The following is a 115,343-nucleotide window of genomic DNA, read 5'->3' as shown; positions in this document are numbered from 1 at the left end:
CTATCACGTGCTCGCGCTCGAATTGCCGCCGCACCCCGAGGAATTCGATCCCTCCGTGGACGCGAAGGTGGTGGCGCGGCGCAAACTGCGCCGAGTGCAGGCCGAACTGGCCGACCGGTGCGCGGGCAAGGTGCTCTCGCTGCTCAGCGTCGACGGCGGCACCCTGCTGCTGCCCGCGCACGAATTCGCCGACGCCGACCTCGACGAGTTGATCGACGGGCTGTCCACGGCGGCGCAGGTGCCGGTGCGGGCGGTGGCGACCTCGGCGACACCCGCCGAGATTCCCGGTGCGACAGAGCAAGTCCACGAACTCGTCGACATCGTGCACCGCCTCGGCGGGCCGAGCAAGGTGTATCGCCCGCACGAACTGGCCTTCGAATACCAGCTCACCCGCCCCGGCCCCGCCCGCGACGCGCTGAGCGCCATCGTCGACACCCTCGAGCAACATCCCGAACTCCTGCGCACCCTCGAGGTGTACCTGGCCACCGACATGCAGCGCTCGCGCACCGCGCGCACCCTGTTCATCCACACCAACACCGTCGACTACCGGCTCAAACGCATCACCCAGCTCACCGGATTCGACCTCGGCGGAGTCTCGGGCCTGTGTCACCTGCGCGCCGCCCTGGTGATCCGGGCCCATCGCGGGACCGGATCGACCGACCTGTGTCAGAGCCCGCGCGAAACCGGTTCTCGCGCAGGCTGACTCACATCGGATAGACCGAGTGCTTGCGGGGGTTGAACTCCGGGGTGATCGGGGCCTTGTCGCGCAACAGCCGCAGCGCGTGCCGGATCTCGAGGCGCGTGCGGGACGGCTCGATCACCGCGTCGATGTAGCCGCGCTCGGCGGCGATCCACGGGGTGGCGATGGTCTCGTTGTAGTGGTTGATCATGAAATCGCGTGCCGCGGCGCGGTGTTCCTCCGCGACGGCGGCCAGTTGGCGTTTGCCGATCAGGTCGACCGCGCTCTCGGCGCCGATCACCGCGATCCGGGCCGTCGGCCACGCGAAGCTCACATCGGCGCCGACCTGGCGCGCGCCCATCATCCCGTAGGCCCCGCCGTAGGACTTGCGCACCACCAGGTTGATGATCGGCACCGTGGCCTCGATGATCGCGCGCGGCACCCGCCCGCCCCGGATGATCACGCCCGCGTCCTCCTGATCGAGACCGGGCAGCACGCCGGGGGTGTCGACCACGAAGATCAGCGGGATGTTGAACGCGTCGCACAGGCGGATGAAGTAGGTGGACTTGTCCGAGCAGGCCGCGTCGATCGAACCGCCCAGCACCAGGGGCTGATTGGCGATCACGCCCACCGGGTAGCCGTCGACCCGGGCGAAACCGGTGATCAGGTTGGGCGCGAACGCCGCTCGGATCTCGTGGAACTCCCCGTCGTCGAACAGGCGCAACAGGATGTCGTGCATGTCGTAGCCGGCCCGGTCCGAATCCGGGATGATCGTGTCGAGTTCGAGGTCGTAGGCGGTGAGGTCGGGCTCGAGACCGGGGTTGACGATCGGGGGCTGTTCCAGGCAGCTCGACGGCATGTAGCTGAGGTAGTTGCGCGCCCAGTCGTAGGCCTGCTGCTCGGTCTCGGTGACGTGGTGCAGGGTGCCGCGCTTGGCCTGCACCTCCGCGCCGCCGAGCGCCTCGGCGCTGATGTCCTCACCGTTGACGGCCTTGATGACCTCCGGGCCGGTGACGAACATGTAGGAATCCTTGGTGCCGATCAGCACGTCGGTATTGATCGGCCCGTAGACCGACCCGGCCGCGCATTTGCCGAGAATGATCGACACCTGCGGCACATAGCCCGACAGTTTCTCCAACACCCGCGAGATATCACCGAACGAGGCGATCGAACCGACCGCGTCCTGAATGCGCGCGCCACCGGAATCATTGATGGTCACCACCGGGCACGCGTTGTCGAACGCCATTTTCAGCGCCCGCATGAACTTGCGCGCCGAGGTGATCCCGACCGAGCCGCCGTACACGGTCTGATCGTGGGCGATCACCACCACCGGACGGCCGTTGATCGTCCCGCGCCCGGTCACCAGGCCGTCGCCGTAGAGGGCGTCGGGCTGATCGGGCTGGCGGGCCAGCGCGCCGGTCTCGAGGAAGCTGCCCGGATCGAGCAGCATGTTCATCCGCTCGCGAACACTGGGAATGTCCTTCTTCGCCCGTTTCGCGACCGCCGCCGCGCCCGCGGGTTCCGCGGCAACCGCCAGAATGTCGACCAGTTCATCGAGCTTCGCCCTGGTACCAACCACGCTTACTGCCACCTTCCGAACAACCTCGTGTGCGTGGCGACGGTAGCGCCGATCGCGGCTCGACGCGGCGAGTACGGGGTCGGGGCGGGAGAGGTCACAGTTCGACCGGAATCGCCCTGTGACCTCGCGGCGAAATCCGTCACGTGGACCCGCGGCGCGCTAACCGGTCACCGGCCAGATCGGCAGGCGCAGCGCGGTCGGCGCGGTGACGGGCACGACCGGGTTGTTCGGCGCCACCGCCGCCACGCGTGCGTAGGGCGCGCCCAGCGGCGGGCGCGGGTCGGCTTCGCCCCGGTTGGGCCACAGGGCCGCGGCGCGTTCGGCCTGGGCGGCGATGGTCAGCGACGGGTTCACGCCGAGATTGGCCGAGATGGCCGAGCCGTCGACGATGCTCAGGCCGGGGTAGCCGTGCACGCGGTGGTAGGGGTCGATCACGCCGGTGCTCGGGTCGGGGCCGATCACGCAGCCGCCGATGAAGTGCGCGGTCATCGGCACGTTGAACACATCGGGCCACGTACTGCCCGCTGTCGCACCGAGTTTCGCCGCCACCTGCCGGGTCGCCTCGTGGCCCGGCGGGATCCACGACGGGTTGGGTTCGCCGAAGCCCTGTTTGCTGGTGAAGCGGCGACCGAACAGGCCGCGGCGGGTGTAGGTGGTGATGGAGTTGTCCAGGCTCTGCATGACCAGCAGGACCAGGGTGCGCTCGCTCCAGCGGTGGGTGCGCAGCAGGCGCACGGTGCGCACGGGGTGGCGTCCGGCGATGCCGAGCACGCGCGCCCAGCGCGGCAGCCGTCGGTCGCCGTCGACGAGGTAGGTGTTGAGCAGGCCCATGGCGTTGGAGCCCTTGCCGTAGCGCACGGGTTCGACGTGGGTGTCGGGGGTGGGGTGGAACGAGGACGTGATCGCCACACCCCGGGTGATGTCGAAGTCCGGGTTCACCGTGGTGCGCCCGGCGCCGAGGATGGCCTCGGAATTGGTGCGGGTGAGCACGCCGAGTTGGGGGGAGAGGTCGGGCATGGTCGCGGTGTCGCGCATCCGGAACAGCAGGTGCTGGGTGCCCCAGGTGCCGGCGGCCAGCACGACGTGGCGGGCCGAGCGGGTGGTGCGGCGCTTGCGCACCCAGCTGCCGGTGCGTTCGGTGTCGACGAGCCAGCTGCCGTCGGCTCGCGGTCGGATCGCGGTCACCGTGGTCATCGGGGAGACGACCGCGCCCGCCTGTTCGGCCAGGCCCAGATAGTTCTTGACCAGGGTGTTCTTGGCGCCGTGGCGACAGCCCGTCATGCACTCGCCGCATTCGAGACAGCCGGTGCGCGCGGGTCCGACACCGCCGAAGTACGGGTCGGCGACGGTGCGGCCGGGCTCGCCGAAATACACCCCGACCGGGGTCGGCACGAAGGTGTCCCCGACGCCCATCTGCCGCGCCACCGATTCGATGATGTCGTCGGCCGGGGTCATGTGCGGATTGCGGACGACGCCGAGCATGCGCCGCGCCTGGTCGTAGTGGGGGCTGAGCTCGTCGTCCCAGTCGGTGATATCGGCCCACTGGCGGTCGCCGAAGAACGCCGCGCCGGGTTTGTACAGCGTGTTGGCGTAGTTCAGGGAACCGCCGCCCACCCCGGCCCCGGCCAGGATGAAACAGTCGCGCAGCCGGTGGATGCGCTGGATGCCGTAGCACCCCAGTCGCGGCGCCCACAGATACCGGCGCAGATCCCAGTTGGTCGCGGCGAAATCGGCGTCGGCGAAACGGCGACCGGCTTCGAGCACCCCGACCCGGTAGCCCTTCTCGACCAGTCGCAACGCCGTGACACTGCCCCCGAACCCGGACCCGACGATCAGCACGTCGTAGTCGAAGGCGGCGGTGGCTTCAGTGGGGGAGTCATCGAACACGGACCGACGGTAGAACCCTGCGCGGACAACTGATCATTTCGCCGCGCGCACTGGCACTACTCACGAACGAACGCCAGAAGTTCTGGCCCGAATGACAGAAGGGGCCCGCGGCGGGCCGGTCGACCCGCCGCGAAACTGCGGAGAGAGACAGTGATCACGTCGAATGTGTTGTCGGTCAACATGATTGATAGGATCTGCCGGTGAGTGGATGGCCCGGGACCGCAGACCTCGGCCATCCACTCACTCGGGGGATATGAGCCGTTCGACGACTCCCCGCCGCGCGCGGGTTGTAGGGTGCTCGGCGGCCGACCGTGATCCTGGCTACGTGCCGGTAACCCCGGCGCGGTGTTTCCTTATAGGACACGGGGGTGCAGACTGCGCACGGACCGGGAGTTGCAAACCTCACCCGCAGGACGATGTCCTGGGTAATAGGAAGGAGTTCGGCGAGTGTTCAGCCGTATCGCCATCGTGAATCGGGGCGAGGCCGCCATGCGCCTCATCCACGCCGTCCGTGATCTGGCGGCGGCGACCGGGCTAGGAATCGAAACCGTCGCGCTCTACACCGACGTCGACCGCAACGCCACCTTCGTGCGCGAAGCCGACATCGCCTACGACCTCGGTCCCGCCTCGGCCCGCCCCTACCTCGACCTCAAGGCCCTCGAGCAGGCGCTCGTCGCCACCGGGGCCGACGCCGCGTGGGTCGGCTGGGGCTTCGTCGCCGAGGATCCCGCCTTCGCCGAACTCTGCGACCACATCGGGGTCACCTTCGTCGGCCCCAGCGCCGACGCCATGCGCAAGCTCGGTGACAAGATCGGCGCCAAGCTGATCGCCGAGGAAGTCGGCGTGCCGGTCGCCCCGTGGAGCCGCGGCGCGGTCGACACCGTCGAGGACGCCATCGAGGCGGCCACCGGGATCGGCTACCCGCTGATGCTCAAGGCCACCGCAGGCGGCGGCGGTCGCGGTATCCGCGTGATCACCGACGAATCCGAACTGGTCGACGCCTACGAGCGCACCAAGCAGGAAGCCGCCCGCGCCTTCGGCAGCGGTGTGGTGTTCCTCGAACGCCTGGTCACCGGCGCGCGCCACGTCGAGGTGCAGGTCATCGCCGACGGGCAGGGCACCGCGTGGGCCCTGGGCGTGCGCGACTGCTCGGTGCAGCGCCGCAACCAGAAGGTGATCGAGGAATCCTCCTCGCCCGTGCTCAGCCCCGCGCAGACCGCCGAGCTCAAGGCTTCGGCCGAGCGCCTGGCCGTCGCGGTCGGCTACTGCGGCGCGGCCACCGTCGAATTCCTCTACCACCCCGGTGACCAGCTGTTCGCCTTCCTCGAGGTCAACACCCGCCTGCAGGTCGAGCACCCCATCACCGAGCTCACCACCGGTTTCGACCTCGTGCACGCGCAGCTGCGGGTGGCCTCGGGCATCAAGCTCGAGGGCGAGCCGCCGGCCGAGCGCGGCCACGCCATCGAGGCCCGCCTCAACGCCGAGGACCCCGACCGCGACTTCGCGCCCGCCCCGGGCCGCATCGTGCGCCTGGACCTGCCCGCGGGCCCCGGCATCCGCGTCGACACCGGCGTGAGCCAGGGCGACACCATCCCGGCCGACTTCGACTCCATGATCGCCAAGATCATCGCCTACGGCCGCGACCGCGACGAGGCACTCGGCCGACTGCGTCGCGCGATGGCCCAGACCCGCGTGGTCATCGAGGGCGGCGCCACCAACAAGAGCTTCGTGCTCGACCTGCTCGACCAGCCCGAGGTCATCGACGCCAGCGCCGACACCGGCTGGATCGACCGCGTGCGCGGCGAGGGCCGCCTGGTCACCCACCGGCACTCGAGCGTCGCGCTGGCCGTCGCCGCGATCGACGCCTACGAGGAGGACGAGCGCGTCGAACGGCACCGGCTGCTCTCGACCGCCTCCGGTGGTCGCCCGCAGGTGCAGCACGAATCGGGACGCCCGCTGGATCTGAAACTGCGCGGCGGCAGCTATCGCGTGCGGGTCGCCCGGATCGGCGCGCACCGCTTCCGGGTCGGCATCGAAGCAGGCGCCGACCTGCGCACCGCCGACGTGGATCTCGAGCGCTTCGACGACCACACCGGCCAGATCATCGTCAACGGCACCCGCTACCGGCTGATCACCGGTACCCACGGCCCCACCCACGTCGTCGATGTCGACGGGGTCACCCACCGGATCAGCCGCGACGAGGGCGGCGTCGTCCGTTCGCCCGCGCCCGCGCTGGTCGTCGGCACCCCGCTCGAGGTCGGCGCCGAGGTCGAGGCCGGTGCGCCGGTGCTCGTGCTCGAGAGCATGAAGATGGAGACGGTGCTGCGCGCGCCGTTCCGGGCCCGGTTGAAGGAATGCGCGGTCTCCGTCGGCACCCAGGTCGAAGCCGGCGCCCCGCTGCTGCGCCTCGAGCCGCTGGCCGAGGACGACGACGCGGTCGAGGCCGCCGCCACCGGCACGGTCGAACTGGACCTGCCCGCCGAGGCGACCACCGTGCACGCCCACGAACGCGTGGCGCGCGGCCTGCAGGATCTGCGCAGCCTGCTGCTCGGCTTCGATGTCGACCCGCACGACGACCGCCGCGTGCTCGGTGACTACCTCACCGCCCGCCGCGCCGCCGTCGCCGACAACCGCCGCCCGCTCGGCGAGGAACTCGAGCTGGTGCAGGTCTTCGCCGACCTCGCCGAACTGAGCCACAACCGCTCCGCCGAGGACGACCACGGCCAGAGCCACGTGCACAGTGCCCGCGAGTACTTCCACACCTACCTGCAGAGCCTGGACGTGGAACGGGCCGGTGTGCCGGAGTCCTACCAGGCCAAGCTGAGCGCGGCCCTGGCCCACTACGGCGTGACCGAGCTGGACCGTTCGCCCGATCTCGAGGCGGCGGTCTTCCGGATCTTCCTCGCCCAGCAGCGCCCCACCGACACCGTCGCCGTCATCACCGCGCTGCTGCGCGAGTGGCTGACCGAGCCGATGCCCGATCAGGTGCTGCTCGAGCCCGTCGGCCTGGCCCTCGAGCGACTCGTCGCGGCCACCCAGGTGCGTTTCCCGGTGATCGCCGATCTCGCGCGCGGCCTGGTCTACGGCTGGTACGGCCAGCCGCTGCTGCGCCGCAACCGCGCCCGCGTGTACACCACCGTGCGCAAGCACCTGAGCTACCTCGACGCCAACCCGCAGACCGAGGATCGCGGCACCAGGATCGCGGAGATGGTGCGCAGCACCGAACCGCTGGTGCGGCTGCTCGGCCAGCGGCTCGAGCGCGACAAGTCCGACCACACCCCGCTGCTCGAGGTGCTCACCCGCCGCTACTACGGCAACAAGGGCCTGGCCGAGGTCCGCACCGAACAGATCGGCGACACCACCTTCGTCGTCGCCCAGCGCTATGGTTCGCTGGTCGTCTCGACCGCGGTGAGCTTCGACAACCTCGGCACCGCGCTCGCGGGTCTGGCCGAATTGGCCACCGACGCAACCTCTATCGACGCCGACCTCTATCTCAGCTGGGAATCGCAGCCCGAGGACTTCGACGCGATGGGCGTCGCGCTGGAACAGGTGCTGCGCGCCCATCCCGTGCCCGCCCAGGTGCACCGGATCACCGCCACCGTCGCGGGCAGCGGCGGCTCGATCATGCACCACCACTTCACCTTCCGGCCCTCGGCTACCGGTATGGCCGAGGAACGTCTGATCCGCGGCCTGCACCCCTACATCGCGCAGCGGATGCAGCTGGAACGGTTGCGCAAGTTCGACCTGACCCGCCTGCCGTCCTCGGACGAGGAGGTCTACCTCTTCCGCGCCGTGGCCAAGGAGAACCCCACCGACGATCGCCTGATCGCCTTCGCCCAGGTCCGTGACCTCGCGGCCCTGCGCGACCACGACGGCCGCCTGGTGGCCCTGCCCACCGCCGAGAGCGCCATCGCCACCTGCGTCGACTCCATCCGGCGCGCCCAACTGCGGCTGCCCTCGGCCAAGCGGCTCAACACCAACCGCATCGTGATGTTCATCTGGCCGCCGATGGACGTCACCCGCGCCGAGCTCGAGACCATCGGCGGGCACGTGCTGCCCACGGCCGCGGGCGCCGGGCTCGAGGAGATCCTGCTCATTGCCCGTCAGCGCGACGCGGCGACCGGCGAGCTGACCAAGGTCGGCGTGCGGATCTCGTTCCGGCCCGACGGCGGCTCCGACGTCACCGTCGGCGAACGCACCGACGACCCCGTCGAACCGCTCGACGAGTACCGGCAGAAGGTGCTGCGCGCCGCGGCCCGCAACACGGTCTACCCGTACGAATTGACCGCGCAGCTGGGCGAATTCGCCGAGTACGACCTCGACGCCGAGCACACGCTGGTCCCGGTCGAGCGGCCCAAGGGTCACAACAGCGCGGCCATCGTCGCCGGTGTCGTGACCACCCCGACCGTGCGTCACCCGCAGGGTGTCACCCGTGTGCTGCTGCTCGGCGATCCGACCAAGTCGCTCGGCGCGCTCTCGGAGCCGGAGTGCCGTCGGGTGATCGCGGCGCTGGATCTGGCGCAGAGCCTGCGGGTGCCGCTCGAGTGGTACGCGCTGTCCTCGGGCGCGCGGATCTCGATGGCCTCGGGCACCGAGAACATGGACTGGGTCGCGGCCGCGCTCAAGCGCATCGTCGAATTCACCCAGGACGGCGGCGAGATCAACATCGTCGTCGCCGGCATCAACGTCGGCGCCCAGCCGTACTGGAACGCCGAGGCCACCATGCTCATGCACACCAAGGGCGTGCTGGTGATGACTCCGGATTCGGCCATGGTGCTCACCGGCAAGCAGTCGCTGGACTTCTCCGGCGGCGTCTCGGCCGAGGACAACTTCGGCATCGGCGGCTACGACCGCGTGATGGGCCCCAACGGTCAAGCCCAGTACTGGGCCCCGAACCTGCTCGCCGCGCGCGACGTGCTGATGACCCACTACGACCACACCTACGTGGCCCCCGGCGAACTCGCGCCCCGGCGCGCGGAGACCGTCGACCCGACCGACCGCGACATCTCCTCGTTCCCGCACACGTTGGCCGACAGCACCTTCGCCACCGTCGGCGAGATCTTCTCCGCGGCCGCGAACCCGGATCGCAAGAAGCCCTTCGACATTCGCACCGTGATGCGCGCGCTCGCCGACCAGGACCACCCGGTGCTGGAACGCTGGGCGGGCATGGCCGACGCGGAGACCGCGGTGGTGCACGACGCGCACCTGGGCGGAATCCCGGTGTGCCTGTTGGGAATCGAGTCGCGCAATGTGGCGCGGCGCGGTTTCCCGTCCACCGACGGCCCCGACACCTACACCGCGGGCACCCTGTTCCCGCGCTCGTCGAAGAAGGCCGCCCGCGCCATCAACGCCGCCAGCGGGAACCGTCCGCTGGTGGTGCTGGCGAACCTGTCGGGCTTCGACGGTTCCCCGGAATCGATGCGCAAGCTGCAACTCGAGTACGGCGCCGAGATCGGTCGCGCCATCGTGAACTTCGAGGGCCCGATCGTGTTCTGCGTGATCTCGCGCTACCACGGCGGTGCGTTCGTGGTGTTCTCCAAGGCGCTCAACCCGAACATGACCGTGCTCGCGCTCGAGGGCTCGTTCGCCTCGGTGCTCGGTGGCGCTCCCGCCGCCGCGGTCGTGTTCGCCGGTGAGGTCAACGCCCGCACCGCCCGCGACCCGCGCGTGCGCGATCTCGAGACCCGCGCCGCCGACGCCGTCGGCACGGATCGGGCGAGCCTGACCGCCGAACTCGACGAGACCCGCTCCTCGGTCCGCGCCGAGAAGCTGGGCGAGGTGGCCGCGGAGTTCGACCGCGTCCACAACATCCAGCGCGCGGTCGAGGTCGGCTCGGTCGACGCCATCGTCAGCGTCGCCGACCTGCGCCCGCGCATCATCGCGGCCATCGAGGCGCGCCTGCCCGCCTAGGACCCGCACGACGCGCCCGGCCGGACTCGGAATCACCTCCGAGTCCGGCCGGTGTGTTTTTCGCCCCAGTTCACGGCGGTGGTCCCGACCAGATGGGGGACCGAATACCATGGGTGCCTCGTAGCGAAGTAGGAGCGTTCTCATGGCCTTGGCCCGACACTGTGACCGGGACGGTTGCGACAGCTGGCAGCGGGTGGACCACGACGTCACCAACCGGTGGATCACCGTCGATCTCGGCGACGGCGAGGTGCGCCACTTCGACACCCGCGACTGCCTGATGCACTGGGCCGCGGCCACCAGCGTGCCCACCGAGGTGTACCCCGCCGCGTAGGCCGCGCTGATTGGTTCGCCGATTCGTGGGCATCTCCAGCACAGGGCGACCTCGCCCTTCGGAGAGGAGCGTGCGTGATGAACCAGACGGAGAAGCAGTTCCCCGACGACGCGAGAACCACCCGCAGCCACGCGGGGGAGTCGATCAGGGACGGCCGCAATGTGCCGGGACTGGCCCTGGTCGCGGTGGGCCTGGTGCTGTTCGCCCTCACCTTGACCGCCGCCGGATACGGCTACGCGGGCTGGGCGGTGATCGCGGGGGTGGCGTGTGTGGTGAGCCTGGTCGGCGGCGCGGCCCTGGTGGTGCTCGAACACCGTCGAGTCAAGGCCGGCGAGAATCTGGGCCTGACCGAACCGCGAGGCCACTGAGTGGTCGTCCTGCGGGCTCCCCGCGTGTACCGACCGCAGGCCGATACCTGGCTGCTGGCCCGTACGTTGCGTGATGTCCCCGGCCTGCGTGGTGGGCGGGTGCTGGATGTGTGCGCGGGGACCGGGGCGTTGACCCTGGCCGCCGCGGCGGCGGGCGCGGGCAGTCTGACCGCGGTCGACCTGTCCCGATCGGCGTTGATGTCGACGTGGATGAACTGCCGATTGCGCGGGATCGCCGTCGAACTGTTGCACGGCGACTTCGCCTCGGCCCGTCGGCTGCCGCGCTTCGACGTGGTCCTGGCCAATCCGCCCTATGTCCCCGCCGCCGAACCCGGCGCGCGCGGCGCCGCACTGGCCTGGGACGCGGGCCCCGACGGGCGCAGCGTGCTCGACCGGCTGTGCGCGACCCTGCCCGATCTGCTCACCGACCACGGCGTCGGCCTGATCGTGCACTCGGCCGTCAGCGGCACCCAGCGCAGCCTGGACCAGCTCCGGGAGTTCGGCGTGCACGCCCGCGTGGTCGCCGAGGGGACCGTGCCGTTCGGCCCGGTCATGCGCTCGCGCGCGGGCTGGTTGGCCGCGAAGGGCTTCATCCGGCCGGGCCAGACCGAAGAGGAATTGGTGGTGATCCGTGTCGACCGAACACAGTCTCCCGTCGTCGCCGACCCCGCCTGAATCCGCTGTCGACCGCCCCGCGCCGTCCCGAGACGACGCGACCGGCCCCACTGTCGCGACCGGACCCGAACCGCGTCGGGTCGTCCTCACCGAGGACGGCCCCGCGCTCATCGACGGCCCGATCGATCTAGTGACCGCCGACGGCACGGTCCTGCACTGCGACCGTTTCGTGGTGGCGCTGTGCCTGTGTCGCCGATCGAGCACCTACCCGCTGTGCGATACCAGCCATCGCCGCCGACCCCGTCGCAGGAGCACCTGATGCGAACACTGCCGATCCCGCGCGGCGAACTCAGCGCCGACCTGGTCGAAACCCTCACGCGCCCACCGGGTTCGGCGGTTCCCACCGCGCCGACTCTCGATCCCTACGGCGAAGACCTCGTGCTGAGCCTGCACACCTGCTACGAATTGCACTATCAGGGTTTCGCCGGCGTCGACGAGAACTGGGAGTGGGATCCCGAGCTGCTGCGCCTGCGCCGCGATCTCGAACACCAGTTCCTCGACGCTCTGCGCGGCGACGTCCCCGGCGGCGACGATGTCCAGGCCGAACTCGACCGCCTGCTCGAACCGACCACCGGCACCGACGGCATCGCCGGTTTCCTGGCCGAGCACGGCACCCCTGACCGGCTGCGCGAGTACTTCACGCACCGCTCGATCTATCACCACATCGAGGCCGACCCCTACGCCTGGGTGATCCCGCGCCTGCGCGGCCAACCCAAGGCGTCGCTGGTGGCCGTCGAGTTCGACGAGTACGGCGGCGGTCGCGGCGAGCGCGTCCACGCCCAGCTCTACGCCGACCTCCTGGCCGGCGCCGACCTCGACCCCTCCTACCTGCACTACCTCGATGTGGTGCCCGCCCCCATGCTCGCCCTGGTGGACATGATGTCGCTGTTCGGCCTGCACCGAAACCTGCGCGGCGCCCTGGTCGGCCACTTCGCCGACGTCGAGATCACCTCGTCCCCGGCCTCACGCCGCCTGGTCGACCTCACCACCACCCTGCTCCCGCACCCCGCGTGCGCCCACTTCTACGCCGAACACGTGGAAGCCGACGCCGTCCACGAACAGGTACTGCGCCGCGACGTGGTCGCCGGTCTACTGTCCACCGAACCGGACCAGGCCGCCGCGATAGTCTTCGGCATCCAGGCCACGAACCTACTGGAAGACCGCTTCGCCGAGCACGTCCTGACCCGCTGGCACAACGGCCGCAGCTCCCTGCGCGAACTCAGCGCACCCGTCGGATCTGGGTGAAGCTGACCGCTACCGGGTAGCCGCCGAGGGTTCGGTCGAAGGGGGCGTGGGTGGTGTCGAGGTGGTCGGTGATCGAGTGCAGCACGTGCCAGCCGAATCCGGCGGTGTCCATCGGGGCGGGGTCGGCGCACACGCCGTGGACCGCGACCGTGATCCGGAAGTCGTCGGCGAGGACCTCGCAGCGCACCGAGGATCCCGGCACGGCGCCGAGCACCAGGCAGGTCGCCGATTCGTCCAGCGCCACCCGCATATCGGCGACCTCGTCGACATCGAAACCCGCGATCAGCGCGACCGTCTCGGTCAGTGCCCGCAGCATGACGATCTGGGTGAGATCGGCGTCGACCCTGACCTGGACCGCCGTCGTCGGGGTCGAGTCCGTGATGATCCGGTCGTTCGGATCCACGATGTCCTCCTCCCGAGCTGGTGGCGCCGGAGTGGTTCCCTCCAGCGCTTACCCGGACTCGGGGGTACGAAACCGTCAGGTCGTCATGGCCTCGTCGAGGGACAGGTAGTACCGGAACAGCGGCCGCGCACCCACCAGATCCAGGGCGCGCTCCACCTCACGGGTGCCGGTCAGCAGCCGGATCTCGACCCCGTCGGCCCACGCGGTGGTCTTCGCCGCGCCGAGCAGGGCCGCGACCCGGATGCTCAAGAACTCGGTATCGCGCAGATCCAGCACGATCACCGGCCTGCCCGAACGCACCGCACGGTCGAGCAGGGTGCGGAATCGGGGCATGCGGGCGGCGTCGAGTTCGCTGTCGGCGCGCAGGACCCAGCAGCCGGGGCGCCCTGGGTCACGGGGCGTCGACTCGGTCGCGGCGGACGCGCAGTGGCCGCGATGCCACCGCAGCCGACTCGTGTGCCGACGATCCACGACCACAGACATGAAACCTCCTGTGCGACAGGACTTTCCGCTTCGGACCAGTTTTTGCGGGGTTTTCTCGCGCGACGGGAGCGAAGCGGGATCGGCTGGAGGTTTCAACCTGGGACAATTCTGGCACGCCCCACCGCCGCTGTCACGGGGTGGGGCTCGGTTCGGCCAGCGCCTGCTCGCGCAGGAAGGCCAGGGTCCGCGACAGAATCCGCGAGACCTGCATCTGGGAGACGCCGAGGTGCTCGGCGATCTGGCTCTGGGTCCGCGCCTCGTAGAAGCGCATGATCAGCACCTGCCGGTCCTCGGCGGGCAGCGCGGCGATCAGTGGTCGCACCGCCATCGCGTCCTCGGTGAGCTGGTAGCACGGTTCGTCCGCGCCCAGGGTGTCGGTGATCGGCTGGGTGGAGTTGTCGCGGCCGTCGGTGGTGACGCCGTCGAGGGAGTTGGTCTGGTAGCCGTTGCCCGCGACCAGCGTGCGGGTGACCTCGATCAGGTCCACGTCGAGTTCGTCGGCGAGTTCGCGCGCGTTGGGCAGCCTGCCGAGGCGCTGGGACAGCTCCTCGGTGGCGGGCCCGATCCTGAGCTGGAGTTCCTTGAGCCGGCGCGGCACGCGCACCGCCCAGGTGCGATCACGGAAGTGCCTGCGCACTTCGCCCATGATGGTCGGGATGGCGAAGGACAGGAACGACGAGCCGCGGGTGACGTCGTAGCGGTCGACCGCGAGCACCAGGCCCACCCGCGCGGTCTGCTCGAGGTCGTCGAACTGTTCACCGCGACCGTTGAACTTGCGCGCGATGTGGTCGGCCAGCGGCAGACACAGTTCGATGACCTGCCCGCGCAGTGCGTCGTGATGTTCGTCGCCGGGCGGCAGCGCCCGCAGCTTCTCGAACCACGGCTCGATGTTGTCGTAGCTGTCACCGCGGGAATGCGACCGTCGTGGGGTCTGTCGGCCGTCTGCTGTCGTTGCTTCCCATGTCATCGCTGGATGCCTCGCTTCCGAGGGCGGTTGCGGATGTGACAATGGGGTACCCACCGGCACCCGGTGCTAAGCCCTGTCTCCGAGGCTAGCCCCCCAAGGTCACGAACCGGTCGGTCCGGGCAAACGGCGGATCCAGCCGAATTCGACGGCGGTCGGATAGCCGTCGTGGGCCGGATCGAATTCGGCGTATTCGGCGCGCAGCGCGTCGGTCAGGGTGGCGACCACATGCCAGCCGAAGGAGTTCTGGTCGAGCGCGGCCGGTTCGCTCGCCAGCACCCGCAGCCGGGCGCCCAGCGCGCCGTCGGCACCGGTGAACGCGCAGTCCAGTTGCGAGTTCGGCGTCGCGATCAGCATCAGCGCCGTGGCCACCTCGTCGAGCGCGAGCAACAGGTCGGTCACCTCGTCGAGGGCGAAACCACGCACGAGCAGGGCCGTTTCGGCGAGGGCGTGCACCATGGACAGTTGGTCGAGTTCGGCGGGTACCTGGAACCCGACGGTGGTCGATCGGGGGGCGGCGTCACGGTCCTCTGCTCGCACGTCACCTCCTCGTTCCACCGCTGTCGCAGTGCAGATTACCCGGTCAGCGCGTCCTCGCACCCGGGTCTCATTTCGGGTCGTTGCCCGTGGATTCCGGTTCGCCGGGTCGCTTTCCGCGCGATTTGCGCATCACCACCACGGAGACCACGAGCACGATCAATGCCACGATCAGCAGGATTTCCATAGTGGCCGCGTACCCAGTCACCGGAAACCGAATCGCTGTTTGCCAGGCCGATAAGGCGGCAGTCCACACCGTCATCACCATGACGCGGATCCAGATTCCCTCGGACGGGGACCGTGGCGGTTCGATGTGACACCTCATTCTCGTCTTTGGACCGCCGTTGGCGTGTTCGCTATGGTGGCCTACGGAATGGTGTCCGAGGGGAGGGTGTCAGCGGACATGTCTGAGGTTGATGTCGATTCCGCACGGTTGAAGTCGGAGATCGCGGCGTTCTATGCCGGGTTCGGGGTGCCGAGCGAGCTGACGTCCGCGTTCGAGTCGTCGGCGCTGTTGGTGCCGTTGATCGGCCCCGAGGACCGGGTGTTCACAGTCGAGTCCGGGGGACTGGCGTGGTTGTGTGCGTTCACCGGCGTGCGGGAGTACGCGCGGTTCATGACCGCGCGCGGTGTCGTGGCCGATCAGACCTACCGGTTCCATACGTTTCTGGGGCGGCGGTTGCGGGAGTTGGCGGCAGATCTGCCGGAGCCGACCGGCGTGGCCGTGGACATGCTCGGTGAGGCGCCGATGACGTTCCCGCCGAAGATGCCAGCGGAGCCCTCGACCGGTGGCGGCAACGGCTGATGTCGGATCTCAATGTCGACCCTGCTCTGCTGACTCAGGCCGCGACCGGTATCAACAGCATCATCAGTGAGCTTTCCGCCCTCGGTGTCGGGGAGACCGGTGCGGTGGGTCGCGGGTTCGCGCAGTTGACGATGTCGGCGATGGAGGCCGGCACGGCCAACGTTCAAACCTGTTTCGAGACGTTCGCTGAGCGTTGGTCGTGGGGCGTGCGGGCGTTGGTGCAGTCGGGCAACGAGATCGCCGAGATCTTGGATTTGTCGGCGGGCCGCTACTTCGAGATGGATGAGCAGTTCTCGAACACGTTCAAGCAGATGTTCACCCATCTGGCGGGCAACCCGCACCTGGGCAAGGCCGAGATCGAGAACATGGACTGGGGTCAGGTCTGGGACAACAGCAACTTCAACACCGCCAGCCAGCCCGAGTACAGCGCGGAATCGTTCGGTGACGCGTTCTCACATATGGGCGACAACGTGTCGATGTTGGGCCAGGTCGGACAGTACTTGGCCTCCGATAACGTGCCCGAACAATCTGGCCTCGGTGACATGTTCCTGGCCGATACGGGCGCCGCGGCGAAGGCTGCCGAGATTCAACAAGCACAGCAAGCTGCTCGTGGGGGGAAATAGTTCGTGGGTATCGGGGACTTCATCAACAGTGTCGGCGACAAGATCGAAGACGGGCTCGAAACCGCGACCGAGAAGGTCGGTCAGGCTTACAACACCGTCCTCGACGCGGAGGCCAAGGTAGCGAAAGCTGTTGGGGCTGATGGGTTGTCGAGCTGGCTCGATGATCTCGGCGACAAGATCGTCGACGCGACCGGTGGCGCGCTGCCCGAGAAACAGCTCGGTGAGACCACCGATCCGAAGGAACTGATCCGGGGTGAGCCTGCCAAGATCACCGAGGTCGCCGGACATCTGGGCACGATCGGGACCGCGATCGATCAAACCGGTGACGCGCTACGCAAGATCGATGTTTCGGACTGGTCCGGTGACGCGTCCTCAGCGTTTCACGAAGAATTCGCCGAGCAGCCGAAGCTGTGGTGGGACGGCGCTGACGCGATGGGCAAAGCCAAGACCGCGTTGGACGCCTGGTACCACGAGGTCACCGCGGCCCAAACCAAGGCCGCCGACGCGATCGCGAAATGGGAAGCCGCTGACCGCGAAGAGCGCGACCGCAAGAACGCCTGGAATGCCCAAACCGATGAACAGCGTAAGGGCAAGAACCTCACCGATACTTGGACCGACATCCGCAACGAAGCCCGTGCGATCCTCAACGGTGCTCGTACCCAACGAGATAACGCGGCCAACTCCGCGGTCGCGGCGATCACCGCCGCGACTGAGACCGCACCGACCGAACCACCCTTCCTGTCGCGGTGGGGCAGCAATTTCGAAGACCTGAGCGCGGCGATCGAGCACGCGAAGGTCAACTTCATGTCCGGGTTGTTGACCTCGTTGACCGGGATAGTGCAGTTCGTGCGGGCGATCAACCCGCTCGATATCTACAACATGACCCACCCCGCCGAGTACTTGACGAAGATGTCGGACATGGGCACCGGGATGGTGCTCGCGGCAGCGGACCCGAAAGCGACCGCGTCGGCGATGCTCGCGGGGTTCAAGGCCAATCCGTCCGAGGCGTTGGGGGCACTGACTGGTGACGCGCTGACCACGCTGGCCACCGGTGGAGCTGGTGGCGCGGCGAAAGCTGCCGCTACCGTGGCGAATCGGGCCGATGATGTCATCGGCGCAGGTAATGCCGGGCGCAACGTTCTCGAGAACGCCGGGGGTGCCGCGGGCAGAAACGCGCCTGAGTCGCCCAGCGCCCCGACCTCGCCTACCCAGCCGGCGAGCGTGCCGGATAGTCCCTCGTCGCCGGGCACGAATCCCGCAGGAACCGCTGGTGATTCACCCGCACCGAACCCGGCGGCCGCCACACCCGACGCGCCGGCGGCCAGCACGAATGGGCAAGGGGGAGACTCTGCGCCGACCAACCCGGCCGGCACTGGGTCGGATTCTCCTAACCCGAATCCTGAATCGGCTCCTGAGACCCCACGAAATCCTGACGACGATTCCGGGGCCCCGGCCAACAGTTCACCGGAGTCGCCGGAGAACTCGCCGTCGCCGACCGGTGCCGATGACTCAGCGGGCAAGCCTGCCCCCGAGACCGATGGTGGCAGCCCGAGCTCGGACTCACCGTCACCGAATAACTCCACCCCTGACCGCCACGACGGCACACCAACCCACCACGACGGTGACAACGGACCATCCGACCCGGAATCCGGAAAACCTGCACCCGACTCGGACAACAGCGCCAACCCTGACGGTGGCAACGGACCGGCCGACCCGGAATCCGGGAAGCCGACACCCGACCCTGACAACAGTGGCAACCCTGACGGAGACAAGACCAGCTCGGGTGCCCACGATGGCGACCCCACCACCCCCGACCAGAACAACGCACCCGAACCCCGTGCCCAAACCGACAGCGGCGCCAACGGTCAGGACAGCGTCGGCGACACCGCCCAAAAGAACCCACCTGAAACCGATTCCACCCGGGATCAAACTGAGGAGGGCGGCGATCCGGTCAATCTCGCGACCGGGGAATTCCTGCTACCACTCACCGATCTCGACCTGCCAGGCATCCTCCGTCTGGCTCTGAAGCGGGCCCACCACTCGAACTATCGATTCGGTCGCTGGTTCGGGCCCTCGTGGTCGGCCACCCTCGACATGCGTGTTGTTGTCGAAGCTGACTGTGTGACCGTCGTGTTCGAAGACGGAATGTTGTTGGCCTACCCGCATGCCGAAGTCGGTGTGGGAGTCGAGCCGATTTCTGGCGGTCAGCGGTGGAAGCTGACGCGTACTGAAGTCGGTGGCTACCGGCTCTGGGACCCTGACCGGGAGCTGGTGTGGCACTTCGCCCCCGAACCAGTCCTCGACGGCCTGGACACGCTGCTGGGCAATTTCGCGATCTCGGCGATCACCGACCGCCATCACAACCGGATCAGGTTCCACTACAACACCAACGGTGACCCGACCGAGGTGACCCACTCCGGTGGGTACCGGGTTGTGCTCGATTCGGCCAATTGCCGCGTGACCGCGATATCGGTCGCCGGCGTTGCGAACGGCTTCGAAACCCTCACCCGCGTCCGTGAATTCGGCTACGAGCACGGCGAGCTGACCACCGTGGTCAACGGCGTCGGCGGCACTACCCGCTTCGCTTACGACGAGCACCAACGCATGCTGTCGTGGACCGATTCCAACGGTAGCTGGGTCGCCAACACCTACGACGAATCCGGGCGCGTCATCGCCCAACGTGGTCTCGACGGTGTGATGAACGCCGACTTCGAATACCTCGAACTCGGTAACGGCACCGGCCGCCTCACCCGTCTCACCAATTCCCGCGGCGGCGTCACCGGGTACGGCTTCGACAACGACCTCCGCCTGCGCGACTTCCGCAACGCCGACGGCGGTCACCGCCACATCGACTACAACAGCGCACGCAAACCCCTCACCGTCACCGAACCCGACGGTGCGGTCACCCGCTACCAGTACACCGAAGACGGTGATGTCGCGACGATCACGCGCCCCGACGGCAGCGACATCCGCATCGAATACGCCTACAGCAACCGGCCCACCACGATCACCAATCCCGATGGCACGACCGCGATTCGGGTATGGGACAAGGCAGGCAACCTCGTCGCGGTCACCGACCCAGCAGGCGCGCGAACCGAATACACCCACGGCGCCTGCGGCGCCGTCACCGAAGTCCGTGATCCTGACGGTGCCGTCACCCACGTCGAAGTCGATCCCGCCGGCCTGCCCGTCACAGTGACCGACCCTTACGGTGCGACTACGACCATCCGCCGAGACCAGTTCGGCCGTCCAGCTGAAGTGACCGACCCGCTCGGGCATACCACCCGATTCGAGTGGACCCCCGAAGGACGACCCGCCCGTCGAGTCGACGCCGACGGCTTCGCTGAATCCTGGACCTACGACGGCGAAAACAACCTCCTCACCCAGACCAACCGCAATGGTGGCGTCACCACCTACACCTACGGCAGTTTCGACAAGGTCGCCGCCCGAACCGAGCCAGACGGCTCGACTACCCGATACCTGTATGACACCGAACGGCGCCTGACCGCGGTAATCAACCCGCTCGGTCAACGCTGGTCATACGACTACGACCTCGTTGGCCGTTTGATCTCGGAAACTGATTACACCGGCGCCACCACCACTTACACCCACACTGTCACCGGCCGCATTTTCACCGTCACCCCCGCGACCGGGATTACCCGCCATCACCGCTACGACATCCTCGGCAACCTCACCGCGGTTACCGCAGACTCCGGCGAATACCTGGCCTACACCCACGACCCTGCCGGTCGCGTCCTCACTGCAATCAACGGCATCGATGAAACCCTCACTCACACCCTGGAATTCACCTACACCCCAACGGGACGTGTCGCGACCCAAAAGCTTGACGACCAACCGCCGATGGTCAACGACTACGATCACCGCAGTCGACGAATCCAGCGGACGACCCCGGCTGGGTCGGTCACCACTTGGCGTCACAACGTGCTCGGCCACGTTACGGCGATGGACGTCGGCGAAACCGACATCTCGTTCAACCATGACCGCGCTGGACGGCTAACCAGTTGGCGCATCGGCGAAGTCCAGTTTGATCGCGCTTTCACCTCGGGCGGGAGTATCGCGACTCAGGAAGTCACGGGCTTTCCTGCCGCCACCTTCTCCCTCGACTTCGGCGATACCCCAACCGCCCGCCCCTCGCCGTTCATGGTCCGACGCGACGACTACACCTACCGCCCCGACGGTTATCTCACCGACCACACGACCACTCGACCTGAAGCCGGGCCCTCCCGCGCCACCTACAACCTCGACCCCATCGGTCGCGTCAACACCATCACCCGCAACGACCAGATCGCCGAAGCCTACGAATACGACTCCCTTTCCAACGTCACCGCCAGCCTTCCCGCCCGCGCTGAGGTGCGTCGGCCGACACCGTCCCCTCCCGAATCATTGGAGGGTCGCGAATACCACAACAATCTCCTCGTTCGAGACGGTCGTAACCACTACTACTACGACCCAGCGGGCCGTCTTATCCGCAAGGTCACCACGCGAATCTCCCGCAAACCGGATGTCTGGCACTACCGCTACAATGCCTTCGATCAACTCACCGACGTGTACACGGCTGACGGTCGATGGTGGAAATACAGCTTCGATTCAATGGGGCGTCGCACCAGCAAGCAGCTAATTGACAACAAAAATGGTACTGAAATTGGGCGCACGGATTTTATTTACGATGCTTCAAATTTAATTGGGCAGACGGATGATGTCGAATCATTGCACTGGAATTACCTCCCGGGGACTTACGTTCCGATAACTCAGGCTGCGCAACGCAATGCGGGATCGACCGTTCTGGCTATTGTTGTCGACTTGTCCGGAATTCCGATCGAAATGGTAGATCCGGCCACGGCGGCCCCGGTTGCAGGCGCAACCCACCAAATATGGGGCCGCACCACTTGGGTGGGCGTCCAAGGCACGCAACTACGCTATCCAGGTCAGTACGAAGATGTTGAGACAGGGTTACATCACAACTACTACCGCGCGTATGACCCAGACGCGGGTCGCTACCTGACATCCGACCCGCTGGGCCTGACTCCCTCTCCGAACCCACGTGCATACCCGCGCAATCCAACAGCCTGGTCGGACCCGCTCGGCCTAGAGCCCGATTATGTCGCTCAAGGCGACCATGCTAATCCATTTCCCGACCGAGACTCAGCCGAACGCGCAGCATACGAACTCGCGGGCGTGCCATATGGCACGACGCCCGATTTTCAGTGGTCGGTGACGGGGGATAGGTCTCTCAATGGGGTGCCCGGTTACCAGTACTCAAATGATCCGACGCATTGGGGGACTTTCCGGCAGTTCGAGATTGATGGAATGGGTTCAAGGGTTGTTGTTGAACATACGGGCGACCCGAAGGGGCCACATTTCCACGCGGGACAGCCAAAAGGTGACCCAGGTCGGAACTACGTCAACTTCGGTTGGGATCTTACTCGCAACGCAGACCCATTGGAGCGGTATGGCAAGATGGATAAGCCCCGCGGAGACCACCACTTCTTCTATGAGTAGCGAGGACCGACAGTGGAGCAGTCAGACGCGCGGCTGGATCGCATCCGGAGCGCTGGATTTTCCATCCGATCGAGCGACCCAGTTGTCGCGGCACCGACAGTCGATGAGACTTGGCGCCTTATTGCGGGTTCGGCTGTGACACCTGATGTTACAGTTCCGTTCGCGGATAGCGCTGTTTCTCTGACTGGAGCATGGTTGCAAGTTGTACGCGGCCATCAGATCGTTTCCGCCACCGATGACCTCCTAATAGCCTCTCCATTTCAAGGGAACGGAGCCGACATTCGGGACTGGATCCCAGTTAGGTTGACCGACCGAATCGACCTCAGCTCGATGGTGGACGCGAGGGGGAGCGTGGAGTTCGTCGGCAGATCAATGGACGGAACAAGATACTGCGGCGTGACGGCTGAAGACGATGATTATTGGGTCATCGCGGGAAAATATCCAATGCCGCGACCGGTGACATGGATCGAGGCGACTAACTGGCCACCTAAAGAATCAACCACACTAACTGAGCTATTAGCGATGATCCGAGGCGGCAGCGATATTCCTCAAATGAAGATTGCTGTGGCCAAGGCGTTGCATGAAGTATACGGGCTATCTGTGTCCAAGGCTCGGCAAATTACGTCGGTCCTCGACGAAGTCCTTTTTCCAACCGTTCCGGAGGATGAGTTGGAGTGCCTTTGGCGATCTGTGGTATCACCTGACGTCATTGACTGACAGCAGTCGAATGGAGTTCCCGATGAGCCGATATTCGGCGGATTCAGGTGGTGAGTGCGCCACCGGTCACCACCGTGCATCATTGGTGAAAGACGCGCTCGTACACGGTCATCTCGGTTGCTCGAAGTTGCTGCTCGACAGCTTCGGTGAGAGTGGGATTGTCGATAATCAGGCCGAACTCGATGTTGTGGTGTTCGGCGCTGTGGGAGAAGTTGGCGCTGGTGACCAGGAGAAACCGGTGGTCGATGGCGACGAACTTGGCGTGGTTGGTCACGTACTTGCCGTCGTATTCCTTGGTGCGGAACACAATTCCGGGCGCGAGGTGCCTTGCGACGTCGCTGCTGCTCGGCGACCGGGACTTTGCTCCGGCGTCGGCGGCTCGGGCGTCCATGTACACCTTGACGTGCATCGACGGACGACGAGCAGCACGTCGCAACGCGCCCCAGAGTCCCGAGGACCGTTGGAAGTTGAACGTCGAGCAGATCACCGAGCTGCGTGCGCTGTCGACATGCTCGACGATCGATGGCGTGAGCCGCCCAGCGTCGGCCAAGGGGCCGGGGAGGGTCCACAGCTGGCCGAGCTTCGTCACGGTCGATCGCGAGCCTTGGATTCCGCGCAGCACCGCGACGGACAGCGAGGGGTCCAGTTGCCGCAGTAGGGCTGTGGCTTCTGGGCGGCGGTCGATCGATAGTGCCGTGAGGGCCGCGCGGATGGTCGCGCCGGCGGCGAGACGGTCGGCGATGTCTTTGGCTTCGGTGCCGGTCAGGTACTGACCGAGCAGTCGGGCTGTCTCACTGGGGGAGTTGGAAGAATCCAAGGCTGCTCCCCGGTAGATCGATGAGGAACCGGCGGTCGAGGAACCGGTTGGCGCGTTCGCACGACGTTTCCGACGCCATCACGCAGCAATGGCAGGCGGCGCCATGTAGGAAGTCTTCCGGTGCACGCGGGGTCCGCATCGAGCAGATCGGGTCCGAGGGGCATCGCGTCGCACGGCGGAGTGCGTTGGTGACGACGCGGTCGAGTAGGGCTGGTCGGCTCTGTTCGACGAGGCCGCCGAGGGTGCCGTCGCTGTCGGAGGCAGTGGTGCAGATAAGGAGTCCGGCAGCGGCGGGCCGGTCGGCGCTGGCGTGCCAGGCGTAGAGGCGTTCGCTGAGGCTGGCCGCGTTGTAGCCGCAGGTCATCGCGAGCTCGCGGATCAGGATGTGGGCCAGGCCGTGGACGAGCCAATAGCGGGGTGGCTTGAGCCGGGTCTCGTGGTTGACGTCGGCGGCCGTCTCGGAGTGGCGGCGTTCGAAGTTGAGTTTGTGGGCGGCGCGGTGGGCAATCCAGACTTTGCTGTTGTATGTCCGTCGTTCCCAGGCGCTGACGGCGTCCTCGTCGAGTTGCAGGAAGATGCCTTCGCCGAGATCCTCTGTGGCAACAGTCCATTTCGGTTTCGCCGCACGGGCCAACGGTACGAACCGCTTGTCGACGTCATCGACCCGGTCCATTTCGTCGATGCGGGTGAATCCGATCAGGGCGTTGACTTTGCGCAGCGACTCCACGGCCAACACTCGGGTGATCTGCGGCGGCAGTGCGGGGCCGCGCTCGCGTCGGGCGAGAGTGAGGCCGCTGACCTCGTCACGTTGACCGTTGGCTACGGCATCGTGCAGTAGGTACTTCCATTCCGGGACGAGCAGTTCGATCGGATCCCATTCGCGCTTCTCGTCTTCGGGTTCTTCCGGTGTCTTCCTGGCCAGGTCGATGACGGCGGCGAACTCGTGGTCCGGCAGCACGAAGGCGGCAGGCACGGGCTGTTCGACCAGCGCTTTCAGAACCTCGATATTGCCCCCGAACTTGGCCAGATTAGGCCCTAGGGCGATGCGAACGACGGTCGCGAGATCGCGAAGGTGCTCCTCCGGTGAGGTTACGGGCATGACGACGACCGACTGAGTCACCGGGAACCACAGGTTCGATGCGCCGATCAGCATCAGTCTGGTGTCCGCGCCGCATTGCTCGAATGCATCCAAATGCGGGTGCCTGCCACGACATTTCGGCAGCTTGTCACGACCGGCCGCACCCTGGGCTTCGCTCATACTTCGAGACTTTCCACACGCGGTGCAGTCGATGCTCGCGGCGGCGCCCTTGCCCGCGGTGCGTGTGGGCATCTTCAGACGCGGGGCCTCGGCGGCCGTGCACGGCCTTCCGCGATGTACCCATTCGTTGTACGGGAACTCGTCGAGGTGGCCATCCGCGCAGGCCAGTAGGTAGCGGGCCGCGACGGCGTCGCGGCCTTTGGCCTTGCGCGTGCCCTTGCGGCCGGTGCAGCCGGTGTGTTCGAACGTGGCCTGGTCGGACCGGTAAGGGTGGGTGTTGCTGTACTTGAACAAGGTGAGCGGGCCGAGCAGGTCGCATCCGGTGCACCGCAGCCACTGCGGGAAGACCCGGGCGGGCACACCGAGGTCATTGCCTTCGGTGGACATGGCGAGCTTTTGCGGCTGCCAGGGGTGTGGTCGCAGTGCGACGTCGCGGGACTTCATCAGCTTGGCCACGGCCTCGCGCAGCCGAGGCGCATGGATGGTCCGGATTCCCTCGCGGCGGTCGTAGATCCTGTCCCAGTCGTCGAGCCCGGTCGGCATGATGGTGAAGTTCGGTAGGTCCATCACCGCGCCGGGACCGTAGGTGTACAGCAGCGACGACGGTCGTGCCGAACCGACCTTGGCACGATTGTGCTTGGTGCCCTTCGCTTTCAGCTTGTCCGCGTCGTCGAGCGGCGTGACCGCCTGGCTCGGGTCGTAGATGTAGTCGGCTTCGACGGTCACTTGGCGTCCTTCTCGTTGACCTCGGGCATGGCCCACTTCGGCGCGGACAGCGGCGCTTGGTAGTACAGGTTCTCTTCGATCGGGCTGACGAGCAGGTTGATCTCCGGCTGCACCTCGCGCATTGAGTTCGCGATCACGAAGGGCGGCATGTCCCGGTTGTCGGCCAGCGCCTTGCCGTGTTCGGGGCTGATGATCAGCGGGGCCGATGTGGACTTCCCGACTCGTTCGTAGACCAATGGCTGCATCTGGTCGGTCACCTGCTTGCGCCGCTTGAGCCAAAGGTCGCGGCGCATGGTGAGTCGTTGGTGGGCGGCTTGGGTGGCGTCTTCGCTGCGCGCTGCCCGGCCCATCCGCGCCACCAGGGCCTCGATGAGGTCGTCGACGAACTTCTGCTCCGCCTCGATGCGGCCCGCACCGGTCTCCTCGGACAGGCTGCCAGTTTTCGCTGCCTGCAGGACACGCGCGGCGCTGACCAGGACACCGTCCATGCCGCGCAAGATCGAGGTCGTCGAATAGGGCGTTACCGACAGTGCTTCGACCTTCGCGTAGAAGGTCTCGTGATAGTGCCGGAATTGTTCGAAATGCGCGAGATCCCTTGGCCTGGCCCAGTTTCCGAGAGTCACGACCAATCCAGGGCGGCCGCCGTCGCGTCCGACGCGAGAGGACGCCTGGATGTACTCCGCAGTGTTCTTCGGCTGGCCTACGACCATCATCAACCCGAGCCGGGTCACGTCGACACCGACCTGCAGCATCGACGTGGCCAACACTGCGTCGAACGGTTGCCGGGGCCGCTTCTTGGTGTGAGAAGCCCCGGATGCATCGATCTCCGGATCGAATGGAATCCCCATCTCGTCCAGGGTTTTGGTGATATCCGCGCCGGCGACTCGGGCGGTGAGCTCGGTGATATTGAGTTGGCCGATCGTCCCGTACCGCTTGGGCAGGCTGCGCGACCACGGCCGCCCTTTTGCTAGCAAGTCCTGTACGTCGTCGTCGAGATAGCGCTTCATGCCCGCCAATTCGCGGGTGGCGCTGAAATAGCCGACCAGGGTCATGTACGGGTCGGCGGCAACGCCGGAACGGTTGAGTAGCAGCTGCCCCGCCGACATCAAAATCTCGGCGACTCGGATCTCGGCGGTCGTCAGCCGGACACCCGTGGTGGAGATGCCCACATATCGGCGGCCGGGGTTCTCGTCGTCGAGCGGCACTTCCTTGGAGAAGAACGTCCGGCCCGCGTCGAGCACCTGCGGCGGGAAGATCGTCACGTCGCGGCCATAGAGCGCTTTTACCTGGTCAGCGGCGTTGCGGGCGGTCGCGGTGGACGCGACTACCAACGGTTGCACCGGTCGACCGTCCGCGGTCCGCCACGACGAGACCACGTCGATGGCGGCCTCGAACAATCCTACGGTGGTGCCCAGCGCGCCGGTGATCAGATGCAACTCGTCTTGGATGATGAGGTCCGGTGGACGGAGCCGAGTCGTCGGCCGGGTGGTAGCGCCGGTACCCGGGTGCTTGCTGCCGTCCTTGATGACACAGCCGTCGTAGTCGGTGTGCACGTAGCCGTGTAGGTCGCAGCGTTGTGCGACATACCCGAACAACGATGCGGCTTCACCTTCACGGGCCAGCCTGGCGAACTTGTCGACGGTCGCGATCACAAAGGACGGCGCGAGACGGTAGATTTCCTCGTCCACGGTCAAGATCGGCAAACCGTGCTGGGCCGCACCGCCTTTCGAGAACGGACAGTCGCTGAGCTCATCGCCGCAGTAGACGAACACCCGCCGCTGATCCGGGTCAGGGTGGACATCGCGTGCGGTGATCTTGTCGCCACACCACGGACAACGCTGGATCTGCAGCACCGTCAACCGGTGGCCACGTCCCTCGTTGACCTTCCGCAATTGTTCGTCGGCCTCTTTGAACCGCTTCGGGCTGACATCGGTACCCACCCACAGCCCGATCCGGAACGGCTCCGGCCCCCACGTCGCGACGTCGGCGCGGCGCGTCATCTCCGCTGCGCAGACCAGGGCGGTGGCCCGCTGGAACTGCTGCGCGGTGAGCAGTCGCAGCGTGTAGCGCATCAAGACCGCGACTCCGCCACCGCCGTCGAGCGGGCCGTCGGGGGTGTCGAGCACCCCTTGACGGCGACGCATCGCGAAGGTGTACGCCGCCAAACCGAGGTACGCCTCGGTCTTGCCGCCACCGGTTGGGAAGAACAGCAGCTGCGCCTTCGCCAACTCGCCGGAGCGGCCGTCGGCGGCCGGGTCGGTCAACATCGGCAACTGCATCAGGATGAACGCCAGCTGGAACGTGCGCCACGAATGTGCCAGTGGGCCTTTTGCTTTCACGGCCTCGCGAGCCTGGGCGATGGACTCGTTCGAATGCTGTGCGCGGCGTTCGGCGACCTGGGACTGGATGCGCTGCTCGGCCATCACCGTATTCATGAAGCGGAAGCACCGCAGCGCTTCCGGGTCATCGATCAGGTGCTGAAGGCCGGTCTTCAACTGGCCGTGCACATTTCGCGCCTCGGCGACCGCTTCGAGCGCATCTGTCCGTAGGTGTGCGGGCAGCTGCTCGGCGGTCGCCTGTTCGCCGTCCAACCATGTCGCGTAGCCGGTGACGATCGGCTCCAACCCGGCCCGCAACTCCTCGACGTCGACGGTTGCCAGGCGCTCCATGTCCAGCAGAGCGTCCTTGATCTCCTCGGCCTTGGTCTGCGGGGTTTGGCAGGTGGGAAGCCACGTCGTCCACACCGATCGGGCGCGACGGGAGTTCTCGGCGACATCCCAATCCACCGAACATGTGCGGCCGACTGCGAACTCCAGCCGGTCCCGGTACTGCAGGTTCAGCAACCGCAGTTCGTCATCGAACTCTTTGTCGTCATCGAGCATCAAGTCGCGGACCGGCAGGAACACCTCGGCACCGTCGGCGCTCACTGCGAGCTTCGTTTGAAACAGCCATGCGTTGGTGGGGATCTTCGCGGGTGTCTCCGCGTCGTTGCACAAGGCGATTTCGATCAACCGACGTCCGCGCGCTTGGTCGTCGTACCGATCGACGCGCAGAACTACGGTGTCGCGTAGGTGGTATGCCTTCGTTTCTTTCGGGACCAGGTCCTTGATGTGGATGACTTTGGGGATGGAAATTGGGGTCCGTTGGAATCGGGGGGCTGACCGTTTACCTTCGTCGTCGACCTCGGTCGGCAGGGGCTCGTAGGTGCCCCATGATGCCGTCACGGTGAACGATGTCAGGTCTGTCGGGATCTGCAGTCGCAGTCCCATCGACGCGGGGATGATCAGGCCACGGCGTTGCGGGCTGTCTTCGGCGGTGTCCTCGTCGGCGGTGGCTGCTGCATCATCTACGGCGGTCACTGGGACGCCGCTGCTTGCGAGTGCGTCCAGTTCGTCGCCGACGTCAGTTGCGGGGTCGTCGTCCCAACCTTTGTCCGTTAGGCGGACCGGGGCGATCCGGCCGATCAAGTACGCAGAGTCGGGTGGGCCAGCGAGGAGCTCGTTCGGGCCGCCCGCGGGGCCGAGGAGTTCGCGTTCGAGAATGTCGGCGATATTTTCCCGAGCCGTGACTGACCGGCCGTCGGGCTCGTGGGCGAGAAGGTAAGGAGTGGTCATTCGTCGCCTTCCAGGGCCTGGTCGCTGTCGTCGATCAGCGAGGGGTCATAGTTGGGGGCGTCACGTTGGGCGGCGGCGCGGCGGTGGTTTTCCTCAAGAAGGCGGTCCAAGATCTCGATACGCGCTGTTGGGGAGACGGTCCAGCGCCGCATCTGTCGGTAGGTGTGGAAACCGTGGTCAAGGGGGACATCGTCCCATCCGTAGGCGGCCATCACTGCGTTGTCCAATTCGATGTGGATCGTTCGGAGTCGAGCGATATCTGGGTCTGCAGTGATGGCGGGGTCGCTGGCGCGGTTGTAGAGCGCGGTGAGACCGAGTTCCCGGCGGAGCATAATTTCTCGGCGCTCCGTGTCGAGGGTGCGGCCGACGACGTGAAGTAGATTCGTGGAGTCGGGGCGGGGGAATGTCTCGAAGACGGCCGAGGGGGTGTAGGTCGGGTCAATTCGCATGGTAGTGCCATGTGCAATCGCCCACGCCTGGTGGAGGCTGGACGAGAGGACGGCTTGGTCAGCGAGCGAGTCGGTGGCGAACACGGTAACTGAGTCGGTGAAGACCTGTCCAGTATCGCAACGCAGCGGCATAACGGTTTTGCTGACTCGTGTGATGACAAGCACCTCGTCCAGCCGGGCGATAGCTTTTCGCATTGCTGGGCGTGCACGGAAAAACAGCCACCAGGGTGCCTCGCGGACAGCCTTTGGTTTGCGCAGTCGCTCTGGCCTTACTTCGTTCAGCAATCGCGCGTACGGCATGCCATATTTCGCCGCGATACTCTCCGGTTGGTCGTTGAAGTCGATCACCCATCTTGATGCGGATACATCTGGACGCGAGTTGAGGTCTTCGCCGTTGAGATAAGGAAAGAGGACGTCTTTGTTCGCCGGTTCTGTGGCAATCCAGTTCGCGGCTTCATTGGGGGCTAAGACGAATCCCATGCCGAGTGCATAGCAGCCGATAAACGCCATTCCGCTGTTCTCGGCCAGTCGCACTGGGTTTCCTTCGGCCCGCCCGGCGGGCTCCAGCATGGGCGAAATCCTCCGGACGGCGAAATTATCGGCAATCCGTGGAATATCGTCACCAATTGTTTCCTTGGTGCCCCATACCGCCGCGAACTCCAGATTTGCGCTGGCCGAAGGCCATGAGCGGCTTTGGATAGCGCGAGTGAGTGTTACACCGTTTGCTACGAGGCTGTCGAGACCGACTTCGCGGGTGTCGCCTTGCGCAATGGTGTTGGTTGCGATCAGGCCGATATTGCCGCGCGGATTGAGCAGCGACGCGGCACGCAGCAGGAAGTAGGCAACGAGGTCGGTGTTACCAGTATGTCCTTGGGCTAGAACATGGACCAGCCATTCACGGAAGTTAGATCCTGTCGCTCCGGAGATCTTCTTTCCCCCCAAGAACGGCGGGTTGCCCACGATTGCGTCAAATCCGCCATGTTCGAAGACGTCTGGCACTGCCAGAATCCAGTGGAACGGCTTCCACCGTGCATAGTCTGTCGCCACGGTTGGTGTCAGACCTTCGCGTTGGATCTGTTCCAGCGCTACCCGGTCCGGCGCGCTGCCATCTGTGGGGAAGGCCTTGTCAACAGCCATGCTGAGCTCTTGATAGGCCGCAGTCAGCGGTTTGCCTGGTTTGCCGCCAAGCCGCAGTCCCGCTGCGACAACACCGTCGGCGATATCAGCGAGCTCCGTTGTCAGTTCCTGCGTTCGCGCGAACTGCCGACGTTTTGTCGTCGCGGAGCGCTGCGGTTCGAGGTCATTGATCTCCGTGGCGAGACTGCGCCGGAGTTGTGCCACTTCGTCAAGCCGGGCCCTGATGTCAATGCCGGAGAAGCTGATCTGCTGATCGGTGGGGTAGATGTGCCGGTCCTCGAGTTGCTCAACACTGGTCAACCCCAACAACGTGTTCCCGTGGAAGATCTTGTCGTCCACGAACGAGAACGGCAGTTTCGGGTCCAACGACACCAACCACAGCGACAGCTTGCACATCTCGACCGCCATCGAGTTGATGTCCGCGCCATACAGGCATGAGGCCACCACATGCCGGATGGCCTTCGTCCGCAGGTCTGGTCCGGTGGCAATGCCTTCCTGTTCCCAGGCCTCGAGCAGACGGTCGGCGAGGTAGCGGGCGGCGGCGACAAGGAACGCGCCGGACCCACAGGCGATGTCGGCAACCTTCAACCGCAGGATCTGGTCCGACGACAGCAGCTTCCACTTGCCCGTGGTCTGATGCGGGCCAGGGGAGTAGACCAGGGGTTCGAGGGCGTACCTTACGACCTCTTCAGCGAGATTTTTCGGAGTGTAGTGCGCCCCGGCCGAGGCGCGGGAGGCAGTTTCAACGACGAGAACCCCGCCGGGATGGACAACGTAAGGGCGATCGCGCAAGTCACGGCGGATAACACTGATGAAGGGGCGCAAGCGGTCCCGTAGCTCAGCGTCGGTGGTGACGGCCCGCAAGGCGCGGTCGGCGTCCTCGACGGTGTCGGCAGCCTTGATCGCCTTGGCCAATGCGGATGCGGTGGGACTGGTGGCGGCGGGCTGGTCAGCTTTGGCCCAGGAGATCAGGGCGGCGGCGAGCTTCGTCGGGTCCGGGTTGGCGGCAGCGAGGGACTCGAGAATGCGCAGCGGGATCTCCGGCTCCGAACCCGCCTTGCCGATCAGACCGACAGTGACCTCGTCGACATCGGCACAGGAATAGCCGAGCAGGCCTTCGTAGATATACCCGATTTGTTCAACATCGATGTCGCGGAAGGAGATTCGGCTCGCGGCGCCCTTGACGACGGCGACCTGGACGGAGGTCAACACGGCAAGCATGACCCGGTCGCTCACCGCGATGAGCAAGCCCCGGTCGTCCCTGGCGGTCAGGAATCCGAAACGCTCCGGGTCGAACAGTGAGCCGCCGTAGGACGGGATCCGCATGTCCTCGAAGCTGGCTCCCTGATACAGCGCCCGCGATGTCGCGAGCAGCCGATGCCATGTCATGTGGGTGGCGTCGAGCGCTTCAGTGCCTTCGTCGCGGGCGCGGGCGTCGAGAATGTCGAGTTCGTCGCTGAGACCGTAACCGCGCGTGAATAACTCGCTCTCGGGCAACAACTGACGCTGTTCGGCGAACAACAGGAAGACCACCCGCATCATCATCGTGACGGCGGCTTCGTACACCGCCCTGCGGTCGGCGGGTAGCGGGTCGGGTTCGCCGCGCTCGACGACGGTCAGCGCGGATTCGGACAGAGCCTGGACGAGCAGCTCGACGGCTTGGCGGACCTGGGTGCCGAGGGCCTCGGTGATCTCCTCGGCCGACTTCACCGACTCCGCGAACAGCTTCGGCAACCGGTCCTCGGGAACCCCACCGACGAGTTGTCGACGGGCGAGGAGGGCGAAGAAGGCGTTGCGGGTCTGCGGTTCCTCGATCCAGGTGTGTGCGTCGACAATCCCGGAGGCGACTGATTCCTTCGGGCGGGCGCAGACGATGCCCCACCAGCGGCCGTCGGTGACGACGCCGATCTCGACGCCGGTTTCGCGCAGTAGTTGGGTCATCCGGTCGATCGGGCTGTCGGACCAGCCGTCGAGGCCGGGGTCGCGCAGTGAATCGACCGGGTCGACAACAAGTACCAGTGCGCCCACCAGGTCGCCGTGGGCGAGCGCCCCGGCAGTAGTTACGGCGACTTTGTGATCGGGGGAGCGGACGGTCTGGGTGTGTTCGGTGGTGTAGCTGCCGACCCAGCCGATGACCTCGCGCAAGACGATGTCGACCCAGGTGTCGCGTTCGGTGCGATAGAGGTCGAGGGCACTCTCGCTATCGCGGTAGGTATCCCAGTTCTCCCAGGCTTTTTCGAAGGCGGGCTTGGCTTCGGAGAGTGCGGCTTTGCGATCGTCGGCCAGCGGGGGCATGCCTTGCGGCCACACTCGTTTGACCGTCGGCACGGACAGGAACGGGCCTTCGGTGTCGACGAGCTCGAGCCAGGCGCGGTGCAGTTCGGCCGCGGTCGGAGGCTTGCGCTTGGGCTTGATACTCATCGCAGGGCTCCCGGCTGGGCGTCGGCGGGGGTGAGGGCGAACACGACGGCGGCCGCCGACACGTGGGGCTCGATATCGCGGTAGCGATCCCGGATGGCCTCGACTTCGCGCCGTTCCTCGTCGGGGAGGCCGGCGCGGCGGTCCTGCATGACGCGTAGGTCGTGGCGGCGTTGGCGTTGCTGGTCGCGGACGATCTCGGGCATGTCCAGGGTCATCAGCTCTTCCTCGGCTTGGATCTCGCCGGTGAGGCGGTCGACGGACTCGCTCAAGGTGGCGCGGAAGTTCTCGAAGATCTGGCGGGCTCGGGCGATGTCGTCGTCCTCGCGGGTACGCAACGCCTCGGCGACCCGTTTCTGCCGGGCCTGGGCTCGGGTGCCGATCGCATCCAAGAGTTGCCCGCGCATTCGTGAGCCCTCCTTGTTCCACAGTTCGGCCAGCGTGGTCCGGATGTCTTCGCTTGCCAGAGTAAGATTTTCGGCGTCGAGTGCCTCATCGAGCACGTCCTCGACCTTGGCTTCGGCCATGGCGCGGCCGCGCAGTCGAACGCCGGTGAGGAATACCTCCTCGTGCAGCCGCAAGCCGCCTCGGCCCACCAGGACCAGGCGCGAAACCGCCGCGACACAGGACTGAGGCAGGTCGTCGACAACGACGGCGGTGACCCGGTTGACGGGTGAGTCGACGCCGAACAAGGCGCCACGCAGAATTCGCGCCGACCGCTGCAGGAGCGCGTGCCCGAGATGGATGTGCACGAGATCTTTGCGGTCGCGGGCGGCTTCATCGTCGAAGGTGATCGGTCGGACGAGGTCCGGCTCGAGCGTGGTGGTCAGCCCGCGCAACGCCGGCTGCCAGGCCGGGCCCAACGCGGGGATATCGAACACTGCCGCGTCGGTGCGGTCGTCGCCGGCCTCGATCAGCAACGGCTGTTTTGTGTAGTCGAGCGCGGTGTCCACCACGCGGCGGGCGTTGTTCGGGGTGAGGTGCATTCCCGCTTTGATCTCCGGGTACCGCTGTGCCAGTTCGGTGAGCCGGGCACCGAGGCGCCGTTCCCCGGCAAGGGCGCGGGAGATGGCTTCCTCGCCGCTGTTCGGTGCGACTTTGGCGCGGCGTTTAGCGCTGGGACTGAACCGCTCCTGCACATCGGCGGCCATCACCTGGTTCATCTTCCCGAGGTCCTTGCGCGCGTTGCCGACCTTCTCAGCGATCCGGCTCATGAAATCGAGGTCGGCGGCGTAAGTGGTCGACGTGGAGTCCGGGGCGAAATGGTAGATCCTGGGTTGCTCGTGCTGGCCGTACCGGTCGATACGGCCGATGCGCTGCTCGAGGCGGGACGGGTTGAACGGGATGTCGTAGTTCACCAGGCGGTGACAGTGGTCTTGCAGGTCGATGCCTTCGCCGGCGGAGTCGGTGGCCAGCAACACCCGCACCGGAAACTTGTTCGGTTCGTCCGTGAACTGTTGGCGCACGGTCTCGCGGTCTTCGGCAGGTGTCGAACCCTGGATGACGGCGACCCGGCCGCGATAACCCTTCTGATCCAGCACTCCCGCGATCCATTCGAGTGTCGCGGCGTATTCGGTGAACACGACGACGCGCTCGTTGGTCCAGTTCTTGCCGTCAGGACGGCAGATGGCATCAAGGAAGTCGATCAGCGCGGTCAGTTTCGAGTCGGGGCGGTGCTCGTAGCCGCTGCCCCACGCGACCAGGCCGGCGATCTCGGCTGGGGTGGCCGCGATGAGCGGGTCGGAGCCTTTGCTCTTGCGCAGGGTGACGAACTCCGGCTGGTCCTGCTCGCCTTCCTCTTCATCGGACTGACCAAGCGACAGGACTTCCTGGAAGTACTCGTCATCGTCCTCGGCGATCTCCGGCAATCGGCCGGTGGCTGCGGACTTGTCGTAGAGCTCCAAGGTCTTCGCGAAAGACCATGGGCTGGAAAGGAACCGCTTCTTCAGCAGCATCGAGACAATGTCGCCGGACTGTCCCTTGCGGCCGTTCTTGCGAGCGCTGTCTTTCAGGATGCGTTCCAGCAGAGCGAACTTTTCCTGCTCGGGATCGCTCGGAGTGAACTCGAGGTTCCTGAGTACCCGGGTTTTGAAGTCGAGGCTGGTGATGTCGGTCTTGAGGCGACGCACGATGATCTCGCGCAAGGCCCGCTCGTCGAGGGTGGCGCCGCGGGTGAACCGGCGGCCGTCGATCATCTCGAGGAGCGCGGTGAACGATTCGGAGTAGCCGTTGTGCGGGGTCGCGGACAGGAACAGGCGATGTTCGCAGCGCTGTGCCAGAGCGCGGGTCGCGAGGGTGCGTTTGCTGTCGATGGCGTAGCCTCGCCGGCCACCGACGGGGGTCGGGCTGGCAGGGGCTACATGGTGGGCTTCGTCAACGACAAGAGCGTCGAAGGCGTAACGGCGGGCGGTGCCGGAATCGCTGACATCGGCATAAATTTCGCGCAGCAATCGTTGGGCGCGCAGCGAGGGTAGCCACGCCATGCTGACGATCACACGGGGGAACAGGCGGAACGGGTTCGCGTTGAGGCCGTGGCTGCGGCGCACCTCCGCGATCAGCTCGCTGTTGACGATCACGAAGTCCAAGCCGAACTTGTCGCGCATCTCGTCGCGCCACTTCACCGACAGACTCGGCGGGCAGACCACCATCACCGACCGGGCACGGTGGCGCAGCAGCAACTCCTGGATCACCAGGCCCGCTTCGATGGTCTTGCCCAGACCGACGTCGTCGGCCAACAGCAGGTTCGTTCGCGACGACTGCAGCGCGCGGCTCAACGGCTCCAGCTGGTAGGCCTCGATATTCGCGCCACTGCGGAACGGGGCTTGGTAGGAGTTCGCATCCGCGGAGGTCACCGCGCCCCAGCGCACCGCGTCGACAAAGGCGGCGAGGGTGTTCGGGTCGTCGAAGCCGGCCGGGGTGATTGTCTCGGGCAGGTTCTGTGGCGGTGCTACGGAGTGGCCGACCTCGAGCTCCCACACCACCGCGAGTTCCTCGCCGAGGCGGTCTTCCTCGAGCGACTGCATCTGCACGACGTGTGTCAGCTGGGCTGCGCCTTCGTCGGCCGGGCTGCGAGGCAGACCTTGACGCCTGACCTCGGTAACCGCCCATGTCGAACCACGTACGGTGACGACCTGGCCCGGATCAGGCACCTTCGGCAATGTTCCCCACACCCTTCGTTCCAGTGGACTACGCTCACCGTATCCACCGATTGCGATTTTCGCAATCGGTGCTAGGTTTGAGTTGTGTCTGAGATTCCCGAGCGTGTGCGCGAGCTTATTCGCACGTCCGGTCTATACCAGCGTGATTTTGCTGAACGGATAGGCCTGGACGACTCCAAATTGTCCAAGTCGCTCAGCGGGGCACGACGATTCTCCTCCCTGGACCTGGCGCACATCGCCGAGGCCTGTGGTGTGACGGTGGACTGGCTGTTGACCGGTATAGACCCGCCGCTGGCAGTGGCTGCCCGCACCACCGGGGGCAGTGCCGGAGACGCGCTGCGCCTCGCCAAGCGGTACAGCCGGATGCGCGACGGTCTCGCCAGATTCGGGTACCCACAGCCATGGCGACCAGTAGAGATCTCCGAACCCAGCGGATACGTAGACCAGGGGAAGCGTTTAGCGGCGGCGGGGCTCGCGCGCGTTACCGAATCCTCCAGGTCCGTGACCGAGCCGGACTTGCCTGCCTTGATCGAGGACGTATTCGGTGCGGACGTCGCGGTCGCCGCATTGGGGGAAGGTTTCGACGGTTTGGCCGTCGCCTCGACCGAGATCCGGCTTGTCCTGCTGGCGACCTCCCACACTCCCTCTCGGCAGCGATTCACGCTCGCGCACGAACTCGGCCACCTGTTGGCGGGCGACGATCAGGGCCTGCACTTGGACAACGACGTTTTCGACAAGACTCAACGCAAGCAACCAAGTGAGCAGTGCGCCAACACCTTTGCCGCTGAGTTCCTGATGCCAGAGGGTCTGTTACGCGCACGCATCGAGGGCGGTCTAACAACGGAGTCCTTCGCCGCGCTGGCCTGTGAGCTCATGGTTACGCCGTCGGCGCTGGCGTTACGCTTGAAGTCGTTGCGGTTCATCGACGCCGGCGTCGCCGAACAATGGAAGTCGATCACCGCGGTCAAAGCCGCTGCCCTCGCCGGGCGTGACGACGACTTCGCCCGCCGGGTAGTTGCCGCAGGTCAAGCCCGGCCACCGGGGCTACTGCTTCGCGACGCCTTCGCGGCTTACCAGAGCGGCAAGACGACTTTGCGGCCATACGCTAACCTCCTGGAGATCGATGTCGACGAGCTCCGGCTGTCGTTGGAGTCCGATGGGGGAGTAACGAAAGCCGTTGAGTGAGTACGTTTTTCCTGACAACACCGTGTTGTGCAACTTCGCCGCCGTCGACCGGGTGAACTTGCTGCGGGCCGTGCTCAAGGGTGAAGGACGATGGGTCGAAGCGGTCCATGGCGAAGCGGAAAAATCTGCCAAGCATCTACCAAAGTTGGCGGCCGTGCTGGCGGATGGCTGGTTGGGCAAGCCGATCAAGCTCGACAGCAAGAAGGCGCGATCTCGGATCGAGGACATTCGGCTCGACGTGTTCGGTGGTTTCGAGGACGAGCCCACCAAGCATCTCGGTGAAGCGCAAACCTGCTACCTCATCGCCGAATCTGGCCGGTTCAATGGTTCATCGTGGATTTCCGACGACCGGGAGTCGGTGCAATACGCAAAGGGACGGGGGATCGCTACCGGCGAGACGATCGATCTGATGGCCGCGGCTGTCGGCGCAGGTCTCATCAGCGATCAGATGGCTTTCGATGAGATGCGGTTGATGAAAGCGCTGGGGCGTCATCCCCGCCAACCAAGGAATCTGGCTGAACTGCGCCGTTGATGCCCGTCCTCTCGTGCGCTACACACTGACTCCCACCGCACCGGAAAGCATGCCGTCAGTGAGGTGGTCGCGCGCGTCTCGCGCTGCGTCTAGTGCGCGGTTCAGCGTCCTGATCTGTTCGTCGATTACCTGAATTGCGGACACGATCGCGCGTTGATCGGTGATCGGCGGAACGACCACGGTCAGCTTCTGAAGCTGGTCGGCGCCGAGCGAGTGCACGACTGTGCCCGCGGAATGGCTGCGCATCCACGCCAGAACCTCTGAGCTGCCGAGCACGATGCGGAGAAAGCTGGGGTCGAGTTGATCGGGATCGTAGGGGCGTAGGCGGACCAGGTTCGATCCGAGGAGGTAGTTCCGATGATCGGCGCCGACGATGGCCGGCCTGCCGAGTGAGCCCGTGCGTACCACGAGTACGTCATTGGTTGCTACGCGGTACCGCCCCATGCGCCCGGCGATGTCCTCGCGAACGCCGTCTGTTTCGGTGTGCACGATGATGCCATCGTTGAGGTGTTTGTTGCTGATCACGGGAACACCCGACGGATCGCGGTTGGCTGCTTTGAGTTTCGCTGGCGGGGGCCCAGACTGCAGGTCGCACAGGTGGCTGAGCGGCTTGGTTTTCCAGTTCGCGGGCAGCGACGGTTGGAAATCCAAAGCTGCCAATCGTGCGCCAGTTGTGCGTGCGGCATCTATCGCGGTCAGGACCTGCTGCTGAACCCTGCGCGTTTGAGCGAGCAATTCCTTCGGAGCGGGCATCGTTTTCGGCTGCAGGTACAGGGCGGGCTCGAGGGCGCCATCGAACTGTTCGATTTGCTCCTTCGCTACCGCGATGCCTTGCCAGGAAGCATCCGGCGTGCCGACGCGCTCGTTCGAGTCAGCGGTGACGTATCCGACGATGTCATCGACGACGTTCCTGGGCAGACAACGACGCCCGGTTGCGGTCAGTTCTCCGGCATTTCGGGCGTCGACGAATCGAATCGGCGCGGGTGAGGTGCTGGGGCTGCGTAGAACCCAGATCGTGGCGGGCAGGTCGGTGGGGCGGAACAACTTGTCCGGCAATGAGATCACCGCGTGTACGACGCCTGCTCGCGCCATAGCAGTGCGGATTTTGCGCTCGTCTGCATTGCTGGACTGGCCAGCTTTGGCCGGCATCAGAACCGATGCGAAGCCGCCGGGTTCGAGCACCGACGCCGCCAGCTGCAGCCACGCGTAGTTGCCGTTGTGCAGCGGGGGAGTGCCGTAGGGCCACGGCAAGTCCTGGGTTGACGGGTCGAGTCTGTCGTTGAAGGGCGGGTTGGTCACGACAGAGCTTGCGAATCGACGATTGAGCTGTGACCACGGTGAGGTTGCCGCCGAAATCGTTGTTCGCGAGCCCGTCGTAGCAAGACTCAGCCCGGCCAGTTGGGCCAGGTCCTGATCTGCGGCGCGCGCGTCGATGGTGACGTCGACGTGTGGACCGAGCCGTTCCAGGACGGCGTGCAGGATCTCGCCGCCACGGATGTTCGGGTCGTAGAGGGTGACACGACGATCTGTTGCTGCGCCGACTGCGCAACCAGCCATCAGGTGGCTGACGGATGCCGGTGCGACGTAGCGAGTCGGGCCGAGTTCGGCTTGCATGTCGAATTGCTCGACCAGTCGCTGGGCCGCGTGTGGACCGAGCCCCGCTGCGATGCCTGCGACGGTCAGGAGGTTTTGAATCGACGGTGGCCGCATCGTCCGAAGTTCGGACGACAGATGCGCGGAGATGCCCTGTCGCTGTCCGGCCTTGTCGAGCCGGTCGGTCACCATTGACCACAGCCGAGGCAGCGGCACGCCCTGACGCGCGTGCGGGATGGACTGGAACGCGGTGGGATCGGCTGTGTTCAGGAAGGCGATTGCGAGCCCAGCGATGGCGACGCCGCCGCGGTTCGAGCTTGATCGTGGCCACAACCGCAGTTGAGCCAGCAGCGCGTCTGCGTCGGCTCTTTCCTCGGCCGGGGTCGCCGACACGGTGGCGGCGGTTGTCGAGGTGTGGGTGCGGTGCGCGACCATCCGGCGGCGGAGCCGGTCGCCGTAGGTGGTGCCGACAGACTCGTCATCGATAAGCTTGCTGGCCAAGACCTTTCGATGATCGAGCCATCGCTGCATCGGCTCGAACTCGTAGAAGTGTGCACCCCGTTCGTCGGTGCCCACCGGTGCGGGGAAGTCGCCATGACGGTTGCCCCACACTTTGAACGTCGACTTATCGACGCGGAGAAGGTCGGCGAGTTCGGCACGGTTCACGAACTGTGACGTGGGTCGGTGATCGTTGGTCACTGTCGACCACCGCGGCGGCGCAGGAGCGCGCCACTGGCGCGGATGCCGCTGCGCAGTTCCGGTAGCAGGGACTGCGCGAAGGTTCGGCGAGGGGCGTCGGGGTGCAGTGCTGCAACGAGCGCGACGACGCAGTAGGTCAGCAGGGGCATCGCGTAGCAGACGATGGCGAGTGCGGCGATGGTTGTGCCGATGGTCGACACGTGGGACATGGAGGCTCCCTCTCTCGGGTGCCTCTAAACCTACTGGGCTTCATAGGTTTTCACTAGTCCATGCCTTGACAGCTGGTTCTCGGCGGATCTTGGCTGATGGTGGCGTTCGTGTATCGTTTGCAGGGTGTTTAGCAGGTCATTTAGGAGCTTCGGCATGGTCAGGAGTGCCGAACTCTGGAGACCGTCAAGGCTTAGGAGACTAGAACGCATTGGCAATGCGCGACCAGTGCAGTGCTCCTGGCGGGCTGTTCGAGAGGTCCTGGTCAGAGGATTTCTATTTGGGCAGGCTGGGGCCGCGTGCGAGGGCGATCGTTGGTGTACCAGGCGTATTCGATGCTGCTGAGCCATCCCTTCTCTACCCACAGGATGATCTCGCCGACTGGCGAGCCGTTGTGGTCGGTGACCGCGCTGTTTGCGAAGACTCCATCGGTGGACCCGGTCGCTTGTGCAGTCCCTGGCCGCACGGCCAGATCGACGCTGGTCGACCTGGCACCCCAGGTCGACACGACCTGCTGACTCGGATCCGAACTTGTCCCAGGTGTCCGTAGCGGTCAGGAGGTCGTGCGGTTCGCCGTCGGGCATCGAAACGCCGAAATCCTGGAGTGCAGCTACCGCGAATCCGACGTTGCCGAGCAGGCCACTGCCCGGTCCGCCTGCCCTGCGGCGGCGTTGAACAGCACTGCTTCACGTCGGGCGGTTCAGAACAGTGGGTGAATCCCTGTGGGGAGCCGCCGGTAAGTTGCACGACGATGCCCACGAGTGAGGGGAGTTGAGCCAGGTGGAGCTGCTGATCGCGGTCAACCCGGACAAGGACTCGAAGCTGCCGTTTCTGTTGTTGGTTCCGCTATCGGGCGGGTTGGTGTTCCGGACATCGGGAACCTGGCCCCGGACCAAAGCCCTGTACTGCCATCCTGTCTCGGTCGAGGATTGGCCCGATGATCCCGAGATCGTCGAACAGGTCGCGCTTCGGTCTTGCGTTCGACGTGGGGCGGCGATCGATCTCGTGCTGGACCGGGGGCGTGAGAACCGGTCTCAGCTGGTCTTTACCGTCGCGCGGGGGCGTGACATGGTGTTCTGGCAGTCTCCGCGTACCCGCAAGCAAGCCCGCCCGAACGTCCGCACGCCCACCGCTCGCGCTGCTGGTGTCAGTGATCTGCAGATCATTGTGGATTCGCGTGAGCAGTATCCGTATCGGTTCACTGGTCAGCAGGTCACCACCGTCACGCGTGCGCTGCCATGTGGGGACTACGGGCTGGAACTGGACGGGCGTTTGGTCGCCAGCGTTGAACGGAAGTCGTTGTCCGACCTGGTCTCCAGTTTGGCCGGTGCCACTCTGCGGTACGCGGTCGGCGACCTCGCTGCTCTGCCTCGTGCTGCTGTGGTTGTGGAAGATCGCTACTCGGCGCTGTTCAAGCTCGACCGCGTCCGACCAGCCGTGATCGCTGACGGGCTCGCCGAACTACAAGTCCGGTGGCCGAACGTTCCGCTGGTGTTCTGCGAGACGAGGCAACTGTCCGAGGAGTGGACCTACCGGTTTCTTGGTGCCGCCTACACCTGGGCACAGGCCGAGCGCGCTACTATCGCCCGCATCGCACCCCATATCGGTACCACCGACCTTGACCAGGCGCCCACTGCTCCTGAGCCGTCTACGGCCGAAGTCCGGGCCTGGGCACGCGCCAACAGTCTGGCGGTGCCCGACCGAGGCAAGCTCCGCCCGGAGATCTGGGACGCCTGGCGCGCCGCACATCGATGACCGCCCGCCGGTCTAGACATCATCTCCAGCGCCGTTCGGCGTAGATCCACGCCTGCGCTACAGCCCGAAGTCTGCTTGGTGGCCGGGGTCGGCGTCGAGCGCAACGGGGAATTCTGCATCCGGTTCAGCATCGGTTGACTCGGTGAGCGCTTCGCGGGCGCGGGCTTCGAGCGTTCGTTGTTGTGGCGTGAGGTGGCTGCGGCGCTGTTGCTCGTGGTCGTGGTCGGTGATCTCGGCGGTGATTTCGACGCGGAGGGCGGTGACGGTGGCGTGGTGTGCGCGGTCGGCTTGTGCAGTCACTTCGTCTGCGTGAGCATCGCGGCGCTGGGCGTCTTCGGTCGCGGATTGTTGTGCTTCAGCGGTGAGTTCGGTGGCTGTCGTGGCGGCGCATCTCGCGGTGCGGCGGGCTTCGTCACGGGATTGGGTGAGCTTGCGGTGGTCGATGACGAGTTCGTTGATGCGGGCTTGCAGGGCGCGGCGTTGTCGGTTGTGCAGTGGCGACAACGCGGCGAAGTTCTCGCGGGCAGTGAGCCTTTCCGAGTAGCGGCGTGTCGCGGTCAGGTCGTTCTGCGGTGTCGGTGGTGCAGCAACACCAGGGCAGCCGCGACGATCGCGCTGATCCGCCACGGGCACAAAGTGGCTCGACGCAGCGCCTTGAATCCTTTGAGTAGGGCGTTGCCGCGTTCACCGACGGCACGACGACTGTTGTGGGACTTGTTGGTGTCGCGGTCGGCCTCGGTCAGGTCACGGTCGGCGGGCTTCTTGATCGCCACCGTGACCAGTGTGGATTCGCCTTCGTAGCCCAGATCGCCTAGTACCGGGGTGCCGTCGCCGGTCCAGTCGATGACCGCGTCGAGCAGACCGGAGTGAGCGCGCAATGCGGTCACGTCGTGCGTGCGGCCGGGTAACACCGGCGAGGTCCAGATCGGCCATCCATCCGGGGTGGTGACGACCTGGATGTTGCCGCCGTGGGCGTGATGTTTCCCAGACCACCACAGATCAACCCGCTTGCCGCTGGTCGAGCCCTTCTGCGGAGTCCCGGTTCGGTGACGCGGTCGGTGCGGATCAGTGTTCCGTCGAGTGAAATATGCTCGTGTCCAGCAGCTTTCGCTGCCAGAAGAGCGTTGTGCAGCGATGGCGCTCGCGCGGCGAGGGTGTCGATCACCTCGTGGAGCGCGTCGTATGCGGTAGTCAGGCCGATTCCGTTGTCCAGAGCGAGTTGCTCGACTCGGGTGGCGTCGCAGAACCAGCGCAACGCGAGCACTGCCTGCTCCACGCAGGTCAGCGCACGCCAGCGGGTGCCCAGATCACGGCGACGGCTAGCGAGGAGGTCGGCGACGTGGAACACCGTGGACTCGGGGATCGGCAGGACAGCGATGTATGCGACACTCATCAAGCGCGGAACCTCTGTGAAGTTGATCTTTAGTCGGACCTACTTCCTACCAGAGGTTCCGCGTTTCTCGTTGCACGGCAACATGATCCGGCCGGACTCCACCCGACCAGCATCCGGTGGGCTACGCCAGGCGCTGACCCGCTACTCGGAAACGCTCAGTGAGTCGTTTTGCTACGGCGCCAGTAGGCCAACATGGTGATGCTGGTAACTCTTCGTGCCGATATGGCGCCCGGCGCATCCGGCACGGTTGGAGCTGGCGGGCGCGAATGGCCTGCGACCTGGCGTGGAAGTGATCTGGGTGCGGCGGCGTTCAGTGAGCCCTTTTCATCCTGCCGCTGAACGGCGTTGCCCCGCAGCATGATTGGCGCCTCCCCGGCGTGCGAACTGGCGAAGCCCCTGGTAAGAGAGCTGATTACCACATCGACTCGTCCACCAGAGGCTTCCCATGCTGTTTTACCCTGCCGCACTGCCGTTGTCATCCTCGACCCTGCACTTCGTCGCCGCAGTGATCCGCCGGCACCGACGCGAGATCGGATCACGGTGGCGCGCACTCGATCCCGGCCAACAAGCCAGGCTTTTCCTGGTCTACCTGCGCAAAGATGAACCATTCACCGATCTCGCGGCCGGGTTCGAGATCTCCACGAGTACCGCCTGGCGCTACGTCGAGGAAACAACCACGCTGCTATCAGCACAAGCACCGAGCCTGAGATCGTCGTTGAGGAAGGCCAAAGCCGCTGGTCACAGCTATCTGATTCTGGATGGCACCGTGATCGCGATCGACCGAGTCGCCGCGGATCGACCGTTCTACTCCGGCAAACACCGGTTACACGGGATGAACGTGGGAGGTCCTGGCCTCGCCAGAGGGCGAGATCGTGTGGCTCTCACCCGCTTTACCCGGCAGTGTCCATGACAGCAAAGCTGCCTGGATCTGGCAGATCGTGACCGAGTTGGTCACCGGCGGCTGGATCGTGTTGGCAGACAAGGGCTACCAAGGCGTCGCGGGAGTCCTCACTCCGTACAAGGGTTGGAACAAGCCTGCCTCGCAGAAGCAGGCCAACCGCGCTCATGCCCGGCTACGCGGCCGCGGCGAACGAGTGTTCGCCCAGCTCAAAGTATGGAAGGTCCTGCGCAAGCTCCGTTGCTGCCCGGACAAGACCACCCGTCTGGTGAAGGCGATCAGCGTTCTCCAGGATCGCGAGCGTCAAGCCGCGTCGGCAGGATGAAAAAGGCTCACTATTCGCAGGCGCGCATGTTCTACCGCAGCCTGACCACGGGCGAGCAGCAGCACGTGGCCGACGCGTTCTCGTTCGAACTCGGCAAATGCCTGTCCGCGACGATCCAGCAGCGCGGGCTGCAGATGTTGGCCAATGTCGAGGACGGTCTCGCCGAGTACGTGGCGGGCCAACTCGGGCTCGACAAGCCCGCCGCGAACGCCGGCCACGTCGACCTGGCCACCAGTCCGGCGCTGTCCCAGCGCCAGGGCGCGTTCCCGGTCGACGGGCGCGTGGTGGCGGTGCTCGTCGACGACGACACCCCGGCCGACGCCCTCGACACGGTCACCACCGCCCTGACCGATGCCAAGGTCACGCCGATGGTCGTCGCGTCGCATGGTGGTCAGGTGGCCGGCGCCCCGGTCGCCCGGACCTACGCCACCATGCGCTCGGTCGAATTCGACGCCGCCGTGCTGTTGGCGGCCTCGAGCGATCCGCGTGTCGACCTGCTGGTCCAGGAGCTGTGGCGGCACGGCAAGGCGATCGCGGCGGTCGATTCCGCCGCCGGGGTGCTCGAACGCGACGGCATCGACCCCGCCGCGCCCGGCATCACCGTCGCCGACCCGGCCGCGGCCACCAGCGGCCTGCTCACCGGCCTGACCGAGCACCGCGCGTGGGCCCGCCTCGAGAGCGATTCCTGATCCCGGTGCACCGTTTCGACGCTGGTGGGCCGGGCATTCCACCGGTGTGACGATCCACCGGCACGCCGTGACCGATCGACACCGAGACACCTCGGGTGGGTCGAGTGCGACCCGCGATGTCAACGACGCCATCGCGGTGCGAGCACTCGGCCCATTCCCGGCCGCAGCGGCGCTCAACGACGCGCGCCGACCGTCGAGCCGACAACAGGAGGCGATGATGTCCCCGATCGAACTCACCGAACCGAGCCCGATCCCCGCCGAGCCCGCCCCGCCGGGCCCGGCCCCCGACCCGGTCCCGCCGACTCCCGGCGACCCGGTCCCCGCACCGCCCGAACCCGTTCCGTCGCCGAGACCGGGTGGTCCGCCCGATCCCGGTCACCCGTATCCCGGCCCCGGCGGTCCCGTGCCGCCACCGGGCCCCGGCGATCCGCCCGCCCCCGATCCCGGTCACCCGTATCCCGGCGGTCCGCCACCCACCCCGGGCGACCCGGTGCCCACGCCGCCCCGGCCGGGAGATCCCTTCCCCGCGCCCCCGCCTCCGCCGGATCCAGGCGGCCCGATACCCCGCTTCCGCCGGGGGTAACCCCAGCGTCGGCTACCCGACGGAGTCGGCCGGAGCCCCTTCGTGCGCGGTGAGCAGCACGTGATCGAGTCGCGTGCGCAACCGCACCTCGTCGCCCGCCACCGTCGGTAGCGCCGCCACCACCCGTTCGGCGATCACGCGCAGCTTCACGTTGGTCTCCTGTGAGCGCCAGCGCAGCACCCGGAAGGCCTGATCGGCGTTGACGCTGTAGGCCAGCATCAGCGCGCCCTTGGCCTGTTCGATCACCACCCGCGCCTCCAACAGCCCGGGTAGGGCCTGGTCCAGGGCCTCGCGCCGGTATTCGGCGGCCGTCTCGGACAGGTCGATGTAGTACCCCTCGGTCCCGATCGCGGTCCCGGCGGCGTCGGTGAGGGGTTCGGACACGACCAGCACATCGCGCACCCGCCCGCGCGTGTCGATGATGCGGTGGTGGCTGGAGAACGCGCCGCTGTCCTCGACCGAGGTGATCATCGCCGCCACCCGGTCGCGGTCGTCGGGGTGTTTGTGCGACAGCAGCATCTCCGTCGTCGGCACCGTGCCTGCGGGGTAGCCGTGCATCCGCGCGACCTCGTCGGACCATTCCCACTGCCTGGTGGCGAACCTGAAGCGGAACCGGCCGACCGTGAGTGCGTCGCCCACGCTGAGCACGCGCTCGACCAGCGCGCGCTCAGCCATGGATACATCGTTCCGTTCGGTCATGGGTCTGATTATTCACCGCGCGAGCTGTCCCTGTTTGCACCCGGCGGACACGGGTAGGCCGTCGGTGGGTCCCCAGGACGGCCCACGACCACCAGCTGGTCGAGAACCTGTCTGAAAGGAAGACCATGAGCATCGCAGACAAGGCGAAGAACAAGGCCGAGGAACTGGCGGGCAAGGCCAAGGAAGCGGCGGGCAAGGCCACCGACGACCGTGATCTCGAGAACGAGGGTCGCGGCGAGCAGGCCAAGTCGAACCTGAAGGACGCCGGCGAGAAGGTCAAGGACGCCTTCCGCGGCTGATCCACCCCGTACGCGCGGGCCATCGGTCTCTCAGGGGACCGGTGGCCCGCGGCTTGCGCGGCGACGTGGTCGAGCAGTGCGGCGAGTTGATTCACGGTCGGGCGAGTACCGGAAGTATCGCCTTCGCACTGACCATATGGTTCTGCCCGGGAAGTACGTGGTGGGTCGCACCCGGAATCGCCTCGGCCAGTGCCGTCGCCACCCGATGCAGTTCCGGTGGACTCTTCTCTCCGACGACCACCCGCACCGGCACCGCGATACTCGCGAACCGTGCCACCGGCAGCGGGTCCGCGGTGATCGCGATGTCGTACATCAGGGTCGGCGCGAGCGCCTTCATCGACTTCCACCCCGGAACCATCGGAAGTAGCGCGACGAACGCCCCGGGCATCCCGATTCCCCGCAGAAACACTGTCAACGCCCGAGAATTCTGCCCCGCCGAGAGCCGAGCACGCACTGTCGCGGCCAATTCCGCATAGGAAACCCGCTCGGCGTCGTCAGCCACATACGACGCGTCATAGATCACCACCCGCTCGACCTTCTCCGGCATCCGCGCCGCCGCCTCCAACGCCAAGGCCGCCCCCGACGAATGTCCGTACAGAATCGCGCGCCCTCCCGCCGCGTCGATCACCGCTTCGACATCCTCGACCTCCCGCGTCACCGAATACGGCGCCGTATCGCCACTGTCGCCCCGACCCCGCCGGTCATAGCTGTACACCGCGAACTCCCCGGCGAACACCTTCACATCGGCCACGATCGGCCGAAACCGTCGAAAACACGTCGCCCCCGTGATGTACACCAGCGCGGGCCCGGTCCCGGCCACGTCGTAGGTCAGTTCCGTGCCGTCCCGCGATACCGCGATCCCCATGCCGTCGTCCCTTCGATAGTCACTCTTCCTATACGACGCCGCCGACCGACCGATTTCACCGGTCCGCGACAACATCGGTGCGAGATAGTCAGCGACAGCGGGGGAGCGGTTCGCCGAAATCGTTGCGAGACAACCTGAATCCGGTAATCGAGCCCGATATCCGTGTCATGATCGCGGCATGGGCAGGTATTCGAACACGATTCTCCTGATGGGTGCGGCGGCCGGAACCGGTGTCGGCTTGCTGTGGGCGAGCTGGAGCCCGGCGCGCGCGGCCGTGTACGGGGCCATCTGGCTGGTCGTGGCCGTCGTGCTCGTGGTGCGCGACTACCGGCGACCGATCGCGGACCCGCACTCGGACTGACGGTCACCGGAGGGCCTCGGATTCGGGGGTAGCGTGGCGGACGGTGGTCGGCTCGGCAGGGGCGGCCGCGCTAGTCGGTGTGGAGGTATCCCGCGACGAGAGGCCGTTCGATGCGAGTGCGGATCAGTGTGACCGTCGATGGAGTGGTTCGGGAGGTCGAGGTCGACACCCGCACCACCCTGCTCGACCTGCTGCGTGAACAACTCGAGATCACCAGTCCGAAGAAGGGGTGCGATCGCGGCCAGTGCGGATCGTGCACGGTGCTGCTCGACGGGCGGCGCGCGACCCTGTGCCTGGCCCTGGCGGTCGCCCACGACGGCGCGACCATCGTGACCGCCGACGGTCTGGCCGACGGCGAGGCCCTGCACCCGGTCCAGCGGGCCTTCCTCGACCACGACGGCTTCCAGTGCGGCTACTGCACGCCGGGTCAGATCTGCTCGGCGGTCGGCATGCTCGACGAGGTGAAGGCGGGCGCCCCGAGTCACGTGACGGCGGACCTGTCGGCCGAGGTGGAGCTGAGTCCCGACGAGATCCGGGAGCGGATGAGCGGCAATCTGTGTCGGTGCGGGGCGTACCCGAACATCGTCGCCGCGATCGAGGAGGCGGCGCGATGAGGGAGTTCGCCTACGAGCGCGCCACCGACGCGGGCCACGCGGTCGCGGCTGTGCTGGCCGAACCCGATGCCGTATTCCTCGGCGCGGGAACCAATCTCGTCGACCATCTCAAACTCGGGCTCATCGCCCCCGGCAAACTCGTCGATGTCAGCGGCCTGCCGTTCGACGAGGTGACGCCCGGCCCCGACGGCGGCGTGCGCGTCGGCTCGGCCGTGCGCAACGCCGACCTGGCCGCCCACCCCCTCATCCGCGCCCGCTACCCGATGCTGTCGGCGGCCCTGCTCGCCGGTGCGTCCGCCCAACTGCGCAACCTCGCGACCACCGGCGGCAACCTGCTGCAACGCACCCGCTGTCCGTATTTCCAGGACGCGACCGTGCCGTGCAACAAGCGCGCCCCCGGCAGCGGCTGCTCGGCGATCGGCGGTTTCGACCGCGACCAGGCCATCCTCGGCGCGTCGCAGCAGTGCATCGCCACCCATCCCTCCGATATGGCGGTGGCGCTGGCCGCGTTGGGCGCGGTCGTGCGGGTGCTCGGCGCCGACGGCGAACGCGAGATCCCGGTGGCGGACCTGTACCGCCTGCCCGGCGACACCCCCGAGCGCGACACCGTTCTGGCCCACGGCGACCTGATCACCGCCGTCGACCTGCCCCCGCTCGACTGGGCCACCACCTCCACCTACCGCAAGGTCCGCGATCGCGCGTCCTTCGCGTTCGCGCTGGTCTCGGTGGCGGCCGCGATCGACCTGGCCGACGGCGTGGTCCGGGACGTGCGAATCGCGTTCGGCGGCGTGGCACCCAAGCCGTGGCGGGCGCGCCTGGCCGAAGACCACCTGCGCGGACAGCCCGCCACGGTCGCGAACTTCACCGCCGCCGCCGAGACCGAACTCGCCGCCGCGCGACCCCAGCGCCAGAACGGTTTCAAGATCCCCCTGGCCCGCAATGTTCTCGTCGCGACCCTGCGCGATCTGAGCGAGGCCCGATGAGCGCGGCGATCGGCAGCTCACCCACCCGCGTCGACGGCCCCGCGAAACTGCGCGGTGTCGCGCCGTACGCGATGGAGCATCCGCAGCGAAACCCGTTGTACGCCTGTGTGATCCAGTCCACGATCAGCCGCGGGCGCATCACGAGGATCGACACCGCCGCCGCCGAGAAGGTCGACGGCGTCGTTCTCGTCATCACCCACCACAACGCGCCCCGCCTGGCCGCCGACGACGACAAGGAACTGTTCGTCCTCCAGCGCCCCGAGATCTCCTTCCGTGGCGAAGCGATCGGCGTGGTGGTCGCGACCAGTCTCGAAATAGCGAATGACGCGGCCGCGAGAGTCGTGGTCACCTACGACGAACACCCCGCCGAGACCACCTTCAGCGCCACCCGCGACGACCTCTACACCCCCGAGGAAGTCGACGGCGGATTCAGCGCCGACACCTCCATCGGTGACCTGGAAGCCGCCCTCGAGATCGCCCCGGTCACGATCGACCAGACCTACACGACCGCCACCGTCCACAACAATCCGATGGAACCGCACGCCACCGTCGCCCACTGGACCGGCGACACCCTGGTCCTGTTCGACTCCACCCAGGGCCCCCACGTCGTGCGCGCCACCATCGCCGGTCTGTTCGGCATCGCCCCCGAGTGCGTGCACGTGATCGCCCCGTTCGTCGGCGGCGGTTTCGGCTCCAAGGGCGAACCCCACGCCAATATCGTGCTCGCCGCCATGGCCGCCACCCTCACCGGCGGCCGCACCATGAAACTGCCCCTGACCAGGCAGCAGCTGTTCACGCTCGCCGGTTACCGCACGCCCACGATCCAGCGGATCCGGCTCGGCGCCCACCGCGACGGCACCCTGACCGCGATCGCCCACGACGTGATCGAACAGGTCTCGGTGGTCAAGCAGTTCGCCGAGCAGACCGCGGTCGTGTCCCGCATGATGTACGCCGCCGCCACCCGCGAGACCTCCCACCGGCTGGCCGCGCTCAATGTGCCGGTCAGTTCGTGGATGCGCGCGCCCGGCCACTGCCCCGGCATGTACGCCGCCGAGACCGCGATGGACGAACTCGCCGTGGCCCTCGGCATGGACCCGATCGCACTGCGCGTCCACAACGAGCCCGAGGTCGACCCCGAAACCGGGCGCCCGTTCTCCAGTCGCGGCCTGGTCGAGTGTCTGCGTACCGGCGCGGAACGGTTCGGGTGGGCCGACCGCGACCCCACCCCGCGCTCGCGCCGGGAAGGTCGCTGGCTGATCGGCTCGGGCGTCGCCGCCGCCACCTACCCTGCCGACGTCTCCCCGGGCAATTGCGCGCGCGTGCGCCGCGTCGGCGACCGCTACGAGGTCGCCATCGACGCCATGGACATCGGCACCGGCACCTGGACCTCCCTCGGTCAGATCGCCGCCGACGCCCTCGGCGTGGACCAGGCCCACATCGACCTGCGCATCGGCGACTCCGCCCTGCCCAAGGGCACGGTCGCGGGCGGCTCCACCGGCATGGCGTCCTGGGGCTCGGCCGTGGTGGCCGCCGCCAGGGCCTTTCGCGACCGCTACGGCCAGGAACCCGCCGACGGCGCCGAACTCACCCTCGAAGCACCCGAGGATCCCGACCGCGCGAACTACTCCACCCACGCCTTCGGCGCCCACTTCGTCGAGGTCCGTGTGCACGCCGACACCGCCGAGATCCGGGTCCCGCGCGTGGTCAGCGTCTTCGGCGCGGGCCGCATCATCAACCCCCGCCTGGCCCGCTCCCAGTTCATCGGCGCCGTCACCATGGGCCTGTCGATGGCGCTGTTCGAGGAGAGCGAGTTCGACCCGCGCCTGGGCGAGGTGATCAACCACGACCTCGCCGGCTACCACATCCCCGTCAACGCCGACATCGGCGAGATCGATGTCAGCTGGATCGACGAACACGACCCGCACGTGAACCCCATGGGCAGCAAGGGAATCGGCGAGATCGGCATCGTCGGCTCGGCGGCCGCGGTCGGCAACGCGATCCACCACGCCACCGGCGTCCGCGTCCGCCACGTCCCCATCCACCTCGAGGACCTGCTCGACGCGCTGTGATCAGCAGCGCGTCGGCGCGGGTTCGCCGCGGAACCTGGCTTCGAGGAAATTCCAGGCTTCGGGCAGTCCGACCACGGCCGTGGTCATGTGTTCGGCGATCTGGTAGCGGGAGAACGTGATCGGCACGCCCGCCGCGCAGTAGCGGTCCGCGACATCGGCGACCGCGTCGAACGGTGTGAGGCTGTCGAAGACGCCCTGCCAGAACAGCGTCGGCGTCTCGGGAAGGTTCGGGTAGTACCGCAAACTGTTCTCCCGCAGCACTTCTCGTGCCTGCGGGTCGTCCATCAGGGACTTGGTCGCCGCGAGTTGTTCGGCGCTGCGGGTGATGCCGTGGAACAGCAGGAACCGGCGGCACTCGTCGGCGGTGAAGTCACGGAACCACAGTCCCTCGCCGTTGAGCTGGTCGGAAATGGGCAGGCGCTGCGGGTATTCGCGTTCCAGACCCATCGCCGCCGCCCAGGCCAACCCGAACCCGGGGTGGTTCCCGAAACCGAGACCGAGGGCCATCTGCTCGAGATCGGCCGGGATACCGCCCGCGGCGACCCCGGCCAGCGTCAGTTCGGGGGCGTAGGTCGGCTGCATGGCGGCGGCCCACGCGGTCGCCAGCCCGCCACCGGAGTAGCCGGCCAACGCGATCTGCGACCGGCCCAGCCCGAGTTCGGGCGCGCGCTGGAGCGCCCGCACACTGTCGAGGGTGACCATGCCGCTGAGCCTGGCCGCGCCGTAGGCGACATTCGGGCCGAGGTAGTCCGGCAGGGCCACCGCCCACCCGCGACTCAGCGGCAGCACCGCGCCGTACGCGTCGGGTGTCTCGTCGCTGATCAGCGAGTGCGAGGGATTGCACTTGGTGCCGAGGGAGTTGATCAACGCCTGGTAGGACACCAGCGGCGGGTCGACGACCCCGGCGGGGATGAGCACCGTCGTGATGCCCATGATCGGGTCACCGCCGGAGTTCGTGGAGCGGAACGCGACCTGCCAGATGTCGGTGCCCTGGTAGGGGCCGAGGTGGAACTCGCGTTGGCGCACCACGTCACCGGGGGCGTGGTCGGCGAGATCGGCCGGGGCGTGGAAGAACGGGTCGGCCTCGGGGGTGGGGTAGCGCGGCGCGGGTGCCGCGGCGGGGGCGAAGACGGTGACGGTGAGGCTGTAGAGCAGCACCGCCAACGCGGCCGTGATTGTCCGGCGCATGGGTGGATCCTCGATTCTCGGGGAGATCAGCAGGTGCTCGGCGCGGGCTCGCCGCGGAAGCGGGCATCGAGCCAGGCGACGGCGGAGGGGAAGCCGAGCACGGCGGTGGCGAGGTGGTCGGGGCTCGGGTAGAGCTCGGAGACCACCGGCGTTCCGGCCAGGCAGTAGCGCTGGTTTGTGCGATCGACCGCGTCGACGGGAATGAGCGGGTCGATGGGGGTGTGCCACTCGAAGATCGGCATCCTCGGCACGGGCTCGAACAGTTCGAGGCTGTTCGCGTCACCCACCTCCCACGCGCGCGGGTCGTCGATCAGCGACACGGTCGAGGCGAGGTCGGCGGCACTGTGCATGGCGCCCGCGGCGATCAGTTCGACCGTGCACCCGTTGGCCATGGCGTCGCGCACGGCCAGGCCGGTGTCGTTGAGCTGCTCGGTGATCGGCAGCCGGTCGGGGTACTCGCGTTCGAGTCCGAGCGCCGCGGCCATGGCGAGCCCGAACATCGGATGCGGGGCGAGGCCGAGCGCGCGCGCCATGGTGGTGATGTTCATCGGCACCCCGCCCTGCGCGGCGCCGACCAGGCGGAGTTCGGGCGCGTACTGCGGGGCCAGCGCGGCGGCCCAGGCGGTCGCCATGCCACCGCCGGAGTAGCCGAGCATGGCGGCCGGGCTGTCCGCGAGGCCGAGTTCGGGAATCCGGGTGGCGGCGCGGATGCCGTCGAGGGTGATCTGCCCGCCGAGTTTGGCCGCGCCGTAGGCGGCGTTCGGGCCCAGATGGTCGGGCAGGGCGATGCTCCACCCGCGTAGCAGCATCGTATTCAGCAGTGGCACAGCGCGATAGAGCAGATTCGGGTCGTAGGCGTAGAGGGCGCGCGAGACCGCGCACTGGGTGCCGAGTCCGTTGATGATGTGCTGGTAGGACAGCAGCGGCCCGCCGGTACGGTGGTCTTTCGGGGTGAGGACGGTGGTGGTGGCCGCGATCGGGCGACCCTGCGAGTCGGTGGACCGGAACTTCACGAGAGTGACTGTGGCGGTGGGGAAGTAGGGGAGCGGCTCCTGGGCGCGGACCGCCAGCACCGCGCCCGGTTCGGCGCCCGCGAGGTCGACGGGCGCGGCGTAGAACGGGTCGGGGTCCGGCACGGGATACAGCGGTGGTGTGCCGGCGGCGGAGGGCGGGCCCGAGGCGGCGAGCAAGCCGACCAGCACCGCACAGGCCAGGGTGCGCAGGCTAACTCTCACGCGACACCGCCGCGGCGGGAAAGCGGACGCCGGTGGCCTGTTCCGAGGCCGCCCACAACCGTTGCCACAGGCTGCGGTCCCGCGACAGCGCGCTCGACGGGCAGGCGCCGAGCGGGCCCCTGGTGTTGAACAGCCGCGTCGGCCCCCAGTAGACATCGGGGTCGGCGTCGGGTGCGGTGGCGGCGAACAGCGTGGATCGCGCAGCGGCGGTGCGTGATTGGCCGATCAGCCGAATGAACGGCTCGGACACGTAGTCCAGTGGGGTCTGGGTCTTGGCGACGAGCCCGGTCGGGGCGACGCCGGGATGCACGGTGTAGGACCGCAGCGAGGACCCGGATTCGCGCAGCCTGCGCTGGAGTTCGCGTCCGAATATCAGGGTGGCGAGTTTCGATTCCGGATAGGCGCTATGGCGACTGTAGCGTCGGTGCTCGAAACGTAGATCGCCGAGCGGCAGTGTCGAAGTCCAGCCGTGCGAAATGCTCGACAGCGAGAGGATCCGGTCGCGAATCCGGTCCAACAGCAGGCCGGTCAGGGCGAAATGGCCGAGATGGTTCACGCCGAATTGCGTTTCGAATCCGTCGACCGTGCGCGCGAACGGCACATTCATCAACGCGGCATTGTTGATGAGGACGTCGAATTCACCGCATTCGCGCGCGAAGCGCCGCACATCGGACAGATCGGCGAGATCGAGCGGGGCCACCGTGACGTCGCCGGCCAGCTGATCAGCGATGACGCGGCCGCGTTCGGGGTCGCGGCACGCCATGATCACCGTCGCGCCACTGGCCGCGAGCGTGCGGGTCACCACCTCGCCCAGGCCGCCGTTGGCCCCGGTGATGACGAATCGTCGGCCGTGCTGATCCGGTATCGGATCGGGAGTCCTTGCCATGGCGCATGACCTTACGAACCGGGCGCGGGTGCGGGCAATGCGTTTGGAAATTGTCAGGCACGCCGCCGCGACCATTGGTCGTTTCCCAAAGAGATTCGCCGCGACCGTAATTCGGTTGTTCGTTGTCGTAGCGTGGCGCCGGTCGATAACGCTGACGCAGGAGATGTTTGCCCCATGGCACGCGAAGACGAACTACGCACGTACATGAAGAAGGCGATCCGGGAACTGCAGACCACCCGGGCCCGCCTCGACGAGGTGGAGGCGCGCGCGACCGAGCCGATCGCCATTGTCGGCATGGCGTGCCGGTATCCGGGCGGGGTCACCTCGCCGGAGGAGCTGTGGCAGGCCGCGGTGCGCGGGACCAGTCTGGTGTCGGAGTGGCCGAGCGATCGTGGCTGGGACACCGAGGGCCTGTTCGATCCTGAACCGGGCGTGCCGGGCAAGTCCTATGTGCGCACCGGTGGTTTCCTCGACGGCGCCACCAGCTTCGACGCGAACTTCTTCGGCATCAGCCCCCGCGAGGCGCACGCGATGGATGCGCAGCAGCGACTTGTGCTCGAGACCGCGTGGGAGGCGTTCGAGCGCGCCGGCATCGACCCGACGAGTGTGCGCGGCAGCGCGACGGGCGTGTTCGTCGGTTTGATGCCCGATACCGAGGGCCCGTCCTCGCGCGATATCGACGAGCGGGTGCGCGAGACGATCGAGCATTTCCTGATGACCGGGCAGGCGTCGAGCATCGCCTCCGGGCGGGTGTCGTATGTGCTGGGCCTCGAGGGTCCGTCGGTCACCGTGGATACGGCGTGCTCGTCCTCGCTGGTGGCGATCCACCAGGCGGTGCGGTCGCTGCGTTCCGGTGAGTCGAGTCTGGCGCTGGCCGGTGGGGTCACCGTGATGGCGACGCCCGCCGCGTTCGTCGCGTTCTCCACCCAGCGGGCACTGGCCGCCGACGGCCGGTGCAAGTCCTTCGCCGCGGGCGCCGACGGCACCGCGTGGGGCGAGGGGGTCGGCATGCTGCTGCTCGAACGCGAGTCCGAGGCCCGGCGGCTCGGGCACCGGATCCTGGGTCTGGTGCGCGGCACCGCCGTGAACTCCGACGGCGCGTCCAACGGTCTGACCGCCCCGAACGGGCGCTCCCAGCAGCGGGTCATCCGCTCGGCCCTGGCCGACGCGGGCCTGAGCACGACCGACGTGGACGTCGTGGAGGCGCACGGCACCGGCACCCGACTGGGCGATCCCATCGAGGCCGAGGCCCTGCTCGCGACCTACGGCGCCGAGCGCGAGGGCGCGCACGCGCTGCTGCTCGGCTCGCTCAAGTCGAACATGGGCCACACCCAGGCCGCCGCCGGGGTCGGCGGGCTGATCAAGATGGTGATGGCGATGCGGCACGGGGTGGTGCCCCCGACGCTCAATGTCGACGAACCGACCCCGCATGTGGACTGGTCCTCGGGCACGGTCGAGCTGGTCACCCAGGTGCGGGACTGGCCCGCGACCGGGCGGCCGCCGCGCGCGGCCGTGTCGTCGTTCGGCATCAGCGGCACCAACGCCCACGTCGTCGTGGAGCGAGGTGCGGACGAGGAATCGCGGTCGACGGATGTCGTTGCGCCGCCGGTCATTCCGTGGGTGGTGACCGCCCGATCCGCCGACACGGTGGCCGCACAGGCCGGTGCGCTCCTCGACTGGCTCGAGACCAACCGGGACGCCGAGCCGACCGATATCGGGCTGTCGCTGCTGGAGACCCGCGCCCGCTTCGATCACCGCGCGGTGATCGTCGGCCACGACCGCGCGGACCTGACCGCCGGTGTGCGGGCGCTCGCCGAGGGGCGATCGGCGCCGAATGTGGTGCGCGGCAGCGCGACTGCCGCCGTCACCGCCGTGATGTTCCCCGGACAGGGTGCCCAGCGGGTCGGTATGGGCCGTGAACTCTACGACGGCTACCCGGTCTATCGGGCCGCGTTCGACGAGATCTGCGCCGAATTCGACCGTCATCTCGAAACCCCCTTGCGTGACCTGGTTTTCGCGCCGGAGGACACCGGCGCGCTCGACCGCACCGAGATCACCCAGGCGGCCCTGTTCGCCACCGAGGTCGCGCTGTACCGGCTGGCCGAATCCTGGGGCCTGCGACCGGCTTTCGTGCTCGGACACTCGATCGGCGAGATCGTGGCGGCCTTCGTGGCGGGGGTCTGGTCCCTGGCCGACGCGTGCACCCTGGTCGCCGCGCGTGGCAGGCTCATGCAGTCCGCGCCCGCCGGGGGCGCGATGGTCGCGGTCGCCACCGACCCCGCAACCGTCGCGGACCTGATCCGGCTCTACGACGATGTCGGCATCGCCGCCGTGAACGGTCCCGCGTCCGTGGTCCTCTCGGGCGTGGAGAGCTCGGTGCTGGCCATCGCCGACCAGCTCACCGCCGACGGGGTGCGCACCACCCGGTTGCGGGTGAGCCACGCGTTCCACTCGCCCCAGATGGACGCCGTGCTGGCCGAATTCGGCGCGGTCTGCCGCACGCTGACCTACCACCCGCCGACGCTGCCGGTGATCTCGGCGCTCACCGGCGAGGTGGCCGAGCCGGCACAGCTGTGCTCCCCGGAGTACTGGGTGAGCCACCTGCGCGAGCCTGTCCGCTACCTCGACGCGGTGCGCTGGGCGCGCGAGCTGGGCGGGGTGCACTGCTTCGCCGAGATGGGGCCCGGTACCGCGCTGACGGCGATGGTGCACGAGATCGCCGACGACGGTGCGGCCACGACCGCGACCGCGCTCCAACGGCCCGGCGTCGCGGGTGAACTCGCGTTCGTCACCGGACTGTCCGCCCTGTATTCCCAGGGGGCAGCGCTGGATCCGGCTCTCCTGTTCGAGGGTTCCGGCGCCCGCCGGGTCGATCTGCCGACCTACGCCTTCCAGCGGGAGCGGTACTGGCTCGAGGTCGCCGAGGGCAGCAATGTGCGCGGCGCCGGGCTCGCCGCCGCCGACCATCCGCTGCTCGGCGCGCGGATCGGCCTCGCCCAGGACGGCGGTCTACTGCTGACCGGACGCCTGTCGCTGCACTCGCACCCGTGGCTGGCGGGCCACCGGATCGGCGGCGCCGTGCTGCTGCCGGGCACCGCGTTCATCGAACTCGCCTGGCACGCTGGACAATTGGTGCGGTGCCCGGTCGTCGGCGAACTCGTGCTGGAATCCCCGCTGGTGCTGCCCGAGACCGGCGCGGTGGAGGTGCAGGTACTGGTCGGACCGGCGCAGGACTCGGGCCACCGGACCCTCGGGGTGTACTCGCGCCCGCAAACCGCGTCCTCGGAAGAACTGCCGTGGACCGGCCACGCCACCGGCACCCTGCAACCGGCGAGCGAGACCGTCGCCTCGGCCGGTGGCGGCGCGTGGCCACCGGCGGGCGCTGTCGCGGTGGTCGCGGGTGACCCGTACGAGGCGATGGCCGCGGCGGGCTACGACTACGGTGCCGCCTTCCGTGGCCTCGGCCCGGTCTGGCGCTACGGCGACGAGGTCCTGGCCGAGGTGACCCTGCCCGAGTCGGCCACCGCCGACGCCGCCGACTTCGGCCTGCACCCCGCCCTGCTCGACGCCGCCCTGCACGCCATGATCGCCACCGGCACGGTCGGCCCGACCGAATCCGGCAAGATCCGCCTCCCGTTCGCCTGGGAGGGCGTCACCCTGCACGCCGTCGGCGCCGCGTCGCTGCGCGTACGGCTCACCCCGGTCGGCCCGGACCGCATCGGCCTGGAACTGACCGACGCGACCGGCAGACCCGTCGCCACCGCGCACTCCCTCGCCCTGCGCGAGATTCCCCTGGAAGCCCTCGGCCACCGCCCGACCTCCTCCGACGGCGGCCTCTACGAACTGAACTGGGTGACGGTCCCGTCCCCCGACACCCCGGCGGACACCGGTACATGGACCGAACTCACCTCTCCCGCCAGCGAAGTCGTGATCGAACAGTGCGCCCACGCCGGCCGAGACCTCATCGTCGTGCGCCTCGACCCCGACATGGGCACCGAACCGACCACCACCGAAATGGCCTCGGCACAGCACACCGCCTCGGCGCACCAGACCGACTCGGCCCAGCACATCCACTCGGCCCAGCACATCGACTCGGCCGAGCGCACCGGCTCAGCGCGCCACCCCGCCTCGGCTCGCCGACTCGATCCGGCGATCGTGCGCGAACAGGTGACAGCGGTGCAGACGGTCGTGCAGCAACTGCTCGCCGACGACCGATTCACCAATTCCCTGGTCGTTTTCGTCACAGAGGGCGCGGTGGCGGTGCACGGCGCCGAGGACATCGCCGATCTGTCCGGCGCCACCATCTGGGGCCTGCTGCGCAGTGCCCAGAACGAGAACCCCGGCCGCATCGCCCTGCTCGACCTCGACCGCCACAGCGACTACCGCGCGGCCGTGCTCACCGCCGCGGAACTCCCCACCGAATCGCAACTGGCGATCCGCCACGGCGAAACCCACGCGCCACGCCTGGTCCGGGCCGGTGCCGACACGGTCGGATCCGCCGCCGTACTCGACGCCGGGCACTGGCAACTGGTCGATCGCGGACGCGGAACCCTGCACGGCGACAACATGATCCTCACCGAACAGCCCGATATCGAGCCGCTCGAACCGGGTCAGGTGCGTATCGCCGTGCGCGCGGCGGGCGTGAACTTCCGTGACGTGCTCATCGTGCTCGGCATGTACCCCATCCCCGATACCGCGATCGGCGGCGAGGGCGCGGGCGTGGTCGTCGACATCGCCCCCGATGTCACCGATTTCGCGGTCGGCGACCGGGTCATGGGCATCTTCACCGGGGTCAGCGCCACGGTGGTGGCCGATCAGCGCACGATCGTCGAGATCCCGACGGGCTGGTCCTTCGAGGAGGCGGCGGCCGCGCCGATCGTCTTCGCCACCGCCTACTACTCCCTGGTCGACCTGGCCGGGGTGCGGGCGGGGGAGTCGCTGCTCATCCACGCCGCCACCGGCGGTGTCGGCATGGCCGCGGTGCAGTTGGCCCGCCATCTCGGGCTCGACCTGTTCGTCACGGCCAGCCCGAGCAAGTGGGAGGTGTTGCGCGCGGACGGCTTCGGCGACGAGCGGATCGGCAACACCCGCACCACCGACTTCAAGGCGAAGTTCCTCGCGGCCACCGGCGGGCGCGGCGTCGACATCGTGCTCGACTCGCTCGCGGGCGACAAGGTCGACGCCTCACTCGACCTGCTCCCACGCGGCGGCCGGTTCATCGAGATGGGCCTGACCGACCTGCGCGACGCCGACGAGATCGCCCGCACCCACCCCGGCGTCCACTACCGGAACTTCATCCTGATGGAGGCGGGCCCCGACCGACTGCGCGAGATCCTCACCGAACTGCGCGCCCTCTTCGAATCCGGTGTGTTGCGGCCACTTCCGGTGACCACCTGGGACGTGCGCCGCGCGCCCGAGGCGTTCCGGCAGCTGAGCCAGGCCCGCCACGTCGGCAAGTACGTGCTCACCGTGCCGACTCCGCTCGACCGTGACGGCACCGTCCTGGTGACCGGCGGCACCGGCGGCCTCGGCGCCCTGGCCGCCCGCCACCTGGTGACCGCGCACGGCGCCCGCCGCCTGCTGCTGACCAGCCGGCGCGGACCCGCCGCCGAGGGCGCCACCGAACTCGCGGCCGAACTGACCGCCCTGGGCGCCCACGTCGACATCGCCGCCTGCGATGTCGCGGACCGCGACGCCCTGACCGCCCTGGTCGCATCCATCTCCGCCGCCCACCCACTGACGGCGGTGGTCCACACCGCCGGCGTGGTGGCGGACGCGCTGTTCACCGAGCACACCCCCGAGGACCTCGCGAAGGTGTTGCGCCCCAAGGTCGATGCCGCCTGGCACCTGCACGAGGTGACCAGCGGACACCCGCTGTCGATGTTCGTGTTGTACTCCTCCATCGCCGGCCTGCTCGGCAACCCCGGCCAGGCGAACTACGCCGCCGCCAACGGGTTCCTCGACGCCCTGGCCCAGCATCGCAGCCGCCGCGGCTTGCCCGCCACCGCTATGGCGTGGGGGCTGTGGGAGCGCGGCACCGGCATCACCAGTCACCTCACCGAACGCGACCTGCGCCGGATGCGTCGCGAGGGGCTGATCCCGATCCCGGACGAGGACGGCACGGCCCTGTTCGACAGCGCCCTGAGCACCGGCAGGCCGCTCGCCGTGCCCGCCCGGCTCGACCTCACCGCCCTCAGCTCCCTGGGCGACGTGGACGAGATGCCCGCGATCCTGCGCTCACTGCCGCGCGGTCCGCGTCGGGCGGCCGGTGGCGGCTCCGACGAGTCGGCCAAACTCCTGTCCAGCCTGCTGGGCCAGGAACCCGCCGAACAGCAGCGGATCATCCTCGGCGTCATCCGCTCGCACGCGGCGGCCGTGCTCGGCCACGCCTCGGCCGAGGCCGTCCCCGCCGACACCGCCTTCACCGACCTGGGTTTCGACTCGCTCGGCGCCGTCGAATTCCGCAACCGGCTCGAAGCGGCCACCGGGACCAAACTGCGCACCACCATCGTCTTCGACTACCCCAACGCCGCCGCGCTGGCCGACTACCTGCGCGCCGAGATCGCCCCCACCGACGACCCGGCCGCCCGGATCGCCGAACAACTCGACGCGCTCTCCGCGGGCTGCGCGGGCGTGGAACTGCCGCCGGAGCGGGTCGAGGAACTGCTCGACCGGCTCAACGACCTCGCGCGCACCCTGCGCGGCGGCGCGGCGGGCGAGGCCGTCGACAACATCGACGGCGCCGACGACGACGCCCTGTTCGACCTCATCGACCAGGTCCGTTCGGTCTGACCAGGGACGGAAAGCGAGACTCGCATGGCCACCGAAGCCGAACTGCGCGCCTATCTCAAGCGCGCCACCCGCCAATTACGCGACACCAGAGCCCAACTCGACGACGAGCGGGCCCGCGCCCGCGAACCGATCGCGATCGTCGGCATGTCGTGCCGGTTCCCCGGCGGGATCACCTCGCCGGATCACCTGTGGGACGCGCTGCTCGACGGGCGCGACCTGATCACCGAATTCCCGGCGGACCGGGGCTGGGATGTCGACGGGTTCTACGACCCCGACCCGGACAAGTTCGCCAAATCCTATGTGCGCGAAGGCGGTTTCCTCGACGGGGCGGGCGAGTTCGACGCCGGATTCTTCGGCATCAGCCCGCGTGAGGCCGAGGCCATGGACCCGCAGCAGCGCCTGCTGCTCGAGCTGGCCTGGGAATCGGTCGAACACGCCCGCGTCGACCCGACCACCCTGCGCGGCAGCGACACCGGCGTGTTCGTGGGATTCAGCGATCAGGGCTACGGTTTCGGCGCCACCCGCGCCTGGGACGGGGCGGAGACCTACTACTTCACCGGCAACCACGCCTCGATGGCGGCCGGCCGGGTGGCGTACCTGCTCGGCCTCGAGGGGCCGGCGGTCACCGTCGACACCGCCTGCTCGTCCTCGCTGGTCGCGATCCACCAGGCGATGCAGTCGCTGCGGCTGCGCGAGTGCTCGATGGCGCTCGCCGGCGGGGTCACGGTGATGTCCACGCCGATGCCGTTCGCCCTGTTCTCCCGCCAGCGCGCCCTGGCGCCGAACGGTCGGTGCAAGTCCTACGCGGCGGGCGCCGACGGCACCGCCTGGGGCGAGGGCGTCGGTTTCGTTGCGCTGGAACGACTTTCCGACGCGCGGCGCCACGGGCACCGGGTGCTCGCGGTGCTGCGCGGGTCGGCGGTGAACAGCGACGGCGCGTCCAACGGGCTCACCGCGCCCCGTGGCCCCGCGCAGCAACGCGTGATCACCTCGGCGCTGGCCAATGCCGGTCTGCGCCCGGCCGAGGTCGACGTGGTGGAGGGCCACGGCACCGGCACGGTGCTGGGCGATCCGGTCGAGGCGCAGGCGCTGCTGGCCACCTACGGGCAGCGCGCCGACGCCCCGCCGCTGCTGCTGGGTTCGGTGAAATCGAATATGGGCCACACCCAGTCGGCCGCCGGCGTGGCCGGGCTGATCAAGATGGTCCAGGCGATCCGGCACGCGATGGTTCCGCCCACCCTGCACGTCGACGCGCCGACCCCGCACGCCGACTGGTCGGAGAACCGGATCCGGCTGGCGCTGCGACCGCAGCCGTGGCCGCACACCGACCACGCGCGCAGGGCCGGGGTGTCCTCGTTCGGCATCAGCGGCACCAACGCCCACCTGATCGTGGAACAGGCACCGGAACCCCGAGCGACGGTGCCGGTTTCGCTCGACTCGGGAGCGGAATCCCCGGACGCCACACCCGCGACCCTCGACACCACGCCGTCGTCCCTCACCTCGGCGCCGAGGCCCACCCCGTGTCTCCTGTCGGCACGCACCGCGGCGGCGTTGCGCGACCAAGCGGCCCGCCTGCACGCCACCGTGCTGAACTCCCCGCACGACCTCATCGCCATCGCCCACTCCCTGGCGACCACCCGCACCCGATTCGACCACCGCGCCGTCGTCGTCGCCGACACGCGCGCGGCGTTCCTGCACGGCCTCGCGGCCATCGCCGACGACCGCACCGACCCGTCGACGGTCCTGTCCGCCCGCGCCGCCGGGGGCAGACTGGCCATGATGTTCCCCGGTCAGGGCGGTGCGCTCGCGGGAATCGGCCGCGGCCTCTACGACACCTATCCGGTGTTCGCCGAAGCCCTCGACAAGATCTGCGCCTGCTTCGACGCGCACCTCGCGCACCCGCTGCGCACGGTGCTGTTCGACGGCGACGAGCCGCTCACGCGCACCGAGTACACCCAGCCCGCGGTGTTCGCCCTCCAGGTGGCCCTGTTCCGGTTGCTCGAATCCTGGGGTGTGACACCGGACTTCGTGGTCGGGCACTCGGTCGGTGAACTCTCGGCCGCGCACGTGGCAGGCGTGCTGACCCTCGAGGACGCGATCACCGTGGTGGCGGCGCGCGGCCGGTTGATGCAGGCAATGCGGGCCGGGGCGATGGTCTCGGTGCGGGCCTCGTACGCCGAGGTGGCCGCCTCGATCGTCGGGCGCGAGCTCGAGGTGTCGATCGCCGCGGCCAACGGGCCCAACGCCACCGTGCTCGCCGGGGACAGTGCCGCCGTCGGCGAACTGGCCCGGCACTGGCGCGACCGTGGTCGACGGGTCGCGCGGCTCGGCGTCGATCGCGGCTTCCACTCCCCGCACGTGGACGCCGTCACCGCGGAGTTCCGCGCGGTTGTCGCGACGGTGCGCCTCCAGGAACCGCGCCTGCGCATGGTCTCCACGGTCACGGGCACCGAATCCACACCGGGACAGCTCAGCACGATCGACTACTGGGTCCGCCAAGCCCGCGAGCCGGTCCGGTTCCACGACAGCGTGCTCGACCTGCACGACTCCGGCGTGGTCACCTACCTCGAGGTCGGTGCGGGCGACACCCTGTCCGGCCTGGTCTACGAAACCCTCGCCGACACCGACAGCACCGCCGTCCCGGTCCTGCGCCCCGGCATCGACGAAGCGGCATCGGCGATCAAAGCCGTTGCGGCAGGCTGGGTTACCGGTGCCCAGATCGACTGGACCGCGCTGTGCTCCGAGTCCACCACCCCGATCGATCTGCCCACCTACCCGTTCCAGCACCGCCGCTACTGGGTCCACACCGACAGCGCCGTGCTGGAGAGCATGATCGGCGCCGCCGGTGCCGAACTCGCGGGCGACGGATCGGTCGGCCGACACCTCGCACCGCGACCGCAGGCCGGGCCCGCCCGCGCCGACCTGCTCGACATCCCCGAGCACCGACGCGTCGATGTGGCCATCGGCCTCGTCGTCGACCAGATCAGGGAGATCCTCATCGACCTCACCGAGGACGAGATCGACCTCGACGCCACGGTTCTCGCGATCGGCCTCACCTCCCTGTCCGCCCTCGAACTGCGCGGCCGGATCAACGCGGCAGCGGGCACCCAGCTGACCCTGGAGGACCTGTTCACCCACCCGACGCCCCGTGCCCTCGGCGCCGTGCTGGCCACCCGGATCTGGTGCGAGAGCACCGCCCCCGAGGCGGTGCCCGCATGAGCGGCGGACCGCTCCCGGTGCGCGGCACCCTCGGTTTCGAGCAACTGGTGCCCGCCGCGCTGGCCCACCGACGCGGCCTGGCCGAGGTCTATGTCGCCGACACGGCGGTGGTGGGCAGCGCGGAATACCTTGCCGCCGTGCAGGTTCCCCGCGCCCACTCGCTGTGGTTCGATCGACTGGTCGCCTACCACGACCCGTTCTCGGCCGTCGAGGCCGTGCGCCAGGCCCTGCTCGTGGTCGGCCAGCGCCACCTCGGTGTCCCCGCCGACGCCCCGGCGAGCCTACAGCGGATGACCTTCGCGGTGGAGGACCTGAGCGCGTTCCGCGACAGCGAACGCGAACCATTCGAGGGGATCGTGCGGCTACGGCCGGGCGCGGCGAGCACGGAGCGCGGCTACTACCGCGAGGTCTCCTTCGACGCCACCCTGACCGTGCGCGGCGCGCTCGCGGTGACGGTGCGCGGCAGCGGAATCACCTTCCCCCGCGACGCCTACGACGAGTTCCGCGAACTCCAGCAGGACACCCGCGCCGCACTCGCCCCGACCGCCACGCCCGCCGTGCGGCGCCTGCCCCCGGAACTCGTCGGCCGTCGCGACCCCCGCAATGTCGTCCTCGCCCGCACGACCGCACAGGAACTGGTGCTGGTCGTCGACCGGAGCCACCCCAGCTTCTTCGACCACCAGTACGACCACGTGCCCGGCCCGCTGTTGCTCGAGGCGTTCCGGCAGGCGGCGGTACTGTCCGCCACCGCGGCCGGGCTGCTCGACTCGCCGGTCGCCGCGGTGCTCGACCTCGCGGCCCAGTTCACCGACTTCGCCGAGCTCGACGTCCCCATCATCTGCACCACCGCCGCCGTCGGCGACGCCGAACTGGACGAGATCACCGTCGAGGTGGCGCTGCACCAGTACGGCAAGCGGATCGCCCTCGCCCACGTCGAGCTGGCCCACTATCCCGCGACCCGGGAACGACAGGAGAACACCGGATCATGACCACAGCATCGGCGAAACGGTACGCGGTCGTCGGCGGCGGCATGTCCGGCATCGGCGCCGCCTACACCCTGCACCGGGCGGGCCACGCCGTCGAACTGCTCGAACAGGACGCGGTGCTCGGCGGCCGCTGCGGCTTCGACACGCTCGGCGGTCGACCGATCATGCTGGGCGGCAAGAACATCGGCCGCCACTACCAGCAGCTGCGCGAATTCATCGCGGCCTCGGGGGAGCGCGCCTACGAGCCGTTCGGGATCAACAGCTCCCAGATCCTCGACGGCGAACTGGTGACCCTGGACAACCCCGGCATCGCCGGATTCCTGCGCCACCTGCTGCGCATGGGCTCCCCGGTCGACGCCGCGCGGATGCTCTACTACGGCGCGCGCGTGCGCTGGGACGAACGCAACCGCTACCTGGGCTCGGACTACTTCGGTGGCGCGGGCGCCGCGAGCGACGACCGCGCGCTCAGCGCGCGGTTCGGTACCGAGTTCGGCCGGAAAGTCCTGCGGCCGTTGACAGTTCGACTCAATGCCGCCGAACCCGACGAGGTGTACTTCGGGGCCTTCGGGGTGAGTCTCGGCATGGTGCAGGACCGCTACGACCAACTCGTCGACGGCCTACAGCCGGTCCTGGACTGGTTCGCCGGACAGGTGCCGGTGCGGCGCGACACCCGCGTCGAACGCCTCGTGCTGCGCGAGGGCCGGGTGGTCGGAGTCGACGCCTCCGAAAATGGCGGCGCCCCCGCGTTTTCCGCCTACGACGGCGTCGTCGTCGCCCTCCCGGCGCACGCGGCCGCGACCCTGCTGGAACCGGCGGTCCCCGCGCTGGCCACGACCTTGAGCGAGGTGGCGTACTACCCCTCCACCGTCGCGGTCGTGCAGTACGAACAGCCGTTCTTCGACAGCGACGTCCGATCTCTCGCGTTCGACTCCGGGCCGTGCAGCGCCGCGGGCGTCTACGGGGTCGACGACCTCGACATCGTCCGCTACACCTTCAGCGGCCGCGAGGCCCGCCCCACCCCGGACCCCCGGGAATTGGCCCGCTGGATCGACGAGGCCGAAGCCCGGGTTCGCTCGCATCTCGGCGGGCCGACGCCCGCGCGAATCAGAACCGAATCGCGCGGGTGGTCCGCCGCGCACTGCGCCTACCTGCCCGATCACGCCGGATTCCGCGCGGTCGTGCGCGCCCGGACCGACGCCGTCGCGGGACTGCAACTCGCGGGGGACTACCTGCTCGGCGCCCAGTTGGAAGCCTGCTTCCGATCCGGGGTCGCCGCGGCCGAGGCCCTGGTCGCGTGAGCGGGTCCGAGGCGTCGCGCACGACCTACGCGGCGCCTCGGGTGTGCACCATGTCGTCGGCCAGCAGGGCGATGCGCGCCCGGAGAATGCCCTCGGCGGTCGTCAGATCCAGGTCGGTCAGCCCGGCCACGCGCCGCAGTCGGTAGTCGATGGTGTTGGGGTGCACGTGCAGTCGGCTGCCGGTGGCCTTGCGATTGAGACCCGTCGACATGTAGACGCGCAGCGTTTCCAGCAGTTCGGGATGGTCGGCCAGCGGGGTGAGGACATCGGCCAGATGCGCGCGTGCGGGGCCGGGTCGGGTGAGCTGGTACTCGATCGCCACATCGCTGAGTTCGTACAGGCCGGCGGGTTTGGCGATGCCGCGCACCAGATCGAGCAGTTCGTGGGCTTCCTCGGCGGCCGCCGGGATCATGGCGGTCGGGGTCGTGACCATGGTCGCGGTCAGCTCCACACCCGAGGTCGCGCTGATCGTGGCCAGCGCCTCGGCGGTCATCCGCGCCGTCGCCTGCTCGTCGCTCGGGATCAGCAGGGTGCCACCGTGGGTGCTCAGCAGCGCGAGCGAGCGGGAGGCGAACACATCGGCCAGTGCCGCCTGCACCCGCCGCAGTCGGCGCCGGGCGACCACCTGGGCGTCCACGCGCGGATCGCGCTCCTCGGCCGTCTCCGGAATCGTCAGTGCCACCACCTGATACGACTCGGCCACCCGGATCCCGGTCTGCCGGGTGAGCGCGCCGACCCCGTGTCCGCTCAGCAGCGCCGACACCATCGTCTGCGCGCCGGTCTGGTGTTCCTTGGCGACCTGGCGCTGCTCGTCCAGGTAGGCGCTGGTCACGGTCGCGTTGATCACCTCGAGCGTGCGCAGCAGCAGTCGCGTGCCCGCGACGACCTCGGCCAGATCGTCGGCGGTCACCTGGCCGATGACGAGCTCGAAACCGATCCGGAAACCCTCCGCGTAGGCGCGCAACAGCGTCGCGACGGGCACGCCCTCGCGCGCGTGCTGGGCCGCCGCGGCGCGCAACGCCACCAGCTGTTGCTCGGACGGGGTCGTGCGTCTGTCCAGCATCTCCACCGCCAATATCAGACAGCGGCGGGTGAATTCGGTGATGTCACCGCGCATCGCCTCGGTCGGCAGCGCTTGGCACGGCATGACGTTCTCGGCGAAATAGGTGACCAGGTGCGACACCAACTCGTCGGCGTTGCCGAGGAAACTCGACACTGCCGTACCGTCCGCGGTGGTAATCGGCGGGGACATCCGATCGATGGACGAAGAATTCATCGAGTGCACTCCGTTGTGGCTGTCAGCGATCGAGACCGCTGAGGTGTCCTGTGTGATAGGCAACATTGCTACATCGAGATCGTGGTCGTCGCTCCCAGCACGATCGCCTGGTGGGATCACGATGCCCCGACGGCCGTGCTGTGCGGCCTCACAAATCCGGGCCGTCACCCGTTCGCCGGTGGGTTGCGGTGCAGCCCGACCCGGTCGTACACCGAGGTGCTCACCGCGCCCAGCACGAGTCCGATCGCCAGGCCGAGCAGGGTCATCCAGCAGCCGCGCGCGAGTCCGGCGCTCAGGTCGGCGTCGAAGTACAGGATCGCGCGCACCGCCGTGTACACCTGATGCAGCGGCTCGAACGAGGCCAGGATCTCGACATAGCGTGGTGTGGCCTCGATCGGGATCGACCCCGCCGAGGACGGCAACCCCAGGATCACGAACACGATCAGATTGATCAGCAGCCCCGCCGAGCCGAACGCCGCGAGCACCGACAGCCCCGTGACCCCGACCGCGATCACCGCGAACGTGCTGTACAGGTACAGCGCGAGCGGTTGCGCCACCGGTATCTCCAGCAGGTGCGCGACGACCAGCAGCACCGCGCCGACGAGGTGCGCGGCCACCCCGAGCACCCCCCACTTCACCAGCAGGGTGCGCCATCGTGAGATCCGCGCGGTGCGCACCCGCGGTGACCACGGCCCGTACTCGGTCGGCACGAAGCCGAGCGCGCCGTCGACCATGGTGTGCACGACCATCGCCCCGACCGTGCCCGCCAGCAGCAGCACCAGGGCGTAGAAGAACGCGCCGAGCCCCGCGCCGCTGCCGTCGGGCAGCGGATGGAACTCGGTCACGACCACCTCGACCGGACTGCGCAGCGCCACCGCGGCCGCGCCGGGCAGTGCGTGGTCGGGACCGAGCGCGGCGGTCACGGTCTCGTGCAATTGCTCCCCGATCCGCGCGTTCACCTGCGCCAACGCCCGGTCGCTGACCCTGGTCACGATCGCCGAGGCGAACGCTCCGGTGCGCGGATTGGTCCGCACGGTGATCGTGGGACGCTCGAGCTCGCCGGGCACCACGGCGCCGATGCCGAGGTTGCCGAGCTGTTTGGTGAAATCGCTCGCGATGACGATCGCGCCGTAGAGTTCGCCGCGGCGCAGTTGTCGCTCGGCCTCGGCGAGTCCGAGCACGCGCAGATCGATCTTGTCCGCGGGCACACCCGCGCGCAGCGCCTCGGTGATCTCGCCCCCGATATCGCGCCATCGCGGCGGCGAACCGAGGGTGTCACCCACATCCAGGTCGACCAGCGCGATCGGGAAGTCGTGCAGATTCTTCTCCGGGTCGGCGACGTAGCCCAGATACATGGTGGCCATCAGTGCGCTGAGCAACGAGAGCACAACCGTCGGGAACAACCAGATACGCACCGCCGCACGCTAACAGCGGCTGTCGGCGTGCGGCGACGCGTTGGAATCTGTCCAGTGCCGGTGGCCGCTCATTGGCCCCGTGACGCACGGCTCACGGCAGCGGCGGCAGCAGCATCCGCTCCGGGGATACGCTCATGAACGCGGAAATGACGTGTCCGCTGAGGTATCGGCGCAATTCCGTGTGCCATTCGGCGGGAACGTCGTAGGGGACCAGTTCGAGTGCTTCCTCGATTTCGGACCATATTCGCGGAAAGGGAATCCCGTTGCGTGAGCACGATTCCACCGCCGCCATCAGTTGCTGTGTCAGACAATCCAATCCGACGTCCGATGGCACAGTGAAGCCCGTTTCGAGGAGCAGATCGAAATCGTCCATTGTTTCCCCTTACCAGTTTCGCACCCCTGCTTGTGCGCCCAAGATACGGACCGATCCGGCGTGCGCGCGGGGCTGTGGTGCTTACTGGGCGTTCAGATATTTTCGGAGCACCGGGTTGTGATCCGCCCCGATCGCGGCGGGTAGATTCGAGCCCATGATCTCGACTGCCCTGTACCGCGGCACGCGCTGGGACGAGCGGGGGCAGTGGTCCTACGAGCTACAGCGCGCGGACGGCACCATCGAGTCGCTGCCGGGGATCGGCACCCGGCTGGCCTTCCGGATCTCCGAGTCGGGCCGATTCTGCCTGGGGTACAGCGGATTCGGGCGCGGTGGCAGGCACGCGTGTCCGCGTGGCGCGCGGGCGGAGTCGGGGCGTCAGTGCGAGCAGTGCCGGCTCACCGAGGGCTGGTCGGTGGTGCACAGCCATCGCGGACCACTGGCCGCGCTGCCCGAGCAGGTTCGCGAGTACATGGCCCAACCGCACCACCTCTATATCGCCTACTTCGGTGACGGGATGACCAAGGTCGGCACGGCCTCGGCGTCGCGACGCCACCGCAGGCTTTTCGAACAGGGCGCCCTGGTGGCCCGGTTCATCACCGATTCCCCGGACGGCCTGCACGTGCGTGACCTCGAACGCACGGTGACCGAGCGGGCGGGCATCGGCCAGGCGGTCGCGGGCGTCACCAAGACCCGCATCCTGACCAAACCGCTGCGCCCGTGGGCGGCGCTGGAATCGGCGGTGGCCGACGCGGCGCGGCACGCGGCGAGCGCGCTGCCCGCCGAGATCGCGCGCACCGATGTCGCCTGGTCGGGCGGGCGCGACTTCTACGCCACGATCCTCGAGCACGGCCGATACCCGGTGGCGACCGAAATCGCCGGGGAGCCGGGCGAATACGTCCTCGACGCGGTGACCGCCCACGGCCACACCCTCGCTTGCCGCGACCCGGCGGGCGCCGGGGAACTCGTCCTGGTCAACGACACCAAGCTCATCGGCCGCCGCATCGAACTCGACCCCACGATCACCGCCGTCGCCGAGCCCACCCAGACCAGCCTGTTCTGATCAGCCCAGCGCGGCGAGCTGCTCGCGCATCGTGTCCAACCCCATGCCGCCCAAACGCAGTGCGCGCGTGTGGAAGTCCTTCAGATCGAACGCGGCGCCCGCGCGCGCCCTTGCCTCCTCGCGGGCGGTGAGCCACAGTCGTTCGCCGAGTTTGTAGGCGGGCGCCTGCCCCGGCCACCCCAGGTAGCGGTCGATTTCGTCGCGGGCGGTGGCGGCGTCGACCAGGGTGCGGGTGAGCAGGAATTCGAGCCCGAGTTCGGGCGTCCACCGCTCGCCGGCGTGAAAACCGGTGTCCGCCGGGATCTCCCATTCCAGGTGCATCCCGATGTCCACGATCACCCGCGCGGCCCGGAACAGCTGCTGGGCCAGCATGCCGAACAGGTCGCCGTCGTCGTCGAGGTAGCCGAGTTCGTGCATGAGCCGTTCGGCGTAGAGGGCCCAGCCCTCACCGTGGCCGGAGGTGAACGACATCGACCGCTGGTAGGTATTGAGCGAGTCCGCCTGGTGCACCGCCGTGGCGACCTGCAGGTGGTGGCCCGGCACGCCCTCGTGATAGACCGTGCTGACCTCGCGCCAGGTCGGGAAACTCGCCTTGTCCGGCTCCACCGACCAGGTCATGCGCCCCGGCCGACCGAAATCGGCGGTGGGGCCGATGTAATAGGCCCCGACCACCCCGCCCGGCGGGGCGATGGCGCACTCCAGCGTCATCAACTCGTCGGGAATGGCGAAGTGCTTGTCGCGCAACGATTCCAGCGCGCTGTCGGAGACCCGCTGCAACCACTCCCGCAGCTCCCGCTGCCCGGACAGCCGATACTTCGGGTCGGCGTCGAGCACCGCGGCCGCTTCGGCGAGGGACGCGCCCGGTGCGATGCGCGCGGCGATCGCCGACATCCGCGCCTCGAGCCGGGCGAACTCGGCCCACCCCCACGCGTAGGCTTCCCGCAGATCGAGCTCGGCGCCGGTGAAGAACCGCGACCACAGGCGGTAGACCTGCTCTCCGACGGCGTCTTTCGCCGGTGCGCGCGGGGCGAGCTCGGTGCGCAGGAACGCGGCCAGCTCGGCATAGGCCTGTTGGGCCTCGGCGGCCGCGCGACGCAGTTCCGTGTGCGGGGCACCGTCGACCGCGCCGGCGACGAACGTGTCGAAGAACCCGCCCGCCCACGTCGCGGCCTGCTCGGCGACCTTCACGACCTGCCGCACCGCGGGCACCTGGTTGCGTTCGGCCGCCAGCACCAGCGAATCCCGCACGCCCGCCAGCGCGTTCGGCACCTCGGCCAGTCGCCGCGCGATCACCGCCCAGTCCTCGACGGTCTCGGTGCCCATCACGTCGAAGACCATCCGAATGTGCTGCACCGGGCTCTCGATCACATTGAGCGCGAACAACGGCAGCCCGGCCTCGTGCAGCTCGACCTCGAGCCCGATCCGCTCGGCGAACACCGCCTTGGCCACCCGCTCGCCGTCATCGGTCGGCTCGGCGGACAGGATGTCACGCAACGCCTTTCGCGCGAGCTCGGCCCGCGCAGCGTATCCGGCCGGCGAATAGTCGGTCAGCCGGTCGTCGTGGCCGGGCAGCCCGAACATCGTCGCCATGACCGGATCGGCGCCGGCGTACTCCTCGACGTACCGATCGCAGATCTCGTGCACGCTCGCAACCATGCCGACACGCTAGCGGGTTGCGGCGGGTCCGCGCGGCGTCGAGGCGCGCAACGGTGAGACTGGTTCGCTATGAACCAGTTGGTGCTCGTGCTGGCGATTCTGCTGGCCGCGGTGATCGCGGAATCGGTCTCGGATCGGATCGGGGTCGCCTCGTCGATCCTGATGACGGTCTTCGGGTGTGTGCTCGCGCTGATCCCGGCCGTCCCCGAGCTGCGGATCGCGCCCGACGTGATCCTGCCGCTGGTGCTGCCGCCGCTGCTCTACGCCGCGGCGCGCCGGACCTCGTGGCGGCAGTTCGCCGAGAACTGGCAGGTCATCACGCTGCGCGCGTTCGCGCTGGTGGTGGTGACGGCCGTGGCGGTGGCGACGGTGTTCCACGCCTGGAATCCGGCCACGCCGATCGCGGTCGGCATGGTGCTCGGCGCGCTGATCGCCCCACCCGACCCGGTGGCCGCGATGGCGATGGCGGGCAAGCTGGGGTTGCCGCGCCGGTTGATCGTGCCGCTGGGCGGGGAGGGCCTGTTCAACGATGTGACCGCGGTCGTCATCTACTCGGTGAGTGTGCAGGCCGTGGTCACCGGGCTGTTCTCCCCGTGGGATGCGGTGCGCGACTTCGTGATCGCGGCGCTGGTCGGTGGGTTGGTCGGGCTCGGTTTCGGGTGGGCGGGCGCCAAACTCACCGACCTGCTGAGCACGGTGACCTGCGAGGTGTCGCTGAGCCTGCTGCTGCCCTTCATGGCCTACGCGACCGCCGAGCACCTCGACGGTTCGGGGGTGCTGGCGGTGCTGGTGTGCGCGCTGTATCTGAGCGACGCGCTCACCAAGACCGTCGATCGCAGCTACCGGCTCGTCGCCGATCACGTCTGGGACGTCATCGAAATGCTGATCACCGGGTTCGCGTTCGCGCTGATCGGGCTGGAACTGCAGGTCGTGCTCGAGACGGCCGGGCAGGGGTGGCGCCAACTGCTCGGCGTCACCACCGCCGTCATCGTGGTCGTGGTGGGGGTGCGGTTGGTGTGGTTGCTGGTGACCTGGCGGTTGCTGCTGCGCTTCTCGCGCACGTACGCCGAGACCGCGCCACTGAGCTGGCAGGAGGTGATCGTGACCTGGTGGGCGGGCATGCGCGGGGTGGCCACGGTCGCGCTGGCGTTGGCGATCCCGCTCACCATCGAATCCGGGGCCGACTTCCCCGCCCGCTCCCAGATCCTGTTCATCGCCTTCGCGCTGGTGCTGTTCACCCTGCTCGTGCAGGGGCCGACCCTGCCGTGGCTGGTGCGGATCACCGGCGTGCACGCCGACACCGAACAGGAACACGCCTACGAACGCGACCTGTGGACCAGGGTCGTGCGCGCCGAACTCGACACCCTCGACGAGATCGCCGCGCGCGAGGACCTGCCCGACGACCTCTACCGCAACATCAAGAACAACCTGCGCCGATTCGCCGCCCAGCCCGCCACCGAAGCCGCCGCGCCCGATCCCGAGGCCAGAAAGGCCGCCGAGCGCGTCCGGCAGCGCCGCGACACCGCGCGCGCCGTCCGCGCCGAGATGACCGAGGCGGGCCGCACGGTCGCCCTGGCGGCCCGTCGCGAACCCGGCATGCCCCCGGAGGTCGTCGACAGCGTCATCCGCCGCCTCGACCTCGGCCAGGGCTGATCAGTGCCGCCGACGCACCATCATGGGTCGTGGTGGCCGACCGCGAGTCGGCCACCACGACGACCGTCAGGGGGTCGAGTAGCCGATGAGGGCGCCGATGCCCGCGCCGATCGGGATGGTGACCAGGGCGCCGACGCCGCCGAGGAAGAAGCCGAGCACCGCGCCGATACCGGCCCCGATCAGCGCGCCCACCCCGGCGTTGTGCTGCTTGCGGGCCAGGGTGTCGGCGGCCTCGTCGACGAACTCGGCCATGTTCGCGGTGACGACGGCGGGCGCGACGGCCGGGGTGAGGGTCGCGGACCGACCGTCCGCGGCGATATCGGCGACCAGGTCGAAATCGCCCGCGCCGCTGAGGATTCGGGTCGGCACGGCGGCGACCAGCCTGCCCGTGTGGTCGGTCAGGGTGATCGCGCCACCGGCGATGCCGAAGGTGCCCTCGGGCGCGGACACCGTCAGCGCGGAGCCGTCGGTCTTCGGTGTCGCGGTGAACGCCACCCCACCGTCGACACCGTGCACCACCGGAACGGCCGCCGAGGGTGCGGCGTGGGCGGTGGTGGTGGCCGCCAGCCCGACGGCACCTGCCGCGAGCGCGGCGATCACGCCGAATCGTTGTGTGCCCGAAGTAGTTCGAGACGAGAGTCGCATCGTGCCCCTCCAGTCTGTCCACCGAAGAACGGCGGAACATCCTCTGCCGGACCGGATCTCGGCCCGCAAGCATTTTCGCACCGCCCTCGACCCCACGGAACCCACCTGCGTTGATACCGGAAAAACATCACCACATCGACATATTCACCGATCCGTTGGCAGGATCGATGCGGACCGTCCCCGAGACAGGAGAACCGATGACGATTCTGGTGACCGGCGCCACCGGCAATATCGGTCGCATGGTGGTGGATCAACTGATCGCGGGCGGCGCGCAGGACATCCGCGCGCTCACCATCGACCCCGCGAAGGCGGCCCTGCCCGAGGGCGTGCAGGTGGTCCGCGGACATCTCGGCCGACCGAAAGATCTGCGCGCCGCCTTCGCCGATGTCGACCGGATGTATCTGGCGCCCGCCCCCGACACGGTCGTGGACGTGCTCGCCGCCGCGCGCGCGGCCGGCGTGCGCTACGTCGTCGACCTGTCCGGCGAGCCCGAAAGCTGGTGGGGCACCGTGAGTTCGGCCGTCGAGGCCAGCGGCCTGGCCTGGACCCACCTGTGGCCGGCCGACTTCATGGAGAACAGCCTCACCTGGGCGCAGCAGATCGCGGCGACCGGCACCGTGCGCGAACCGCACCCCGAGACCGCGACCGCCCCCATCGCGATGGTCGACATCGCCGCCGTCGCCGCCAGCGCCCTGCTCACCGACGAACACCGTGCCCGCGCCTACCCGCTGGCCGGACCACAGGTCCTCACCCGCGCCGACCTCGTCGACCACCTCGCCGTGGCCCTGCGCCGCGACCTGCGATTCGTGCGCTCCACCCGCGCGGAAACCATCGCGGCCCTGCAACCGGCCATGGGCGCGAACACCACCTGGTACGTCGACAACGTGCTGCTCGACTACACCCCGCCCGCCGACTCGCTGCCCGTCACCAGTGTCGGTGACATCACCGGCAGGCCCGCCACCACCTTCGCGCGGTGGGCGCACGACAACGCGGGGCGCTTCACCGTCGTCTGAGACCGAATATTCGGGGCCGACATGTATTCGGCGACAAGGGATCACGGTGTTCTGCGGGAATTCGGCCAAATCTGGGCCGAATGCGACCGGGCGGGGAATTCGGATGCCACGATGTGGACATTTCGGGTGGATTCGATCAGGGGTCGGCGGTAACAGTGACAAGGATTGTGGTTCCGGTGGGGCGGCTGGTCGGGGCGATCGTGCTGATCGCCGCGGCGATCGTCGCGCTGCACGGGCGGGTGCCGGGGATGGACGACTCCGTCGACGCCACCGGCCCGTCGGCGATCGCTGTCGCGCTGATGCCGGTACTGCTGCTGGTCTCGGTGGTGATCCTGCTCGCGGGCGTGATCGTCAGCCAGCACCGCCTGCCCCTCGCCCTGCCCGCGGACCAGAGTGAGCTGCGAGTCCGCTTGTCGTTCAAGCGATTCAACGTGCTGGCGCCGGTCGCGCTCGGTGCGGTGTCGCTGCTGTTCGCGGTCGGCATCACGATGCTGATCGTGCTGCCGGGCGCGCGCCGGGAACCGCCGCCCGCCGTGGCCGCGGTGACGACGCTGGATGTCAGCGGGCAACCGGTGACGACCGCGGCCGAGGCCCAGGTCGTCGACTCGGCGCTGGATTCCTCGCGCCTGGGCGGCTCCGCACTGGTCGGGGCGGTCGGACTGGCCGTGGTGTTCATCGTGGTCGCGCTGCTCGGCCTGCTCGGCGTCATCGTCGCCGCCCGCCGCGCCCCGGCCGTCGAGGTGCCGGAAACGCCCGAGGAGCAGGTGGCCAACACCGTCGATACCCTCACCAGGGCCGCGGAGATGGGCCTGGCCGCGATGAACGCGCCCGGCCAGGACGCCCGCACCGCCATCATCGCCTGCTACCTGGCCATGGAAACGGGCCTGGCGATGGATCGCGCCGCGGCGCCGCTGATCTCGGACACCCCCTACGAGGTGCTCGAACGCGCCTTCGACACCGGGGTGCTGCGCGACGACGCCGCCCACGAGCTGGTCGCCCTGTTCGAGGAGGCCCGGTTCAGCCCGCACGCCATGCTGGGCTGGCAGCGCATCCGCGCCGAACAGCTTCTGCGCCTGGTGCTCTCGGACCTGCAAGCCCGCGCCGAGGCGCTCGCCGCCTGATCACGGCAGCGAGTCCTGGCGCTCGTCGTGCAGCCAGGTCCCCATCATCCGCGCGGTCATCGCGATCGCGGCCGCCCGATCGTCATCGGACACATCGTCGGCCGATGCCCGCAGCACCGCCGTGAAACCGGTGTTGACCAGCACCCACGACATCATCTCGCGGGTGTGGTCGTCGCCGGGGCCGACGAACTGGATCACGATGAGCTTGACCACCATGCGCAGGCGCGGCTCGAATTCGGGGATCCCGCTGCTGTGGAAGCGCACGCTGCCCACCAGCGCGCGGATCAGGTCCGACTCCGCGACGAGCACCTCGGCGAACACGTCGAGAATCTCGGCGCAGACCGCGATGTAGTCGTCGCGGCTGCTCGGCGCGCCGGTCGACTGCATGCCGAAGGCGCGCTGGGTGAAGGCCCGCTCGACCTCGGCGATGAGTCGGTCGAGGAGCTCGTCGACCAGCGATGACCGCTCCGGGAAATACCGGTACAGCGTGCCGATGCTGATCCCGGCGCGCGCGGCGATCGCGTTGGTCGAGGTGTTGTCGATGCCGCGCTCGCCGAACAGCGTCGCCGCGGTGTCGAGGATGTGCTCCCTGGTCGCCTTGGCGCGCTTCTGTTTGGGCTGGATCCGGCGGTCGACCTGCTTGGGCGGCATCAGCGGTTCCTCTCGGCGACCGGGGCGACCCGGCCCCGACCGGCTGTGGTCGAACACAGGGGCAAGCGTGACATTTCACAGAACGACACCGGCCCCGCTACGGAAATCCGTTCCGATGCCGAGAATTCAGCTATCGAGGGCACCCGGAGGAGGGGCACGTGGCAGACAATCAGATACCGACGGGTCGGCTCGCGCGCGGCGCCATGCTCGGTCGGTTGGTGACCGGGCAGGCCGCGCGCGGCGCCGGGACCAGGTTGGCCATGATCGGGCGCACCGAGCGGGCGCGACGGGTGATGGCCGAGCGTTCCTCGTTGCAGGCCGCTCAGCAGATCGTCACGGTGCTCGGCGGGATGAAGGGCGCGGCGATGAAACTGGGGCAGATGGCCTCGGTCCTCGACCTCGATCTGATCCCGGAGGCCTACCGCGAGGGCTTCCGGTCCAAGCTGGTCGCCCTGCTCGACAGCGCGCCCGAAGTGCCCTTCGCCGACATGATGGCGGTGCTGCGCCGCGACCTCGGCGCCCCCGCGCGCGTTTTCGCCGACATCGACCCCGAACCGGTGGGGGCGGCCTCGATCGGGCAGGTCTATCGCGCGCGCCTGCGGGACGGGCGGGCGGTGGCGGTCAAGGTGAAATATCCCGGCGTCGACCGCGCGGTGGAAGCGGATATGCGCAATCTGCGATTCTTCAGCAACCTGTGGAAATCGATTCTGCCCAGCGCGGCCGACAATGCCGTGCTCGCCGAAATCGCCGGCAATATCAGCGCCGAACTGGATTACCGGCAGGAGGCGCGCAATCAACATCGCGTCGCGACGCGGTATCGCGGTCACCCCTACATCACGGTGCCCGACAGCATCGCCGAATTCTGCACCGACAATGTGCTGGTCACCGAATTCTTCGAGGGCACGCCTTTTCAGGATCTGCGCGAGTGTCCGGCCGATCAGCGCGATCACGTCGGCGAACTGGTGTACCGGTTCTACATCACCGCCATGTTCGAGCACGGCGAATACTGTGCCGACCCGCATCCGGGCAATGTGCTCGTCGGCGCGAACGGGCGCGTGGGCTTCGTCGATTTCGGACTCTACAACCGCATGGACCGCGCCCACCTCGAGCTGGAACGGCGGGTGCTGTGCGCGGCCGAGGCGGGTCGGGGCGAGGAGGTGTATCGGCTGTGGGCCGAGCGCGGCATCGTCGACCCGGACTCGGCGATCACCCCCGAGGACTGCCTCGAGTACGTGTGGTCGGTGACGGGCTGGCACCTGATCGACGAGCCCGTCACGGTCACCTCCGAACTCGCCACTAGCGCGGTCGTGCTGGCGACCGACCCGCGCGTGAGCCGCCACCGCGACGTTCGCCGCCTGCTGCTGCCCCCCGAGCACGTGTTCTCCCGGCGCACCGACCTGTTCACCCTCACCGCGCTCGGCCGGATCGAAGCGACCCAGAACTGGCATCGCCTGGCCAGGGAGTGGCTGCACCACGAGCCGTCGACCACCGAGATCGGCCGGGCCATCGAGGCGTGGCGGCGCGCCGAGTTCACCGCCGAGCCGTGAAGTCATGGGCGTCACCGGCCGCGGGATCGTCATGGGCGAAGAGTAGAGAGCGCGGCGGATTCGCGCGCCCGGCTCAATAGGTATTGAGTCGGCTCATCACCCGGTGTTGTCGGACATGGGTTTTCGACACAAAAACACGGTAGTTCGCACCGGTCGACCCCGGGCTTGTGCGCGGCCATGGGCGTTTCCGGAATAGCTTGGTGAGCTGTCCACACCTGTCCGAAAGCGATTTTCGCGCCGGTTATCCCGGCATATCTTCGGGGCGGCTCACGGGCCGATTCCTTTTTCGCTTTCGGAAAGGCAGACCTGGCAATGACAATGACTCGTGGTCGCACGCGCTCGGTGCGTGCGGCAATACTGATGGGCGCCGCCCTGGTGGCGGTCGCCCTCTCCGGAACGGGGGCATCGGCCGACCCGAACGCCGCGCCCACCGAGCAGGCGCTGGCCGAGATCATCGCCGACGGCCGCGATGTCGCCTGGGGCACCGACGGCGGCCTGGGCGGCACGGGCTCGGCCTGCACCTCCGGCAGCGGCGCGGGTTCGGGCAACGGCTCCGGCGACTGCTACGGCGGTTCCGGGTCCAGTTCCGGTTCCTCGGGCGGCTATTCGTCCGATCCCGGCGCGCACGGCCCGGCCTCGACGGCGTTCCTGCCCGCGTTCGGTTACGGCCTGCTCAACCCGGACGCCGCGGCACCGGGCACCAACGACTGGAACTGCAAGCCGACCGCCAACCACCCCCGCCCGGTGGTGCTGCTGCACGGCACCTGGATGAACGCCTACAACGGTTACGCCTACATGGGCCAGCCGATCAAGGACGCCGGGTACTGCACCTTCACGTTCAACTACGGTCGCTCGAACATGCTCGAGGGTGGCGGTCTGGGTTCGTTCCTGCCCGGCGTGATGGGCACCGGCTACATCCAGGACTCGGCCAAGCAGACCGCGGCGTTCGTCGACCGCGTGCTCGCGGCCACCGGTACCGACGAGGTCGACATCATCGCCCACTCCCAGGGTGGCTCGATGGCGAACTGGTACACCAAGTTCGAGGGCGGCGCGGCCAAGGTGAACAAGCTCATCACCTACGGCGCCACCCACCACGGCACCAGCCTCGACGGCATCGGCGCGCTGGGCCGCATGGTGAACAACCTCGGCATCGACGTGCTGGGTCCGATCGAGATCTTCGTCGGCCACGCGGGTATCCAGCAGACCGTCGGTTCGGACTTCGTCAAGACGCTCAACGCCGGCGGTGACACCGTCCCCGGCATCGACTACACCATCGTCGGCACCCGCTACGACGAGGTGACCAACCCCTACGAGCTGACCTTCCTCGACCAGGGCCCCGGCTCGACCGTGCACAACATCGTGCTGCAGGACGGCTGCGAGCAGGACATCTCCGATCACCTGACGATGATGTACTCCCCGCGCGCCCTCTCGATCGCCCTTCGTGCCCTGGACCCGATCCAGAACCCGCAGCTGACCTGCACCTTCAACCCGTGGCTGATCGGAGGTGGTGGCTCGCTGTAACCACGTCGACCGCATCGGGTGCCTCGCGGCACGGCTTGGCCGCGAAGCACCCGATCGTCGTGTGGGCCTACCGTCGCCGCCGGGTCGATGTCATGTCAGGGGTCTGTGATAGCCCAGATGTCGGATTGTGATATTCGTAACGGACTCAATGCATGCGAACCTTTCGACACCAGAGGGGCCTCGATGAAAACGCGTTACGCCTACCGGTGGGTCAACAATCACGCCGTGATCCGCCTGTTCGAGAAGGTCCTGCTCCGACGCGGTGACGCGTTCTCCCGGTTGCAGGCCGGTCCCGAGGGGATCGAGAACCCGTACGCGCTCATCGAGGAGCTACGCGGGGACGGCGGTCTGGTGCGCACCCCGCCGGTGTGGATGGCGTTCGATCACGATCTGGTGCGGGAGATCTTGCGCGACAACCGATTCGGGGTCGGGGTGCCCGCCGCGTTCGGTTCGCCCCGGCCGCTGCGTCGCTGGCTCGACCGCAATCCGCTGCCGCCCAACCCCGCCGACGCGCCGTCGCTGCTGGTGATCGACCAGCCCGAGCACACGCGCCTGCGCAAACCGGTGACCGCCGCGTTCACCCCGCGCGCGGTCACCCGCCTGCGCGAACGGATCGAGACCGTCACCGAGGAACTGCTCGACGCCATGCCCGAGGACGGTCCGACCGATCTGGTGCAGCGGTTCTCCTCGCGGTTGCCGATCGCGATCATCTCCGAGATGCTCGGCTTCCCCGAAGACGACATCGAGATGTTCCTGCGCTGGGGCGACGACATCAGTCCGCTGTTCGACCTCGGCATCTCCTGGCGGACCCACCAGCGCGCCATGGAGGCCTCCGAGCGGGTGCAGGAATACCTGCTCGCGCACGTGGAACGGCTGCGGGTCGACCCCGGCGACGACATCCTGTCGAATCTGGTCACGGCGGGCGAACTCGACACCTACGAACTCTGCGCGACGGCGACGCTGCTGATGGCGGCCGGTTTCGAGACCACGGTGAACCTGGTCGGCAACGGCATCACCTGGCTGCTGCGCCACCCCGAGCAACTCGACCGGTTGCGGGCCGAGCCGGACCTGTGGCCCAACGCGGTCGACGAGATCCTGCGGATCGACCCGCCGGTGCAGACCACCGCCCGCACCGCCCGCGAGCCCCTCGAGGTCGGCGGGCTGAAACTGCGCAAGGGCTCGGTGGTCGTGCTGTCGCTGGCCGGCGCCAACCGGGATCCGCGCGTGTTCCCCGACCCGACCACCTTCGACCTCACCAGGTCCAACGCGAAGAGCCACGTGTCGTTCAGCAACGGCATCCACGTGTGCCCCGGCTCCAACCTGGCCAGGATGGAGGCGATCCATGCGCTGCGCGCCCTGTTCGAACGCTTCCCCGACCTGCGGCTCACCGACCCGCCCACCCGCCGTCAGCTCTACACCCTGCACGGCTACCGGCATCTGCCCGCGCACACCGGCCGCCGATTCCGGCCGCAGGAGGTGGCCGACCGTCGCGTGCCGCCGCTGGCCGCCGCCCAGCCGGATCCGCTCGCCGCGGACCGGGCGCCGCTGCCCACCGCCCGGGACTAGGGAACGAGCAGCCCGGCCGCTCGCTCCCAGTACGCGTGCATGTCCTGCTCCCAGTAACCCCAGGAGTGGGTGCCCGCGTCACGGAAGTGGAAGGTGGCCGGGATGTTCAGTTCGCTCAGACGCGTCCGCAACAACTCGGTGCACACCACGGTGATGCCGTCGAGGATGCCGCCGATGAGCATCTGGTCGGCGAGTTTCACCGGGCTGTACTGAATGCCCGGCCCGCTGAGGGTGTCCAGCGGGCCGGGCAGCCCGTTGCCCGTGGACACGTACACCTGCACCCCGCGCAGTTTCTCCGCGTTGAGCACCGCGTCGTTGGCGGCCCAGGCCGGATTGCCGGGCAGGCCCCACATATTGACGGGGTTGCCCTTGCGGGCGGTGACGATCGAACCGACCATCGCCTGCCCGGCCGGATTGTCCGTCTGGATGCACCCGCTGAACGAGCCCACCATCCGAAACCGTTGCGGCGCTTCCTGCGCCATCCGGAACACCGCCGAGCTGGCCATCGACAGCCCGGCGACGGCGTCGCGACCGGTGCCGGCGAAGGCCGAGTCGATGATCGGGGGCAGTTCGACGGTGAGGAAGGTCAGCCAGCGGTTGCGTCCGGTGCCGGGATCGTCGGCCAGCCAGTCGGTGTAGAAGGTGCCCGCGCCGCCGATCGGCATCACGACAGTGGTCTGGACCGAGCCGAAGAACTCGAGGGCGTCGGTCTTGGTGAACCAGTTGCTGCCCTCGCGCCAGTCGGCGGTGTCGGTGCCGCCGTCCACCCCGTTGATCAGATACAGCGAGCCCGCGGGGGCCCCGGGATTCGCGGCGGGGATGACCGCGACGGTGACCGGGCGGTTCATGGCCGCGGAGTGCACGGTCAGGTCGATCACCTTGCCCGGCCCGTTCGCCTTCGCCGCGACCGCGAACGAGCCGTTCGGGGCCGGGAGCGCGGCCGCCATGGCCTCGGCGGCGACGAAGTCCGGGCTGGCCTGCGCCGTCGCGACGGCGGGCAGCCCCGTCGCCGCGAGCGCCACCGCGAGGATCAGCCGTCGCGCCATCGAATTGAGCACTGTCCGTTCTCCGTTCACTGTTCTCACTGCCCGTTCCGACTCGTGCCGTCGACCAGGCGCAGGCTGCGCGCGTCGGGCCACAGGGCCGACCACGGGCGTTCCGGCCCGCCGCACAGCCACACCGACACACCGCGATTCACGCCGGGGAAGCCGAGTGGGTCGTCGAGGGTGGCCAGCAGGGTCGTTTCGGTGAAGGGGGTGCGCAGGGCGGTGCTGGGACTGTCGACCCCCACGTAGAGCACCGTCGTCGCGTCATCGGGTGGGACACCGAAGTAGCTGTAGCCGCGATTCGGGCTGTACGCCGTCGGCAGGTCCGACGCGAAGTGGTCGAGTGCCGCTGCCTGCCAATAGTTCTGGGTCACGAGCACCAGGTCGTCGCGTTGCGCGGACGGCACCCGGTCGTAGCTCTCGGTGACGGCGGTGACGAGGTCGTCCCAGCCGGCGGGCCCGAAAAGCACACTGCGCGAGTGGATCTGCGAGTAGTCGTCGGTCGGTTGACGCAACTGCGAAGCGGGCAGCGGCAACACGACCACGAGCCCGACGCAGATCGCGGTCGCGAGCGCGGCGACCGAGGACCCGACGACCGCCGTGCGTCGCCCGATACCCCGATCGACCAGATACACCGCGCCCGCCGCGAACAACCCGGGAAACGCCCCCGCCACGAAATACGGGCGCAGCCCGGCGAGCACCACACCGCCCGCACCGATCACGATCATCGGGATCAGGAAGTAGTACGGCCGGAACCGTTCCGCGCACAGCCCGGCCCACATCCCGACGAGCAGCAGCAGCCCGCCCGCCCCGGTGACCTGGATCATCGTCCACGGCGCGGCCAACACGCTCGCCGTGGCCAGCTGCTCGTCGCGCACCACCGCGCCCATCGCCAACTGCGGCCAACCGTGGGCGTGCTGCCACCACAGAATCGGCACCGCCGACCCCACCAGCAGTCCCGAACCGAGCCACCACGCGGGTCGGCGCAGCATCTCGCGTGGCCCGAACAGCGCCACCCCGAGGGCGAGCACCGCCCAGATGATCGGGATCAACCACTTGACCTGGAAGTCGACCGCGGCCACGAATCCCGCCGCCACCAGCAGATAGTCGTCGCGGGTGCGTATCCAGCGGATCAGCAGCCAGGCGATCACCGCCGTCAGGGTGATGTCGACGGCGAAGGTGCTCAGCATCGCGGACTGCATCACCGCCATCGGCGTGGTCGCGTACGCCAGCGCCGCGATCGTCTGGGCGCGGCGCCCCCCGCCGAACTCCCTGGCCATCACCGCGCTGAGCACGACGGCGGCCAGGGTGCACAGCAGCGCGGGAACCCGCAGCGCGACAACCGATCCGGGCGCGAGCTGATCCGATAGCGCCGCGAGCAACGGAACCAGCGGTCCCTGGTCGGCGTAGCTCACCGACAGATGTCGGCCCGCCGCGAGGAAATACAGTTCGTCGCCACCGAGGAGGTAGCGGTCGATCCTGGCGAGGAACAGTGCCCCCGCCAGGACCGCGACGACCGAGACCGCACGCCACTCGAGGGCGGGCAGCGCGGTGGTGTCGGGTGCGGTGAGGCTCCTGACGTTCATGGATACTCCGCCTGCTCAGTCGCGGTCGCCCGGGGCGGAACCGGACAGTGTTGGTTGGGGCAGTGATTCGCGTGGGGGAGCCGCGCTGTGGTGGCGCAGCCAGGCCGGCGCCCACCAGCAGGCGTCGCCGAGCAGCCGCATCGAGGCGGGCACCAGCACCATGCGCACGATGGTCGCGTCGATGAGCAGCGCGGTGACCATGCCGAAGGCGATGTACTGCATCATCAGCAGGTCCGACAGGGCGAAGGCGCCGGTGACCACCAGCAGGATCAGCGCGGCGGCGGTGATGATCCGCCCCGTCCGGGCGACCCCGGCCCGCACCGCCTCGGTCGTCGTGGCCCCGGCGGCTCTGGCCTCGACGATGCGCGAGAGCAGGAACACCTCGTAGTCGGTCGACAATCCGTAGACCACCGACACGATCACCACCAGGACCAGCGACATGATCGGTTGCGGGGTGAAGCCGAACACCCCCGCCCCGTGCCCGTCGATGAACACCCAGGTGAGCACGCCAAGGGTGGCGCCGAGTCCGAGCAGGTTCAGCGCGGCCGCCTTCAACGGCAGCACCAGCGAACCGAAGGTCAGCGCCAGCAGGATCGTGCTGGCCAGGAAGACGAGCGCGATCATCAGCGGCATCCGCTCGACCAGCGCGTCGATACTGTCCTTCTCCACGGCGGGCTGCCCGCCCACCAGCAGCGTCGTCCCCGACGGCAGCGGCATCGAGCGCAGATAGTCGATGGTCGCCTCGGCATTGTCGGAGCTCGTGAGCACGGTCTGGGTGGTGAGCACCTGGGGTTGGAACGGTGACTGCATCGGCGCGGCGAACGGCGCCGCCAGGCCGGGCGCGCGATCGGCCTCGGCGCGCACCAGATCGGCCTTGGCCGGATCGAAGGTGACGATGACCAGGTCGATCGGGTCGATCTGGCGCAGCGGGAACAGTTCGTCGAAGTGCTGCTGGGCCAGTCGCGTCGGATGCTCCGGCGGCAGGAACCGCTCGTTGATCGACCCGAAGGCCAGATTCTTGATCGGGATGACGAGCAGCAGCAGGCCGAGGCAGATCGGAATCGCCACCACCAGCGGACGTTTCATCACCCCGGCCGCGAACCGCCCCCAGGCGTTGTTCGGAACATCGTCGCGGTCAACAGGTTTGCGGAACCAGTCCACGCCGAGCCAGTCCACCCGACGGCCCAGCACCGCCAGCATCGCGGGCAGCAGCGTCACCGAGGTGATGGCGGCCAGCGCGATGGTGATGATGGCGCCGTAGGCGAACGAGCGCAGGAACCCCTGCGGGAACACCACGATGCCCGCCGCCGCGACCGCCACGATCAACGCCGAGAACAACACGGTGCGCCCCGCCGTGGTCACCGAGCGCCGCACCGCGTCCTCGACCGAGCTCCCGTCGGCGAGTTCCTCGCGGAAACGGCTCAGCACGAACAGCCCGTAGTCGATCGCCAGCCCGAGCCCGATCATCGAAACAACGGGGGAGACAAAGGAATTGACCTCGGTCACCGCCGTCAGGCAGCGCAGCAACCCCCACGCGCCGAGCATGGTCAGCCCGCCGACGATCAACGGCAGCGCGGCCGCGACCACCCCGCCGAACAGGAAGAACAGCAGCACCGCGACCGCCGGAATGGCGAACAGCTCCACCCGCCGCTGATCCTGCGCCATGGTGTCGTTCAACGCCGCCGCCACCGGCTGCCCACCGGCCAACTCCACCTCGACCCCGGGAATCACGAACTCGTCGGCGATCTCGCGATAGTTACGGCCCTGCTCGGTGGGATCGAGCCCGCTGATCGCGATGGAGGCGAACGCGTGATCGCGCTCCGGTGTGCCGAACACCTCCGGCAGCGCCACCCCGGAATCGGTGGCCCAGTACGCGCCGTTGATCCGGTCGATCTGCTCGGGAAACCGCTGTGGCAGCGCGTTCAAGCCGGCCACGACCCGCTCGGCGAACACCGGATCGTCCACGGTGCTGCCCGCGGGCGCCCGGAACAGCAGCAGCACATCGCTGCTGTGATCACGGCCGAACGCGTTGTCGCGCGTCTGCGCCGCGCGCACCGACTCCGAGGCCGGATCGTCGAACCCCTTGGAGCTCAGATCCGCACCGAGGCCGAGCCCGTAGGCACCCAGTGCCAACAACCCGGTCACCATCACCACGATGACGGTGTAGCGCCGCCGGACGACGGTGTCTGCCCACTGTGACAACTCGGCGAACACATTCGCCTCCCAACTGCTCGCGATGGGGTCGAACTTGTCACTGTCGGTGGTCTTTTCGGCCGCGAAAAGACAAAGTTGCAGCCGGTCACAACAGTTCTCGGAAATCTGTTGTGAGCGGTGACGGTCCGGGCTGGGGGCGATCACAGGGAATTCGGCGAATGCCCGTCCGAAATTCCAGAGGTCGCTGATCGCGCGTTCGTCGAGGTGGCGGGCTCCTACGTTGACATCAACGGTCACTTGCCGCAGACCGGTCTAGCCGAAGGAAATGACGTGTCGGATATTGCCATTGTCGGAATCGGATGTCGGTTCGCGGGTGGGATCGATTCCCCGGAATCGTTCTGGGACTTTATCGTCGACAAACGTGACGGCGTCGTGGAGATGCCCGCCGATCGCTGGGATTGGCGCCGCTACTACGACCCGGAACCGCGCACCCCCGGACGCAGCTACACCAAGCACGGCGCCTTCATGACCACCGATCCGTGGGAGTTCGACCCCGACTTCTTCGGGATCTCCCCGCGCGAGGCCACCGTCTTGGACCCGCAGCAGCGGCTGATGCTCGAGGTGACCTGGGAGGCCCTCGACGACGCCGGCATCGCGGGCAACGCGGCCGGGTCGCGCGTCGGCGTGTACGTGGGTGGGTTCGTGGTGGACCAGTCGGTCATCGGCGTGGTCGGTCCGGCGCTGTTCCACACCGACATGCACACCCCCGCCAGCGCCTCGTACACGATGCTGTCCAACCGCGTCGCCTACGCGCTGAACCTGGTCGGCCCCGCGATCACCGTGGACACGGCCTGCTCGTCCTCGCTGGTAGCGCTGCATCTGGCCTGCCAGGCGCTCGAGAACGACGACTGCACGGTCGCGCTCGCCGGTGGCGTGAATGTGATGTTGCAGCCGGAGACCTTCGTGCTGATGTGCAAGGGCAGCTTCCTGGCCGCCGACGGGCGCTGCAAGTCCTTCGACGCCTCGGCCGACGGCTACGGGCGCGGCGAGGGCGCGGGCATGGTGGCGTTGAAGAAGCTCGACGACGCCGTGCGCGACGGCGACCGCGTCTACGCGGTGATCAAGGCGACCGGGTCCAACCAGGACGGCCGCACCACCGCCATCACGGTGCCCAATGTCGACTCGCAGGAGGCGCTGGCCCGCACAGTGTGCGAACGCTCGGGCCTGGCCCCCGACGAGATCACCTACCTGGAAGCCCACGGCACCGGCACCCTGGTCGGCGACCCGGTCGAATTGCGCGCTCTCGGAAGGGTGTTCGGCTCCCCGTCGGGCCGCACCGGCACCATCGGCGTCGGCTCGGTGAAGGCCACCATCGGCCACACCGAAGCCGCCGCGGGCGTGGCCAGCGTGATCAAAGCCGCACTGGCCCTGCGACATCGGACCCTGCCGCCGCAGGGTTGGCTGAACAAGCCCAACCCCGACATCCCGTTCGAGGAACTCGGCCTGCACGTGCAGACCGAGGCCGAGCCGCTGCCCGAGAACGGGACGCCGATGTCGGTGGCGGTCAACGGTTTCGGCTACGGCGGCACCAACGCGCACGCGATCCTGCAGGAATACCGCGCTCCCGCAGCGTCGTTCGCGACCCCACGCCACCTGGGCATCTTGCCGCTGTCGGCCCGCAGCACCGGCGCCGCCCGCGCACTGGCCGGTCGCTTCGCCGACCTCATCACCGCCGGGGCCGACCCCGACCGCCTGGCCGAGGCCGCCTGGACCCGCATGGCCCACCATCCGTTCCGCACCGGCGTCCTGGTCGACGGCTCCACCGACGACCTGGTCCGCGAACTGCACGAATATGCCGCCGGTGGTGGCCGTGACGCCACCCGTGTGGTGTCCTCCGGCACGACCGAGCCGGTGTTCGTGTTCTCGGGCATGGGCCCGCAGCACTGGAAGATGGCGCGCGGCCTGCTCGCGGCGGACGGGGTGTTCGCCGAGACCGCGCGCGAGATCGACGCCGAATTCCAGGCGATCGCCGGATGGTCGATCATCGAGGAACTGCGCAAGCCCGAGCAGGAGTCCCGGGTCACCCGCACCGAGGTCGCCCAGCCCGCGAACTTCCTGGTCCAGGTGGGTCTGGTGGCGGAGCTGGCCGAATACGGCATCGCCCCCGCCGCCATCGTCGGCCACAGCGTGGGCGAGGTGTCGGCCGCCTATGTCAGCGGGATGCTGACCCTGCGCGAAGCGGTGCGCGTGGCCTACCACCGGGCCCGCCTGCAAGCCACCACCGCGGGCACCGGCGGCATGCTCGCCGTCGGCATGACCACCGCGCAGGCCGAGGCCCTCATCGCCGACGACCCGCGCGTGGACATCGCCGCCATCAACAGCCCCACCTCGCTGACCCTGTCCGGTGACGTGGACCGCCTCGACGAGATCGCCGAAAAGCTCACCGAGGACGGCATTTTCGCGCGCCGCCTGCGCGTCGAGGTGCCCTACCACAGCCGTCTGATGGCGCCGATCCACGACGAACTGCTCACCGCGCTCGCCGACCTGAACCCGCAGGCGCCCCGCGTGCCGCTGTACTCCTCGGTCACCGGCGCGCTGGTCACCGAGGGTGACTGGAACGCCGAATACTGGTGGTCCAATGTGCGCCAGCCGGTCCGGTTCTTCGACGCCGTCGTGAGCCTGATCGGGGCGGGCAGCCGGGTCTACCTCGAGGTCGGCCCGCACCCGGTGCTGTCGGGCAATATCCGCGAGGCCCTGGTCGACGCCGACGTGGCGGGCACCACCGTGCCCACCCTCGACCGCGAACAGAGCGACTCGCACAGCCTGCGCCGCACCCTCATCGGCCTGCACGCCGCCGGTGTCCTCGACCGCGACGTGCTGTTCCCGCCCGAGCACGCCACCACCCCGCACGTCCCGCTGCCGCGCTACCCCTGGCAGCGCACCCGCCTGCACTCGGCGCTGCCGCTGTTCGAACAGGCCCGCCTCGGCACCCCCGACGGCTACGCCATGCTCGGCGACCCGGACGTGGAGGGCCGCCCCGAGTGGCTGCTCCAGGTCGGCACCGAACTGCTGCCCTGGCTGGCCGACCACGTCGTCAACGGCGTGAAGATCATGCCCGGCGCCGCCTACCTCGACGCGGCGCTGAGCGCGACCGCGCAGCGCATCGGCAGCAAACAGGTTGCGCTGGAAGGGGTTCGGTTCGTCGCCCCGCTGATCATGGGCGCGCCCGACGTGCCCCTGGTGGCGATGAGCGTGGAGGAGGCCAGCGGTCGCTTCCTGATCCGCTCGCGCAGCGCCACCGGCACCGCCTGGACGGTGCACTCCTCGGGCCGCACCCTGACCGGCAGCCACGAGCAGGTCGAGGTCGAGGTGCCCACCATCGAGGTGGGCGTCGATGTCGACCCGGCCATGTTCTACGCCGGCCTGTCCGCCGCAGGCCTGCAGTACGGCCCGACCTTCCAGCGGGTGACCTCGGTGCGGGTCGGCCGCGACGTGGTGCTGGCCACCGTCGACGGCAGCATCGCCGCGGACTCACGCCACCTCGCCCACCCCGCGGTGGTGGACGCCGCGATGCAGTGCGCCGCCATGCTGTTCACCGACGAGCGGATCAACGAGGGCGTCATGGTGCCCGTCGGCGTGAGCGCCGTGCGACTGCTGGCCGAACTGCCCGAGCAGATCACCGTGATCGCCAAGCGCGACCCGAAGGCCCGCCTGCGCGCCGACGTCGACCTGCTCGACGCCGACCACAAACTGGTGGCCCGCCTCACCGGCCTACAGATCGGCGCCCTCAAGCCCGGCGACGACCCACTGCACCGCATGGCCGACTTCTACTACACCGAAACCCTCGAACAGCGCGAACCCCTCGACCCGGCGGCCCTGGCCGAAGCGGGCACGGCGTCCACGCTGATCGTCGCGCTCGGCGAGAGCGCCCGCGCCGGTCGACTCGCCGCCGCGATCCTCGGTTCGCGGTTGTACACGGCCGCCGACGATCTCGAGACCGCCCTGGTCGCCGAACTCACCGCCGCCACGGCCGAGGAGACCCAGCGCGTGCACGTCTGCGTCGTGGCCGGTACCGCCTCCGACGACCTCGCCGACCTGTGGACGCTGAAACGCGTCGCCGTCACGGTCTCCGAGTTCGCCAATCCCACCGTGGAAGGCGCACCGCCGCAGTCGCACTTCGGCGACGGCAACATCCACGCCACCCTGATCACCGAGGCCGCCTTCACGGTCCCCGGCAGCGACCTCGCCCCGAACCCGCGCCAGGCCGCGCTCGCCGGCGCGCGCCGCGTCCTGCTCAACGAGCAGACCCCACTGCGCTGGCGCCTGATCGACACCGAACCGAACACCCCGATCGCCGACCTGATCACCGAACTCGGTGTGCCGGGTGCTTTCTCGCTCGACAACGTCGACGAGGTCCTGCTCCGCGACGGCATCCGCTGGGCGCCCTCGGTCACCAAACCGCTGCCCGATCGCATCGAGGAACTCGAGACCGCGCACCCCCTGGCCGACCCGGAGGCCAACTTCGAACTGGACATGCCGCGCACCCGGCTGCTCTCGCAGGTGGCCTGGCGGCAGTGCCCGCGCCCGGCGCCCGGCCCCGGCCAGGTGGAGGTCGCCATGGCGGTGATCGGCCTGAACTACAAGGACCCACTCAAGATCATCGGCCTGCTCGGCGAACGCGAACTCGCCCCCACCTACTTCGGCACCGTGCCCGGTATGGAGGGCATCGGCACCGTGGTGCGGGTCGGCGACGGCGTCGACGATGTCGCGGTCGGGGACAAGGTGGCGGTGGCGTCCAAGGGCATGATGCGCCGCTTCGCCGTGGTCGACCGTCAGCTCGCCGTCGGCGTGCCCGCCGACACCGACCCCGGCTACTGCACCAGCACCATCGCCTTCGGCACCGCCGAATACGCCCTGCACGACCTGGCCCGCCTCGAACCGGGCGAGACCGTGCTCATCCACGGCGCCGCGGGCGGGGTCGGTACGGCCGCCATCCAGGTCGCCAAGGCGATCGGCGCCCGCATCATCGGCACCGCCAGCTCGCCCGAACGCCGCGCGCACGTGCTCGCCATGGGCGCCGACCACGCGGTGAACTCGCGCTCGCTCAACTTCGTCGACGAGGTGCTCGCCCTGACCGGCGGCGTCGGCGCGGACGTGATCGTCAGCAGCGCGCCGGGGGAGATCCTGCGCCAGAACTTCAACGCCGCCGCCGAATTCGGTCGCATCGTCGAGGTCGGCAAGGCCGACATCTACACCGGTGGTCTGCTGGAACTGGCCAACTTCGACAAGAACCTCTCCTACTACTCGATGGATCTGGACCGCCTGGTCGCGGTCCGCCCGCAACGGCTCTCGCGGCTGTTGCAGCGGGTGTTCGAGAAGGTCACCGAGGGCACCTACACTCCGCTGCCGTACCAGATGTTCGAGACCCACGAGGTGAGCCAGGCCTTCGAGGAGACGCTGCGTTCCTCGCGCGTCGGCCGCATCGCCCTGCGCATGGACGACGCCACTCCACCCGTGCGCCCCTACCTGCCCCCGATCGAGATCGACGGCGCCGCAAGCTATCTCATCACCGGCGGCTTCGGCGGTTTCGGCATGGCGATCGGGCGCTGGCTGGCCCTGCGCGGTGCGCGCCGACTGGTCCTGGTCGGCCGCAGCGGTGCGAGCACCGACACGGCCCGACGCCAGCTCGAGGTCTGGCGCGCGCTCGGCATCGAGGTGATCGAGGAACTCGCCGACGTCACCGACACCGCCGCGATCGCCGCGATCGTCGCCCGTGCCCACCGCGCCGACCACCCGCTGCGCGGGGTCTTCCACGCGGCGGGCGCGGTCTCCGACAACCGCCTCGCGAAGATGGAATTCGACCAGCTCGACCGCGTCTACCGACCCAAAGTCCATGGCGCGCAGGTGATCCACCAGGCCGTCGCCGACGCCGGCATCACCCTGGACATGTTCGTCCTGTGCTCCTCGGGCGGGTCGATGTACGGCATCTACGGCCAGTACAACTACTGCGCCGCCAACCTCGCCGTGGAGACCATGGCGCGGCGCTGGACCGCCGCGGGCGAACGCGCCCTGTGCATCGGCTGGGGCCACCTCTCGGGCGCCTCCGGCGGCATGGCCTCGGACGAAACTGCCGAAAAGTATTTGGACCTGGTGGGATTCGGCCCGATCGACATGGCCGACGCCACCGCCTACCTGGAACAGACCCTGCGCCTCGGTGCGTCCAACGCGGCGATCATCCCCACCGACTGGGCCAAACTCACCGGTACCTTCCCGCAGCTGGCCCGCACCGGCCGCACCGCCGCACTGGCCCAGACCTCGGCCAAGGACACCTCCGAATTGGCCAGGCTCCGCAGCGAACTCGCGGCGATGGACGAGGCCAAACGCGGCCCCGCGATCGCCCGCAAGATGGCCGAGGAACTCGCGGTCGTCATGGGGGTGCCGGTCGAGTCGATCGACATGACCGTGCCGGTGCCCGAACTGGGCCTGGACTCGCTGATGGCGGTCGAACTGGGCGCGCGGGTGACCAAGACGCTCGGCATCGACCTGATGTCGATGCAGATGGGTCGCTCGTTCAGCCTCGAACAGGCCGGACCCAAGGTCGCCGAACTGATCCTCGCCTCCGAACCCAGTGTGGCGCCGCCACTTCCGGAACCGGTGGCCGAGGCGCCCCAGGAACCGGCCGTGGAACGATCGGCGGAGGTCTCCATGGCGGGATCGCACTGATGGTCGACTTCGGTTTGATCGACGAATGGCGCCCGGCGCCCGGCCGGCTCGTGACCTGGTTCGCCTCGGCGGACTCGGTCGCGCGCGCGGCCGCGGCGCCGGCCCACCCGGCACCCCCGTCGCTGCAACAGGAGCAGTACCTGCGCCTGGCCGACCGCCATTCCGGCGCGGACTTCCGGTTCTCCGGGCTGTGCCTGGTGACCGCGGTGATCCCCACCGGCGACCTGGACCGCGACGCGATCACCCGCGTCATCCACGCGTTCCTGTTGCGCCACGACACCTTTCGCACCTGGTTCACCGTCGAATCGGGCGGTCGGGTGCTGCGGCACCTGGTGCCTGAGGTCGATGTCGAGTTCGTGCCGGTCGATTACGGCTACATCGACGACCCCGAGGCCATCTGCCGCCACGTCGAGAAGACCACCCCCGGCCCGTTCCAGTGGGACTGCTTCACCTTCGGCGCGATCGACCACGGCGACACCACCACCGTCTACCTGGCCGTGGACCACCTGCACACCGACGGCCTCGGCCAGTACCTGTCCGCGGCCGACTTCGCCCAGCTCTACGCCGCCGAGGTCTGGCCCGACGCCGAACCACCGGCCCCGGCGGCCAGCTACCTGGACTACTGCCGTAACGAACGCTTCCTCAGCGACCAACAATCGCTGTCCTCGCCCGGGGTGAAGAAGTGGCTGGCGCTGTTGCGCGGCAACGACAATCGGCTACCGGTCTTCCCCCTGGACCTGGGCAAGAAGACCGACGGCTACCACCGCAGCGCGCACCGCAGCGTCGTGCTGCTCGACGACGCCGAGGGGGACCGGTTCGAGCAGGTCTGCCGCGCCAACGGCGCGGACTTCGTCGGCGGGGTCTTCGCCGCGGCGGCACTGACCGAACGCGAGCTCATCGGCGCCGACTACTACTTCGGCATGACCCCGATCAGCACCCGCACCAGCGCGGCGGAGAACAACTCCGTCGGCTGGTACGTGACGCTGGTCCCGGTCGCCTTCCCCATCAGCGACCGCACCACCCTGGGGCGCGCGATCAGCCTGGCGCAGCGGGCCTACGACAGCGGACTCCTGTTGGCGCCCACGTCGTTTCACCGCGTCCTGGAACTGCTGCCCGCCGACTCCGAGATCAAGGCCGAACCCGGCTGGGTCACCCCGATGATCTCGTTCATCGACGCCAGGGACTTCGTCGGCAACGAACTGTTCGACTCGCTCGACGCCGGCGTCTTCGCCAACCGCGCCGCCTCCGAGGAAGCGCTCATCTGGATCAACCGCCTGCCCGGTCGGACCTCGCTGAGCGTCATCTTCCCCGACACCGCCATCGCCAACGACTCGGTGGATCGCTACATCGACACCATGCGATCGGTATTCGCCGCCGTTCTCGCCAGCGCCGTGGAGACCCCATGATCCGAGAAGAGTTCGAGCCCTCCATCTTTCACGACCCCGGCATCCCCGACGGGGAGAAATCCACCTACCGGGTCGGGATCACCGGCCAACCGGGCGGGCTCGAGGTTTCCCACGTCGTCATGCACAATCGCGGCGGCTACCACACGACCCTCGAGGTACGTTCGGCCGAATCGAGCCGGGGCGCACGCGAATCGGTCACCATGATCGAGCAGCGCATCGGCCGCATCGACGGATGCCTGCACGCGGAAACCTATCGCGCGCAAACTCTTTCGGGCTCGACGGTGGTGTCACGGGAAGAAGCCACCTTCGCCGACACCCTGCACCTGCAATCCGGTGGTCTCCTCGCGCCCTTCCCGCCGAACATCATGCCGATCGCGGGCGGGCTGACCCTGCTGCGCGGACTCGCGTTCGCCGACGGATTCAGCGCCGCGATCGACGCGTGGCTGGGGTTCTCGGTGCACTGGCCGCTGCTCGCGCGGGTGGAGAAACAGGTCGTCATCGCCAACCCCGCCGGGGTGTTCCCGTGCTGGCAGGTGCGCCTGCGACCGGGCTTCGAGCACGTCAACGGGATGCTGGACAAGATGGTCGGCTCCGTGGTGCCGCCGTTCCTCGCCCACTTCGAGGTCGCGGCGCCACATCGACTGGTGCAGTTGAGTTTTCCGACCGAGATGTCGATGTCGGCGCCGCGCGCCACCATGGAGTTGGTGTCGTGAGCACCGACGTCGCGAAATCGCCGGTGCCCGAACTGGGCGCGTGGTTGGCCTTCGGCGCGTGCCTGATCGCGGTCTTCATGCAGATGATCGACGTGACGATCGTCAACACCGCCCTGCCGAGCCTGACCGCCGACCTCGGCGCGTCCAGATCCGCACAGCTGCTGGTCATCTCGGGCTACGCGCTGGCCTTCGCCTGTGCCCTGCTCACCGCCGCCCGCATCGGCGCCATGGTCGGCAGACGCCGGATGTTCCTGATCTCGGTCGTCGCGTTCACCGCCGCCTCCCTGTGGTGCGGATTGGCCGGTGGCGCACTGGAACTCGTGCTCGCCCGGGTCGTGCAGGGGGCGGCCGGGGCGGGCATGGCCGCGCAGACCATCGCCATCCTCACCGCCGGTTTCCCGCGCGAACGCCACCCGCTGGTCTTCGCGCTGTACGGGGGAGTGGCCGGGTTCGCCGGCATGCTCGGGCCGATCGTCGGCGGGGTGCTGATCACCCTCGACATCGGCGGGTGGGGGTGGCGATCGGTGTTCCTGATCAACCTGCCCATCGGCCTGTTCGCCTTCGCGCTGGCCTGGAAATTCCTCGACCGCACCAGCCCGGTCGGCCGCCACCGCCTCGACCTGGTCGGCGCCGCCCTGTCCGGGCTCGGCCTGTTCGCCCTCATCGCCGGGCTGGCCCAGATCCAACAGCACGGGTGGCGACCGCCGCTGATCGCCGTGGTCGGGGCCGGACTCGCGCTGATCGCGGTGTTCCTCGCCCACCAGCGCACCCACCCCGCCCCGCTGGTCCGCCTCGACCTGTTCGCCAACTACGGCTTCCGTATCGGCTCGGTCCTGGTCGGCGCGTTCTTCGGCCTGTTCACCGCCTTCGTCTTCGCCGCCTCGATCACCATGCAGGACGTCCTGGGCTACTCACCGCTGCTCACCGGCCTGGTCATGACCCTGTTCGCCCTCGGCGCGGGCGCGGGCGCGATCGGCTCACTGATCCTGGTGCCCCGCTTCGACATCTGGGCGCTGGCCGCGGGCATCGCCCTGTTCGGCGGCTGCATCGGCGCCGGCGGGATCTATCTGCACCTGGTCGACGGGAACGCGAGCGCGTGGCTGTGCGCGGGCCCGGTCTTCGCCGCGGGCTTCGGCGTGGGGATCTTCGGCGTGCAACTACAGCCGATGATGCTGTCCGGCCTGAACGCGGACCGCATGTCGGAAGCCTCCGGGGTCCTGCCCACCGTCGAACAGGTCGGCAACGCGGTCGGCCTCGCCATCCTGACCACCGTCTTCTTCGCCTCCCACACCCTCACCGGCACCATCACCATGATGATCGCCATCGCCGCCGTGGCCTTCACCCTCGCCGCCCTGACCCTGGCGATGCCCGCGCGCGCCCGCCGCGAACAGGACGCCCTCGCCGCTCGGTGACAGCGCGTGGTGCGGTCCTCTTGGTGATGCCACGTGCGGTCCCGCCCCTCGGTGATCATCGGCGTCGCCGACTACCGCTGGGGCGGCTCCGTGTCGCGCCACGAATCGTGCTCGACGGTTCGTGTCGTACCTCGGTGCCACAATCCGGCAGGTGCGATGGGCGATTGCGGAGACGGGGGAGGGCGGGGCTCGACTGTGCCCGCTCGATGACGACGGTCGCCCGGCCGGACCGGTGCTCGACGAACCTTCGCTGGTGGCGGCGGTGCGCTCGCGACCCGAGGTGCAGCGGTGGGTGTGGCGGTCCACGGCCGAGATCTACCGGGGCCTGCTGGCGGCGGGTGTGCGGGTCGAGCGCTGCTACGACGTGCAGGCCGCCGAGGCGTTGCTGATCGGGTACGAGCAGGGCCAGTCCGGTCAGGCCCGGTCTCTCGCCGCGGCCTGGGCGCGACTGCACAACCTGCCGGTCCCCCCGGACGCACCCGCCCGCGCCGCCGAGACCCAGCCGTCCCTGTTCGAGTCCGGCCCGGTCCCGCTCCCGCCGGGCACCGACGAATTCACCGCCCTGCTCGCCGTCTACGCCGGACAGCTCACCCGAACGGCGAGCACCGCGCACCCCGAGCGCATGCGCCTGCTGCTCGCCTCGGAATCGGCGGGGATGCTGGTCGCCGCCGAGATGGCCCGCGCCGGAATTCCCTGGCGGGCCGACGTGCACCGCGAACTCCTGGATTCGATGCTGGGCGAACGCTTTCCGGGCGGCTCAGAACCGCGACGGATGGCCGAACTGGCCGACGAGGTGTCCCGAGCGTTCGGCACGCGCGTGCGCCCCGACCTGCCCAACGAGGTGATCAAAGCATTCGGCCGCGCCGGCATCCCGTTGACCTCCACCCGGAAATGGGAACTCCAGCAGGTCGACCACCCGGCCGTCGCCCCGCTGCTGGCCTACAAATCCCTGTACCGCCTCTACACCGCGAACGGCTGGTCCTGGCTCGACCAGTGGGTGCACGGCGGCCGCTTCCGCCCCGAATACCTCCCCGGCGGCACCGTCTCCGGCCGCTGGACCACCAACGGCGGTGGCGCGCTCCAGATCCCGAAGGTGATCCGCCGGGCCATCCGCGCCGACCCCGGCTGGACCCTCGTCGTCGCCGACGCCGACCAGATGGAACCCCGCATCCTCGCCGCCATCTCCCGCGACCCCGGCCTGATGGCGGCCGCGAGCCGCGCCGACGACCTCTGCGCCGACCTGGCCGCCCGCGGCTTCGGCGGCGACCGCGACCGCGCCAAGATCGCCCTGCTCGGCGCCATCTACGGCCAGACCTCCGGCGACGCCCTGACCCACCTCGCGGCCCTGCGCCGCCGCTACCCCGCCGCGGTCGCCTACGTCGACGACGCCGCCCGCGCGGGCGAGGAGGGCCGCCTGGTCCGCACCTGGCTCGGCCGCACCTGCACCCCCGCCACGATCGCGTCCGAAGACCCCACCCCGCCCCAAGAGCCAACCCCCGACTTCGGCACCACCGCCGCCACCCGCGCCCGCGGCCGCTTCACCCGCAACTTCGTCGTCCAGGGCAGCGCCGCCGACTGGACCCTGCTGGTCCTCGCGGGCATCCGCCACACCCTGCGCGACCTGCGCGCCGAACTCGTCTTCTTCCAACACGACGAGGTGATCATCCACTGTCCCACCGAGGAAGCACCCACCGTCGCCGCGGCCATCACCGCCGCCGCCGACACCGCGGCCCGCCTCACCTTCGGCGACATCCCCGTCCGTTTCCCCTTCACCACCGCTGTCGTCGAGTGCTACGGCGACGCCAAATGACCTCGCCACCACCGATTCCCGACACCCCCGACGCCGTCACCACCTCGACGCGTCGGTCGCCGCCCGAGCGAAACGCTGCCGCGCACACCGCGCCCTGCGCGTACGTGTCGGTGGGTATCGGTACCGTTCGATCCGTGGAAACAGGGGAACGTATCCGAGAACTGGCCGACCGGATGGTCGCGCTGCGCGCCGCCTACTACGAGGGCTCGCCGCTGGTCGCCGACGCGGAATTCGACGCGATCGAGGACGAGCTGCGGGCGCTGATCGAGGCCCATCCCGAACTCACGCCGGACCCGAACCCGCTCGAGCAGGTCGGCGCGCCCGCCGTCTTGCACGCACCTGTGCGGCATTCGCGGCCGATGCTGTCGTTGGAGAAGGCGACCAAGCCCGAGCAGGTGGAAGCGTTCTTCCAGCGCTTCCCCGGGCAGTCGGTCGTGGTGATGCCCAAGCTCGACGGGTTGTCGCTGGCGCTGGTGTTCGAGGACGGCCGGTTCGCCCGCGCGGTGACGCGCGGCGACGGCACCACCGGCGACGACGTGACCCCGCTGGTCCGCGCGCTCGTGGACGGCATTCCCGAGCGCATCGACCTCCCCGGTCGCGTGGAGGTCCGCGGTGAGGCGGTGATGTTGCGCTCCACCTTCCTCGCCTACAACGCCGCCCACCCGGACAAACCGCTCATCAACCCGCGCAACGCCGCCGCGGGCACCCTGCGCGCCAAGGACCCCGCCACGGTCTCCGAACGCCGCCTGCGCTTCTTCGGCTTTGACCTCGACACCGCCGCCGACGACGCCGCCCACGACCTGGGCGAGGGCCTGGCCGCCCTCGGCGTCGCGGGCGCGCAGATGCGCCTGTGCGCCGACGCCACCCAGGCCCAGGCCGCGATCACCGAGATCGAACAGGGCCGCAACGACCTCGACTACGACATCGACGGCGCCGTCCTCCGCCTGGCCGACCGCGACGCCTACGCCGCCGCGGGCACCCGATCCAACTCCCCCCGCGGCGCCCTGGCGTTCAAATTCGCCGCCGAGGAGAAGACCACCCTGCTGCGCGAGGTCGTCTGGGATGTCGGCAAGACCGGCAAGATCGTCCCCGTCGCCTGGCTGGAACCGGTCTTCGTCGGCGGCACCACCGTCACCAAGGCCACCCTGGCCAACCAGGAGGTCATCCGCGCCCGCGACATCAAGGTCGGCGACACCGTGCTGGTGCGCCGCGCGGGCGACGTGATCCCGTTCGTCGCCGGCGTCCTCGACGCCGCCGCCCGCACCGGCGAGGAACAGGACATCATCTCGCCCACCAACTGTCCCTCCTGCGGCCAACCGGTGACCGAACAGGGCAACAGCCGAGAGTTGTTCTGCACCAACGTCGCCTGCCCGGCCCAGACCGTCCGCCGCCTGATCCACTGGGCCTCGCGCGCCGCCGCCGACATCGACGCCATCGGCGGGGTGTGGATCGAGCGCCTCGCCGAGGCCGGTGTCCTCGAGAACCCCTCGGACTTCTACACCCTCACCAAGGAACAACTGCTCGAGTTCGACCGCGTCGGCGAGGTTTCCGCCACCCGCATGATCGACTCGATCGACGCCAGCCGCCAGGTCGGCCTGCGCCGTGCCCTCATCGGCCTGGCGATCCCCATGGCCTCCGACGGCACCGCCGCCCGCCTGGCCCGCGCGGGCTTCGGCTCCCTGGAAGACGTCGCCGACGCGGGCGAGGAACGCCTGGTCGCGGTCGAGGACATCGGCCCGAAGGTGGCCGCCTCCCTCGTCAACCACCTCACCCGCCTTCGCCCCGAACTCGAACGCCTGCGCGCGGCGGGCGTGAACCTCGACGTCCGCGCCGAAGACCTCCCCCCGGTCATCGCCGCGGGCGCGCCCCTGGCCGACAAGACCGTCGTCGTCACCGGCGCCATCAGCGACCCCCGCTCCGGCGAGAAGGTCGCCCGCCCCACCTTCCAACGCCTGTGCGAACAGGCGGGCGCCACCACCGCCACCTCGGTCTCGGCCAACACCGACCTGCTCATCACCGGCGCGGGCGTCGGCGACAGCAAACTGGCCAAGGCCGAGAAGCTCGGCGTGGAGGTCGTCGACCAGGGCGAGATCTGGAAACTCCTGATCGAGGCCAAAGTCGTCTAGGGGCAAACGAATTCGCGCCGATGCGCGGGACTCAGGCCAGCAGGTCCGCCAACCACGGCGGGTCGGCGCCCTCGTGGCGGCACGCCTCGGCGGCGACATCGGAGGCGAAGGTGAGGGCGCGCAGGCCATGCCAGAGCCGCCGACCGCGCTGTTCGTCGCCAACAACCACATGACCATCGGGGTGATGCGCGCGCTGAACCAGCGGGGTGTGCGAGTGCCCGAAGACCTCGCCCTGACCGTCTTCGACGACTTCGAGTGGGCGTCGATCTTCCGTCCCCGGCTCACCGCCATCGCGCAACCGATCGAGGAGATCGCGACCTGCTCCATGCGGCTGCTCGCCGAGCGGATCGAGGACCCCGACCGCCCGCCGCGCACGGTCCGGCTGAAACCCCGCTTCATGCACCGGGATTCCTGCGGCTGCGTGCGCTGAGCGCGCGATCGCGCCCCGTCAGAGCTCGGTCGGCGCCGCGGTGAGCACCGAGGGTCCGAGCCAGTGCGCGGCCACCAACGCCAATTCCACATCGAGACGGTCGGATTCGATCGGTGCGCCCCGCCGCTCGACCGCCCGCGCGAGCCGATATTTCACCGTGTTCTTGTGGACGTGCAGCCGAGCGGCGGCCGCCACATAGCTGCCCTTCTCGTCGAGGAAAACCCGGACCGTCTCGCGCAGCAGCGCGGTGGCAGGCTCGTCGGCGGCCAGCGGCCCCAGTGCCGCGCCGACCATGCGCTGGGCCGCGTCCAGATCGGCGGAAAGCAGTGCGGCGGTGCGGACTCCGGGATCGGTGTAGGAGGTGATGGGCCGGGAGTGTCGGTCGGCGATCGAGGCGACGCGGGCCGCGCGGATCGCGTCGTTGTGGGTCTGGCGAAACCCCTCGACATCGTTTCCCGGCGCGCCCAGCGCCAGTCGGACGTCGTCGGCCTCCGTGCGCAGAATCTCCGCGAGCCGGTCCTCGTCGAGCTGAGAAATGCTGGGCCGCCACGGAATCCACGCCCACAGCGTGTTCGAGTCACGCGGCCAGATCAGCGGCTGCTCGGTCGCGCGCAAGGTCTCGGCGATCCGCGCGACGATATCCTCGAGCCCCGTGAGCCGGGCGGGCGCGGCCATCGTCGACCCCGTCCACAACACCACCCCCAGATGATGGTGGCGCAGTGCGTATCCCAGCACCGCCTCGGCGGCGTCGGTGTCGGGCGGATACGGCCCGAGTAACCGCTCCAACACCTCCATCCGCACGGTGCGCCGATGTGAGAGCCACCGTTCACGCTCGGCCTGGTACTCCACCATCACCTGCTCGCTGATCGAATCGATATAGGCGAAGTTGAGCGTGATCAACAGCTGGATCGCCCGCACAGTTTCCGCCCGCGTGGCCTCCTGGTGCCCGATCGCCTCGATCGAGCGCTAGCTGCTGACCCACCCGGTAGGCGCGGATCAGCGCGGTGGGGGAGGCCCCGCGCTGGGCCAGACTGCGCGCGTACTCCCGCGCCACCTCCGGCACGGTCATGTCCTCGACCGGCTCCCCGTCCCGAAAGATCCTGATCGCGGCCAGCAGATTACCGCGCACACTCGCCCGCAGCGACCGCACCATCGGCCCGTCGCCGGGCAGCGCGGGAATCCGGTCGAGCAGCAGCTTGGTCATGGCGTCGTCGAGGTGGTCGAGCTGCGCGTGCAGCGCCTCGCCCGCACCGGCCAGCAGCTGCTCGGCCCGACCACTTTGTCCCATGGGGACAACTCTCACCCACGCACCCGCCCCAGGCAAGGCCGTCCTGACCCCGACCGACAGTGATTACTGTTCGCCCGAGACAGTGACTCGGGTCACAAAGACATTTAACCTCGTCTTAATGGTTTGTCCGGGGCCAGAATTCGATCCCCGGAGCGCGAGAGGAACCCGATGACGCAGTTCGATTACCTACCCTGGGCCCGTCCCGAAGTCTTCTCGACCCGCCCGTGCGTGCGCGACGATGTCGAGGAACTGACCTACGCCCAGTTCGCCGAGCGCGTCGAAGCCGTCGCCGAACAGTACGCCGAACTGGGCATCGGACCCGGCGATGTCGTCGCGATCATGCTTCCCAACCGGATCGAACTGCTGCTGGCCCTGATGGCCGCCTGGCGCGTCGGCGCGGCGGCGACACCGGTCAATCCCGCGTTCACCGCCAACGAGGCCGACTACCAGATCACCGACGCGGGCGCGCGCCTGCTGATCACCGTCGGCGGCGGCCACTCCCACGACGACCTCACCGTGCTCGACGTCGAACACCTGCGCCGCACCGCGCGCGGTTCGCTGCCCCCGGCCACCACCGACGGCGCCGACCTGGCCCTGCTCGTCTACACGAGCGGTTCGACGGGCAGGCCGAAGGGCGTCATGCTCGACCACCGCAATGTCGAGGCGATGACCGCGTCGATGCTCGCCGCCAAGCCCGTCGGCGACGACACCCACTGCCTGCTGTTCCTCCCGCTCTTCCACGCCAACGCCCTGTTCGTCAGCTTCCTGACCACGGTCAGGGGCGGCGGCCAACTCAGCGTGATGCGCAAGTTCACCGTGCCCACCTTCATCGACTGGGTGCAGCGCCTGCGCCCCACCTTCTTCTCCGGCGTCCCCGCGATCTACGCCATGCTCGTCGCGCACGCCGGCGACGCCGATTTCAGCTCGGTGCGGTACGGGGTGTGCGGCGCCGCGCCCGCCTCGGCCGAACTGCTCACCGCGGCCGAACACAAGCTCGGCTTCCCCCTGGTGGAGGGCTACGGCCTGACCGAGGGCAGCTGCGCCTCGTGTACCAACCCGGTCGACGGCGTCCGCAAACTCGGCACCGTCGGACCCGCCATGCCCGGCCAGCGCGTGGAGGTGATGGACGAGCACGGCACCATCCTGGCGCCGGGTGAACGCGGCGAAGTGGTCATCAAGGGCGCGAATGTGATGGTCGGCTACCTGAACCGCCCCGAGGCCACCGCCGCGACCCTGCGCGACGGCTGGTTGCGGACCGGCGACGTCGGCGTCATCGACGAGGACGGCTACCTGCGCATCGTCGACCGCATCAAGGACATGATCATCCGCGGCGGCGAGAACATCTACCCCAAGGAGATCGAAGCCGTCCTGCACACCCACCCCGGCGTGCTCGAGGCCGCAGTCGTCGGCGCGCCCCACGACGTGCTGGGGGAGGTGCCGGTGGCGTTCGTCGCCGCCTACCCCGACGCCGACCTCGTCGTCGACGACATGCTCGCCACCTGCTACGCCAATCTCGCGAAATTCAAAGTGCCCGTGTCGATCCGGGTGCTCGACGAGATCCCACGCAACCCGGTCGGCAAGGTCGACAAGCCCACCCTGCGTTCCCGCGAGGACCTTCGCGACCTGTCGAATCGAGGCTGAGCACCATGGCATTCAAAGACCCCACCCTGCCCCCGGTCGACCCCGCCGAATTCCGCGGCCGCCCCTTCTTCGACCGCATCGAACTGCTCACCGGCTTCTGGGCCGAGAACGGTTTCGGCAGCCCCCGCGTGCTGCACCTGATCTACCTGGTGAAACTGTTCGTGTTCTCCCTCGGCGGCGGTATTCTCGTCGCCACCCTCACCTCCGACGTGGGCTCGCCCCTGGACGTGGCGGCCTGGTGGAACGAGCCGATCGTCTACCAGAAACTGGTCCTGTGGGTGGCGCTGCTGGAAGTGATCGGGATCGGCGGCGCGTGGGGCCCGCTCACCGGCCACTTCAAGCCGATGTACGGCGGCGCGCGATACTGGTTGCGCCCCGGCACGATTCGGCTCCCACCCTGGCCCGGCAAGGTGCCCGGCACCGCCGGTGACGAGCGCACCGTTCTCGACGCGCTGCTCTACGCGGGCGTGCTGACCAGCCTCGCGACCGCGATCCTGCTGCCCGGCGTGCACAGCGACTCCCTCGCCGCGGCCACCGGCACCGCCACCAACGGTCTGCTCGTGCGACCCCTCGCGCTGATCGTCCCGGTGGTGCTGCTGATCCTGCTCGGTCTGCGCGACCGCGTGCCCTTCCTCGCCGCGCGCGGCGAACAGTATCTGCCGATCCTGATCGTCTGCGCCACACTGCCTTTCGTCAATATGATCATCGCGCTCAAGCTGGTCATCGTGACCGTGTGGGTGGGGGCGGCGGTGTCGAAGTTCGGGCAGCACTTCACCAATGTGATTCCGCCGATGGTGTCGAACGCGCCGTTCATGCCCAAGCGCGAGCGCCTGCGCCAATACCGTGACGCCCCACGCGATCTGCGACCGTCGAAGTCGGCCTGGTTCATCGCCCACATTCTCGGCACCACCGCCGAACTCGTGGTGCCGGTGGTCCTGCTGGTGAGCACGAACACGACCGTCACTCTGATCGCGGTCTGCTGCATCGTGGCCTTCCACCTGTTCATCGCCTCGACGTTCCCGCTGGCCGTCCCGCTGGAATGGAATCTGCTGTTCGCCTACATCGCGGTGTTCCTGTTCCTCGGCTACCCGGCGGGCGAGGGCTACGCGGTCACCGATTTCACCCCGATCTGGTTGCTGTTCGTCCTCGGCGCGGCGCTGGTCGCGTTCCCCGTGCTCGGCAACCTGCGCCCCGACCTCGTCTCCTTCCTGCCCTCGATGCGCCAGTACGCCGGCAACTGGGCCTCGGCGGTCTGGGCGCTGGGCCCCGGCGTCGAGGAACGCTTCAACGACCTGCCCATCCCCGTGCAGACCCACAACAAACAGCTCGAGGCCCTGGGCTATCCGGCCGACGCGGCCGACATGACGATGTCGCTGTTCGTCGCCTGGCGGGCCATGCACAGCCAGGGCCGCGGCCTGCTCTCGGTCCTGAGCAACCATCTCGGTCCCGACCTCGACCGCTACACCGTCCGCGAGGGCGAGATCGGCGCGAACCTGGTCGTCGGCTGGAACTTCGGCGACGGCCACCTGCACAACGAGCAACTGATCACCAGCATCCAGCGCCGCCTGCACTTCGCGCCCGGCGAATTCCTGGTGGTCTGGGTCGAGTCCCAGCCCATCCACCGCGCCGACCAGCAGTACATGATCGTCGACGCGGCGCTGGGCGTGATCGAGCGCGGGGTGTGGCAGGTCGCCGACTGTGTCTCCCAGCAGCCGTGGCTGCCCGAGGGGCCCGTCCCGTACGAGGTCACCTGGCGCAGCGCGACCCCGGAGCAGGCGCGATGAGCACGGCGGTGGTGGTCGGCAGCGGGCCCAACGGACTCGCCGCCGCCCTGACCCTGGCCGCCGCCGGTGTCGCGGTGACCGTGATCGAAGCCAATGACACCCTCGGCGGCGGCGTCCGCTCCGCCGAGTCCACCCTGCCCGGTCTCGTGCACGACGAGTGCTCGGGCCTGCACCCGCTGGCGCTGGGCTCGCCGTTCGCCCGCGAATTCGACCTCGCCGGTGCGGGTTTGGCGTGGACGCGCGCACCGATCGAGCTGGCCCACCCCCTCGCCGACGGTGGCGCGGCCCTGCATCACAGCGCCGCGGAGACCGCCGCCGGGCTCGACGATGCCAGCTGGTCGGCGGTCTTCGGACCGCTGGCCGCCCGCTTCGACACGATCAGCGAGGAATTCCTGCAGCCGATGCTGCACGTCCCCCGTCACCCGATCCACCTGGCCCGCTTCGGCGCCTACTCCGCGCTCCCTACCGACCTGATGGCCCGACGACTCCGCACGCCCGCCGCCCGCGCCCTGTTCGCGGGCACCGCCGCCCACGCCTTCCGCCCCTTCGACACCCCGTTCTCCGCCGCGATCGGCGTCGCCCTGACCACCGCCGCCCACCGCTTCGGCTGGGTCGCCGCGCGCGGCGGGTCCGGCGCGATCGCCGACGCCATCCTCACCCGGTGCGCGGAATACGGGGTGAAGCTCGAAACGGGCCGCCGGGTCGATTCCCTCGACGAACTCGGCCCGGTCGACCTCGTCATGCTCGACACCGCTCCCGGCGCGGCGGCCCGGATCTGCGGCGACCGCATGCCCGGCCGAATCCGGCACGCCTACAACACATTCCGACACGGCCCCGGCGCCTTCAAAGTCGACTTCGCCGTCGAGGGCGGCGTGCCGTGGACCTACGAACCCGCACGCTCGGCGGGCACCGTCCACCTCGGCGGCAGCTGGCAGGAGACCGCGGCGGCCGAAAAGCTGGTAGCCCGAGGACAACTCCCCGAACACCCCTTCGTCCTCGTCGGCCAGCAATACCTCGCCGACCCGACCCGCTCCGTCGGCGACCTGCACCCCCTCTACTCCTACGCCCACGTCCCCGCCGGCTACCAGGGCGACGCCACCGACGCGATCACCGCCCGCATCGAACAGTTCGCCCCCGGATTCCGCGACCGCGTCCGCGCGATCGCCGTCCGCACCACCACCGACATGACCCGCCACAACGCGAACTACGTCGGCGGCGACGTCGTCACCGGCGCCAACTCCGCCCGCCAACTCGTCTTCCGCCCCCGAATCTCGGTGCACCCCTACGACACCGGTGTCCCCGGCGTGTACCTGTGCTCGGCGGCCACACCCCCAGGCGCCGGCGCGCACGGCATGTGCGGGTTCAACGCCGCCCACCGAGCCCTCGACCGACTGTGATCGGTGCCGGTCCAACCGGCAAGACTGACGCCATGACCTGAGCCCGACAGCGAGGAACCCCCGACCGAGACGGCCGGGGGTTCCTCGTTCGATGCGGAGTGAACTCAGAAGTTGGTGACGGCGTACTTGGTGGTGCGCTTGGCCAGCAGCAGGTAGGCGCCCAGACCGACGCCGCAGCCGATGAACCAGCTGTACTGGGCGGCCGTGTGCATTCCGTAGATGTTGTTGAACAACACCGGGAACACCGCGATCACCGCGCCCACCACCGTCGCCCAGACCGCGGCGGGGTTGTAGCCCTTCTTGTACCAGTAGGTGCCGCCCTCCGACATCGTGAACAGGTCGTCCACGACGATCTTCTGCTTGCGCACCAGGTAGTAGTCGGCGAGCAGGACACCGAACAGCGGGCCGATGAACGCACCCAGCGTCTCCAGCGTGTAGTGGATGACATCGGGATTGTTGTACAGGTTCCACGGGGTGATCAGCACCGAGCCGACCGCGGCGATCATGCCACCGGCGCGCCAGCTGATCCGCTGGGGACTCACATTCGAGAAGTCGAAGGCCGGGGAGATGAAGTTGGCGACGATATTGATGCCGATCGTGGCGATCGTGAACGTGAGCGCGCCCAGCACGATCGCGAAGGTGGAATCGATCTTGGCGACGGTGTGGACCGGGTCGGTGATCAATTCACCGAATACCGGAACAGTCAGCGACGCGGTGATCACGACCAGCAACGAGAAGACCAGGAAATTGACCGGAAGCCCGAGGAAGTTGCCCTTCTTGACCGCCTCGAACGACTTTCCGTAACGGGAGAAGTCGCCGAAGTTGAGCAGCGGTCCGGAGAAGTACGACACCACCAGCGCGATAGCGCCCAACATCACCGGAATGGCGTCGAAGCCGGTGTACTTCACATCACCGAGGTTGAGGTCGACCCCGCTCCAGCCCGCCTTGTAGAGCAGGTAACCGCACAGGATGAACATGACCACATAGACGGCCGGACCACAGAAGTCGATGAACTTGCGAATCGCTTCCATGCCGCGCCAGAACACGCACGCCTGCAGAATCCACAGCAGAATGAAACTGCCCCAGCCCAGCAGCGGCAATCCGAGGAAACCGTAATCCTCGAGCGAGGCGTACGGCGCCAGCGACGGGAACAGTTTGATCAGCACGACATCCAACGCGGCCGAGGCGAGGAAGGTCTGGATGCCGTACCAGGCCACCGCGATCAGACCGCGGATGATCGCCGGGATATTGGCCCCGAGCACGCCGAACGAGCTACGACAGATCACCGGATACGGCACACCCGCGGCCTGGCTGGGCTTGGCCACCAGGTTGCACAGGATGTACACGATCACGATGCCGACCAGCAGCGACACCAGCACCTGCCAGCTGGCCAGGCCGAGCGCGAACAGGCTGCCCGCGGTGACATAGCCACCGACCGAGTGCACGTCCGACATCCAGAACGCGAAGATGTTGTAGGAACCCCAGGTCTGTTTGCGCAGCGGCGCCAGATCCTCATTGGTCAGCCGCGGGTCGTACTCGGGCTTGATATGGCCGCTTCCGACCGGAAGTCCGGCGGCTTCGACGAGATCGCCCGCACCGACAACGGCGTTGGGCGGGATGTCGGGGGAACTGTGTTTCGGAACCGTTTCGGTCATGGGGTTATCCGATCGAATCGAACGATGATGATCGCAAAAAGATAGCGCTCGAAGATTTCCGCACCGTTGCGCGAGAGATATATCTGACGGGCCACCGAAGGGCGTCAATTCCCCACGCAACCCCATCTTTCGGGCACATGTAACAGCGCGATTGCGCGCCGGTTAGAACAATTCTCCGCGGCTCGGCTATCGCCCGATCGCGGCGCGCACGATCGCCGCGGTGGCGATCTGGCCGACCGCGTTGGGGTGCACCGGGTTGGTGTCGAGGTGGCTGGGAATCGGCGGCTCGACCCAGCGTGTCGCGGCGTCACGGCACGTGTCGTGACCCACGCTCGGCGTGGAGAGATCGACATAGGTGGCCCCGTTGGCCGACGCCTGCTCGCGCAGTACGCCATTGAGCTGCTTCTCGATCTCGCGGGTGTAGGCCTTTTATCCCCACGCCCGTTTCGGATTCGACCCGGAAACGCAAGAGTCCACCGACATCGAATACCGCACAGGTAGTGCCGGCGAAATCAGCCCTGCTGCACCGATGCCCGCCGCGATTCCTCGTGCAGGATCGCCAGCAACTGCTCCTCCAACGCCACGAACTCCGGTGAGGTGATCGTCGACAGTTCGCGTGGGCGGGGAAGGTCGACGACGAGTTCGTGGCGGACGGTGGCGGGGCGGGCGGACAGGACGATGACGCGGTCGGAGAGGTAGACCGCTTCGCGGATGTCGTGGGTGATCATCAGGATCATCCAGCGGTAGCGCTGCCAGACCTCCTGGAGCCACGATTGCATGTCGGTGCGGGTGAGGGAGTCCAGGGCGCCGAAGGGTTCGTCGAGCAGGAGCAGTTCGCGGTCCTGGACGACGGTGCGCAGCAGGGCGGCTCGTTGGCGCATGCCGCCCGAGAGTTGGGACGGGCGGGAGTTCTCGAAGCCGGACAGGCCGAAGACGGGGAACAGTTCGCGGGCGCGGCGGCGGGCTTCCTGCTTGGGCACGCCCTGCACGCGCAGACCGAGAATGGTGTTGTCGAGGATGGTCCGCCAGGGGAACAGCAGGTCCTTCTGCGGCATGTAGGCGCAGTGCGACGCGGTGTTCTCGCCGCGAAAATCGATGCTCCCGGAGTCAGGGGACTCGAGCCCGGCGAGCATGTTGAACACGGTGCTCTTGCCGCACCCGCTCGGCCCGATCACAGTGACGAACTCGCCCGCCCGGACCGTGAACGAGACCCCGCCCAGCACTTCGAGATCGGTGCTGTCGCGGCCGGGTCGATGGAACGACTTGGTGAGCCCGTCGACGACGATCCGGTCAGTCACGTCGACTCCTGTTCTCCGCGAGCGCCCACGGCGCGACGAGGCGTTCGACCGCGAACGTGGCCAGATACAGCGCGATACTCAACAGCGCGGTCACCAGCACCGCCGCCAACACCAGATCGGTGCGGAACGAATTCTTCTGCAAGCTCATGTAGATGCCCAGACCCACACTGGCGCCGACATATTCGGCGAACACCGCACCCACCACCGCGTAGGTGATGCCGATCCGCAACGCGGTGAAGAACCGGGGGATCGCCGAGGGCAGCCGCACATACCGGAACACCTGCACCCGGGACGCGCCCATACTCCGCAGCAGCGCGCCCGCGTCCCGGTCGGCCGCGGCGAACCCCTCGATCAGCCCGATCGCCATCGGGAAGAAGGTCACCAGCGCGACCACCAGGATCTTCGGCAGCAGCCCGAACCCGAACCAGATGATCATCAGCGGCGCGATCGCGACGATCGGCACCGTCTGCGACGCCACGAACAGCGGCACCAGCGCCCGCCGCAACCACGGCGAGAAATCGACGATCACCGCCAGCACCCACGCCAAGGTCAACGACACCGCGAAACCGATCAGCGTGACCTGGAGCGTGGCGGCGGCGTGGGTGGCGATCTCCGCGCGATGCGCCCATCCCTGCCGCGCCACCCGCACCGGCGAGGGCAGCACCTGCGGCCGCACCCCGCTGGTCATGACATAGATCTGCCACACGGCCACCAGGACCGCCACCGTGACGATCGAGGGCAGCGCCCACCGCACACCCGACCGGCTGCCGGGTGCGGCTACCGCGGACTCACGGGTTGGCGAGGTAGGCATTGGTGAAATACGTCGACCAGTCGGGTTCGGTGGTCAGCGGCTTCCCGTCGGGACCGTTGAGCAGTCCGCTGCGGAACAGGAAGCCGGAATTGGCCGACCACTGCTCCAAAGTCTGGGTGCCCACCTGGCCGCTGGGGTCCTTCATGAACTGCTCGGCCAACATTCGCTGACTCTCGAAGACCAGCTCCTCGTCGTTGAACGCGCCCGGGTTGGCGTCGATGAGGTCCTGCGCCGCCGCGTCGGGGTTGTCGGCGGCGAACTGGTAGCCGCGCTGCAGCGCCTGCACGAACTTCTTCGCCCGGTCCGGGTTCTCGGCGAGCCAGCCTTCGTTGGCGTCGATGACGATGGCGTAGGAGTCGGGGAACCCGAAGTCGGTGTAGCGGAAGTACTTCATCGGGGTGCCGTGGTGTTCGGCCTCGATGCCCTCCCAGGCCAGATACGACACGGTGAAGTCGGCCTTGCCGGAGTAGACGGCCTCATACGCCGAAGAACCCAACGTCACGGAGGTGAAATCGCCGGTGCCGCCGTCATTGCGGATCACCTGCGACAGCGATTCCTTCTCGCCCGGATCACCGAAACCGGCATAGGTCTTGCCGTCGAGATCCTTCGGACTGGCGATGTCGGCGCGATCCGCGCGCACCCCGATCCCGGTCGCCCAATGTTGCAGCGGCGCGAGGACGGACTGGACGCGCGCACCCGAAGCCCGCGCGAAGGTCGACGAATTGTGCGTACTGATCCCGAATTCCGCGTTCCCGGCATCGACCACGGTATCGACCGAGGTGTTGTTGTACGGCAGCACATGAACATCGAGCCCGGCGTCGCTGAAGAAGCCGCGCTGCAACGCCACATACAGGCCCGAGTGGTTGGTATTGGGTGTCCAGTCCAGCGCGAACCGGATCGTCTGATCGGATCCACCGCCCGAACCACAGGCGGTGAGCATCGACACCATCGCGATGCCGGTGGCGAGAACCGCGAGCGCGCGGCGCATCCGGGCGCTCATGCGGCGGGCCAGGGCTGCGGGTGCAGAGCGGTGTCCCAGAACACCAGCTCGTAGCGCACGGCCAAAACAAAGGCCTTCTCCATCGCCTCCCGCTCACGCTCGGTGGCGGTCTCGGCGGCGGCGTCGACCAGCGCGCGGGCAGTCGCGGCGGCGATCTGGAAGTCCTCGGCGCCATAGGTGGTGACCCACTGCGCGTACGGGTGGGCAGGGTCGGCGGCGATCACCTTCGCGGCGCTCGCGGCCAGCTCACGACCCACTTCGGCGTAGATCCAGAAGCACGGCAGCGCGGCCGCGGCGGCGACCGCGTAGGACTCGGTCGCGGCGGCGGCGATCAGGAAGGAGATGTAGGCAAGGCAGGTCGGCGAATGCTCCGGCTCACCCTGTCGGGGCGGCAGCGCGCCACCGGTGAGCAGCTGCTCGTGCATGGCCGATTCGACCGCGGCCGCGTTCGCCGAGGAGTTCGCCCAGAAGGCCGCGGTCTGCGGATCGGGGGACTTGGCGGCGAGCAGCGCCAGCGCCTTGGAATAGCCGGTGAGGTAGAGCGAATCCTGTTCGATATAGACGGCGAACGCGTCCAGCGGCAGGGTGCCCTGGCCGAGCAGGCGCAGGAATTCCAGGTCATCGATCGCGGCGCGCAGGCCCTTGGTTCGATCCCAGAGGTGGTCGGAGAATCTCTCCGTGGTGTGGGCGTGCGACACCGTGACATCCCTTCGTCAGCATTACCTGAACAGGTTCGGCGGGTTTGTTCTCAGCCGCGCGGTCGCGCGGCACCCCGTGTCAGAACTCGACCGACCCTAGCAGCGACCACCGACAGGCGGAGAATGCTCCATGGCGCTGGGAACATACTCGCTGGTAGCGACCGAATCACGCGCCCACACCTCATGCAGCCGGGCGTAGCGCCCGCCCAGATCGACCAATTCGGCGTGCGTGCCGTCCTCGGCGATCTCGCCGTCGTGGAACAGCAGCACCCGATCGGCGGACTCGGCCGAGTGCATCCGGTGCGCGATGGTCACGGTGGTGCGGCCCCGGGTGAGTTCGGCCAGCGCGTGCTGCACGCGCACGTCGGTGCCCGCGTCGACGCCGCTGGTCGCCTCGTCCAGGACCAGCAGATCGGGATTCACCAGCGCGGTGCGCGCGAGCGCGACCAGCTGGCGTTCCCCGGCCGAGAGCGCCTCACCGCGTTGCCCGACCCGGGTGTCGAGCCCGTGCGGCAACCCGCGCACCCACTCGGTGAGGCCGAGGCGCGCCAGCACCGCGAGCACATCGGCGCGGGTGGCGTCCGCGCGTCCCAGCGCGATGTTCTCCTCGACGGTGCGATCGAACAGGAACGCGTCCTGCGGCACCACGGCGACGCGGCGGGTCAGCGCGTCGTCGGCGATCTCCTCGATCGGCACACCCCACAGGGTCAACGTGCCCGACCCCGGCAGCAGCTGCCGGGTCACCAACTTCGCGAAAGTGCTCTTGCCCGAACCGGTCTCACCGACCACCGCCACATGCTCACCGGCGCCGATGCGCAGATCGATCCCGCGCAGCACGGGTTTGCCGGTGCGGTAGCTGAATCCGACCCCGCCCAGTTCGACGGTCGCAGGCCCGGCGGGCAGCGCGGTGCGCCCGGTCGGCGCGGCCTCGTCCTCGATGTCGAGGATCTCGAGCACCCGCCGCAACCCGGCCTCGGCATTGCGCGAATCGGCCAGACTGCTCACCGCGAACTGCATCGGCCGCACGAAGAACGTGACGAGGAACAGGAACGCCACCACATCGCCCGCCGACAACCCCAGATGCAACCCGAACACCCCCACCCCCGCGGCCGTGCCCGCCACCAGCACCGAGGTGGTGATCAGCCCGCTGGCCACCTCGCCGATGGAGATGTTGAAACCGGTGGGCCACAGGGTGCGTCGCTGCGCGTCGCG

The 115,343-nt window shown here is 68.4% G+C and carries 79 protein-coding genes, 2 pseudogenes and 1 riboswitch (2 of these 82 only partly in view); of the genes and pseudogenes, 42 read left to right on the top strand and 39 right to left on the bottom strand.

Annotated elements, in window-relative coordinates; genetic code table 11:
* A protein-coding gene (locus ACFP3H_RS07595; RefSeq protein WP_378601480.1) for a PucR family transcriptional regulator crosses the window boundary here: on the top strand, positions 1–703 show its 3' portion. It extends 569 nt beyond the left edge of the window; 703 of the gene's 1,272 nt are visible here — the last part of the coding sequence; the start codon falls outside the window, past its left edge; its stop codon occupies positions 701–703.
* Between the two features lies 1 nt (position 704).
* On the opposite strand, the gene ACFP3H_RS07590 is transcribed toward ACFP3H_RS07595, so the two are convergent.
* Both ACFP3H_RS07590 and ACFP3H_RS07585 read right to left on the bottom strand, forming a co-directional pair.
* Positions 705–2,258: an acyl-CoA carboxylase subunit beta gene (locus ACFP3H_RS07590; protein WP_378601478.1), complete on the bottom strand. Its 1,554-nt coding sequence runs from the start codon at positions 2,256–2,258 to the stop codon at positions 705–707.
* A 159-nt stretch (positions 2,259–2,417) separates the two neighbouring features.
* Positions 2,418–4,145, bottom strand: a complete 1,728-nt coding sequence (locus ACFP3H_RS07585) for an FAD-dependent oxidoreductase (RefSeq protein ID WP_378601476.1) — start codon at positions 4,143–4,145, stop codon at positions 2,418–2,420.
* Positions 4,146–4,592: 447 nt separating this feature from the next.
* Between ACFP3H_RS07585 and ACFP3H_RS07580 the strand changes: the two genes are divergently transcribed.
* From ACFP3H_RS07580 to ACFP3H_RS07555, 6 genes are all read left to right on the top strand, one after another.
* Positions 4,593–10,055 (top strand): ATP-binding protein, encoded by a 5,463-nt coding sequence (locus ACFP3H_RS07580; protein ID WP_378601474.1) that lies wholly within the window; start codon positions 4,593–4,595, stop codon positions 10,053–10,055.
* Positions 10,056–10,197: 142 nt separating this feature from the next.
* Positions 10,198–10,386, top strand: coding sequence for a hypothetical protein (locus tag ACFP3H_RS07575; RefSeq protein ID WP_378601472.1), 189 nt, complete (start codon positions 10,198–10,200; stop codon positions 10,384–10,386).
* Between the two features lie 77 nt (positions 10,387–10,463).
* The gene (locus ACFP3H_RS07570; protein WP_378601470.1) at positions 10,464–10,754 is read left to right on the top strand and encodes a hypothetical protein; all 291 of its coding nucleotides are present in this window, start codon (positions 10,464–10,466) and stop codon (positions 10,752–10,754) included.
* A 24-nt stretch (positions 10,755–10,778) separates the two neighbouring features.
* Positions 10,779–11,429 carry a HemK2/MTQ2 family protein methyltransferase gene (locus ACFP3H_RS07565; protein ID WP_378601467.1) on the top strand — a complete coding sequence of 217 codons (651 nt, stop codon included), beginning with the start codon at positions 10,779–10,781 and terminating at the stop codon, positions 11,427–11,429.
* On the top strand, positions 11,386–11,688 hold the full coding sequence (locus ACFP3H_RS07560; RefSeq protein ID WP_378601465.1) for a CDGSH iron-sulfur domain-containing protein: 303 nt from the start codon (positions 11,386–11,388) through the stop codon (positions 11,686–11,688). Before ACFP3H_RS07565 ends, ACFP3H_RS07560 begins: the two co-directional genes overlap by 44 nt.
* Positions 11,688–12,674 carry an iron-containing redox enzyme family protein gene (locus ACFP3H_RS07555; RefSeq protein ID WP_378601463.1) on the top strand — a complete coding sequence of 329 codons (987 nt, stop codon included), beginning with the start codon at positions 11,688–11,690 and terminating at the stop codon, positions 12,672–12,674. The genes ACFP3H_RS07560 and ACFP3H_RS07555 overlap by 1 nt, the downstream gene beginning before the upstream one ends.
* On the opposite strand, the gene ACFP3H_RS07550 is transcribed toward ACFP3H_RS07555, so the two are convergent.
* The 5 genes from ACFP3H_RS07550 to ACFP3H_RS07530 form a co-directional block, all read right to left on the bottom strand.
* Positions 12,649–13,077, bottom strand: a complete 429-nt coding sequence (locus ACFP3H_RS07550) for an ATP-binding protein (protein ID WP_378601461.1) — start codon at positions 13,075–13,077, stop codon at positions 12,649–12,651. The genes ACFP3H_RS07555 and ACFP3H_RS07550 overlap by 26 nt on opposite strands.
* Before the next feature lie 75 nt (positions 13,078–13,152).
* Entirely contained in the window at positions 13,153–13,560 is a 408-nt protein-coding gene (locus tag ACFP3H_RS07545; protein ID WP_378601459.1) for an STAS domain-containing protein, read from the bottom strand.
* 130 nt (positions 13,561–13,690) lie between these two features.
* Entirely contained in the window at positions 13,691–14,527 is an 837-nt protein-coding gene (locus tag ACFP3H_RS07540; RefSeq protein ID WP_378601457.1) for an RNA polymerase sigma factor SigF, read from the bottom strand.
* A gap of 99 nt (positions 14,528–14,626) precedes the next feature.
* On the bottom strand, positions 14,627–15,064 hold the full coding sequence (locus ACFP3H_RS07535; protein WP_378601454.1) for an anti-sigma factor: 438 nt from the start codon (positions 15,062–15,064) through the stop codon (positions 14,627–14,629).
* Positions 15,065–15,131: 67 nt separating this feature from the next.
* Positions 15,132–15,329: a hypothetical protein gene (locus ACFP3H_RS07530; RefSeq protein ID WP_378601451.1), complete on the bottom strand. Its 198-nt coding sequence runs from the start codon at positions 15,327–15,329 to the stop codon at positions 15,132–15,134.
* A 135-nt stretch (positions 15,330–15,464) separates the two neighbouring features.
* Between ACFP3H_RS07530 and ACFP3H_RS07525 the strand changes: the two genes are divergently transcribed.
* From ACFP3H_RS07525 to ACFP3H_RS07510, 4 genes are all read left to right on the top strand, one after another.
* Positions 15,465–15,866, top strand: coding sequence for a hypothetical protein (locus ACFP3H_RS07525; protein ID WP_378601448.1), 402 nt, complete (start codon positions 15,465–15,467; stop codon positions 15,864–15,866).
* Positions 15,866–16,489: a hypothetical protein gene (locus tag ACFP3H_RS07520; RefSeq protein WP_378601445.1), complete on the top strand. Its 624-nt coding sequence runs from the start codon at positions 15,866–15,868 to the stop codon at positions 16,487–16,489. Before ACFP3H_RS07525 ends, ACFP3H_RS07520 begins: the two co-directional genes overlap by 1 nt.
* Positions 16,490–16,492: 3 nt before the next feature.
* Positions 16,493–22,009 carry a putative T7SS-secreted protein gene (locus ACFP3H_RS07515; RefSeq protein ID WP_378601442.1) on the top strand — a complete coding sequence of 1,839 codons (5,517 nt, stop codon included), beginning with the start codon at positions 16,493–16,495 and terminating at the stop codon, positions 22,007–22,009.
* 396 nt (positions 22,010–22,405) lie between these two features.
* Positions 22,406–22,726: a hypothetical protein gene (locus ACFP3H_RS07510; protein ID WP_378601439.1), complete on the top strand. Its 321-nt coding sequence runs from the start codon at positions 22,406–22,408 to the stop codon at positions 22,724–22,726.
* A gap of 79 nt (positions 22,727–22,805) precedes the next feature.
* Here ACFP3H_RS07510 and drmC read toward each other — a convergent pair whose 3' ends face one another.
* The 5 genes from drmC to drmD are packed head-to-tail and all read right to left on the bottom strand — an operon-like array spanning position 22,806 to position 36,315.
* Positions 22,806–23,543 (bottom strand): DISARM system phospholipase D-like protein DrmC, encoded by a 738-nt coding sequence (drmC, locus tag ACFP3H_RS07505; protein ID WP_378601436.1) that lies wholly within the window; start codon positions 23,541–23,543, stop codon positions 22,806–22,808.
* On the bottom strand, positions 23,518–25,527 hold the full coding sequence (gene drmB, locus ACFP3H_RS07500; protein ID WP_378601433.1) for a DrmB family protein: 2,010 nt from the start codon (positions 25,525–25,527) through the stop codon (positions 23,518–23,520). Before drmB ends, drmC begins: the two co-directional genes overlap by 26 nt.
* Positions 25,524–29,141 (bottom strand): DISARM system helicase DrmA, encoded by a 3,618-nt coding sequence (gene drmA, locus ACFP3H_RS07495; RefSeq protein WP_378601428.1) that lies wholly within the window; start codon positions 29,139–29,141, stop codon positions 25,524–25,526. The genes drmB and drmA overlap by 4 nt, the downstream gene beginning before the upstream one ends.
* A complete protein-coding gene (locus ACFP3H_RS07490; protein WP_378601425.1) occupies positions 29,138–33,148 on the bottom strand; it encodes an Eco57I restriction-modification methylase domain-containing protein in 4,011 nt (1,336 codons plus the stop codon). Before ACFP3H_RS07490 ends, drmA begins: the two co-directional genes overlap by 4 nt.
* A complete protein-coding gene (gene drmD, locus ACFP3H_RS07485; protein WP_378601422.1) occupies positions 33,145–36,315 on the bottom strand; it encodes a DISARM system SNF2-like helicase DrmD in 3,171 nt (1,056 codons plus the stop codon). Before drmD ends, ACFP3H_RS07490 begins: the two co-directional genes overlap by 4 nt.
* Before the next feature lie 72 nt (positions 36,316–36,387).
* Between drmD and ACFP3H_RS07480 the strand changes: the two genes are divergently transcribed.
* Both ACFP3H_RS07480 and ACFP3H_RS07475 read left to right on the top strand, forming a co-directional pair.
* Complete coding sequence (locus ACFP3H_RS07480) at positions 36,388–37,488, top strand: helix-turn-helix domain-containing protein (RefSeq protein WP_378601419.1); 1,101 nt, start codon at positions 36,388–36,390, stop codon at positions 37,486–37,488.
* Positions 37,481–38,020, top strand: a complete 540-nt coding sequence (locus tag ACFP3H_RS07475) for a hypothetical protein (protein ID WP_378601416.1) — start codon at positions 37,481–37,483, stop codon at positions 38,018–38,020. The genes ACFP3H_RS07480 and ACFP3H_RS07475 overlap by 8 nt, the downstream gene beginning before the upstream one ends.
* Before the next feature lie 18 nt (positions 38,021–38,038).
* On the opposite strand, the gene ACFP3H_RS07470 is transcribed toward ACFP3H_RS07475, so the two are convergent.
* Positions 38,039–40,312 carry an N-6 DNA methylase gene (locus tag ACFP3H_RS07470; RefSeq protein WP_378601413.1) on the bottom strand — a complete coding sequence of 758 codons (2,274 nt, stop codon included), beginning with the start codon at positions 40,310–40,312 and terminating at the stop codon, positions 38,039–38,041.
* Positions 40,309–40,521, bottom strand: a complete 213-nt coding sequence (locus ACFP3H_RS07465) for a hypothetical protein (protein ID WP_378601410.1) — start codon at positions 40,519–40,521, stop codon at positions 40,309–40,311. Before ACFP3H_RS07465 ends, ACFP3H_RS07470 begins: the two co-directional genes overlap by 4 nt.
* A gap of 778 nt (positions 40,522–41,299) precedes the next feature.
* Here ACFP3H_RS07465 and ACFP3H_RS07460 point away from each other — a divergent pair.
* Complete coding sequence (locus ACFP3H_RS07460) at positions 41,300–42,274, top strand: ERCC4 domain-containing protein (RefSeq protein WP_378601407.1); 975 nt, start codon at positions 41,300–41,302, stop codon at positions 42,272–42,274.
* A 57-nt stretch (positions 42,275–42,331) separates the two neighbouring features.
* On the opposite strand, the gene ACFP3H_RS07455 is transcribed toward ACFP3H_RS07460, so the two are convergent.
* Both ACFP3H_RS07455 and ACFP3H_RS07450 read right to left on the bottom strand, forming a co-directional pair.
* Positions 42,332–42,901: a hypothetical protein gene (locus ACFP3H_RS07455; RefSeq protein WP_378601404.1), complete on the bottom strand. Its 570-nt coding sequence runs from the start codon at positions 42,899–42,901 to the stop codon at positions 42,332–42,334.
* A pseudogene (locus tag ACFP3H_RS07450) lies at positions 42,832–43,667 on the bottom strand (transposase family protein). The gene ACFP3H_RS07455 and the pseudogene ACFP3H_RS07450 overlap by 70 nt, the downstream one beginning before the upstream one ends.
* Positions 43,668–44,112: 445 nt before the next feature.
* On the opposite strand from ACFP3H_RS07450, the pseudogene ACFP3H_RS07445 reads away from it, so the two are divergent.
* A pseudogene (locus tag ACFP3H_RS07445) lies at positions 44,113–44,890 on the top strand (transposase family protein).
* The gene (locus ACFP3H_RS07440; RefSeq protein ID WP_378601401.1) at positions 44,887–45,579 is read left to right on the top strand and encodes a catalase-related domain-containing protein; all 693 of its coding nucleotides are present in this window, start codon (positions 44,887–44,889) and stop codon (positions 45,577–45,579) included. Before ACFP3H_RS07445 ends, ACFP3H_RS07440 begins: the two are co-directional and overlap by 4 nt.
* Before the next feature lie 595 nt (positions 45,580–46,174).
* On the opposite strand, the gene ACFP3H_RS07435 is transcribed toward ACFP3H_RS07440, so the two are convergent.
* Positions 46,175–46,861 (bottom strand): PAS and ANTAR domain-containing protein, encoded by a 687-nt coding sequence (locus ACFP3H_RS07435; RefSeq protein WP_378601398.1) that lies wholly within the window; start codon positions 46,859–46,861, stop codon positions 46,175–46,177.
* 125 nt (positions 46,862–46,986) lie between these two features.
* Here ACFP3H_RS07435 and ACFP3H_RS07430 point away from each other — a divergent pair, with 125 nt between their 5' ends.
* On the top strand, positions 46,987–47,160 hold the full coding sequence (locus ACFP3H_RS07430) for a CsbD family protein (RefSeq protein WP_378601395.1): 174 nt from the start codon (positions 46,987–46,989) through the stop codon (positions 47,158–47,160).
* A 91-nt stretch (positions 47,161–47,251) separates the two neighbouring features.
* On the opposite strand, the gene ACFP3H_RS07425 is transcribed toward ACFP3H_RS07430, so the two are convergent.
* Entirely contained in the window at positions 47,252–48,025 is a 774-nt protein-coding gene (locus ACFP3H_RS07425; protein ID WP_378601392.1) for an alpha/beta fold hydrolase, read from the bottom strand.
* 178 nt (positions 48,026–48,203) lie between these two features.
* On the opposite strand from ACFP3H_RS07425, the gene ACFP3H_RS07420 reads away from it, so the two are divergent.
* From ACFP3H_RS07420 to ACFP3H_RS07405, 4 genes are all read left to right on the top strand, one after another.
* Positions 48,204–48,386, top strand: coding sequence for a hypothetical protein (locus ACFP3H_RS07420; RefSeq protein ID WP_378601389.1), 183 nt, complete (start codon positions 48,204–48,206; stop codon positions 48,384–48,386).
* Between the two features lie 110 nt (positions 48,387–48,496).
* On the top strand, positions 48,497–49,000 hold the full coding sequence (locus ACFP3H_RS07415) for a 2Fe-2S iron-sulfur cluster-binding protein (RefSeq protein WP_378601386.1): 504 nt from the start codon (positions 48,497–48,499) through the stop codon (positions 48,998–49,000).
* The gene (locus ACFP3H_RS07410; protein ID WP_378601383.1) at positions 48,997–49,983 is read left to right on the top strand and encodes an FAD binding domain-containing protein; all 987 of its coding nucleotides are present in this window, start codon (positions 48,997–48,999) and stop codon (positions 49,981–49,983) included. Before ACFP3H_RS07415 ends, ACFP3H_RS07410 begins: the two co-directional genes overlap by 4 nt.
* Complete coding sequence (locus ACFP3H_RS07405; RefSeq protein WP_378601380.1) at positions 49,980–52,052, top strand: xanthine dehydrogenase family protein molybdopterin-binding subunit; 2,073 nt, start codon at positions 49,980–49,982, stop codon at positions 52,050–52,052. Before ACFP3H_RS07410 ends, ACFP3H_RS07405 begins: the two co-directional genes overlap by 4 nt.
* Here ACFP3H_RS07405 and ACFP3H_RS07400 read toward each other — a convergent pair whose 3' ends face one another.
* From ACFP3H_RS07400 to ACFP3H_RS07390, 3 genes are read right to left on the bottom strand one after another with little or no spacing between them, the layout of a single operon-like run.
* Positions 52,053–53,240 carry a lipase family protein gene (locus ACFP3H_RS07400; RefSeq protein WP_378601377.1) on the bottom strand — a complete coding sequence of 396 codons (1,188 nt, stop codon included), beginning with the start codon at positions 53,238–53,240 and terminating at the stop codon, positions 52,053–52,055.
* Between the two features lie 26 nt (positions 53,241–53,266).
* Entirely contained in the window at positions 53,267–54,475 is a 1,209-nt protein-coding gene (locus tag ACFP3H_RS07395) for a lipase family protein (protein WP_378601375.1), read from the bottom strand.
* Positions 54,465–55,361 carry an SDR family NAD(P)-dependent oxidoreductase gene (locus ACFP3H_RS07390; RefSeq protein ID WP_378601372.1) on the bottom strand — a complete coding sequence of 299 codons (897 nt, stop codon included), beginning with the start codon at positions 55,359–55,361 and terminating at the stop codon, positions 54,465–54,467. Before ACFP3H_RS07390 ends, ACFP3H_RS07395 begins: the two co-directional genes overlap by 11 nt.
* Before the next feature lie 174 nt (positions 55,362–55,535).
* Between ACFP3H_RS07390 and ACFP3H_RS07385 the strand changes: the two genes are divergently transcribed.
* From ACFP3H_RS07385 to ACFP3H_RS07370, 4 genes are read left to right on the top strand one after another with little or no spacing between them, the layout of a single operon-like run.
* Positions 55,536–62,153, top strand: a complete 6,618-nt coding sequence (locus ACFP3H_RS07385; protein ID WP_378601369.1) for a type I polyketide synthase — start codon at positions 55,536–55,538, stop codon at positions 62,151–62,153.
* Positions 62,154–62,177: 24 nt separating this feature from the next.
* Complete coding sequence (locus ACFP3H_RS07380) at positions 62,178–65,372, top strand: type I polyketide synthase (protein WP_417629258.1); 3,195 nt, start codon at positions 62,178–62,180, stop codon at positions 65,370–65,372.
* Complete coding sequence (locus ACFP3H_RS07375) at positions 65,369–66,361, top strand: AfsA-related hotdog domain-containing protein (RefSeq protein WP_378601366.1); 993 nt, start codon at positions 65,369–65,371, stop codon at positions 66,359–66,361. Before ACFP3H_RS07380 ends, ACFP3H_RS07375 begins: the two co-directional genes overlap by 4 nt.
* Complete coding sequence (locus tag ACFP3H_RS07370; RefSeq protein WP_378601363.1) at positions 66,358–67,656, top strand: FAD-dependent oxidoreductase; 1,299 nt, start codon at positions 66,358–66,360, stop codon at positions 67,654–67,656. Before ACFP3H_RS07375 ends, ACFP3H_RS07370 begins: the two co-directional genes overlap by 4 nt.
* A gap of 25 nt (positions 67,657–67,681) precedes the next feature.
* On the opposite strand, the gene ACFP3H_RS07365 is transcribed toward ACFP3H_RS07370, so the two are convergent.
* The 3 genes from ACFP3H_RS07365 to ACFP3H_RS07355 form a co-directional block, all read right to left on the bottom strand.
* Positions 67,682–68,932: a PucR family transcriptional regulator gene (locus tag ACFP3H_RS07365; protein ID WP_378601360.1), complete on the bottom strand. Its 1,251-nt coding sequence runs from the start codon at positions 68,930–68,932 to the stop codon at positions 67,682–67,684.
* 164 nt (positions 68,933–69,096) lie between these two features.
* The gene (locus ACFP3H_RS07360) at positions 69,097–70,347 is read right to left on the bottom strand and encodes a YhgE/Pip domain-containing protein (protein ID WP_378601358.1); all 1,251 of its coding nucleotides are present in this window, start codon (positions 70,345–70,347) and stop codon (positions 69,097–69,099) included.
* A 91-nt stretch (positions 70,348–70,438) separates the two neighbouring features.
* Positions 70,439–70,720 carry a hypothetical protein gene (locus ACFP3H_RS07355; protein ID WP_378601356.1) on the bottom strand — a complete coding sequence of 94 codons (282 nt, stop codon included), beginning with the start codon at positions 70,718–70,720 and terminating at the stop codon, positions 70,439–70,441.
* A gap of 154 nt (positions 70,721–70,874) precedes the next feature.
* Here ACFP3H_RS07355 and ACFP3H_RS07350 point away from each other — a divergent pair, with 154 nt between their 5' ends.
* Positions 70,875–71,780: a hypothetical protein gene (locus tag ACFP3H_RS07350; RefSeq protein ID WP_378601354.1), complete on the top strand. Its 906-nt coding sequence runs from the start codon at positions 70,875–70,877 to the stop codon at positions 71,778–71,780.
* On the opposite strand, the gene ACFP3H_RS07345 is transcribed toward ACFP3H_RS07350, so the two are convergent.
* Positions 71,781–73,436, bottom strand: coding sequence for a DUF885 domain-containing protein (locus ACFP3H_RS07345; protein WP_378601352.1), 1,656 nt, complete (start codon positions 73,434–73,436; stop codon positions 71,781–71,783). It abuts the gene before it with no gap.
* Between the two features lie 69 nt (positions 73,437–73,505).
* Here ACFP3H_RS07345 and ACFP3H_RS07340 point away from each other — a divergent pair, with 69 nt between their 5' ends.
* Positions 73,506–75,089 (top strand): Na+/H+ antiporter, encoded by a 1,584-nt coding sequence (locus ACFP3H_RS07340; protein ID WP_378601350.1) that lies wholly within the window; start codon positions 73,506–73,508, stop codon positions 75,087–75,089.
* Positions 75,090–75,155: 66 nt separating this feature from the next.
* On the opposite strand, the gene ACFP3H_RS07335 is transcribed toward ACFP3H_RS07340, so the two are convergent.
* Positions 75,156–75,734 (bottom strand): DUF8020 domain-containing protein, encoded by a 579-nt coding sequence (locus tag ACFP3H_RS07335; protein ID WP_378601347.1) that lies wholly within the window; start codon positions 75,732–75,734, stop codon positions 75,156–75,158.
* 197 nt (positions 75,735–75,931) lie between these two features.
* Between ACFP3H_RS07335 and ACFP3H_RS07330 the strand changes: the two genes are divergently transcribed.
* Positions 75,932–76,747: an NAD(P)H-binding protein gene (locus tag ACFP3H_RS07330; protein WP_378601344.1), complete on the top strand. Its 816-nt coding sequence runs from the start codon at positions 75,932–75,934 to the stop codon at positions 76,745–76,747.
* A gap of 176 nt (positions 76,748–76,923) precedes the next feature.
* The gene (locus ACFP3H_RS07325) at positions 76,924–77,868 is read left to right on the top strand and encodes a DUF4129 domain-containing protein (protein ID WP_378601341.1); all 945 of its coding nucleotides are present in this window, start codon (positions 76,924–76,926) and stop codon (positions 77,866–77,868) included.
* Here the strand turns inward: ACFP3H_RS07325 and ACFP3H_RS07320 are convergent, their stop codons facing one another.
* A complete protein-coding gene (locus tag ACFP3H_RS07320) occupies positions 77,869–78,519 on the bottom strand; it encodes a TetR/AcrR family transcriptional regulator (RefSeq protein ID WP_378601339.1) in 651 nt (216 codons plus the stop codon).
* Positions 78,520–78,722: 203 nt separating this feature from the next.
* Between ACFP3H_RS07320 and ACFP3H_RS07315 the strand changes: the two genes are divergently transcribed.
* From ACFP3H_RS07315 to ACFP3H_RS07305, 3 genes are all read left to right on the top strand, one after another.
* Complete coding sequence (locus ACFP3H_RS07315; protein WP_378601637.1) at positions 78,723–80,066, top strand: ABC1 kinase family protein; 1,344 nt, start codon at positions 78,723–78,725, stop codon at positions 80,064–80,066.
* A 318-nt stretch (positions 80,067–80,384) separates the two neighbouring features.
* The gene (locus ACFP3H_RS07310; RefSeq protein ID WP_378601634.1) at positions 80,385–81,587 is read left to right on the top strand and encodes an esterase/lipase family protein; all 1,203 of its coding nucleotides are present in this window, start codon (positions 80,385–80,387) and stop codon (positions 81,585–81,587) included.
* Positions 81,588–81,770: 183 nt separating this feature from the next.
* Positions 81,771–83,153 carry a cytochrome P450 gene (locus ACFP3H_RS07305; RefSeq protein ID WP_378601337.1) on the top strand — a complete coding sequence of 461 codons (1,383 nt, stop codon included), beginning with the start codon at positions 81,771–81,773 and terminating at the stop codon, positions 83,151–83,153.
* On the opposite strand, the gene ACFP3H_RS07300 is transcribed toward ACFP3H_RS07305, so the two are convergent.
* Genes ACFP3H_RS07300 through ACFP3H_RS07290 form a run of 3 tightly spaced genes read right to left on the bottom strand, consistent with a single transcriptional unit; the run spans position 83,150 to position 87,999 of the window.
* Positions 83,150–84,211, bottom strand: coding sequence for an alpha/beta hydrolase (locus ACFP3H_RS07300; protein ID WP_378601335.1), 1,062 nt, complete (start codon positions 84,209–84,211; stop codon positions 83,150–83,152). The genes ACFP3H_RS07305 and ACFP3H_RS07300 overlap by 4 nt on opposite strands.
* A gap of 23 nt (positions 84,212–84,234) precedes the next feature.
* A complete protein-coding gene (locus ACFP3H_RS07295; RefSeq protein WP_378601333.1) occupies positions 84,235–85,785 on the bottom strand; it encodes an ArnT family glycosyltransferase in 1,551 nt (516 codons plus the stop codon).
* Positions 85,786–85,800: 15 nt separating this feature from the next.
* Positions 85,801–87,999, bottom strand: a complete 2,199-nt coding sequence (locus ACFP3H_RS07290; protein ID WP_378601631.1) for an MMPL family transporter — start codon at positions 87,997–87,999, stop codon at positions 85,801–85,803.
* 270 nt (positions 88,000–88,269) lie between these two features.
* Here ACFP3H_RS07290 and ACFP3H_RS07285 point away from each other — a divergent pair, with 270 nt between their 5' ends.
* The 7 genes from ACFP3H_RS07285 (at position 88,270) to ACFP3H_RS07255 (ending at position 102,559) form a co-directional block, all read left to right on the top strand.
* Positions 88,270–94,662, top strand: coding sequence for a type I polyketide synthase (locus tag ACFP3H_RS07285; RefSeq protein ID WP_378601331.1), 6,393 nt, complete (start codon positions 88,270–88,272; stop codon positions 94,660–94,662).
* Entirely contained in the window at positions 94,662–96,068 is a 1,407-nt protein-coding gene (locus tag ACFP3H_RS07280) for a condensation domain-containing protein (protein ID WP_378601329.1), read from the top strand. Before ACFP3H_RS07285 ends, ACFP3H_RS07280 begins: the two co-directional genes overlap by 1 nt.
* Entirely contained in the window at positions 96,065–96,781 is a 717-nt protein-coding gene (locus ACFP3H_RS07275; protein ID WP_378601327.1) for a hypothetical protein, read from the top strand. Before ACFP3H_RS07280 ends, ACFP3H_RS07275 begins: the two co-directional genes overlap by 4 nt.
* On the top strand, positions 96,778–98,193 hold the full coding sequence (locus tag ACFP3H_RS07270; protein ID WP_378601325.1) for an MFS transporter: 1,416 nt from the start codon (positions 96,778–96,780) through the stop codon (positions 98,191–98,193). Before ACFP3H_RS07275 ends, ACFP3H_RS07270 begins: the two co-directional genes overlap by 4 nt.
* A 151-nt stretch (positions 98,194–98,344) precedes the next feature.
* A complete protein-coding gene (locus tag ACFP3H_RS07265; protein ID WP_378601323.1) occupies positions 98,345–100,003 on the top strand; it encodes a bifunctional 3'-5' exonuclease/DNA polymerase in 1,659 nt (552 codons plus the stop codon).
* A gap of 134 nt (positions 100,004–100,137) precedes the next feature.
* Positions 100,138–102,129 carry an NAD-dependent DNA ligase LigA gene (gene ligA / locus ACFP3H_RS07260; protein ID WP_378601321.1) on the top strand — a complete coding sequence of 664 codons (1,992 nt, stop codon included), beginning with the start codon at positions 100,138–100,140 and terminating at the stop codon, positions 102,127–102,129.
* Between the two features lie 10 nt (positions 102,130–102,139).
* Positions 102,140–102,559: a substrate-binding domain-containing protein gene (locus tag ACFP3H_RS07255; RefSeq protein WP_378601628.1), complete on the top strand. Its 420-nt coding sequence runs from the start codon at positions 102,140–102,142 to the stop codon at positions 102,557–102,559.
* 18 nt (positions 102,560–102,577) lie between these two features.
* Here the strand turns inward: ACFP3H_RS07255 and ACFP3H_RS07250 are convergent, their stop codons facing one another.
* Together ACFP3H_RS07250 and ACFP3H_RS07245 are read right to left on the bottom strand one after the other, a co-directional pair.
* A complete protein-coding gene (locus tag ACFP3H_RS07250; RefSeq protein ID WP_378601319.1) occupies positions 102,578–103,459 on the bottom strand; it encodes a PucR family transcriptional regulator in 882 nt (293 codons plus the stop codon).
* Entirely contained in the window at positions 103,386–103,847 is a 462-nt protein-coding gene (locus ACFP3H_RS07245) for an RsbRD N-terminal domain-containing protein (protein WP_378601317.1), read from the bottom strand. Before ACFP3H_RS07245 ends, ACFP3H_RS07250 begins: the two co-directional genes overlap by 74 nt.
* 168 nt (positions 103,848–104,015) lie before the next feature.
* On the opposite strand from ACFP3H_RS07245, the gene ACFP3H_RS07240 reads away from it, so the two are divergent.
* The 3 genes from ACFP3H_RS07240 to ACFP3H_RS07230 are packed head-to-tail and all read left to right on the top strand — an operon-like array spanning position 104,016 to position 108,669.
* Positions 104,016–105,488, top strand: a complete 1,473-nt coding sequence (locus ACFP3H_RS07240) for a class I adenylate-forming enzyme family protein (RefSeq protein WP_378601315.1) — start codon at positions 104,016–104,018, stop codon at positions 105,486–105,488.
* Between the two features lie 5 nt (positions 105,489–105,493).
* The gene (locus ACFP3H_RS07235; protein WP_378601313.1) at positions 105,494–107,272 is read left to right on the top strand and encodes a DUF3556 domain-containing protein; all 1,779 of its coding nucleotides are present in this window, start codon (positions 105,494–105,496) and stop codon (positions 107,270–107,272) included.
* Positions 107,269–108,669, top strand: a complete 1,401-nt coding sequence (locus tag ACFP3H_RS07230) for a phytoene desaturase family protein (RefSeq protein WP_378601311.1) — start codon at positions 107,269–107,271, stop codon at positions 108,667–108,669. The genes ACFP3H_RS07235 and ACFP3H_RS07230 overlap by 4 nt, the downstream gene beginning before the upstream one ends.
* Positions 108,670–108,773: 104 nt before the next feature.
* Here the strand turns inward: ACFP3H_RS07230 and ACFP3H_RS07225 are convergent, their stop codons facing one another.
* The 7 genes from ACFP3H_RS07225 to ACFP3H_RS07195 form a co-directional block, all read right to left on the bottom strand.
* Positions 108,774–110,324: an NCS1 family nucleobase:cation symporter-1 gene (locus ACFP3H_RS07225; RefSeq protein WP_378601309.1), complete on the bottom strand. Its 1,551-nt coding sequence runs from the start codon at positions 110,322–110,324 to the stop codon at positions 108,774–108,776.
* Between the two features lie 186 nt (positions 110,325–110,510).
* On the bottom strand, positions 110,511–110,654 hold the full coding sequence (locus ACFP3H_RS07220) for a hypothetical protein (RefSeq protein WP_378601307.1): 144 nt from the start codon (positions 110,652–110,654) through the stop codon (positions 110,511–110,513).
* 182 nt (positions 110,655–110,836) lie between these two features.
* A complete protein-coding gene (locus ACFP3H_RS07215) occupies positions 110,837–111,622 on the bottom strand; it encodes an ABC transporter ATP-binding protein (protein ID WP_378601305.1) in 786 nt (261 codons plus the stop codon).
* The gene (locus tag ACFP3H_RS07210) at positions 111,615–112,433 is read right to left on the bottom strand and encodes an ABC transporter permease (protein WP_378601303.1); all 819 of its coding nucleotides are present in this window, start codon (positions 112,431–112,433) and stop codon (positions 111,615–111,617) included. Before ACFP3H_RS07210 ends, ACFP3H_RS07215 begins: the two co-directional genes overlap by 8 nt.
* Positions 112,411–113,433 carry an ABC transporter substrate-binding protein gene (locus tag ACFP3H_RS07205; RefSeq protein ID WP_378601301.1) on the bottom strand — a complete coding sequence of 341 codons (1,023 nt, stop codon included), beginning with the start codon at positions 113,431–113,433 and terminating at the stop codon, positions 112,411–112,413. The genes ACFP3H_RS07210 and ACFP3H_RS07205 overlap by 23 nt, the downstream gene beginning before the upstream one ends.
* On the bottom strand, positions 113,430–114,131 hold the full coding sequence (locus ACFP3H_RS07200; protein ID WP_378601299.1) for a TenA family protein: 702 nt from the start codon (positions 114,129–114,131) through the stop codon (positions 113,430–113,432). Before ACFP3H_RS07200 ends, ACFP3H_RS07205 begins: the two co-directional genes overlap by 4 nt.
* Positions 114,122–114,218: riboswitch (TPP riboswitch) on the bottom strand. It overlaps the preceding gene by 10 nt.
* 9 nt (positions 114,219–114,227) lie before the next feature.
* Positions 114,228–115,343 carry the 3' portion of an ABC transporter ATP-binding protein gene (locus tag ACFP3H_RS07195; RefSeq protein WP_378601295.1) on the bottom strand. 723 nt of this gene lie beyond the right edge of the window, so only the last 1,116 of its 1,839 coding nucleotides appear in the window; the start codon falls outside the window, past its right edge; its stop codon occupies positions 114,228–114,230.

The organism is Nocardia lasii (genome assembly GCF_042658545.1).
Taxonomy (GTDB): domain Bacteria; phylum Actinomycetota; class Actinomycetes; order Mycobacteriales; family Mycobacteriaceae; genus Nocardia; species Nocardia lasii.
Note: the sequence above shows the minus strand (reverse complement) of the source record. Positions and strands in the feature narration are given on the sequence as shown.

Bases quoted from the DNA above. Each gene is read 5' to 3' on its own strand.
- ACFP3H_RS07390 (WP_378601372.1), bottom strand. From the start codon at position 55,361: ATGGCAAGGACTCCCGATCCGATACCGGATCAGCACGGCCGACGATTC.
- ACFP3H_RS07365 (WP_378601360.1), bottom strand. From the start codon at position 68,932: ATGAATTCTTCGTCCATCGATCGGATGTCCCCGCCGATTACCACCGCG.
- ACFP3H_RS07545 (WP_378601459.1), bottom strand. From the start codon at position 13,560: ATGTCTGTGGTCGTGGATCGTCGGCACACGAGTCGGCTGCGGTGGCAT.
- ACFP3H_RS07355 (WP_378601356.1), bottom strand. From the start codon at position 70,720: ATGGACGATTTCGATCTGCTCCTCGAAACGGGCTTCACTGTGCCATCG.
- ACFP3H_RS07425 (WP_378601392.1), bottom strand. From the start codon at position 48,025: ATGGGGATCGCGGTATCGCGGGACGGCACGGAACTGACCTACGACGTG.
- ACFP3H_RS07405 (WP_378601380.1), top strand. From the start codon at position 49,980: ATGAGCGCGGCGATCGGCAGCTCACCCACCCGCGTCGACGGCCCCGCG.
- ACFP3H_RS07305 (WP_378601337.1), top strand. From the start codon at position 81,771: ATGAAAACGCGTTACGCCTACCGGTGGGTCAACAATCACGCCGTGATC.
- ACFP3H_RS07245 (WP_378601317.1), bottom strand. From the start codon at position 103,847: ATGGGACAAAGTGGTCGGGCCGAGCAGCTGCTGGCCGGTGCGGGCGAG.
- ACFP3H_RS07540 (WP_378601457.1), bottom strand. From the start codon at position 14,527: ATGACATGGGAAGCAACGACAGCAGACGGCCGACAGACCCCACGACGG.
- ACFP3H_RS07310 (WP_378601634.1), top strand. From the start codon at position 80,385: ATGACTCGTGGTCGCACGCGCTCGGTGCGTGCGGCAATACTGATGGGC.
- ACFP3H_RS07345 (WP_378601352.1), bottom strand. From the start codon at position 73,436: ATGGTTGCGAGCGTGCACGAGATCTGCGATCGGTACGTCGAGGAGTAC.
- ACFP3H_RS07385 (WP_378601369.1), top strand. From the start codon at position 55,536: ATGGCACGCGAAGACGAACTACGCACGTACATGAAGAAGGCGATCCGG.
- ACFP3H_RS07320 (WP_378601339.1), bottom strand. From the start codon at position 78,519: ATGCCGCCCAAGCAGGTCGACCGCCGGATCCAGCCCAAACAGAAGCGC.
- ACFP3H_RS07430 (WP_378601395.1), top strand. From the start codon at position 46,987: ATGAGCATCGCAGACAAGGCGAAGAACAAGGCCGAGGAACTGGCGGGC.
- ACFP3H_RS07555 (WP_378601463.1), top strand. From the start codon at position 11,688: ATGCGAACACTGCCGATCCCGCGCGGCGAACTCAGCGCCGACCTGGTC.
- ACFP3H_RS07240 (WP_378601315.1), top strand. From the start codon at position 104,016: ATGACGCAGTTCGATTACCTACCCTGGGCCCGTCCCGAAGTCTTCTCG.
- ACFP3H_RS07435 (WP_378601398.1), bottom strand. From the start codon at position 46,861: ATGACCGAACGGAACGATGTATCCATGGCTGAGCGCGCGCTGGTCGAG.
- ACFP3H_RS07230 (WP_378601311.1), top strand. From the start codon at position 107,269: ATGAGCACGGCGGTGGTGGTCGGCAGCGGGCCCAACGGACTCGCCGCC.
- ACFP3H_RS07335 (WP_378601347.1), bottom strand. From the start codon at position 75,734: ATGCGACTCTCGTCTCGAACTACTTCGGGCACACAACGATTCGGCGTG.
- ACFP3H_RS07490 (WP_378601425.1), bottom strand. From the start codon at position 33,148: ATGAGTATCAAGCCCAAGCGCAAGCCTCCGACCGCGGCCGAACTGCAC.
- ACFP3H_RS07575 (WP_378601472.1), top strand. From the start codon at position 10,198: ATGGCCTTGGCCCGACACTGTGACCGGGACGGTTGCGACAGCTGGCAG.
- ACFP3H_RS07410 (WP_378601383.1), top strand. From the start codon at position 48,997: ATGAGGGAGTTCGCCTACGAGCGCGCCACCGACGCGGGCCACGCGGTC.
- ACFP3H_RS07420 (WP_378601389.1), top strand. From the start codon at position 48,204: ATGGGCAGGTATTCGAACACGATTCTCCTGATGGGTGCGGCGGCCGGA.
- ACFP3H_RS07400 (WP_378601377.1), bottom strand. From the start codon at position 53,240: ATGCGCCGGACAATCACGGCCGCGTTGGCGGTGCTGCTCTACAGCCTC.
- ACFP3H_RS07380 (WP_417629258.1), top strand. From the start codon at position 62,178: ATGGCCACCGAAGCCGAACTGCGCGCCTATCTCAAGCGCGCCACCCGC.
- ACFP3H_RS07570 (WP_378601470.1), top strand. From the start codon at position 10,464: ATGAACCAGACGGAGAAGCAGTTCCCCGACGACGCGAGAACCACCCGC.
- ACFP3H_RS07280 (WP_378601329.1), top strand. From the start codon at position 94,662: ATGGTCGACTTCGGTTTGATCGACGAATGGCGCCCGGCGCCCGGCCGG.
- ACFP3H_RS07375 (WP_378601366.1), top strand. From the start codon at position 65,369: ATGAGCGGCGGACCGCTCCCGGTGCGCGGCACCCTCGGTTTCGAGCAA.
- ACFP3H_RS07205 (WP_378601301.1), bottom strand. From the start codon at position 113,433: ATGAGCGCCCGGATGCGCCGCGCGCTCGCGGTTCTCGCCACCGGCATC.
- ACFP3H_RS07235 (WP_378601313.1), top strand. From the start codon at position 105,494: ATGGCATTCAAAGACCCCACCCTGCCCCCGGTCGACCCCGCCGAATTC.
- ACFP3H_RS07370 (WP_378601363.1), top strand. From the start codon at position 66,358: ATGACCACAGCATCGGCGAAACGGTACGCGGTCGTCGGCGGCGGCATG.
- ACFP3H_RS07440 (WP_378601401.1), top strand. From the start codon at position 44,887: ATGAAAAAGGCTCACTATTCGCAGGCGCGCATGTTCTACCGCAGCCTG.
- ACFP3H_RS07340 (WP_378601350.1), top strand. From the start codon at position 73,506: ATGAACCAGTTGGTGCTCGTGCTGGCGATTCTGCTGGCCGCGGTGATC.
- ACFP3H_RS07350 (WP_378601354.1), top strand. From the start codon at position 70,875: ATGATCTCGACTGCCCTGTACCGCGGCACGCGCTGGGACGAGCGGGGG.
- ACFP3H_RS07225 (WP_378601309.1), bottom strand. From the start codon at position 110,324: ATGACCGAAACGGTTCCGAAACACAGTTCCCCCGACATCCCGCCCAAC.
- ACFP3H_RS07465 (WP_378601410.1), bottom strand. From the start codon at position 40,521: ATGTCCCACGTGTCGACCATCGGCACAACCATCGCCGCACTCGCCATC.
- ACFP3H_RS07295 (WP_378601333.1), bottom strand. From the start codon at position 85,785: ATGAACGTCAGGAGCCTCACCGCACCCGACACCACCGCGCTGCCCGCC.
- ACFP3H_RS07525 (WP_378601448.1), top strand. From the start codon at position 15,465: ATGTCTGAGGTTGATGTCGATTCCGCACGGTTGAAGTCGGAGATCGCG.
- ACFP3H_RS07315 (WP_378601637.1), top strand. From the start codon at position 78,723: ATGCTCGGTCGGTTGGTGACCGGGCAGGCCGCGCGCGGCGCCGGGACC.
- ACFP3H_RS07415 (WP_378601386.1), top strand. From the start codon at position 48,497: ATGCGAGTGCGGATCAGTGTGACCGTCGATGGAGTGGTTCGGGAGGTC.
- drmA (WP_378601428.1), bottom strand. From the start codon at position 29,141: ATGACCACTCCTTACCTTCTCGCCCACGAGCCCGACGGCCGGTCAGTC.
- ACFP3H_RS07330 (WP_378601344.1), top strand. From the start codon at position 75,932: ATGACGATTCTGGTGACCGGCGCCACCGGCAATATCGGTCGCATGGTG.
- ACFP3H_RS07210 (WP_378601303.1), bottom strand. From the start codon at position 112,433: ATGCCTACCTCGCCAACCCGTGAGTCCGCGGTAGCCGCACCCGGCAGC.
- ACFP3H_RS07530 (WP_378601451.1), bottom strand. From the start codon at position 15,329: ATGGTGATGACGGTGTGGACTGCCGCCTTATCGGCCTGGCAAACAGCG.
- ACFP3H_RS07520 (WP_378601445.1), top strand. From the start codon at position 15,866: ATGTCGGATCTCAATGTCGACCCTGCTCTGCTGACTCAGGCCGCGACC.
- ACFP3H_RS07275 (WP_378601327.1), top strand. From the start codon at position 96,065: ATGATCCGAGAAGAGTTCGAGCCCTCCATCTTTCACGACCCCGGCATC.